Origin of the sequence: Pseudomonas paraveronii, assembly GCF_963681955.1 — a bacterium.
Lineage (GTDB): Bacteria > Pseudomonadota > Gammaproteobacteria > Pseudomonadales > Pseudomonadaceae > Aquipseudomonas > Aquipseudomonas paraveronii.
This window is the reverse complement of record NZ_OY817130.1, coordinates 5,973,989-6,085,932: the sequence shown is the minus strand read 5'-3', so window position 1 is coordinate 6,085,932 and position 111,944 is coordinate 5,973,989. Positions and strand designations below refer to the sequence as shown.

The following is a 111,944-nucleotide window of genomic DNA, read 5'->3' as shown; positions in this document are numbered from 1 at the left end:
CACCGTCCTTGCGTAAACGCAGGGCGACTTTGGCCTGGGCCAGGTCGCGCTCGGGGGTGTCGAAGTACTGGTTCATCAACTCAAGGTGTTCCCAGCCACTTTTGTTGCGTTTTTTCAGTAGCGGGTGCTCACGTAGCGCGGCGAGTGTTTCGCGGCTGACGCGGAGCTTGATTTCGGTTTCTTTCTGCATGGCCGGAAAATCCAGGATCGGGAGCGCAGCCGGGAAAAAGAGTGGCTGCCAAGGTCGTGCAGTGTACAGGACTGAGCCCGGCAACGCGCCGCAACGGTTTATTGTGTCGTGCAGATGCCTCTATAGTGAGATTCATCCGGGAAGTAGGGAGACCGCGCATGCCGTTACCGTCCATGAAAGAGCAATTCGCCGCCTTGATTGCCACGCCGTCGGTCAGTTGCACCCAGGCGTCTCTCGACCAGAGCAACCGTCCGGTGATCGACCTGCTCGCCGGCTGGCTGGGCGACCTGGGCTTCGCCATCGACATCCAGCCTGTCAGCCCCGGCAAGTTCAACCTGCTCGCCAGTTTCGGCACGGGCCCCGGTGGTCTGGTGTTGGCCGGCCATAGCGATACCGTGCCGTATGACGCCGCGCTGTGGAAGACCGATCCTCTCAAGCTGACGGAGGTCGACGGTCGCTGGGTAGGATTGGGCAGCTGCGACATGAAGGGTTTTTTCGCGCTGGCCATCGAAGCGGTATTGCCACTGCTCGACCAGCCGTTCAAGCAGCCGCTGCTGATTCTCGCCACCTGTGATGAAGAAAGCTCCATGTCCGGCGCCCGTGCATTGGCGGCGGCCGGGCGCCCGCTGGGGCGTGCGGCCGTGATTGGTGAGCCGACGGGCCTCAAGCCGATCCGCCTGCATAAAGGCGTGATGATGGAACGCATCGACATCCTGGGTCGCAGCGGCCACTCGTCGGACCCGAGCCTGGGCCACAGCGCGCTGGAAGCCATGCACGACGCCATCGGCGAACTGCGCGGCCTGCGCCTGGCCTGGCAGCGCGAGTACCGCAACCCGCAGTTCAGCGTGCCGCAACCGACCCTGAATTTCGGCTGCATCCACGGCGGCGATAACCCCAACCGCATCTGCGGCCAGTGTTCCCTGGAGTTCGACCTGCGGCCCTTGCCCGGCATGGATCCGCAGGTGCTGCGCGCGGCGATCCGGCAGAAGCTCGAACCGGTGGCCGAGCGCCATAAGGTGAAGATCGACTATGCGCCGCTGTTCGCCGAAGTGCCGCCGTTCGAGCAGGCCGAAGACGCGGAGCTGGTGCGGGTCGCGGAACGATTGACCGGTCATCGCGCCGAAGCAGTAGCGTTCGGCACCGAAGCGCCTTATCTTCAGCGCCTTGGTTGTGAAACCCTGGTGCTTGGCCCTGGCGATATCGCCTGCGCCCACCAGCCGGGCGAATACCTCGAAATGTCACGCTTGACGCCTACAGTGCGTCTATTGCGGGAACTGATCGAGCATTACTGCCTGACACCTGCATAAATTAATCCCTGCCCATGCGTACATAAGGAGAGCGAGCGTGTTGCCAAGCCTGTTCCGACGATAACCATCAGCCTGCTGTGCGTTTTCACGACTCATCCTTTTTTGGCTGCTTTTTATTACAGGCCCAGGTTCCATGCCCGACTACGTCAATTGGCTTCGTCACGCTTCGCCCTACATCAACGCCCACCGCGACTGCACCTTTGTGGTCATGCTGCCCGGCGATGGTGTGGATCATCCGAACTTCGGCAATATCGTCCACGACCTGGTGCTGCTCCACAGCCTGGGCGTGCGACTGGTGCTGGTCCACGGTTCGCGCCCACAGATTGAAGCGCGCCTTGAAGCGCGCGGGCTCAACCCGGTTTACCACGACGGCCTGCGCATCACCGATGCCGCCACGCTGGAGTGCGTGATCGACGCGGTCGGCCATCTGCGTATCGCCATTGAAGCGCGCCTGTCGATGGACATGGCCTCGTCGCCGATGCAGGGCTCGCGCCTGCGCGTGGCCAGCGGCAACCTGGTGACGGCGCGCCCGATCGGCGTGCTCGAAGGCGTGGACTTCCACCACACCGGCGAAGTGCGTCGGGTCGACCGCAAAGGCATCAATCGCCTGCTGGACGAGCGCTCCATCGTGCTGCTGTCGCCCCTGGGTTATTCGCCCACCGGCGAGATCTTCAACCTGGCCTGCGAAGACGTCGCCACCCGCGCCGCCATCGACCTGGCCGCCGACAAACTGCTGCTGTTCGGCGCTGATCCTGGCCTTATCGATGAAAATGGTCGCCTGGTGCGCGAACTGCGTCCGCAACAAGTGCCGGCGCACCTGCAACGCCTGGGCAGCAACTACCAGGCGGAATTGCTCGATGCAGCCGCCGAGGCGTGCCGTGGCGGCGTAGCGCGTAGCCATATCGTCAGCTACGCCGAAGACGGCGCCTTGCTCACCGAACTGTTCACCCGGGACGGTGGCGGTACGCTGGTGGCCCAGGAACAATTCGAGCTGGTGCGCGAGGCGGCGATCGAGGACGTTGGCGGCTTGCTCGACCTGATCAGCCCGCTGGAGGAACAGGGCATTCTGGTGCGCCGTTCGCGGGAAGTGCTGGAGCGTGAGATCGAGCAGTTCAGCGTGGTCGAACGCGAAGGCATGATCATCGCCTGCGCGGCGCTGTATCAGATCGCCGATTCGGATGCGGGGGAGCTGGCGTGTCTGGCGGTCAACCCGGAGTACCGCCACGGCAGACGCGGCGATGAGCTGCTGGAGCGCATCGAGACCCGCGCCAGGGCGCAGGGGTTGAAGACGCTCTTCGTGCTAACCACACGCACGGCGCACTGGTTCCGCGAGCGCGGCTTTGTGCCCAGCAGTGTGGAGCGCCTGCCATCGGCGCGGGCATCGCTGTACAACTATCAGCGTAATTCGAAGATTTTCGAGAAAGCCCTGTAAAACCCCGCCCTCCCAGCCACTGAGCTGACTCCTGTGGGCGCTGGCTTGCCTGCGATACAGACGTAACGCTATCGCAGCCAAACCAGCCCCCCACTTCGAATATCGCTACGCCCCACGGGCGAAGGGTGCGTCAATGTGCCTGCCACCCCCCCCCCCTACTAAAGTTTTAGAAATCTTGATCTCAGCCGATATGATCAGGGCGGCAATGGGTAAATTGTATGAAATTGCCGCTGTCAGACGGCACGGTCGGCGGCTCTGACAGCGCCATGAAATATTAGCGATACAAAAACTGTAACAAATTGACGGGAAGATGGGCGTTTGGCCATGGTGGCGTCGCCTTTTTGATCCTGGGTGACGTATGTAACGGTGCGTTCAGCCTAAAAGATCTGAAAAGCGGCCAACAAATACCCTTTAGGAATTAGCTTATGTGGCGGTTCGTCTATTCTGACGTGCCCCGCTTCATGCAAAGGCTTATTCCAAAATAGTATGAAAAAGAATGAAATAATTCTTTTTGGGTGTATGAAAAACTCATTACCCTGCAGGGACCAAATAAACTGCGATTAGACGAAGGTAGTAGACATACAAGGTTACGATTGACTTGGCGGTCACTATCTGGCGCTAATCGCGCATCTGTGGATCTCGGGCGTTAGACCCGAGACCAAAGAAATACAAAAATTAGAAATGAGAGGAGCGGTACATGAAGAAGTCTACCTTGGCATTGGCTGTCGCTTTGGGGGCAATCGCCCAGCAAGCAGGCGCCGCCGGTTTTATCGATGACAGCAAAGTCACCCTGGGTCTGCGTAACTTTTACATCAACACCGACAACCGCGACTCGGCTGCTCGCACCGCATCTGGTGTTCAGAGCAAGAACGAAGAATGGGGCCAAGGCTTTGACCTGCGCTTCATCTCCGGTTTCACCCAAGGCACCGTAGGTTTCGGTCTCGACGCCATCGGCCTGTTGGGTGTTCGGCTGGATTCCGGCGGCGGAACCAACGGCGCCACTTCGTCGTCCTACGGCGGCACTCTGTTCCCGAGCAAGTCCAATGGCGAAGCCGTTGATAACTTCTCGAGCCTGGGCCTGACCGCCAAGGCCAAGATCTCCCAGACCGAACTGAAGCTGGGTACGCTGCAACCTAAACTGCCGGTTATCGTGACCAACGATGGTCGTCTGTTGCCGCAGACCTTCCAGGGTGGCCAGATCACGTCTAACGATATCAAGGACCTGACGTTGGTTGCCGGTCAGATCGAAAAGGCCAAAGGTCGTAACTCCAGTAACGTAGACAACCTGTCCATCGCGGGTGCCAACAGCCGTGGCGCGAACTGGCGTGACAGCAACAAGTTCTACTTCGCTGGTGGTGACTACAAGATCACCAAGGATCTGACTGCCCAGTACTACTACGGCAACCTGGAAGATTTCTACAAGCAGCACTTCCTGGGCCTGACCCACAACTGGGCCATCGGTCCTGGCGTACTGAAATCTGACCTGCGTTACTTCAACAGCTCCGATGACGGTAACAACGGTAACCAGTCCGCTTACTTCTCGTCGGGCAACTACAGCGGCGTCAACTCCGGTCGCGGCAAGGTCGATAACAACCTGTACAGCGGCCTGTTCCTGTATAGCGTTGCCGGTCACACCTTCGGTGGCGGTTACCAAGTCAGCAACGGTAGCAGCGACTTCCCTTGGTTGAACCAAGGCGACGGTTCGTCGGCTTACCTGACCACTGACATGCAGATCGCTAAGTTCGCCCGTGCCGGCGAGCGTACCTGGCAGGCTCGCTACGCTTACGACTTCGCCGCGGTTGGCGTTCCTGGCCTGACCGCTGGTGTTGTGTACCTCAAAGGTACTGACATCGACACCGTCAACGCCTCTCGTGCCGAGTTCACCGGTCAATCCGAGTGGGAACGCGACATCAGCGTTGCCTACGTGATTCCACAAGGTCCGCTCAAGAACCTGGGCGTTGCCTGGAAAAACGCTATGTGGCGCAACGATATCGCTGCCGCGCGCGATCAAGACGAAAACCGTGTAATCGTCAGCTACAGCTACGCGTTCAAGTAACAGCGTAAAACCTTGCCCGGCGCAATGCCGGGCAAGGTGTCTTGCTTTTCAAGTCGGGCTCAACCCCCGCAAGCCCTTCCTGAATCCCTCTTTTTACAGCGTCTCAAGGCCTTCTCGAACCTTGGACGGAATGTTGACTCTCGCCTGTTTCAAGGTCCAGTGAACACATTTTTAATATTCCTATATCATCTAAATAAATCGATATTTATTCTTTTTAAATAATCTGTAATCCATGCACAGTGGGCTCCATAAGCACTCATCAGGAGCCACACCATGAGCCTAAGACTGGGCGACATCGCCCCCGATTTCGAACAAGACTCCAGCGTCGGCAAGATTCGTTTCCACGAGTGGCTGGGCGATAGCTGGGGGGTGCTGTTTTCCCACCCGGCGGACTTCACGCCGGTGTGCACCACCGAACTGGGCTTCACCGCCAAGCTCAAGGACGAATTCGCCAAGCGCGGCGTCAAGGCCATCGCCCTGTCGGTAGACCCGGTGGACTCGCACCACAAGTGGATCGAAGACATCAACGAAACCCAGAGCACGATCGTCAACTTTCCGATCCTGGCCGACGCCGACCGCAAGGTCTCGGACCTCTACGACCTGATCCACCCGAACGCCAGTGACACCCTCACCGTGCGCTCCTTGTTCGTGATCGACCCGAACAAGAAGATCCGCCTGACCATCACCTACCCGGCCAGCACCGGGCGCAACTTTCACGAAATCCTGCGGGTCATCGACTCGTTGCAACTGACCGACAACTACAAAGTCGCCACACCCGCCAACTGGCAGGACGGTGATGAAGTGGTGATCGTGCCGTCGCTCAAGGACGAGGAAGAAATCAAGAAACGCTTTCCCAAAGGGTATCGGGCGGTGAAGCCGTATCTGCGGCTGACACCGCAACCCAATCGCTGAATTACCTGTAGGAGCGAGCGTGCTCGCGAAGCATGCGCGGTTACTGCGGACATCCAGAAAGCCTGCGTCATCGTTGACGGTTTTCGCGAGCAGGCCCGCTCCTACAGATAGACGCTGTGTACTTACATGGCAGGGGTTTTGAGGCCGTTTCGACGGCCTTTTTTTTCGCCTGGCGATTGATTGGTCTTATATTCTTTTAAGGAATAAACAAATGAATAAATAAGATTTATAGATATATAAATCTACTGATAAGGTCTGTTCCATCTTGGCGCCATCGCCACACAGCGAACCGCCGACACTTGCTAAAGGAATTTCCTACATGCTGGTCGTAACACTTGGAGGCAGTCCCAGCCAGCGTTCCCGCTCCGGGGTCTTGCTGGATAAAACCCGTCAGTGGCTGCAACAGCAGGGCGTGGAAGTGGTGAGTTATCAGATACGGGACTTCCCGGCCGAAGACTTGCTGCATGCGCGCTTCGACAGCCCCAAAGTCATCGACTTGTTGCAACAAGTGGCCAATGCCGACGGCCTGGTGATCGCCACGCCGGTGTACAAGGCCTCGTTCTCGGGCGCGCTGAAAACCGTGCTCGACCTGCTGCCCGAACGCGCCCTGGCCCACAAGGTGGTATTGCCCATCGCCACCGGCGGCAGCATCGCCCACATGCTGGCGGTGGACTACGCGTTGAAGCCGGTACTGTCGGCGTTGAAAGCCCAGGAATTGCTCCACGGGATCTTTGCCGAAGACAGCCAGATCGCCTACGGCGAAGGCAGTGCCCAGGCGCAACTGGTGCCGATCCTCGAACAACGCTTGAACGAGGCCCTGGAAACGTTTTACGCCGCCATGGCCCGTCGCCCGAAACCGCTGGACCCGCATGTGTTGAATGAACGTTTGTTGAGTGCTCGCTGGAGCATTTAAGCCTTACCGATTCAAGAAGTACTCACCTTACTCAGCCGCCAACGGCCAAGCAGGTGCAGCCAACCCCCCCATCGCATTTTTGGAGAGAGCGCCATGCGCACTGTCATCTTGCGTCGTGGTCTGGTCGCACTGTTTGCTGCGGCTGTGTCCTTCGGCGCCATTGTTCAAGCCCACGCCGCCGAAACCCTACGGATCGGCTATCAGAAATACGGCACCCTGGTGCTGCTCAAGGCCAAGGGCACCCTGGAAAAGCGCCTGGCCGCCGACGGTGTGCAGGTGCAGTGGACCGAGTTCCCGGGCGGCCCGCAATTGCTCGAAGGCCTGAACGTCGGCTCGATCGACTTCGGCGTCACCGGCGAAACCCCGCCGGTATTCGCCCAGGCCGCCGGCGCCGATCTGCTCTACGTGGCCTACGAGCCGCCGGCGCCGACCAGTGAAGCGATCCTGGTGCCGAAAGACTCGCCGATCACATCGGTGGCCGAGCTTAAGGGCAAGAAAGTCGTGCTCAACAAAGGCTCCAACGTTCACTACCTGCTGGTGCGCGCCCTGGAAGATGCCGGCCTGAAATACACCGACGTGCAGACCGTGTTCCTGCCGCCCGCCGATGCGCGTGCCGCGTTCGAGCGTGGCAGCGTAGACGCCTGGGTCATCTGGGACCCGTACCAGGCCGCCGCCGAGAAACAACTGCAAGCCCGCACCCTGCGTGACGGCAGCGGGATTGCCGACAACCATCAGTTCTACCTGGCCACCAAGCCCTACGCGGAAAAACATCCCGAAGTGATCAAGGCGTTGGTGGAAGAAGTGCGCGCGGTGGGCGAGTGGTCCAAGGCCAACCCGCAGGAAGTCACCGAACAAGTCGCGCCGCTGCTCGGCCTGCCGGCGGACATCACCCTGACCTCGGTGAAACGCCAGGGCTACGGCGCGCTGTTCCTGACCCCGGCCGTGGTCGCCGCGCAGCAGAAGATTGCCGACAGCTTCTACCAACTCAAATTGATCCCCAAACCCTTGAGCATCAAGGACGTGATCTGGACGCCACCCGCTGCTGTGGCCAAAGCGCCGTAATCCGACTTCTTCAGGAGACAACTCCATGAGCCTCACTATTTTCTGGTTCCTGCCTACCCACGGCGACGGCCATTACCTTGGCACCGCCGAAGGCGCTCGCGCCGTCGACCACGGTTATCTGCAGCAAGTGGCCCAGGCGGCCGACCGCCTTGGCTTCGGCGGGGTGTTGATCCCCACCGGGCGTTCCTGCGAAGACTCGTGGCTGGTGGCCGCTTCGCTGATCCCGGTGACCCAGCGTCTGAAATTCCTGGTCGCGCTGCGCCCTGGGATCATTTCGCCGACGGTGGCCGCGCGTCAGGCCGCGACCCTCGATCGCCTGTCCGGCGGCCGTGCGCTGTTCAACCTGGTGACCGGCGGCGACCCGGAAGAACTGGCCGGCGACGGTTTGTTCCTCAGTCACGAGGAGCGCTACCAGGCCTCGGTGGAGTTCACCCGCATCTGGCGTCGCGTGCTGGAAGGCGAAACCGTGGATTACGACGGCGAACACATCAGCGTCAAAGGCGCCAAATTGCTTTACCCGCCGATCCAGCAACCGCGTCCGCCGCTGTACTTCGGCGGTTCCTCCGAAGCCGCCCAGGACCTGGCGGCCGAACAGGTGGACATGGTGCTGACCTGGGGCGAGCCACCGGCCGCGGTCGCGGAAAAGATCGAACAGGTGCGGGCCAAGGCCGCGAAACTCGGGCGTACCGTGCGCTTCGGCATTCGTCTGCATGTGATCGTGCGCGAAACCAACGATGAAGCCTGGAAAGCCGCCGACAAGCTGATCTCGCACCTGGACGACGACACCATCGCCCGCGCCCAGGCCTCCCTGGCGCGCTTTGATTCGGTCGGCCAGCAGCGCATGGCGGCCTTGCATGGCGGCAACCGCGACAACCTCGAAGTCAGCCCCAACCTGTGGGCCGGCGTCGGCCTGGTGCGTGGCGGTGCCGGCACCGCGCTGGTGGGCGATGGCCCGACGGTTGCGGCGCGGGTCAAGGAGTACGCGGCGCTGGGCATCGACACGTTTATTTTCTCCGGTTATCCGCACCTGGAAGAGTCGTATCGCGTCGCCGAGTTGCTGTTCCCGCACCTGGATATCGAACGTCCCGAGTTGCCGAAAAGCGCTGGGTACGTCAGCCCGTTCGGCGAAATGGTCGCCAACGATATCCTTCCCAAAGCTGCGTCACAGAGCTGAGGCGGCGCCATGAATCTGGAAAAACTGAGCCACCGCGTGGCGCCTTGGGTGCTGCCGGTGTTGCTGCTGGCGGTGTGGCAGTTGTCGGTGTCGGCGGGGTGGTTGTCGACGCGCATTTTGCCGGCGCCGAGTGCGGTGATTGAGGCCGGGGTCAGCCTGGTGCGCAGCGGCGAAATCTGGACGCACCTGGCTATCAGTGGCTGGCGTGCGGGCCTGGGCTTTGTGATCGGTGGCAGCATCGGTCTGGCCCTGGGCTTTATCACCGGGTTGTCGGCGTGGGGCGAGCGCCTGCTGGACAGCTCGGTGCAGATGATCCGCAACGTGCCGCACCTGGCGCTGATTCCGTTGGTGATCCTGTGGTTCGGCATTGACGAGACCGCGAAGATTTTTCTGGTCGCCCTTGGCACGCTGTTCCCGATCTACCTCAACACGTATCACGGCATCCGCAACGTCGACCCGGCGCTGGTGGAAATGGCGCGCAGCTACGGCTTGTCCGGCTTCAGTCTGTTCCGCCAGGTGATCCTGCCCGGCGCGCTGCCGTCGATTCTGGTGGGTGTGCGTTTTGCCCTGGGCTTTATGTGGCTGACGTTGATCGTGGCGGAAACCATCTCGGCCAGTTCCGGCATCGGTTACCTGGCGATGAACGCCCGTGAATTTCTGCAAACCGACGTGGTGGTGCTGGCCATCGTTATGTACGCGGTCCTCGGCAAGCTGGCCGACCTGGCGGCGCGTGGCCTGGAGCGTGTGTGGCTGCGCTGGCATCCGGCCTATCAAGTGAATAAAGGAGGTGCGGTATGACCGCTCAACAACCTCCGCGCCTGCTGAAGGGCATTCCGCTGGCGGTGCGCCAGTTGCGCAAGGCCTTTGGGTCGCGGGAAGTGCTCAAGGGCATCGACCTGCACATTCCGGCGGGCCAGTTTGTCGCTGTGGTCGGCCGCAGTGGCTGCGGTAAAAGTACCTTGCTGCGCCTGCTGGCCGGCCTGGACAAAGCCAGTAGCGGTGAGCTGCTGGCCGGCGCCGCGCCGCTGAGCGAGGCGATTGAGGACACGCGATTGATGTTCCAGGAAGCGCGCCTGCTGCCGTGGAAAAAGGTCATCGACAACGTCGGCCTCGGCCTCAAGGGTAACTGGCGCCCCAAGGCGCTGGAGGCGCTGGAAGCGGTCGGCCTGGCCGAGCGTGCCAATGAGTGGCCGGCGGCCTTGTCCGGTGGCCAGAAGCAGCGTGTGGCCCTGGCGCGTGCGCTGATTCACCAGCCGCGTCTGCTGTTGCTCGATGAGCCGTTGGGCGCGCTGGATGCGTTGACTCGCATCGAGATGCAGCAACTGATCGAAAACCTCTGGCAGAAGCACGGTTTCACCGTGTTGCTGGTGACCCATGACGTCAGCGAAGCCGTGGCCATTGCCGACCGGGTGATCCTGATCGAAGACGGCGAAATCGGCCTCGACCTGATCGTCGACCTGCCGCGTCCACGCGCCCGCGGCTCGCATCGCCTGGCCGCGCTCGAAGCACAAGTGCTCAACCGTGTGCTGTCGCTGCCCGGTAGCCCGCCGGAACCCGAACCTGTTTCACCGCTGCCTACGCAATTGCGTTGGGCGCAATAACTCACTTGTCCCCTGAAGGAAAAACGACATGACTATTAAAGCCATCAACGTGCGTAACCAGTTCAAAGGCACCATCAAGGAAATCGTCGAAGGCGACGTGCTCTCGGAAATCGACGTGCAGACCGCGTCCGGCATCGTGACATCGGTGATCACCACCCGTTCGGTCAAGGAGCTGGAGCTGGTGATCGGCAGCGAGGTGATTGCCTTTGTGAAATCCACCGAGGTGTCGATCGCCAAGTTGTGATCGCTTGAGGCCGCTATCGGGAGCAAGCTCCCTCCCACATTTTGAATGTATTCACAGATCAGAATGTGGGAGGGAGCTTGCTCCCGATGAGGCCCTGCCAGACAACACATCCATCAGACAGTGACGCCGCGCTTGGGCAAATACGCCGGCAAATACAGCCCCACATACGCATCGAACACCCGCATGCCTTCCTCAGCCATACGCGGCGTGATCAGCCCATGCTGATGCACCGAACGCGCATACACGCGATCACTCAATTCCAGCGCCAGCGCGAACACGTCCACATCGGTGGGCAGGGTCGGCACTTCGAAATGCCGGTTGAATACGGCCAGCATCAAGTCACCCAACTCCAGATCGTGCTGGCGGTCGGCCTGATTCACTTCGGTCAACCCGTGCTGGGTCAGGATCAACTGGCGGGCGGCGGCGTCGTTGCTGTAGATGGTGAGCATGCGTTGTTCGACGATGTAAGACAGGTCGCGCCAATACTTGAGTGAATCATGCTCGATGGGCGCCAGGATTGCGGCGCGGAATGCCGCATGGACGTCCGCGGTCAACGCTTCCAGCAGTGCTGGCACACTGGCGAAGAAGTGATACACCGACGACGGCGGAATCTGTGCGCGCTCGGCCACGCTGTAGATCGACAAACCGGCCACGCCTTCGGACGCCAGCAACGTGCGGGCGGCGTCGAGGATCGCGTCGATCCGGGCCTGGCTGCGGGCGCGGGGTTTGCGAGGGGCGGCGGGGCGGGTGGTCATGGAAGTCTCCTACAAGGCAGCGGGCATTGTATGAGCAGGAACTGGTGTTGTCTGCCAAGCCGCCATCGGGGGCAAGCCAACTCTCACACTCGAACCGGTTTCTTCAGGAAAACTCGTTCAACTGTGGGAGGGAGCTTGCTCCCGATGGCGGCCAACTCGGTCTACCAAAAGCAACCCATAAAAAAACGCCACAGACCAAAGGCCTGCGACGTTTTTTCAGTGCAACCAGCGCTTACACGGTATGCAGGTACCAGTTGTACTCAAGGTCGGAGATGGAGTGTTCGAACTCTTCCAGCTCACTTTCCTTACAGGCGACGAAGATATCGATGTATTTAGGATCGATGTACTTGGCCATCACCTCGCTGTCGTCCAACTCGCGCAGGGCATCGCGCAGGTTGTTCGGCAGGCTTTGTTCGTTCTGCTCGTAGCTGTTGCCTTCCACTGGCGCACCCGGTTCGATCTTGTTGGTCAGACCGTGGTGTACGCCTGCCAGGACCGAAGCCATCAGCAGGTAGGGGTTGGCATCGGCACCGGCTACGCGGTGTTCGATACGCACGGAGTCAGCCGCGCCGGTCGGCACGCGGATGGCGACGGTGCGGTTGTCCAGGCCCCAGCACGGCGAGTTCGGCACGTAGAACTGTGCGCCGAAACGACGGTAGGAGTTGACGTTAGGGCACAGGAACGCCATTTGGGCGGGTAGGGTCTCCAGCACACCGCCGATCGCGTGACGTAATGCGGCGTTCTGCTCGGGATCCTCACTGGCAAAGATATTCTTGCCGTCCTTGTCCAGGATCGAAATGTGTACGTGCAAACCGTTGCCTGCCTGGCCTGGGTAAGGCTTGGCCATGAAGGTGGTGTCCATCTCATGGTCGTAGGCGATGTTCTTGATCAGGCGCTTGAGCAGTACCGCGTAGTCGCAGGCCTTGATCGGGTCGGCCACGTGGTGCAGGTTCACTTCGAACTGCGCCGGGGCACTTTCCTTGACGATGGCGTCAGCCGGGATGCCTTGCTCTTTGGCACCTTCCAGGATGTCCTGGAGGCAGTCGACGTATTCGTCGAGGTCGTCGATCAGGTAGACCTGTGTCGAGTGCGGGCGTTTGCCGGAAATTGGCGAGCGGGGCGGTTGTGGGCGACCGTTCACGTTCTCCTGGTCGATCAGGTAGAACTCAAGCTCGAAGGCAGCGCAGATGGTCAGACCGAGTTCGTCGAATTTGCTCACAACTTGTCGGAGCACTTCGCGCGGATCGGCGAAGAAAGGTTCACCTTCAATTTCGTGCATGGTCATCAGCAGTTGCGCGGTGGGGCGCTTTTGCCAAGGTTCATTGCACAGGGTGTCGGGGATTGGATAACAGATTCGGTCAGCATCACCGATGTCCAGACCCAGGCCGGTGCTTTCCACCGTTGAGCCGTTGATATCCAGGGCAAATAAAGAGGCAGGCAGGTTAATGCCTTTCTCGTAAACCTTGTGGAGGCTGGTGCGTTCGATGCGCTTACCGCGCACCACACCATTCATATCCGCAATTAGAAGGTCTACGTACAGAACCTCAGGATGATCCTTAAGGAACGCGTTCGCTTCGTTAAGCTGAACGGCACGCGGGGGTACCGACATGATGCAACACCTTTGTTGTTAAAAATATCAATCATTGATCTTTTCTGGTTTCAGTCAACCCGAACCGCATGCCGAAGTCAAGCGAGGCCTTTTTTGCCCCAAAAAAGCGCCTGGTGGGCTTTTTTGGGGCTTTTTGGGGCGGTTTTGTCGGTTTGACCGGCTCGGGACTAGCAGGCTTGAGCGGGCCGTGTTGTATTTTTTACGGGGGTGTTGTGTAAAAAAATGAACAAGGCTAAGCTCGATTAAAACCCATAACAGCAATAATACCGGGGTGCTTCATGTCTGGCCTGCCGATAATCGGCATCACCACCTGCTCGAAACAGGTCGGTCTGCATGCTTTTCACCGCTATCTCGAATGTTGCGAACGCGCATTCCCGTTGACTATTCAATCCCCGATAAATCCCCTCGATCCGGTCATTATTCTTGACGGCCAGGATGCTGTTCGCGTTCCCCGTTCATTTTTTTATACCCGCGCTTTCCATGACGCCGGTCCGGCCTTTTTTGCGGTTGCCGCTCATTATCCTGCACGGGAGGCAAGCCTTTTGCTTAAGGAGTGCAACGGCACCCCAAATGGCGGTTAAGCTCCCACTCTGATGAACCAGCGACGCCGATGCGTCAACCAAAGCCTGACCTTTAATGGACGTCAGGAAACCCAGCCCAGAGGCATTTATGAGTAACAACCTCGACCAGCTCACCGATTGGTTGAAAAACCACAAGATCACAGAAGTCGAATGCATGATTGGCGACCTCACCGGCATCACCCGGGGCAAGATCTCGCCGACCAACAAGTTCATCGCCGAGAAAGGCATGCGCCTGCCCGAGAGCGTTCTGTTGCAGACCGTGACCGGCGACTATGTCGAAGACGACATCTATTACGAATTGCTCGACCCGGCCGACATCGACATGATCTGCCGCCCCGACCAGAACGCGGTGTTCCTGGTGCCGTGGGCCATCGAGCCCACCGCCCAGGTGATCCACGACACCTACGACAAGCAAGGCAACCCGATCGAGCTGTCGCCGCGCAACGTGCTCAAGAAAGTCCTCAAGCTCTACGCCGACAAAGGCTGGCAGCCCATCGTGGCGCCGGAGATGGAGTTCTACCTGACCAAACGCTGCGAAGACCCGGACTTCCCGCTGCAACCGCCGATTGGCCGTTCCGGCCGTCCGGAAACCGGCCGGCAGTCCTTCTCTATAGAAGCAGCCAACGAATTCGACCCGCTGTTCGAAGATGTCTACGACTGGTGCGAACTGCAGGAGCTGGACCTCGACACCCTGATCCACGAGGACGGCACGGCGCAGATGGAAATCAACTTCCGTCACGGCGACGCGCTGTCCCTGGCCGACCAGATCCTGGTGTTCAAGCGCACCATGCGTGAAGCCGCGCTCAAGCACGACGTGGCCGCCACCTTCATGGCCAAGCCGATGACCGGCGAGCCCGGCAGCGCGATGCACCTGCACCAGAGCATCATCGACATCGCCACCGGCAAGAACGTCTTCTCCAATGAAGACGGGACCATGAGCCAGTTGTTCCTCAACCACATTGGCGGCCTGCAGAAATTCATCCCCGAATTGCTGCCGCTGTTCGCCCCCAACGTGAACTCGTTCCGCCGCTTCCTGCCGGACACTTCCGCGCCGGTGAACGTGGAGTGGGGCGAAGAAAACCGCACCGTCGGCCTGCGCGTACCGGATGCCGGCCCGCAGAACCGTCGTGTGGAAAACCGCCTGCCGGGCGCTGACGCCAACCCGTACCTGGCGATTGCCGCCAGCCTGTTGTGCGGCTACATCGGCATGGTCGAAGGGCATAACCCGAGCGCGCCGGTCGTCGGCCGTGGTTACGAACGGCGCAACCTGCGCCTGCCGTTGACCATCGAAGACGCCCTGGAACGCATGGAAAACAGCAAGACCGTTGAGAAATACCTGGGTCACAAATTCATCACTGGCTACGTCGCGGTCAAGCGGGCCGAGCATGAAAACTTCAAGCGCGTGATCAGTTCTTGGGAGCGGGAATTTCTGCTCTTCGCCGTCTGATGCGCCGGGCGCGCCCTTTAAACGGTGCGCCCTTCACCGAAAAGTCTAGGAGATTGGTATGTCCAGCAACAACCCGCAAACCCGTGAATGGCAAGCCTTGAGCAATGATCACCACCTGGCGCCGTTCAGCGACTTCAAGCAGTTGAAAGAGAAAGGCCCGCGGATCATCACTAAAGCCCGCGGCGTTTACCTGTGGGACAGCGAAGGCAACAAGATCCTCGACGGCATGGCCGGCCTGTGGTGCGTGGCGATCGGTTACGGTCGCGATGAACTGGCTGATGCCGCCGCCAAGCAGATGAAAGAACTGCCGTACTACAACCTGTTCTTCCAGACCGCTCACCCGCCGGTGCTGGAACTGGCCAAGGCGATCTCCGACGTCGCACCGGCCGGCATGAACCACGTGTTCTTCACCGGCTCCGGCTCCGAAGGCAACGACACCATGCTGCGCATGGTCCGCCACTATTGGGCGATCAAGGGCCAGCCGAACAAGAAAGTCATCATCAGCCGCAAGAATGGCTACCACGGCTCCACCGTGGCCGGCGCCAGCCTCGGCGGCATGACCTATATGCATGAGCAGGGCGACTTGCCGATCCCGGGTATCGTCCACATCGCCCAGCCTTACTGGTTTGGCGAAGGCGGCGACATGAGCCCCGAAGAGTTCGGTGTGTGGGCCGCCAACCAGCTCGAAGAGAAGATCCTGGAACTGGGCGTGGACAACGTCGGTGCCTTCATTGCCGAGCCGATCCAGGGCGCCGGTGGTGTGATCGTGCCGCCTGACAGCTACTGGCCGCGCATCAAGGAAATCCTCGCCAAGTACGACATTCTGTTCGTCGCCGATGAGGTGATCTGCGGTTTCGGCCGTACCGGCGAGTGGTTCGGCAGCGATTTCTACGACCTCAAGCCCGACATGATGACCATCGCCAAGGGCCTGACCTCGGGTTACATCCCGATGGGTGGCCTGATCGTGCGCGACGAGGTGGTTGCGGTGCTGAATGAAGGCGGCGATTTCAACCACGGCTTCACCTACTCCGGTCACCCGGTGGCAGCAGCGGTGGCCCTGGAAAACATCCGCATCATGCGCGATGAGCAAATTATTAAGCGTGTGCATGACGAAACGGCACCCTATTTGCAGAAACGTCTGAGGGAGCTGGCTGATCATCCATTGGTGGGTGAAGTGCGCGGTGTTGGCATGCTCGGTGCGATTGAACTGGTTCAGGACAAAGCGACGCGCAAGCGTTACGAAGGCCGTGGTGTTGGCATGATTTGCCGAACCTTCTGCTTCGAGAATGGCCTGATCATGCGCGCCGTGGGTGACACCATGATCATTTCGCCGCCGCTGGTAATCAGCAAGACCGAAATTGACGAGCTGGTGACCAAGGCTCGTCATTGCCTGGACCTGACTTTGGCGGCATTGCAGGGCTAAGTGCTAGGCTCAGAACGCAGTGGCTCTTGGGCGCTGCGTTCGGGCAGTTATAAATGTGGGGGTTAGTTGAAAGCCGGCCCCCTAACTTGCCAGACTGTTGTCCTGTTTTGCTGCCCTTCGACGGGCGGCCAAACAGCTGTAGATCGATGAAGTATGTTGCGGTCCAAAAAAGAAAATCGGAGCATCACCAAATGAAGGCATTAGGTTTGAAGAACGCTGGCAAGACCCTCCTCGCGTTGTCCCTGATGGGTGCAATGGCGGGCGCGGCCCAGGCAGACGATAAAGTGCTGCACGTCTACAACTGGTCCGACTATATCGCTCCGGACACCATCGCCAACTTTGAAAAAGAGTCGGGCATCAAAGTGGTGTACGACGTATTCGACAGCAACGAGACCCTCGAAGCCAAGTTGCTGGCAGGCAAGTCCGGTTACGACATCGTTGTACCGTCGAACAACTTCCTCGCCAAGCAGATCAAGGCCGGCGTCTACCAGGAGCTGGACAAATCCAAGCTGTCCAACTACGAAAACCTGAACACGTCGCTGCTCAAGGCCGTGTCGGTCAGCGACCCGGACAACAAGCACGCGTTCCCGTACATGTGGGGTTCGATCGGCATCGGTTACAACCCGGAGAAGGTCAAGGCTGCGCTGGGCATCGACAAGATCGATTCGTGGGACATCCTGCTCAAGCCGGAAAACATCGCCAAGCTCAAGAGCTGCGGCGTGAGCTTCCTCGATTCGCCAACCGAAATGTTGCCGATCGCGTTGCATTACCTGGGCCTGCCGACCGACAGCCAGAAGAAGGCTGACCTCAAGCAAGCCGAAGACCTGTTCCTGAAGATCCGTCCTTCGATCGGCTACTTCCACTCCTCCAAGTACATCTCCGACCTGGCCAACGGCAACATCTGCGTGGCCGTGGGTTACTCGGGTGACATCCAGCAGGCCAAGTCCCGCGCGGCTGAAGCCGGTGGCAAGGTCAAAGTGGCGTATGACATTCCGAAGGAAGGCGCCGGTAGTTTCTATGACATGGTCGCCATCCCTAAAGATGCCGAAAACGTCGAAGCCGCCTACAAGTTCATGAACTACCTGCTCGAGCCGAAAGTCATGGCTGCGATCACCAACAGCGTGCGTTTCCCGAACGGTAACGAGAAAGCCACCGCATTGGTCGACAAAGACATCACCAGCGACCCAGGCATCTACCCGCCAGCGGATGTGCAAGCCAAGCTGTATGCCATTGCCGACTTGCCGGCGACGACGCAGCGTGAAATGACCCGTAGCTGGACCAAAATCAAATCGGGTAAGTAAGCGAGGAAACCTGTAGGAGCGAGCTTGCTCGCGAAAATCGTCAACGATAACGCAGCGCCTCTGGTCGCCCGCGTTGCCTGTGAGTTCTTCGCGAGCAAGCCCGCTCCTACAAAGAGCGGCAACCGTACAGTAACTAAATGACAGAAAGTTTTGCCGGATCGGTTTATCGAGGGTAAGTTGCGCGCCGGTTTTGTTGCCGGGCAACAACTTTTGGCCCAACTATTTAAGAGGACCTCCACTTGCCATTTTCTTTATTTCGCAAAGCCTTGCTGGTAGGTGCAGGTGTCACGCTGGCCATCAGCGTGCAGGCCGCATCGACGGTGCATGTTTATAACTGGTCGGACTACATCGGCCCCGACACCCTGGCCAACTTTGAAAAGGCCTCCGGTATCAAGCCGGTGTATGACGTGTTTGATTCCAACGAAACCCTGGAAGGCAAGTTGCTGGCCGGGCGTACCGGTTACGACGTGGTGGTGCCGTCCAATCACTTCCTCGGCAAACAGATCAAGGCCGGGGCGTTCCAGAAGCTCGACAAGTCGTTGCTGACTCACTACGCCAACCTCGACCCGGCGCTGCTCAAGCGTCTGGAAAAGAACGACCCGGGCAACCAATACGCCGTGCCGTACCTGTGGGGCACCAACGGCATCGGTTACAACGTCGATAAAGTCAAAGAAGTGCTGGGCGTCGACAAGATCGACTCCTGGGCCGTGCTATTCGAGCCGGAAAATATGAAGAAGCTCGCGACGTGCGGCGTGTCCTTCATGGACTCGGCAGATGAAATGCTCCCGGCGGTGCTCAACTACATGGGCCTGAACCCCAACAGTGAGAACCCCGAAGACTACAAGAAGGCCGAAGCGAAACTGCTGAAAGTGCGGCCTTATGTGACCTACTTCCATTCTTCCAAATACATCTCCGACCTGGCCAACGGCAACATCTGCGTGGCGGCCGGGTTCTCCGGCGATGTGTTCCAGGCCAAGGCCCGCGCAAGCGAGGCGGGCAAGGGCGTGAATATCGCCTACGCGATTCCGAAAGAAGGCGGCAACCTGTGGTTTGACGTGCTGGCGATCCCCAAGGACGCGACCAACGTCAAAGAGGCCCACGCCTTCATCAACTATTTACTGCAACCTGAGGTTATCGCTCAGGTCAGTGATTACGTCGGTTATGCCAACCCTAACCCAGGGGCGGACACACTGATGGAGCAATCGATACGCACCGACGAAGCGGTTTACCCACCGCAGGCGGTTCTCGACCGGACATTTGTCAACGTCGAGCTACCCCCGAACGTGCAGCGTTTGATGACCCGTAGCTGGACCAAGGTCAAGACGGGCAAGTAAGGCTCAAACTATCCTGGGTTCGCCCGCCTCGGGCGAACTGCACCCTTTTTTTTCGGGAGTTTCGTAAATGGCAGTTGCCTCCGGCGCCTATAAGAAAGCCCTCGAGGGCGACCAGACACCGAAAAAGGTGCTGGTCAAAATCGACCGGGTCACGAAGAAGTTCGACGAGACGATTGCCGTGGACGATGTGTCCCTGGAAATCAAGAAAGGCGAGATCTTCGCCTTGCTCGGCGGTTCGGGTTCGGGCAAATCCACCTTGTTGCGCATGCTCGCAGGTTTTGAGCGTCCAACCGAGGGTCGCATCTACCTCGACGGTGTGGACATCACCGACATGCCGCCCTACGAGCGGCCGATCAACATGATGTTCCAGTCCTACGCCCTGTTCCCGCACATGACCGTGGCGCAGAACATCGCGTTTGGTCTGCAACAGGACAAGATCCCCAAGGCCGAAGTCGACGCCCGCGTGGCCGAGATGCTCAAGCTGGTGCAGATGAGCCAGTACGCCAAGCGCAAGCCGCACCAGTTGTCCGGTGGCCAGCGCCAGCGTGTGGCCCTGGCCCGTTCGCTGGCCAAACGCCCGAAACTGCTGCTGCTCGATGAACCGATGGGGGCGCTGGACAAAAAACTGCGTTCGCAGATGCAACTGGAACTGGTGGAAATCATCGAGCGCGTCGGCGTGACCTGCGTGATGGTGACCCACGACCAGGAAGAGGCCATGACCATGGCCGAGCGTATCGCGATCATGCACCTGGGCTGGATCGCGCAGATCGGCAGCCCGGTCGACATCTACGAGACGCCGACCAGCCGCCTGGTGTGCGAATTCATCGGCAACGTCAACATCTTCGACACCCAGGTGGTCGACGACGCCGAAGGTCACGCGGTGCTCAAGTGCCCGGACCTGGACCGCGACATCTACGTGGGCTACGGCATCGCCACTGCGGTGGAAGACAAGTCGGTGACCTACGCCATCCGCCCGGAAAAACTGCTGGTCACCACCGAAATGCCGACCTGCGAGCACAACTGGTCCAGCGGCAAGGTCCACGACATCGCCTACCTCGGCGGGCACTCGGTGTTCTACGTGGAGCTGCCGAGCGGCAAACTGGTGCAGTCCTTCGTCGCCAACGCCGAACGCCGTGGCCAGCGCCCAACCTGGGGTGACCAGGTATACGTGTGGTGGGAAGACGACAGCGGCGTGGTACTTCGCTCATGAACATGAAAAAATTCAAGCGCCAGCTGCAACGAATAACCCCCGGTGGCCGGCATGTGGTCATCGGGATCCCTTTCCTCTGGCTGTTCCTGTTCTTCATGCTGCCGTTCTTCATCGTCCTGAAGATCAGCTTTGCCGAAGCCGACGTGGCGATCCCGCCTTACACCGAGATCTACACCTTCGTTGAGCAGAAGCTGCAACTGGTGCTGAACCTGGCCAACTACGCGATGCTCGGCGACGATGAGTTGTACATCGCCGCGTACCTGGGTTCGCTGAAGATGGCGTTCTTCAGTACTTTGCTGTGCCTGCTGATCGGCTACCCGATGGCCTACGCCATTGCCAGTGCGCGCAAAGAGATGCAGACCGTGCTGGTGCTGCTGATCATGATGCCGACCTGGACCGCGATCCTGATCCGCGTGTATGCGTGGATGGGCATCCTCAGCAACAACGGCTTGCTCAACAGCTTCCTGATGTCCATCGGGCTGATCAACGAGCCGCTGCAGATCCTTAACACCAACATCGCGGTGTATATCGGTGTGGTCTATTCGTACCTGCCGTTCATGATCCTGCCGCTGTACGCCAACCTGGTGAAGCACGACCAGAGCCTGCTGGAAGCCGCCTCGGACCTGGGTTCGAGCACCTTCAACAGCTTCTGGAAGATCACCGTGCCGCTGTCCAAGAACGGCATCATCGCCGGTTGCATGCTGGTCTTCATTCCGGTGGTGGGCGAGTTCGTGATCCCGGAACTGCTGGGCGGCCCGGAAACCCTGATGATCGGTAAAGTGTTGTGGCAAGAATTCTTCAATAACCGTGACTGGCCGGTGGCTTCTGCTCTGGCGGTGGTGATGCTGGCGATCCTGATCGTGCCGATCATCCTGTTCAACCGCAGCCAAGCCAAAGAGATGGAGGGCAAGATATGAAGCGCGTCAGTTTCTCAAGCTTCATGCTGGTGGCGGGGTTGTTGTTCATCTACCTGCCGATGCTGATCCTGGTGATCTACTCGTTCAACGAATCCAAGCTGGTGACGGTGTGGGGCGGTTGGTCGATCAAGTGGTACGTGGGCCTGCTGGACAACACCCAGTTGATGGGCTCGGTGGCACGTTCCCTGGAAATCGCCTGCTACACGGCCGTCGCGGCCGTGGCGCTGGGTACATTGGCGGCGTTCGTGCTGACGCGCATCAGCCAGTTCAAGGGCCGCACGCTGTTCGGCGGCCTGGTGACCGCGCCGCTGGTCATGCCGGAAGTGATCACCGGTCTGTCGTTGTTGCTGCTGTTCGTGGCCATGGCGCAGATGATCGGTTGGCCCCAGGAGCGTGGCATCGTCACCATCTGGATCGCTCACACCACGTTCTGTGCGGCGTATGTGGCGGTGGTGGTGTCGGCGCGTTTGCGTGAGCTGGACCTGTCGATCGAAGAAGCGGCGATGGACTTGGGCGCGCGGCCGTGGAAGGTGTTCTTCCTGATCACCATCCCGATGATCGCGCCGTCGTTGGCGGCGGGTGGGATGATGTCCTTCGCGTTGTCCCTCGATGACTTGGTACTCGCCAGCTTCGTCTCCGGCCCGGGCTCGACCACCTTGCCGATGGAAGTCTTCTCGGCCGTGCGCCTTGGGGTTAAACCCGAGATCAACGCCGTGGCCAGCCTGATTTTGCTGGCGGTGTCGCTGGTGACCTTCCTGGTGTGGTTCTTCAGCCGTCGTGCCGAAGACCTGCGCAAGAAAGCCATCCAGCAAGCGATCGAAGAAGCGGCCGCCGATGGCTGGCAGCAGCCGGACAAGCGTCGGGCGCCTGCGCCGGTCTAACAGCCTGAGAGGTCAAAGTGTGGGAGGGGGCTTGCCCCCGATGGCGGTGGATCAGTCACAGTTTCAGTGACTGACACTCTGCTATCGGGGGCAAGTCGAATCGTCGCACCGCCCCTCCCACATTTGGACCGCATTCCAGGTTGATTACGCAGCCCACGGCGACTGGCGAATCACCTCGACAAAGTTCATCGGCTTGAACCCCGGCTCCTGATCCACCAGCACATCGGTCTTCACGTTGCCAAACGTGGTCTGCGGGCGATGGCGCAAGCCGTCGGCGAAGGCGCAGATGATGCACTCCTTGAACCCTTCACCGCGTGGATGCGCATGCACCACGGCTTCGCGCTGCACGGGGGTAAACGCGGCGTAGTCCATGCCCAGCACGTCCATCTCGACGCCGGCGGTGACCAGCGCCACGGTCGGGCGCAGATGTTGCGGCACACCCGGCGTGGTGTGCAGCGCGATGGACAGCCACACCTGTTCGATATCGTCGTCGCTCAGCCCATACGGCTTGAGGAAGTCCGCCGCCGCGTTGGCGCCGTCGACTTCGAAACGCTGGTCATCGCTGCGGTGGCCTTGCACCAGGCCCAGGTCATGGAACATCGCGCCGACGTAGAGCAGCTCCGGGTTGTAGGCCAGTTGCCTGCGCTCACCGCTCAACGCGCCGAACAGAAACACCCGGCGCGAGTGGTGGTAGAGCAGGTCGGACTCGACGTCGCGGATATAGTCGGTGGCGGCCTTGGCCAGGGCGCTGTCCGGGATCTTGATGCCGGCGATGGTGGTGCTCATGGTCGTTCTCCGCAAGAAAGCGCCGGGGTGGCGCCGAGGAAGCCAGTCTGGTCGCGTGACTGGGGAGGGGCTATCGCAGCGAGGGTGCGATGTCGGCCAATGTGCCGCTACATCGTGCCAAGTGAAAATCGGCTAGGGTGTTGCAGGCAATATCACCCTCCCAGCCTGCGAAAATCCAAAGGAGGGAGGGGTTCTGTGTTTATCCAGTTAGGTAAAGGTGTGCCTGTTCATGAGCAAAACCGTCGCCATCCTGATCTTCCCCGGCGTCCAGTCACTGGACGTGACCGGGCCGATGGATGTGTTCTGCGAGGCGAACCGTTTTCTCGCGCCTGAAGATCACTACCAACTGGAAGTGATCGGTATCGGCCACGGCACGATGGCGGCCTCCAACGGCTTGTCGTTGCAAGCTCATCGGCATTACCGCGAAGCCCTGCAAGCCTATGACCTGCTGCTGGTGGCGGGTGGTCCGCAGCTGCCGTTCGAGGATTTCGGCCCCGACTTCGATGACTGGCTACGCAGTGCCGCCGCCAGGGCGCGGCGCTTCGGCTCGATCTGCAACGGCGCCTTCATACTCGCTCGCGCCGGTTTGCTCGACGCCCGCACGGTCACCACGCACTGGGGCGATGCCGCCGACCTGGCGCGCCTGTGCCCCACCACTTGGGTCGAGGCCGACCGCCTTTACGTGCAGGACGGCAACCTCTACACCTCGGCCGGGGTCACGGCAGGTATCGACCTGTCGCTGTACTTGCTGGCCCAGGACCACGGGCCGGAAGTGGCGCTGAGCGTGGCCAAGCGCCTGGTGGTGTTCACCCAGCGCTCGGGCGGGCAGTCGCAGTTCAGCCCGTTCCTCACGCCCCATGCCGAAGCCACCTCGGCGGTGGCGCTGGTGCAGTTGTATGTGCTGGCCAACCTGACCGGCGATTTGACCATCGCGGACCTGGCCAAGGCGGCCAATATGAGTGCGCGTAACTTCTCCCGGGTGTTCGCCCGTGAAGCGCGGATCACCCCGGCGGAGTTTGTCGAGCGGGCGCGGGTGGACGCGGCGCGGGTGATGCTCGAAAGCAGCCACGCGCCGCTCAAGACCGTGGCCTATCAATGCGGGTTTCGCGATGCCCAGCACATGCGCAGCGTATTCAACCGCCGGCTGGGGGTGACGCCGCAACAGTTCCGACTCAACTTCGCCGCGCCGGTGTAGGCGCAACACCGCAGATACAAGCCCCCTCCCACATTTTGACCGCGTTCCAGGCGGTCAGCGGGCTGGCAGCAGCTTCAGCGTGCCGCGCGTATTGGCCGTGACTTCCTCATCGCTGAAATGCGCCTGCTCATAGCCACCCTCGATATACGTCTCCGCCTGGTCCCCATAGTGCTTGTCGAACGGCACACCGCTTTGCCCCACCGGGTTGATGGTCAGCGCGTGGGGCACGTCGGCGAAGTCGATCAGGCGTCGGGTCGACGGGCCGTAGGTCACCGGCCATGGCGCCGGGCCGATATTGGCCGACTGGTTGTTCGGCACTTCGTGGGTGCCGGGCGCGGGGAAGGGGCCGACGTTGAGGATCCGGTCCAACGGTTTCTGCGAGCCCAGCGGGTGGCCATGGGTCAGCGTATGGGCCTTGCCCCACTGCCATTGGCCCGGGTCATCGCCGAGGGTGGCCTTGAGGTGCGCGAGGCTATTGTCCCAGGCGAGCTTGACGGTGTCGGCGCGCTTGCCGTTCCACCAGGGCGAATCCGCGGTTGCGGCCAGGCGTGGCAACGCGGCGTCGATCACCCGCGTGCTGAGCAGAGTCTTGAACATGGCGTCGCCGAGTTTCGGGTGGAAGGCCGCGTCGGCGAGGTTGAACAGGAACTGGTTGAACAGCGTGGCGCTGGTGGAGTCCAGCGGGTAATCGCCTTTCCAGGCCGCCAGTTGTTCCACCAGTTGCAATTGCGCCGGGTCCTTGACCACTTCGCGCAGCACCGGCAACAGCGGCGCCAGCAGGCGCGGGGCGAAGGCGGTGGCGGTGCCCAGTTGCAGGGCCTGGCTGTTGTTCACATCCCACTTCACGCTTTTGTCGCTCAACTGCGCATTCAACTGCTGGCCGCGGTCGGCCAGGTTGTAATAGCCGGGGATTTCCATGCCGCTGGGCGACACCGGCTGCGCATTGGCCGATACCACATAGCCACGCGCCGGGTTTTCTTCCTGGGGGTTGGCGCTGAACGGGTAGAAGCCCAGCTTGTCGGCCTGGGCCGTGCTGCCGTCGAGGATAAACCCGGGGTTGACGCCCGCCGGACGGATCGGTAACTGCGCCGCCGCCCACCAGCCGATATCGCCCTTGGCATTCGCCCACACGATGTTCAGGCCCGGTGCCGAGACCTTGGCTGCTGCGGCGCGGGCCTTGGCCAGGGTGTCGGCGCGGTTGAGCTGGTAGAAACCTTCGAGGATCGGGTTCTGGGTGTCGAGGAACGCCCACCACATGGCGATCGGCGTCTTGCCGGCGTTCTCGCCGAGCACGTCATTGATGATCGGGCCATGGGGCGACTGGCGCAGGGTCAAGGTGACCGGTGCCTGGCCTTTGATCGCGATCTGTTGCTCGCTGCTGCTCATGTCGACCCATTGGCCGTGGTACCAGACCTGGTTGGGGTTTTGCGGATTGACCTTCTCGGCGATCAGGTCGAGGTCGTCGTTCTGGAACATCGTCAGGCTCCAGCCGAAATCCAGGTTGTGCCCCAGGAACGCCACCGGCACCAGCGCGTTGTGATAGCCATACAGTTCAAAGCCCGGCGCCGACAGCTGCGCTTCGTACCACACCGACGGCACCGAGAAGCGGATATGCGGGTCACCCGCCAGCAACGGTTTGCCGCTCATGGTGCGGCTGCCGCTGACGGCCCAGGCGTTACTGCCCTCGAACTGCGGCAAGCCGTTATCGGCCAGGGCCTGTTCGCTCAGGGATGCAATGGCGCCGAGGCGCTGCCAGTCGCTGGCGGCCAGGTTGAGCGCGCCCTTGGGTTGCCAGGCGAGGTCGAACACGTTCAGGTAGTCGCTGCCCAACTGGTCGCGCACATACGTCAGCAATGGTTCGGTACGAAACGCCGCAGCAAAGCTGTAGGCCATATACCCGGCGACGCTGATGGTGTCCTCGGCAGTAAACGGCCGCTTGGGGATGCCCAGCACATCGAACTCCATCGGGCTGGCGTGGGCGTCCTGATACTGGTTGATCCCGTCCAGATAGGCTTGCAGGGCCTTCCAGTGCGCCGACTCATGGTCCAGCTGCGCGACGTAAGTGGCGGACCGTTCGCGAATGCGCAGGCTGCGGAACAGTTTGTCGGTGTCCAGCAGCTTGGGGCCGAGCACTTCGGCCAATTCGCCGCGCGCCAGGCGCCGCATGATTTCCATCTGGAACAACCGGTCCTGGGCATGCACGTAGCCCAAGGCACGGTACAGGTCGGTCTCGTTCTCGGCGCGGATATGCGGCACGCCACGGTCGTCGTAGCGCACCGTGACCGAACCTTGCAGGTTCGCCAGCGTCACTGCGCCCTGGCGGGTGGGTTGCTTGCTGTAGACGTACCAGCCGGCACCGACGGCAATCAGCGCCAGCAGCACCGCGAGAACCTGCAAGACGCGCTTCATGAACATTCCTTACCAAGAGTGGGGCGGCGGGCTACGAACCGGTTGGCCACGAACAATAGCAGCCCACCGCCAGGGTGTGAGTGGCATTCACCGCGCGTCCCGCTTCAAGGGCTTTGAGGATCGGCTCGATAAAACTGTTGCTGGCGTTGCACGTCAGCCCTTCGCTGTACGGCCCGAAATACGCGAGCTTGCCTGTGCGATCCCAGATCGCCACGGCCGGGGTCGCGGGTATTTGATCGGCGCCGGGCAGGCTGCTGAGGATTTTCATCTGGCGCAGGTTGTCGGGCAACTGGCCGTGGCTGCCGGGTTTTTGCAGGGCGTAGAACTCGACGCCCTGGGGCGCGTAGTGCTCGATCAACTCGCCCAGGTGTTGCTGGTTGCCGACGTTGCACGGGCAGGCCGGGTCCCAGAAATGCACGAGACGGATCGGGCCGGGGCCGGCGAGGTCGTCGGGCAGGCGCAGGGCGTCGCCGGAAAACACCGCCGTGTGTTCGCTGAAGGCGCGCAGGTAGCGGCCCTGGAACCAGTCATACGCGGCCCATAACACGCCGGCGCAGAGGAGCAGCACCAGGCTGGCGAACAAGGTGGTGCGGTAGGGCTGTCGCATTCAGATCAATCCTCGAAGGACGCGTAGCTTGCCATGCTTGCCCCGACAGATGAATATCGCAGCTCGATATTCATCTGCGCAGCGCGTGAAGCCCCCAAGTCTGGAACCTCTTATGCCCGTTACCTTTGACCCCGATCATCTGCGCGATAGCTTGCGGCCCCTGGTGGATGCGCAGCCGCTCAGCGCCGAGGCGCGGGTCTACCAGCGTTTTTATGGGCTGGACCTGAGCGCGCGCCAGGTGCCGGCGGTGAGCCGCCTTGGCCGTTTCGGGGTTGATGGGTTCGAGGTGGTCGCCCAGGTGTGGTGGCCGCCCGTGCCGGTGGCGACGATGTTTATGTTCCACGGGTTCTACGACCATATGGGGCTGTACCGCCACGTGGTCGACTGGGCGCTGGACCAAGGGTTTGTGGTGATCGCCTGCGATCTTCCGGGTCATGGTTTGTCCAGCGGCGCGCGGGCCAGCATCGATGATTTTGCGGTGTACCAGGACGTGGTGCAGGCGCTGTTCGTGCAGGCCGAAGCGCTGCACCTGCCCCGGCCCTGGCACCTGTTCGGGCAAAGCACCGGCGGCGCGGTGGTGGTGGATCACTTGCTCAACCATGGCGTCGACAGCCCGGCCCAGGGTAAGACGTTTCTGCTTTCACCCTTGGTGCGCCCGCGTGGGTGGGGCTGGTCGCAGGTCAGCTATTACCTGCTGCGGCCGTTCGTCAAAGGCATCGCCCGGCGGTTCAGCGAAAACACCAATGACCCGGCCTTCAAGCCGTTCCTCGAAGCCGACCCCTTGCAGCCGCGCCAACTGCCGACCGCCTGGGTCGGGGCTCTGGCGCGCTGGATCAAGCAAATCGAAGCCGCACCGCGCAGCCCGCGGCGGCCGCTGATTGTGCAGGGCGAAGAGGATATGACGGTGGATTGGCAGCACAACCTGAAGATGCTGCGGGGCAAATTCGATCAGCCTGAGGTGTTGATGCTCAAGCGTGGTCGGCATCATCTGGCCAATGAGATCCCGGAGATTCGCCAGGAATACTTCAAGTACCTCACCGACCACCTGAAATAACACAGACCAAATGTGGGAGGGGGCTTGCCCCCGATAGCAGGGTGTCAGTCAGCACATCTGATACTGACCCACCGCCATCGGGGGCAAGCCCCCTCCCACATTTTGTTACTGCGCCAGGCTTGAGGTGCTTTGGCCGACCGCCAAGCCTGCGCGGACCGCTGCCAACGCCGCCTGGTAATACGCCTTCCCCTGCGGCGACTCGGCAAACGTAGCGAATTCTTCCAGCTCCGGGTCGGACAAATCCCGATAGACGTACAGCAGCGTGTTGTTCAGGTCATTGCCGATCTGTTGCATCAGCCGCTCGCGTTGCCCATCCAACATGCCCTGGGCCTGGCCGCCGCCCAACAGGCCGGGGATCATCTGGCTCAAGCTGTCGGCCGCCACGCCGGCGATTGCCAGGCTGACTTCGGCGCCGGCTTCACGGGCAGGCAGGGCCTGGGCCAGGTGGCCGATGATCAGGCTGCGGGTGGCGTCGGCTTCGATGTGCGGCAGGCCTTGGGCATTTTTTGCCAACTGGTCGCGGCGGGTGGCCAGCAATTCGGCGGCGACGATCTTGCGCCCCAGCGGCGATTGAAAAAACGCCAGGGCTGGCGCTGGGTCCGCCAGGCGCTTGCGCAATTGGGCTTCGGCGCGCCGGTCCATGGCCTGGGCGGCGAAGCGTTTGTTGCTGTTGTCGACCAGCGCCTGGTACACCGCCGGCGGCAGGCTATTGCGGTAGCGTTGCTGGGCGGCACTGAGGGCGTCATTGAAATGCGCACGTTGTTCGGCCCAGCCGGCGACCTTGTACAACTGGTCATGGCCGTCTGCCCAGGCGGGCAAAACGCAGAACATCAGCAAGGAAAAAAACAAACGACGCATATGGACTCCTGTCAGTCGGCCACTATTGTCCGTGTCGGGCGTAGGATTTGTCGAGAAATCCTATCAGTCACCTGACTAAAGTGCGTTCAGATGCTCAACGGCCCTGTTGGATTCACAGGCGTATGGATACTATGCGGGCCATGCAAATACCCCTCGAACACCCATCGCTGCAACGCATTGTCGACGACCTGGCCGAAAAGGGCTGGTCGCAGCAGAACGGCTTCCTGCCCCAGGCTCTGACCCTGGAACTGGCGGCTGAGTGCCGTAAACGTGCGGCTGAAGGTGAGCTGGCGCCGGCGGCGGTCGGGCGCGGGCCGGCCCAGGAGATTCGCGAGGGCATTCGCGGCGACCATATCCAGTGGTTGGAGGAGGGCGACTCCGCCGTCTGTGACCGCTATATGGCGGTATTGGATAGCTTGCGCCTGGCGATAAACCGCAGCTTGTTCCTCGGCCTGGAAGATTTTGAAGGCCACTTCGCGATGTACCCGCCGGGGGCGTTTTACCTCAGGCACCTGGACCGGTTTCGCGACGATGACCGGCGCTCGGTCTCGGCGGTGATCTACCTGAACGACGAGTGGCTGCCGGAACACGGCGGCCAGTTGCGCATGTACCTCAAGGACGGCGTCGAACATGACGTGGTGCCCAGCGGCGGTTGCCTGGTGGTGTTCCTGTCTGGAGAAGTGCCCCACGAAGTCCTGCCCGCCACCCGCGAGCGCCTGTCGCTGACCGGCTGGTTTCGTCGGCGCGGTAACGAGCCGTTTTAAGCATGCAAAAAATGCTCGTCAGCCGCTGCCTGCTCGGGCACAAAGTACGCTACGACGGCGGCGCCAGCGGGCCGTTCGATCAACTGGCGGCGTGGCAGGCCGAAGGCCGTGTGGTTGCGATTTGCCCGGAAGTGTCGGGCGGTTTGCCCACGCCCAGGCCTTCCGCCGAGATTCCAGGCGGGCAGGGTATCGACGTGTGGGAGGGCCGCGCCCAGGTGCTGACCGCAGCGGGCGAGGACTTCGGCGCCGCCTTCCTTGACGGCGCCCGCCAGGCGTTGGCGCTGGTGCAGCGCCACAATATCCGCGTTGCCGTGCTCAAGGCCAATAGCCCGTCCTGCGGCAATGTGCTGACCTATGACGGCAGCTTCAGCGGTGTGAAGGTGAGCGGCGAGGGCGTCACGGCGGCGCTGCTCAAGCGCCATGGGGTGTTGGTGTTCAGTGAGCTGGAGTTGCTTGAGGCGGCGCAAGCCCTGGCCCGTCTCCCAAGCCCTCCCACATTTTGATTTACTGTGCTTTGACTTCCGCCGTGTCGCTTTCGAACCACTTCTGCGCCAGCGCCTTCAACCGTCCATCGGCCTTCACCCGTTGCAGCGCCTTGTCCAGGCTCGCCTTGAACGCCGGGTTGCCCTTCTGGAACGGAATGGCCAACTCCGGATTGTCGCGATAAGGTTCACTGAAATCGAACCGATCCTGCAACTCGGCAGTCATAGCGATATGGTTGATGGCCACGTCGTACTTGCCGGTTGCCACGCCGGGTAGCATGTCGCTGTCGTCGGTGGTGATGAACGAGGGGCGCACATCCATCTCTTTGGCCAGTTGTTCACCCAGCTCAACTTCAAAACCGCTGAGTTTCTCGCCGTCCTTGAAGTTGAAGGGCGGGGTGTTGGCCTCGAGGGCGATGCGCAGCTCGCCGCGATCAAACACGTCATCGATCAGTTCGGCGTGAGCCATAGGGCTGATCAGGGGAAGCAGCAGTAACAGGCCAGGCGAAAAGCGCATGGTCACTCCTAAAGAATTCGAATGTGCGAGGCGCGGTTCAGCATCGCTTTGTTATGGTGTTGAGTGCCTTGGACAGCAATTTGTCGCTAAGTTGTCATAACCCTACACATTTCATAGATAAGTGGAGAAACGAATGAAAGCCCTTTTGTCTCGTGCAACGATTGCCAGCGTGCTGCTGGGTGCTTCGATGTTGGTGACTGCCGCAGACGGCATCCCGCGCAGCGCGCCACCTGAAGGTGCGAAAGTGTTTATCGTTTCGCCGAAAGACGGCGCCACCGTCGATAAAACCTTCACCGTCAAATTCGGCATGGAAGGCCTGAAGCTGGCTCCGGCCACCGAACAGGCCCCAGGCACCGGCCACCATCACCTGCTGGTCGACCAGAAAGCGTTGCCGGACGCCAGCGTGCCGATCCCGGCCACTGACACCGTGATCCACTACGGCAAGGCCCAGACCGAAACCGAACTGACCCTCACCCCTGGCAAGCACACCTTGCAACTGGTCGCCGGCGACAAGTTGCACATGCAGTTCAACCCGACTGTAGCCTCGAAAGTGATCACGGTTAACGTCAAGTAAGATTTGTTCAGACAAAAAAATGGGAGACCCCTGTGGGTCTCCCATTTTTCGTAGGGCGTTTGAAGCGTTAGAACAACACGCGGCAACGAATCGTGCCGTTGATGTGCTGCAGCTTCTGTTGCGCCAGGTCCGAGTACTCGGCGTCGACGTCGATTACCACGTAGCCGACCTTCTCGTTGGTCTGCAGGAACTGACCGGAGATGTTGATGCCGTTTTCCGCGAAGACCTTGTTGATCTCCATCATCACACCCGGGATGTTCTGGTGGATGTGCAGCAGGCGGTGCTTGCCAGGGTGAGCCGGCAGGGCCACTTCCGGGAAGTTGACCGAGGACACCGACGTACCGTTGTCGCTGTACTTGACCAGCTTTTCCGAGACTTCCAGGCCAATGTTGGCCTGGGCTTCAGCGGTGGAGCCGCCGATGTGCGGGGTCAGGATCACGTTGTCCAGGCCACGCAGCGGGCTTTCGAAGATGTCGTCGTTGGAGCGTGGCTCCACCGGGAACACGTCGATGGCGGCGCCGATCAGGTGTTTGTCCTTGATCGCGTCAGCCAGGGCGTCCAGCTCGACCACGGTGCCGCGTGCGGCGTTGATCAGGATGCCGCCTTTCTTGATCGAGCGGATTTCCTTCTCGCCGATCATCCACTGGGTTTCAGCGGTTTCCGGCACGTGCAGGGTGACGATGTCGGACATGCCCAGCAGCTCGGTCAGGCTCGACACTTGCGTGGCGTTGCCCAGTGGCAGCTTGGTCAGGGTGTCGTAGAAGAACACCTGCATGCCCAGGCTTTCGGCCAGGACCGACAGTTGAGTGCCGATCGAGCCGTAACCGACGATACCCAGCTTCTTGCCGCGGATTTCGAAGGAGTTGGCCGCGCTCTTGATCCAGCCGCCACGGTGGCAGGAGGCGTTTTTCTCCGGAATGCCGCGCAGCAGCAGGATGGCCTCGGCCAGCACCAACTCCGCGACGGAACGGGTGTTGGAGTACGGTGCGTTGAACACCGCGATGCCGCGCTCGCGCGCTGCATTAAGGTCGACCTGGTTGGTGCCGATGCAGAAACAGCCGACCGCCACGAGTTTCTTGGCGTGATCGAAGACCTCTTCGGTCAACTGAGTGCGGGAGCGAATGCCGATGAAGTGCGCGTCGGCGATCTTTTCCTTGAGCTGGGCGTCTGGCAGAGAGCTGGTGATGTACTCAATGCTGGTATACCCGGCGGCCTTCAGAACCTCGACGGCCGATGGGTGGACGCCTTCCAGAAGAAGGAACTTGATCTTGCTCTTATCGAGAGAAGTCTTGCTCATCTGCGTAAACCTGTATCCCGGAGAAAAATGGCAGGGAATCGGATCGCTTAAGCTGACCCGGACGGCAGGAAAGCCGTCACCGCAGAACGCCCTTGGGCTCTGTCCTGCGGGGGCGGTATGCTAGCATATGCGCCCCGCTAAACACCTATTCCTGCGACGTGAAGCGTTCTCAGGATGACCATGAATTGTTCGAGAGTTCTGTCGATGACCCATCCTGCCCTGATTGATGAGCTAAAGACCCTGGTTGAGCCCGGCAAAGTGCTGACCGACGCCGACTCCCTGGAGGCTTACGGCAAGGATTGGACCAAGCACTTCGCGCCGGCCCCGACTGCCATCGTGTTTCCCAAGACGATTGAGCAAGTGCAGGCGATCGTGCGCTGGGCCAATGAGCGCAAGGTCGCGCTGGTGCCGTCCGGTGGGCGTACCGGCCTGTCGGCCGCCGCCGTTGCGGCCAATGGTGAAGTGGTCGTCTCGTTCGACTATATGAACCAGATCCTGGACGTGAACCTCACCGACCGCACCGCCAAGTGCCAGCCGGGCGTGGTCACCAAGCAATTGCAGAACGCCGCCGAAGAGCACGGTTTGTACTACCCGGTGGACTTCGCTTCGTCCGGTTCGAGCCAGATTGGCGGCAATATCGGCACCAATGCCGGCGGGATCAAGGTAATTCGCTACGGCATGACGCGTAACTGGGTCGCCGGCATGAAGGTCGTCACCGGCAAAGGCGACGTGCTGGAACTGAACCGCGACCTGATCAAGAACGCCACCGGCTACGACATGCGCCAGTTGTTCATCGGCGCCGAAGGCACCCTGGGTTTTGTCGTGGAAGCCACCATGCGCCTGGACCGTGCGCCGAAAAACCTCACCGCCATGGTGCTCGGCACCACCGACTTCGACTCGATCATGCCGGTGCTGCACGCGTTCCAGAGCAAGCTGGACCTGACCGCTTTCGAGTTTTTCTCCGACAAGGCCCTGGCCAAAGTCCTCGGCCGTGGTGACGTGCCGGCGCCGTTCGAGACCGAATGCCCGTTCTACGCACTGCTGGAATTCGAAGCCACCACCGAAGAAGTCGCCAACCACGCCCTGGAAACCTTCGAGCACTGCGTCGAGCAGGGCTGGGTGCTGGATGGTGTGATGAGTCAGAGCGAAACCCAGCTGCACAACCTGTGGAAGCTGCGCGAGTACATCTCCGAGACCATTTCCCACTGGACGCCGTACAAGAACGACATTTCGGTGACGGTATCGAAAGTGCCGGCATTCTTGAAGGAAATTGACGCGATCGTCGGCGAACACTACCCCGACTTCGAAATCGTCTGGTTCGGCCATATCGGCGACGGCAACCTGCACCTGAACATCCTCAAGCCGGAAAACCTGAGCAAGGACGAGTTCTTCGCCAAGTGCTCCACCGTGAACAAGTGGGTGTTCGAAACCGTCGCGAAGTACAACGGCTCGATCTCCGCCGAACACGGCGTGGGCATGACCAAGCGCGATTACCTGACCTATAGCCGCTCGCCGGTTGAAATCGAATACATGAAGGCCGTCAAAGCGGTGTTCGACCCGAACGGGATCATGAACCCCGGCAAGATCTTCGCTGTTTAACCGCCCCTGAAGGAGTCGTTCCATGAGCTACCAGCACAAGTATGTCGACGGCACCAACATCCACTTCCCTGTGGGAAAAGTGGTGTGTATCGGGCGTAACTACGCCGAACATGCCAAGGAACTGGATAACCCGGTACCGACCGAACCGTTGCTGTTCATCAAGCCGGGCAGCTGCGTGGTGGCGCTGGAAGGCGGTTTCAGCATTCCGACCGAACGCGGTTCGGTGCATTACGAAGCGGAAATCGCGGTGCTGATCGGCAAACCCCTGTCGACCAAGCCCAGCCGTGAAGAAGTACTCGACGCCATCTCCGGCTTCGCCCCGGCCCTCGACCTGACCCTGCGCGACAAACAGGCCGAGTTGAAAGCCAAGGGCTTGCCGTGGGAAATCGCCAAGTCCTTCGACGGCGCAGCGGTGATCGCGCCGTTCGTGGTCGGCAGCACCTTCCCGGACCTGACCGATATCGGCATTCGCCTGACCATCAACGGCGAAGTGCGCCAGGATGGCAACAGCGCGGTCATGCTCAACCCGATCATCCCGATGATCCAGTACATGGCCGGCTGCTTCTCGCTGCAAGCCGGCGACGTGATCCTCACCGGCACCCCTGCCGGCGTGGGCCCGCTGAATGTCGGTGACGAGCTGGTGCTGGAATTGTCCGGTGTGAACCGTTTCGAAAGCAGCGTCCGCTAACGTCAGCAGAACCCTGTGGCGAGTGAGCTTGCTCCCGCTGGACAGCGTAGCAGTCCGATTTTCAGGGCTGCTTCGCGGCCCAGCGGGAGCAAACGCCCTCGCCACAGGTCTCGGTTGTTTGCATTTTTTTCACACTCCATCCGGATAATCTTCAGCCTCCAGCGCACGGGCCGGTTATTCCTGCGCTATCACCCAATGCTGACTTCTCGGAAAAACGTGCCCAATGGCCCTCCCCCTGCCTGCCCACACGCCCAAGCCACGCTCTCGTTTTGCTCTGCGCTGGTATTCCTGGTTGTTTCTGGTCGGGGCGATTGTGTATGGCGTTGCCTGGGCCATGCACTGGGACGACCGCGCTGTGTTGTGGGTGGCGGAGCGCTTTGAAAGCCCGGTCGAACGCCAGGAGAGCGTCTGGCTGCCGGACTATCTCGTGGTCATTGATGCCAAGTTGCTGCCCGGCATGGAGAAGGACGAGGCCTCGGACCTGTCCTACAACCCACAGACGAAAACCCTGTTTTCCGTCATGGGCAAAAATGCCTTCCTCGTCGAGTTGAGCCTGCAAGGCGATGTGCTGCGCAAGATGCCCCTTAACGGTTGGAGCAACCCGGAAGGTGTGACGGTGATGGAAAACGGCCTGATGGCCGTGGTCGACGAGCGCCTGCACAGCCTGACCCTCATCAAGATCGATGCCGGCACCACCGCGTTGAACAAGGCCGACTTCCCGAGTTACGACCTGGGCCCGTCCAAAGACCAGAACAAAGCCTTTGAAGCCATCACCTGGGACAAGCGCAACCAGCAGCTCGTGCTCGGCGAAGAACGCCCGGCGGCGCTGTTCACCTGGAAAAGCGACGGCAGCCAGACCCTGGTCGGTGACAAGCAAAAGCTCGCCGATACCAGGCTGGACATGCGCAACCTCTCGGCCCTGGCCATCGACCCGCGTACCGGGCACCTGTTGGCGCTGTCGGCCGACTCCCACCTGCTGCTGGAACTGGATGAAAATGGCGAACAAGTCAGCTTCATGACCTTGCTCGGCGGCTTTAACGGCCTCAAGAACACGATCCCCCGTGCCGAAGGCGTGACCCTGGACGAGAACGGCAACCTGTACATGGTCAGTGAGCCGAACCTGTTCTATCGTTTCGAAAAAACAGCCATAGCAGACCGATAACGTCGGATACGTTGCTATCCGCGGCATACGCCACACACCGGGCGCGTTTAAGTTTAGATTCAGATGGGCGTGATATTTATTCGCCACTTTTGACTTTGAGCCCGCCCGATGCGTCGACTTGCCCGCCCCAAGCCTGCTTTTTTCATACTGGTGCTGATCGCCTTGATCGGCGCGGGCGTTGTCGCGCAACAGTTTCGCCTGTTCGAACGTGCCTGGTTCAACTGGCAGGCGTGGGGCCAGCCTGCCGACGAACGCTCCATTGGCCTGGCGGATTACCGGGTCAGCGTGGAGGGCCGGGTGATCGAAGGGCTGGATGATGACGTTTCCGCGCTGACCTACGACCCGGTGCGTAAAAGCCTGTTTACCGTCACCAACAAAAACGCCGAGCTGGTCGAGCTGTCCCTTGAAGGCAAGATCCTGCGACGGATTTCCCTGGTCGGCTTCGGTGACGCCGAGGCTGTGGAGTTCATCAGCGACAACATCTACGTCATCAGCGATGAACGCCAACAGCGCCTGATCAAGGTGCATGTGGATGACGATACCCAATTCCTCGACGCCGCCGATGCGGAGCAGATGACCCTGGGTGTGCATGTGGGGGGCAACAAGGGGTTTGAAGGCCTTGCCTACGACTCGGTGGGCAAGCGCCTGTTCGTGGCGAAGGAACGCGACCCGATGGTGATCTACGAGGTCCACGGCTTTCCCCATTTCAAACCGGAAAAAACCTACTCGGTCCACGTCATCAACAACCCCAAGCGCGATGCCGGGCTATTCGTGCGCGACCTGTCGAGCCTGCAATACGACGAGCGCAGCGGCCATTTACTGGCGTTGTCGGATGAGTCGTTCCTGGTGTTGGAACTGGATATCGACGGTCGCCCGCTGAGCAGTCTGTCCCTGCTGGGCGGGCGCCATGGCCTGAGCAGGCGTGTGCCTCAGGCCGAGGGAGTTGCCATGGATGACGCGGGCAACTTGTACCTGGTCAGTGAGCCGAACCTGTTCTACGTGTTCAAGAAAGCAGAATCCTGAAAACGCCGCCCCTCCCACATTTGGTTGTGCATCAGGCCTTGAGGGTTTTCACGCCTTCCGGGGTGCCCAGCAGCAACACGTCAGCCGGGCGCGCGGCGAACAGGCCGTTGGTGACCACGCCGACGATGGCGTTGATCCGGGTTTCAAGCTCCACCGGGTTGGTGATCTGCATGTTGTACACGTCGAGGATGATGTTGCCGTTGTCGGTCAGCACACCTTCGCGGTACACCGGGTCGCCGCCCAGTTTCACCAGCTCGCGGGCCACGTGGCTACGGGCCATCGGGATCACTTCCACCGGCAGCGGGAAGGTGCCGAGTACTGGCACCAACTTGCTGGCGTCGGCGATGCAGATAAAGGTCTTGGCCACGGCCGCGACGATCTTCTCGCGGGTCAGGGCGGCGCCACCGCCTTTGATCAGGTTCAGGTGCGCGTCGCTTTCATCGGCGCCGTCGACGTAGAACTCCAGGTCGCTCACGGTATTGAGCTCGTACACCGGAATGCCATGGCCCTTGAGGCGCGCAGCGGTGGCTTCGGAGCTGGCCACGGCGCCGTCGAATGCGCCCTTGTGCTTGGCCAGCGCATCGATGAAGCAGTTGGCGGTGGAGCCGGTGCCGACGCCGACGATGCTCTTGTCATCGAGTTTAGGAAGGATTAAATCGACGGCGGCCTGGGCCACTGCCTGTTTGAGTTGATCCTGGGTCATGCGGGCTCCGGAACGGGCGGGGAGTAGAGAGGGCGCGAGTATAACCCATCAAAACCTTTGGATTCGTGTGGTCGCCCGGCCAAACGCTGAGTTAGACTCGTTGGCCCTGCCCAACCCGCCCAGTGATGCCTGCCGATGCTTGAACAGTACGTCAAAAAGATCCTCACCTCGCGCGTTTACGACGTTGCCGTAGAAACCCCATTGCAGCCCGCCCGCCAGCTCTCCGAGCGGCTGGGCAACAAGGTCTTGCTCAAGCGGGAAGACTTGCAGCCGGTGTTCTCGTTCAAGATTCGCGGTGCGTATAACAAGCTGACCCAGTTGACGGCGCAAGAGCGCGCGTGCGGCGTGGTCACCGCTTCGGCGGGCAACCATGCCCAGGGCCTGGCCCTGGCGGCCAAGGTGCTCGGGGTCAAGGCCACTATCGTGATGCCCAAGACCACTCCGGAGATCAAGGTCGAAGGCGTGCGTTCCCGTGGCGGCAAAGTGGTGCTACACGGTGATTCTTTCCCGGAAGCCCTGGCCTATTCGCTGAAACTGGTCGACGAAAAAGGCTACGTCTACATTCACCCCTACGATGATCCGCACACCATTGCCGGGCAGGGCACCGTGGCGATGGAGATCCTGCGCCAGCATCCGGGGCCGCTGGACGCGATTTTCGTGCCGGTCGGCGGCGGCGGGCTGATCGCCGGCATCGCCGCCTATGTGAAGTACCTGCGCCCGGAGATCAAGATCATCGGTGTCGAGCCGGACGACTCCAACTGCCTGCAGGCCGCCATGGCCGCTGGCGAGCGCGTGGTGCTGCCGACCGTGGGCCTTTTTGCCGATGGCGTGGCGGTCGCGCAGATCGGCCAGTACACCTTCGACATCTGCAAAGACTATGTGGACGAAGTGATTACCGTCAGCACCGATGAAATCTGTGCGGCGATCAAGGACATCTATGACGACACCCGCTCCATCACCGAGCCTGCGGGCGCCTTGGGTGTGGCGGGCATCAAGAAATACGTCGAAACCCGTGGTGTTACCGGGCAAACCCTGGTGGCCATCGACTCGGGCGCCAACGTCAACTTCGACCGTCTGCGCCATGTGGCCGAGCGCGCCGAGCTGGGTGAAGGGCGCGAAGCCATCATCGCCGTGACCATCCCCGAGAAACCGGGCAGCTTCAAGGCGTTCTGCGAGGCTGTGGGCAAGCGTCAGATCACCGAATTCAACTACCGCTACCACTCCGGCCGGGAGGCGCACATTTTCGTTGGCGTGCAGACCCATCCGGAAAACGATCCGCGCAGCGCGTTGATCGCCAGCCTGACCAGCCAGGGTTTCCCGGTGCTCGACCTGACCGAGAACGAACTGGCCAAGTTGCACATCCGCCACATGGTCGGCGGGCACGCGGCGAAGGTCAGCGATGAAGTGGTGTTTCGCTTCGAATTCCCGGAGCGGCCAGGCGCTTTGTTCAACTTTCTTAACAAATTAGGCGGGCGCTGGAACATCTCGATGTTCCACTATCGCAACCACGGCGCAGCCGACGGCCGTGTGGTCGCCGGCCTGCAGGTTCCGGCGGACGAGCGTCACCTGGTGTCGGCAGCCCTTGAAGCCATTGGCTACCCGTACTGGGATGAAAGCGATAACCCGGCTTACAAACTGTTCCTCGGTTGAGCGACTACGCTGATTGGGCGACCTTTAAGGAAGACGACACATGGAAACCCTGACCACCCTCAAAGTTATCCACATGGCGGCCACTGTATTGTTGCTGCTCAGTGGCCTCGGCCTGGCGCTGCTGGCCTGGCGCAAACGCAGCGTCGGCCCGGCGATCACCGTGCAGCGCCCGTGGGTGTTCGTGTGGTTGTTGATGGGGATCTGCCTGATCAGCATGCCGTTTACCGGCTGGTGGCTGGTGCATCTGGTCGGCTGGCCGCTGGGGCAAGCCTGGATCCTGGGTTCCAGCCTGCTCTACACCGTCGCGGCGCTGTGCTGGTTCTGGCTGGTGGCGCGGCTCAATCGCCTGCGCAAGGGCGAGGGCGGTAGCCTGAATTTCACCTTGGCATTGGCGGTGGTCAGCCTGGTGGGGTTTGTGGCGATTGCGGGGTTGATGGGGGCCAAGCCGGTTTAAGGCGTTACACCGAGTTGTCTGCATCGGGGGCAAGCCCCCTCCCACATTGGTGGGAGGGGGCTTGCCCCCGATAGGGCCATCAGCCACGCAGCGTAATCACCGGCCAGCCGCGTTTTTCAGCCTCAGCCCGCAGATTCGGGTCCGGATCTACCGCGATCGCATGCGTCACCTGCTCCAACAGCGACAAGTCATTCATCGAATCGCTATAGAAGTAGCTGTCTTCCAGGCTATGCCCGGTTTCTTCCAGCCAGCGGTTCAGGCGCGTTACCTTGCCCTCGCGAAAGCACGGTACATCCGTACTGCGCCCGGTGTAGCGGCCGTTTTCCATCTCGCATTCGGTGGCGATCAAGGCATCCACCCCCAGACGTGCGGCAATTGGCGCGGTGACGAAACGGTTGGTCGCGGTGATGATCACCAGCTTGTCGCCGGCGGCGCGGTGCTTGGCCAGCAATTCCGCGGCCTGCGGCAGCATGATCGGCTCGATGCAGTCGCGCATATAGTCGTTGTGCCACGCGTCCAGTTGGGCCATCTCGGTGCGGCCGAGGATTTCCAGGCAAAAATTCAGGTAGGCCGCGTTATCCAGCCGGCCGGCCAGGTAGTCTTGGTAGAACTCGTCGTTGCGAGCCTTGTAGGCCACCGGGTCGAGAATCCCGCGTTCACAGAGGTAATCACCCCAGGCGTGATCGCTGTCACCCCCAAGAAGCGTGTTGTCCAAGTCGAATAAAGCCAGGCGCATTACAGTTACCCGCTGAAAAGTCTGTAAAAAGGCGTCCAGAATACGGTCTTTTCACAAGAGTGCACATAAGCTAAGAAGCCTCGTTGCCGCTGGAACAACCTTTGTGGAACAATGCGACGACATGCGTTTGCGAGGTTGTTGCCGTGATCGACCCCGATGGTTTCCGTCCTAATGTCGGGATTATTCTTACGAATGATTCTGGACAGGTCCTATGGGCTCGCCGAATCAACCAAGACGCCTGGCAGTTTCCTCAAGGTGGCATCAACCCTGACGAAACCCCTGAAGACGCCTTGTACCGCGAGTTGAACGAAGAAGTCGGACTTGAGCGCGAAGATGTACAAATTCTGGCCTGTACCCGTGGCTGGTTGCGTTATCGTTTGCCGCAACGCCTGGTGCGTACCCACAGCCAACCGCTGTGTATCGGCCAGAAGCAGAAATGGTTTCTCCTGCGCCTGATCTCCAACGAGCAGCGGGTGCGGATGGATTTGACCGGTAAACCGGAGTTCGATGGCTGGCGCTGGGTCAGTTATTGGTATCCGTTGGGCCAGGTGGTGACATTCAAGCGCGAAGTTTATCGTCGCGCTCTCAAAGAGCTTGCCCCGCGCCTTTTAACGCGCGACTGACGACGGAGTTCGACCCCGAGCCATGCTCAATACGCTGCGCAAGATCGTCCAGGAAGTTAACTCCGCCAAGGATCTCAAGGCGGCGTTGGGGATTATTGTGTTGCGCGTCAAGGAAGCCATGGGCAGCCAGGTCTGCTCGGTTTACCTGCTGGACCCCGAGACCAACCGTTTTGTGCTGATGGCGACCGAGGGCTTGAACAAGCGCTCCATCGGCAAGGTCAGCATGGCGCCCAATGAAGGTCTGGTGGGCTTGGTAGGGACGCGTGAAGAACCCCTGAACCTTGAGCACGCGGCTGATCACCCGCGTTATCGCTACTTTGCCGAAACCGGCGAAGAGCGCTACGCCTCGTTCCTCGGCGCACCGATCATTCACCACCGCCGCGTTGTCGGCGTGTTGGTCATCCAACAGAAAGAACGCCGCCAGTTCGACGAAGGTGAAGAAGCCTTCCTCGTGACCATGAGCGCGCAGTTGGCCGGGGTTATCGCCCACGCTGAAGCCACCGGCTCGATTCGCGGCCTGGGGCGCCAGGGCAAAGGCATCCAGGAGGCCAAGTTCGTCGGCGTACCGGGTTCGCCGGGTGCTGCCGTCGGTACGGCCGTGGTCATGTTGCCGCCGGCCGACCTCGATGTGGTGCCGGACAAGACGGTCAGCGACATCGACGCCGAAATCAAACTGTTCAAGACTGCCCTGGAAGGCGTGCGCGCCGACATGCGCAACCTGTCGAACAAGCTCGCCACCCAACTGCGCCCCGAAGAGCGAGCGCTGTTCGAGGTGTACCAGATGATGCTGGATGACGCGTCGCTGGGTAACGAAGTCAAGACCGTGATCAAGACCGGCCAGTGGGCCCAGGGCGCGCTGCGCCAGGTGGTTTCCGATCACGTCAACCGTTTCGAATTGATGGACGACGCCTACCTGCGTGAGCGGGCCTCGGATGTGCGCGACCTTGGTCGCCGTCTGCTCGCCTACTTGCAGGAAGACCGCTCCACCAACCTGGTCTACCCCGACAACACCATCCTGATCAGTGAAGAACTGACCGCCACCATGCTCGGCGAAGTGCCGGAAGGTAAACTGGTGGGCCTGATCTCGGTGCTCGGTTCGGGCAACTCCCACGTCGCGATCCTGGCCCGGGCCATGGGTATTCCGACGGTGATGGGCCTGGTGGACCTGCCGTACTCCAAGGTCGACGGCATCGCCATGATCGTCGACGGCAACCGTGGTGAGGTGTTCACCAACCCCAGTGAAATTCTGCGCAAGCAATACGCCGAGGTGGTGGAAGAAGAGCGCCAGCTGTCCCAGGGCCTCGACGCCCTGCGCGAACTGCCCTGCGTGACCCTCGACGGGCATCGCGTGCCACTGCTGGTCAACACCGGCCTGCTCGCCGATGTGGCCCGCGCGCAACAACGCGGCGCCGAAGGGGTCGGGCTGTACCGCACCGAAGTGCCGTTCATGATCAACCAGCGTTTTCCGAGTGAGAAGGAGCAACTGGCGATTTATCGCGAGCAACTGTCCGCCTTCCACCCGTTGCCGGTGACGATGCGCAGCCTGGACATTGGCGGCGATAAGTCACTGTCGTATTTCCCGATCAAGGAAGACAACCCCTTCCTCGGCTGGCGTGGCATTCGCGTGACCCTCGACCACCCGGAAATTTTCCTCGTACAAACCCGCGCCATGCTCAAGGCCAGCGAAGGCCTGAACAACCTGCGCATCCTGCTGCCGATGATCTCCGGCACTCATGAGCTGGAAGAAGCCCTGCACCTGATCCACCGCGCCTGGGGCGAAGTGCGCGACGAAGGCGCCGACGTACCGATGCCGCCGATCGGCGTGATGATCGAAATCCCGGCGGCGGTGTACCAGGCCAAGGAACTGGCGCGGCAGGTGGACTTCCTGTCGGTGGGCTCCAACGACCTGACCCAATACCTGCTGGCCGTGGACCGCAACAACCCACGGGTGGCCGACCTCTACGACTACCTGCACCCGGCGGTGCTGCAAGCGCTGCAACATGTGGTGCGCGACGCCCATGCCGAAGGCAAGCCGGTGAGCATCTGCGGTGAAATGGCCGGCGACCCGGCGGCGGCGGTGCTGCTGATGGCGATGGGCTTTGACAGCTTGTCGATGAACGCCACCAACTTGCCGAAGGTGAAGTGGCTGCTGCGCCAGGTCAACCTGAGCATGGCCAAGGAACTGCTGGCCGAGCTGATGACCATCGACAACCCGCAAGTTATCCACAGCTCGCTGCAACTGGCGCTGAAGAACCTGGGGTTGACGCGGATGATCAATCCGGCCTCAGCCAAAACCCTCTAAAGCCTGGCGCTGATCAAAAATGTGGGAGGGGCGGTGCGACGATTCGACTTGCCCCCGATTACGGAGTGTCAGTCAGCACACGAGCTTGCTCGCGAAAAACCTGAGGGTACTGCGTGCATTCAGGGGGGGCGCGTCATTGTTGACGTTTTTCGCGAGCAAGCTCGCTCCTACAGGTTGAGTTCGACTTCGCCGAGCCGCCCACCATGCGGCCCAAAACTGCGCTCCACCATCCGCCGCGTCCCATCGGCATTCACAATCAGCGCCGTACTCGCCCGCGTGCCATAACTGGGGCTGGCGATAAATACGCTTGATAGCAAACTCTCGGTCGCCAAGCCCACGCCGGTATCCGGCAACTCGGCAAACGGCGCCGTCTGCGGGTCGCTCAAAATCTCCAGTAACGCCTCCGGCTGCGGGTTCTCCAGCACCGCGCTCAAGGCCGTCTTGGCCTTCACCAGCTTCGGCCATGGCGTATCCAGCCCAGCATTGGACAGGCCATACACACCGGCGGCCAGTTGCGTAGGCACGCTGTCGCGGGCGTTGTAGTGCCACAGCTGCTCCCGCGTGCCCACCAACAGGTTGAACCCGGCATATTCAAGCGAACGGCCGTTGATCTCCGCCAAATACTGCTCAAGCGGCAGCGAACCGCTGAGAAAGCGCGCCACCAGTTCCCCGCGCGACTTGCGTGCCGGCGGCTGGTGCGGGTCGCGGATATTGGTCAGGGCGGCAAACCGCCCGTCGGCGTTCACCCCCAGCCAGGTGCCGCCCGCTTCCTGATCGCGGCCGGCATAGACGGCAGGCGCATCCGGCCACTGGGCCAGCGGCAGGCTGGGGCGGGCGTAGAACTCATCACGGTTGGCCGCGACGATCAGCGGTTGGGCATGGCCCGGCCGCCAGGCGAAAACTATCAAGCACATAAGGCGATCCCCTTTTGTGTGTTTGGCCACTCTACCGACACTGGCGCGGGCGTTCCATCGTATCCAGTTGGGTCGCATGCCTTCCATCCGTTAACATGCCGGACTTGGTTTGGGGGCTCCCATGGAATTTCTGCTGTATTTGCTGCTGGGCGCCTGTGCTGGCGTGCTCGCCGGGCTGTTTGGCGTGGGTGGCGGGATCATTATCGTGCCGGTGCTGGTGTTCAGCTTCACCTTGCAGGGTTTCGACCCGCAGGTGCTGACCCATCTGGCCGTGGGTACGTCCCTGGCGACGATTATCTTTACCTCGATCAATGCCGTGCGTGAGCACCACCGACTAGGCGCGGTGCGCTGGCCGATCTTTGTGTGGATGACCGTGGGCATCCTGATCGGCGCCGGCTTTGGCGCGCTGACCGCCGAGGCGATTTCCGGCCCCCACTTGCAGAAGATCATCGGCGTGTTCGCGCTGATCATCTCTGTGCAACTGGCGCTGGAGGTCAAGCCCAAGGCCAGTCGAACGGTGCCGGGTAAGGTCGGTTTGACCGTGGCCGGCACGCTGATCGGTTGGGCCTCGGCGATTTTCGGGATAGGCGGCGGTTCGCTGACCGTACCGTTTTTGACCTGGCGCAGCGTGCCGATGCAGCAAGCGGTGGCCACCTCGTCGGCCTGCGGGCTGCCGATTGCGCTGGCCAGTGCATTAAGTTTCATGATTCTGGGCTGGCATGACCCGCTGCTGCCCGCTCATAGTCTAGGGTTCGTGTATTTGCCGGCGCTGCTGGGCATTGCCCTGACCAGCATGGTGTTTGCCCGTTTCGGCGCACGCCTGGCGCACCGCTTGTCGCCGCGTTTGCTGAAACGGCTGTTTGCCGCGCTGCTGTTTTGCGTGGGTGTGAATTTCTTGCTGTAACGAAGGCTTAATCGCGCCCGGGCAAGGTCCGGTCGCCATAACGAATGATTTAACGAGGAGTCGCAATGCTGCCTTACCCGCAGATCGACCCGGTGGCCCTGGCCATCGGTCCGCTGAAAATCCACTGGTACGGGTTGATGTACCTGATCGGCATCGGCGGTGCCTGGTTTATGGCGTCCCGGCGCCTGAACCGTTTCGACCCGACCTGGACCAAGGAAAAGCTCTCCGACCTGATTTTCTGGTTGTCGATGGGGGTCATCGTCGGTGGGCGCCTGGGGTATGTGCTGTTTTACGACCTGTCGGCCTACATCGCCAACCCGACGCTGATCTTCGAGGTGTGGAAGGGCGGCATGGCGTTCCACGGTGGCTTTGTCGGCGTAATGATTGCCGCCTGGTGGTTTGGCCGCCGCAACGGCAAGTCATTCTTCCAACTGATGGACTTCGTTGCGCCGTTCGTGCCGATCGGCCTCGGCGCCGGGCGTATCGGTAACTTCATCAACGCCGAACTGTGGGGCAAGCCGACTGACGTGCCGTGGGCGATGGTGTTCCCGCCGTTCAGCGACCCGGCGCAATTGCCGCGCCATCCGTCGCAGCTCTACCAGTTCGCCCTGGAAGGTGTGGCACTGTTCCTCATTCTGTACCTCTTCTCGCGCAAACCGCGGCCGACCATGGCGGTGTCGGGTATGTTCGCGTTGTTCTACGGGATCTTCCGTTTTGTCGTCGAGTTCGTGCGCGTACCGGATGCGCAACTGGGCTACCTGGCGTTCGGTTGGGTGACCATGGGCCAGATCCTCAGCCTGCCGATGATCGTCGCCGGCCTGGGCCTGCTGTGGTGGGCGTACAACCGTCCGCAACCGTTGAAGAACACCGCGCTTTAAATTCGAATGCCGAGGCCTGCAAGGTCTCGGCTGCAACGATACGGGTAATGACATGAAGCAATATCTCGAACTACTGAACGACGTCGTGACCAATGGCCTGACCAAGGGCGATCGCACCGGCACCGGCACCAAGGCCGTGTTTGCCCGTCAGTATCGGCATAACTTGGCCGACGGCTTCCCGCTGCTGACCACCAAGAAGCTTCACTTCAAAAGCATCGCCAACGAATTGATCTGGATGTTGAGCGGCAACACCAACATCAAGTGGCTGAACGAGAACGGCGTGCGCATCTGGGACGAGTGGGCCACCGAAGACGGTGATCTGGGCCCGGTGTACGGCGAGCAGTGGACCGCCTGGCCGACCAAGGACGGCGGCAAGATCAATCAGATCGACTATATGGTCCAGACGCTGAAGACCAACCCCAACAGCCGCCGCATCCTGTTCCACGGCTGGAACGTCGAGTACCTGCCGGACGAGACCAAGAGCCCCCAGGAAAATGCGCGCAACGGCAAGCAGGCCCTGCCGCCGTGCCACCTGCTGTACCAGGCGTTCGTGCATGACGGCCATCTGTCGATGCAGTTGTATATCCGCAGCTCCGACGTGTTCCTCGGCCTGCCATACAACACCGCCGCGCTGGCGTTGCTGACCCATATGCTGGCCCAACAGTGTGACCTGATCCCCCACGAGATCATCGTCACCACCGGCGACACCCACGCCTACAGCAACCACATGGAACAGATCCAGACCCAGTTGGCGCGCACGCCGAAGAAGCTGCCGGAATTGCTGATCAAGCGTAAGCCCGCGTCGATCTACGACTACAAGTTCGAAGACTTTGAAATCGTGGGCTACGACGCCGACCCAAGCATCAAGGCCGACGTCGCCATCTAAAGTCGGTCTCGGTCCCAATGTGTGGGCTTGTGTGGGAGGGGGCTGAATCAATGACCATGGCTTCTGCCCACATGCGAAGGCTCAGCCTCGCTGGCGGCAACACTGCCGCTGACCTCCAGCCGCTGCAATATCCCGCACTGATCCAGCTCCGGCCCGCTGCCACAGCGCTGGCGCAGGTCGATCAACTGTTCCTGCAAGGCCAACAGCCCGTCGATCCGCGCTTTGACATGGTGGATATGCTCATCAATCAACGCGTTGACGTTTTCGCATTGGTCCTGCGGGCTGTCGCGCAGGTCGAGCAGGCTGCGGATTTCTTCCAGGGTCATGTCCAGGCTGCGGCAGTTGCGGATAAACACCAGCCGCTCGGTGTGCGCCTGGGTGTACACGCGGTAGTTGGCCTCGGTGCGTGCCGGTGGCGGCAGCAGGCCTTCCTTCTCGTAATAACGGATGGTTTCCACCGGGCAGTCGGTCAGTTTGGCCAATTCGCCGATCTTCATTGCAGCAATCTCCAAAAGGGTGCTTGACCCTATAGTGGCTACAGGGTCTTTACTTGGCAACAGGCACCTTTACGGACGCAACCCGATGAGCGACTCCCATCACACCCCGCACACGCATGACCACGATCATGCGCCGAAAAAACTGACGCCGGTGCATGACCACGGCCACGCCGGTTCCTGCTGCTCCGGCACGCCAGCCCCGGCGTTGGTGCAACTGAGCGCCGCGCCCAGCGCCGATTCGCGCCTGAGCACCTTCCGCATCGAAGCCATGGACTGCCCCACCGAGCAGACCCTGATCCAGAACAAACTGGGCAAGCTTGCCGGTGTGCAGCAGCTGGAATTCAACCTGATCAACCGCATCCTCGGTGTCACCCATGACCTGCCGAGCACCGCGCCGATCATCGACGCCATCAAGTCCCTGGGCATGCAGGCCGATCCGATCGAAGAGGGCACCCCGGCCGCCGCGCCGCCCGCTAAGAAACACTGGTGGCCGCTGGCGTTGTCCGGCGTCGGCGCCCTGGCGGCTGAAGTGATCCACTTCACCAACGCGGCCCCGACCTGGGTGATTGCCCTGGTGGCGCTGGTTTCGATCCTCAGCGGCGGCCTGACCACTTATAAAAAGGGCTGGATCGCCCTGAAAAACCTCAACCTGAACATCAATGCGCTGATGAGCATCGCCGTGACCGGCGCGATCCTGATTGGCCAATGGCCGGAAGCGGCGATGGTGATGTTCCTGTTCACCGTGGCCGAATTGATCGAAGCCAAGTCCCTCGACCGTGCGCGCAATGCCATCAGCGGCTTGATGCAGATGACCCCGGAACAGGCCACGGTGCAGCAGGCCGACGGAAGTTGGATCGAACGAGAAGTGAAAAGTGTCGAATTGGGCGCCATCGTGCGGGTTCGTCCCGGCGAGCGCATCGGCCTGGACGGCGAAGTCACCGCTGGTCAGTCGACCATCGACCAAGCGCCGATCACCGGTGAAAGCCTGCCGATCGAAAAAACCGTGGGCGATAAAGTCTTCGCCGGCACCATCAACCAGGCCGGCTCCCTGGAATACACAGTCACGGCGGCCGCCAACAATTCCACCCTGGCGCGGATCATTCACGCCGTGGAACAGGCCCAGGGCGCACGCGCGCCGACCCAGCGCTTTGTCGACCGTTTCGCGAAGATCTACACCCCGGCGGTGTTCCTGTTTGCCCTGGGCGTGGCGCTGATCCCGCCGCTGTTCATGGCTGGCGTCTGGTTCGACTGGATCTACCGAGCCCTGGTGCTGCTGGTGGTCGCATGCCCCTGCGCCTTGGTGATTTCCACCCCGGTGACCATCGTCAGCGGCCTGGCGGCGGCGGCGCGCAAAGGCATCCTGATCAAGGGCGGCGTGTACCTGGAGGGCGGTTACAAACTCGACTACCTGGCGCTCGACAAGACCGGCACCATCACCCATGGCAAGCCGGTGCAAACCGATTACCTGGCGCTGTTCCCGAATATCGAAGAGCATGCACCGGCCCTGGCCGCTGCCCTCGCCGGGCGTTCCGACCACCCGGTATCGCTGGCCATCGCCAACGCGGCGGTGGATAAAAACCTGGCGCGCCACGCTGTGGATAATTTCACCGCCCTGACCGGTCGCGGTGTGCGCGGTGATATCAACGGCGCAACCTACCACCTGGGCAACCACCGCTTGGTGGAAGAACTCGGCCTGTGCTCGCCCGCGCTCGAAGACAAACTCTTCGCCCTGGAGAAACAAGGCAAATCCGTGGTGCTGCTGCTCGACAAGTCCGGCCCGCTGGCGCTGTTCGCCGTGGCCGACACGGTCAAGGACAGCAGCCGCGAAGCCATCCAGCAGTTGCACGAGCTGGGCATCAAGACCCTGATGCTCACCGGCGACAACACCCACACCGCCCAGGCGATTGCGGCTCAGGTCGGTATCGACCAGGCCCAGGGCGACCTGTTGCCCACCGACAAACTGCAAGCCATTGAAGCGCTCTACGGCCAAGGCCGGCGCGTGGGCATGGTCGGCGACGGCATCAACGACGCCCCGGCGTTGGCCCGCGCCGAGATCGGTTTTGCCATGGCCGCCGCAGGCACCGACACCGCCATCGAAACCGCCGACGTGGCCTTGATGGACGATGATTTGCGCAAGATTCCGGCTTTCATTCGGTTGTCGCGGCAAACCTCGAGTATCCTCAAGCAGAACATCGCCCTGGCGCTGGTGATCAAGGCGATCTTCCTCGCGGTCACCTTCCTGGGCATGGCCACCATGTGGATGGCGGTGTTCGCCGACATGGGCGTGAGCCTGCTGGTGGTGTTCAATGGCCTGCGCCTGCTGCGCAAATAGATGATGTGAGGGTGGTGTGCTGAGTGCCGAGTTGAAGGCGTTTTTTATGGTCGCCCGCCTGGGCAGCATCACCCAGGCGGCGAAAAAACTCGGCCTGAGCCAGCCCACCGTCACCACGCAGATTCGCAACCTGGAAAGCCAGTACGGCGTCGAGTTGTTCTATCGCGGTGGCCGCCGCTTGACGGTCAGTGACGAAGGCGCGCGCCTGCTGCCGATGGTCAAGACGCTGTTGCAGCAGGAAGCGGACATTGAGTTTTTCCTGCGTAACAGTGGTCAAGTCCAGGGCGCATTGCGGATTGCCGCGACGGCGCCGTATTACATCCTCGACCTGGTCAAAGCCTTCCGCGAGCGCCTGCCCCAGGTGGAGGTGTCGGTGGAAATCGGCAACTCCCAACAGGTGCTCGAAGCCCTGGATGATTACCGCGTCGACGTCGCGGCGTCCTCGCAGTTGCTGGAAGACCCACGCCTGATTCGCCGTGTGCTGGGCACCGATCCGCTGGTGCTGGCGGTGCATCGCAACCACCCGCTGGCGACGCTCGATCATGTGCCGTTGACCGCGCTTGCCGGGCATACGCTGTTGATGCGTGAAGCCGGCTCCACCACACGACGCCTGACCGAACAGATGCTGCAGGGCGCCGGCGTGAGTTACGGGCCGCTGCTGGAAATCGGCAGCCGCGAGTCGATTCGTGAAGCGGTGCTGCGCAATATCGGCATCAGCATCATCGCCCGCCAGGAAGTGCCCCATGATCCGCAGTTGCGGGTGCTGAGCATCGAGAATGCGCCGCAGATTGCTGAGTACCTCTACTGCCTCAAGGAAAGAAAAGGCGCGCGCCTGCCGGCTGCTTTTCTTGGGTTGGCGCAGGAAATGTCGCCGATCTGAAATCTGGTGGTGACCTTGAGGGCGCTATCGGGGGCAAGCCCCCTCCCACACTTGACCGAGTTCCAACATGAGAATGCGGTCAAAATGTGGGAGGGGGCTTGCCCCCGATAGCGCCAGACCTGGCACCCCACTACCCAAATCCACCAATACCACTATCGCCACGTTTTGCCTTTCTGCCACACCAGGGACGCATTGCCTGCCTAGCATGGCCCTCATTCGTTTGATGAGGTGCCTTCATGAACACAGCCCTGACCCAACCCGGCGCGCCAATGAAGGTGCGCGGTATCCAGAAACGTTTCGGCGCCTTTACCGCGCTGGACAACGTGTCCCTGGACGTCGCCGCCGGCGAGCTGGTGTGCCTGCTGGGCCCGTCCGGTTGCGGCAAGACCACGCTGCTGCGTTGCATCGCCGGCCTGGAGCGCCAGGACAGCGGTGAGCTTTACCTGGGCGAACGGGATGTTTCCCTGCTGCCGCCCCAGGCGCGGGACTACGGCATTTTGTTCCAGTCCTACGCGCTGTTCCCCAATCTCACCGTTGAAGCGAATATCGGCTACGGCCTCACCGGCAGCGGTCGCGATGAAGTGCGCAAGCGCGTCGGCCAGATGCTTGAACTGGTCGGCTTGCTCGGCAGCGAAAAGAAATACCCCGGCCAACTCTCCGGCGGCCAGCAACAACGGGTCGCGCTGGCCCGCGCCCTGGCGCCGGCACCCTCGCTGTTGCTGCTCGATGAGCCGATGTCGGCCCTCGACGCCCGCGTCCGTGAGCACCTGTGTACCGAACTGCGCCAACTGCAACGGCGCCTGGGTGTCACCACGCTGATGGTCACCCACAATCAGGACGAAGCCATGTTGATGGCCGACCGCATTGCCGTGATGAACAACGGCAAGGTCGAGCAATACGCCACGCCCCAAGAGATTTACGACCGCCCGGCCACGCCGTTCGTGGCGGAGTTTGTCGGCCAGGGCAACTGGCTGCCGTTCAGCCGCAGCAGCGCGAGCCACGCCCAGGTCGGCGGGATGCACATGCGCCTGGCCGAGGATGCCGGCGCGGCCACCTCCGGGCGCTTGTTCTGCCGCCCGGAAGCGATCAGCGTCAACCCGCCGGTGCATGAAGAGAACCTGTTTGCGGCCAAGGTCCGCGAGATCACCTTTCTCGGCAACCGTTGCCGCATGAGCTTTGAACTGGCGCAACTGCCCGGTCATCCGCTGCTGGCCGAACTGGCCCCGGAAGCCATGCCGCGCCTGGGCGCCCAGGACATCTGGGTCGCGTTGCCGCCGCGCAGCCTGCAGGTGTTTGCCTGAGATGGCGGCGGTCATGACACTGCCGATGGCGCGCCGGGCATCCCGTGCCGAGCTGGGCGACCGCCTTTTAGTGCTGGGCGGCAAATGGCTGTGGCTGTGCTTGCTGGGCGTCGCGGTGTTGCTGCCGCTGCTGGCGATCTTCTGGCGTGGCTTCAGCAGCGAAGCCGGGCAGGGCGGCGGGCTGGTGGCGGCACGGGAACTGGTCAGCAGCGCCAACTTCCACTGGCTGCTCGGTAACAGCCTGAAAGTTTCCCTCAGCGTGGCGACCATCGTCGTACCGCTGGCGTATCTGTTTGCCTACGCACTGCAACGCACGCTGATCCCGGCCAAGGCGATCTGGCGCGGGCTGTCGTTGCTGCCCCTGATGGCGCCGTCGATGCTGCCGGGGATCGCGCTGGTCTATCTGTTCGGCAACCAGGGCCTGTTGCGCGGTTTGCTGTCGGACAACATCTACGGCTTCTGGGGCATTGTCCTCGGCGAAGTGATCTACACCTTCCCACACGCCTTGATGATCCTGTTGTCGGCGCTTTCCCTGGCGGATGCGCGCTTGTTCGATGCCGCCTCAAGCATGGGCGCCAGCCCGGCCCGGGCATTCCGCAGCATCACTTGGCCTGCCACGCGCCAGGCAGTGTTCGCCGCGTTTTGCCTGGTGTTCACCCTGACCATCACTGACTTTGGCGTACCGGTGGTGGTCGGCGGCGATTATCAGGTGCTGGCGCTGGAAGCCTACAAGGCCGTGGTCGGCCAGCAACAGTTCGGGCGCGGGGCGTTGATCGGCATGGTGTTGCTGCTACCGGCGCTGTTCAGCTTTGGTGTCGACGCCTGGTTGCGTCGGCGTCAGGGCGATGCCATGGGCGGCCGTGCCCAGGTGTTCCAGCCGGCCCCATCGCGGCGGCGCGATGCCTGTTACCTGGCCATCGTGCTGCTGATCTGCGCGGTGTTGTTGCTGGTGTTCGGCATGGCGGTGTACTCGTCGCTGGTGAAGTTCTGGCCTTACAACCTGTCGCTGTCGCTCAACCACTACCAGTTCGAAGACACGGCCGGCGGCGGCTGGCTGGCGTACCGCAACAGCCTGACCCTGGCACTGTTTACAGCCTTGATCGGCAGCGTATTGATCTTCACCGGCGCCTACCTGATGGAAAAGACCCAGGGCCAGAAGGGCCTCAACCTGGCGCTGCACATGCTCAGCTTTGTGCCAATGGCCGTGCCGGGCCTGGTGTTGGGCCTGGGCTACGTCTTCTTCTTCAACCTCCGCAGCAACCCGCTGCATGTGTTCTACGGCACCATGACGTTGTTGGTGGTGTGCACCATTGCGCACTATTTGACCACCGCGCAGATGACCGCCACCACCGCGCTGCGCCAACTGGACGCCGAGTTCGAAGCCGCAGCGCTGTCGCTGAAGGCGCCGCTGTACCGCCACTACCTGCGCGTGACCGTGCCGATCTGCCTGCCGGCGCTGCTGGACATCGTGCGCTACCTGTTTGTGTCGGCGATGACCACCGTCTCGGCCGCGATCTTCCTCTACAGCCCCGACACCATCCTCGCCGCCGTCGCCGTGTTGAACATGGACGACGCCGGCAATGTGGGCGGTGCGGCGGCCATGTCCACCTTGATCCTGTTCACTTCGGCCAGCGTCTCGCTGCTGCTGGCGTGGGCCTCACGTGGCGTGTTGCGCCGCTCCCAAGCCTGGCGCCAGACCGCGCCGGGCCAATAACCCTGAAGGAGGTATTCCATGTTCAAGCCCCTGGCGCTGGTCGCTGCCGTACTCACTGCATTCAGCCTGAATGCCTTCGCCAAGACCGAACTGACCGTGTACACGGCCCTCGAAGCCGAGCAATTGAAGACCTACAAAAAAGCCTTCGAACAAGCCAACCCCGATATCGAAATCAAATGGGTACGTGACTCCACCGGCATCATCACCGCCAAGCTGCTCGCGGAAAAAGACCGCCCGCAAGCCGACGTGGTCTGGGGCCTGGCGGCTTCGAGCCTGGCGATCCTCGACCAGCAGGGCATGCTTGAGAGTTACGCGCCCAAGGACCTGGATAAGATCGGCAAACACTACCGCGACGCCGCCAACCCACCCGCCTGGGTCGGCATGGACGTTTGGGCCGCGACCATTTGCTTCAACACCGTCGAAGCCGAGAAGCAGGGGCTGACCAAGCCGGTGAGCTGGCAGGACCTGACCAAGCCTGAGTACAAGGGCAAGATCGTGATGCCTAACCCGGCGTCGTCGGGCACAGGTTTCCTGGATGTGAGCGCCTGGCTGCAGACCTTCGGCGAGAAGCAGGGCTGGCAGTACATGGACGACCTGCACCAGAACATCGGCCAGTACGTTCACTCCGGTTCCAAGCCATGCAAGCTGGCGGCTTCGGGTGAATTCCCGATCGGTATTTCCTTCGAATACCCGGCCGTGCAGTTGAAGCGCCAGGGCGCGCCGCTGGACATCATCCTGCCAAAAGAAGGCCAGGGCTGGGACATCGAAGCGACCGCCGTGATCAAGGGCAGCGCCCACGCCGACGCGGCGAAGAAACTCGCCGACTTCTCCGCCAGCACCGCGGCGATGGACCTGTACAAGGACAACTTCGCCGTACTCGCCCAGCCGGGCATCGCCAAGCCGCAGACCGAATTGCCGGCGGACTACGAGCAGCGGCTGATCAAGAACGACTTCACCTGGGCCTCGAAAAACCGCGACAGCATTCTGACTGAATGGCGCAAGCGCTATGACGGTAAGTCGGAGAAACAATAAATTTCACCTCTACCTGTAGGAGCGAGCTTGCTCGCGAAGAACCCATAGACGACGCGGGCTACCTGATAGCGCTGCGTTATCGTTGACGTGCTTCGCGAGCAAGCTCGCTCCTACAGAGGGTTACGTATGTCATGACAGATTTATTGATCATCGGCGCCGGCATCCTCGGCCTGTCCCACGCCTACGCAGCAGCCAGGCGCGGGCTCAAGGTCAAGGTGTTCGAGCGCAGCGCCACGCCCCTGGGCGCCTCGGTACGCAACTTCGGCCAGGCCCTGGTCACCGGCCAACCGCCAGGCCCGATGCTCGACCTGGCGCGGCAAAGCCGCGATATCTGGGGCGAATGGGCGCGGCTGGCCGGCTTGCAGCTCAAGCGCAACGGCTCGTACCTGTTCGCCCGCAGCGAAGCCGAAGAACATCTACTGGAAGCCTTCTGCGCCAGCCGCGCGTTGGAGCACGGCTACAACGTCGAGCTGCTGCAAGGCGCGGCGTTGAGGGATCTGTACGGCGGCCAGTTCCGTCATCACCGTGCGGCGTTGCACGGCAAGGACGATCAGCAACTGTATTCGCGCGAGGCGATCCCGGCGCTGATCCACTACCTGCGCGAGGAATTGCAGGTGGAGTTTCACTTTTCCACCCTGGTGCGCGACGTCGAGCCCGGCCAGTTGCACAGCACGGCGGGCAGTTTCCGGGGCGCGCAGATCATCGTCTGCTCGGGCCACGACTACCAAACCCTGCTGGCCGAGGCGATTGCCGAACTCAACCCGCATGTCTGCCGCCTGCAAATGCTGCGCGCGCGGCCGGCGGTTAACCTGAACCTGCAACACGCCTTGCTCACCGGCCTCAGTTGCGTGCATTACGGCGCCTTTGCCGACCTGCCGGAAGCGGTGGCGGTGCAGGCGCAGATCCTGCACGAGGCACCGCACCTGCATGAGCACGGGATTCACCTGCTGATCAGCCCGACGCCCCATGGCGAACTGATCATCGGCGACTCCCACGACTACGGCCGCGAGGCGTCGCCGTTCAATGCCGAGCAGGTCGATGACTGGATGCTCGAACTGGCCGAGCAGACCCTGGGTTGCAAGGTCCAGGTGGTCGAGCGTTGGCAGGGCGTCTATGGCGCACGCGGGCCGGCGCCGTTCTCGTTCCTGCGCGTGGCGCCCGGCGTCAGCGCCGCCTTGATGCACACCGGCGTGGGCATGAGCGTCGGCCCGGCGTTGGCCGAGCGCAATATCAGCGCACTCTGGGGTGAGGCATGAAGAACCCGGAACAGGTGATTGCCGAGGTCTTCGGCCTGTACGAGCAGCACGGCACGACGGATTACATCGGCGAGGCGATATCGCAGCTCGAACACATGTCCCAGGCCGCGCAGTGGGCCATGGCCGAAGGCTTCGACGATGAAGTGGTGCTGGCGGCGTTTTTCCACGATATCGGCCATCTCTGCGGCCAGGGCGGGGCGAGCATGGGGGGTTATGGCGTGGTCAGCCATGAGCGGCTGGGCGCCGATTACCTGCGCCGCGCCGGCTTCGGCGAGCGCCTGGCCAGGCTGGTGGAATATCACGTCCAGGCCAAGCGCTACCTGACCTTCAGCCAGCCGGACTACTACGCCCGGTTGAGCGAAGCCAGCCGCCGCACGCTGGCCTATCAAGGTGGGGTGATGACGCCTGACGAAGCACGGGCTTTCGAGCAAGACCCGCTCTACGCGGTCAGCCTGCGTCTGCGTCACTGGGACGAACAGGCCAAGCAACCACATGTGCCGGTGCTCGATCTGCAGGCACTCAAGGCCAAGGCCGCACGGCTACTGGCTGCGTAGATTGGCCTTACGCCAAACGCAGATGCGCCGCCTAGAGCCTGGGTGCTCGGATCACTAAGGTGCTTGCTTCTTCAATCCAAGGAGCAACGCTGATGCGCTACTTAAAAGTGACGGCCCAGGACATGAGCGGCAACGGTCGGGCGGACACGGTCATCCTGCACTTCTATGAGCAGCGGGCTGGCTGTCCCGATGAACTGATCCACGAGATTTTCGCCGTGGACATGAGCGCGGATGGCAAGGTCGACCTGCAATGGGCGGACGATCTGAGCCCGGCCACCCGGCCCGGCATGCTGGAAAAACACCGGGTGGACACCTTCGCCGACAGCTTTTTGAAGTTGAACTGGTTCAATCGGCGCAGCCACTGGCAGCGCACGCTGACGATGTACGTCGATCATTACGGCAAAACAGGCACGCCCAACGCGGTCAAGCTGGACTTCCATGAGCGCACGGCGCCGCAGTGCAAGGGTTCGCTGATCTACAAGGCGGCCGCCTATGACGGCGATGGCGACGGGGTGCTGGAATCGTTTACCAACAGTGACATCGACCGCGACGGTATCGCGGACAAGGCCGATAAAGAGCTGATCCGCACGTTGTGTACGACCTTTCTGGGCTTTGAGTGGTACGCACACTAATAAGCGCGGTCACGCTTCGTCGAGCCGGGCGGCCAAGGCTTCGACCTGTTCCTGGCGCTCGGCCTGGCTCAATTTGGCGTGGGGGTTGAGGGACGACCATTGCGGATGGGCGCGGGCCTTGTGCAGGGCATCGGGCAGCTTGCCTTCGCGCCAGGTCTTGTCCTGGGGCGTGTCGACCTTGATGCTGTGCATCGCCGCATGACCGCGCAGGTTCAGGGCTTTGAGCAATTGGCGTTGGCGCAGGGCCAGCAGGCGCAGCACGCTGTCGTCGACGGTCAGCTCGCGCTGGCCCTTGATCTTGCCCAGCAGGCGGCTGCCATAGCTGCGCGCGGTTTGCAGCGCGCCACCGGCAATGGCGCCCGCCAGCGCGGCGGCGCCAAGGGTCAACCCACCCACCAGCAGGTCGACCCCGGCACCGGCGGCCGCGCCGGCGGCAATCCCGCCGCCGACGCGCACGCCGAGTTGCTTGAGGGTTTCCGGGTTGAACAGGTCATCGCCCCAGCGCCCGTCGAGCAATGGCAAGTCGCTGGCGGCGGCGTCCTGCGGGCGGAAGCCGAACAGCTTGAGCAAGGCTTCCACGCAACGCTGCTCGCGCTGGCGCACGGCCTTGCGCAAATCGCCGATGGCTTGCGGTTCCTCTTCAGTGACCACGCTGCGCCGGCACGCGGCGCAGTCGATCAGCAGTTCGGCGATCAGCCGCGCAGCGCTTTGCTGGCGGGCCTGGCGTTGGGCGTGCTGGTCGAGGATCAGCCGTTCCAGTTGCGGCCGGGCATTTTCCAGCAGCAGGGCGAGGCTTTCATATAAGCGGCGTTCGCCGTCTTCCGGCGGCGCGACGCTGTCGAACCGTACCAGTGCGTGCAGGCCGAGGCGGGCCAGGGCTTCGCGCCAGTCTGGTTCGCGATGATCGTTGCTGCTGACGAAGTTGAGCACGGGCAATAACGGTTTGCCGCAACTGGCCAGCACTTGCAGTTCGTCGCGGTATTTGGCCAGCACCGGCTCGCGGGCGTCGATCACATACAGGCCGGCGTCGGAGGCCAGCAGTTGGCGCAGCACCTTGGCTTCCTGTTCGAAACGCTGGCGGGCTTCGCTGCCCTCCAGAAAACGCGCCAGGCGTGCCGGGCCGTCGAGGCGTTCGCCGGGGCGATCCAGGCGTTCCAGGTAGTCGAGCAGGGCGATGGCGTCTTCCAGGCCGGGGGTGTCGTAGAGTTCCAGCAGGGCTTCGCCCTCGACCGACAAGCGTGCGCCTTCGACATGCCGCGTGGTGCTGGGGCGATGGGAGACTTCGCCGAAACCGACATCGCGGGTCAACGTGCGCAGCAGCGAGGTTTTGCCGACGTTGGTGTGGCCGACCACGGCGAGTTTCAGGGGTTTAGTCATGACCGCTCTCCAGCCAGTTCAACGGCGCGCAATCGGCGAAGGGCAGCTCCAGTTGTTGCAGCGCCGCGTGCCAATCGCCCAGGCGCTCGGCGTCCAGCGCCTGGCCGGGCGGCGCTTGCAGCAGCCACACGCGGGTGGCGCTGGCGCTGCGCGCCAGTTCGGCGATCAGCGCCAGGCTGCCACGGTCGGGTGAGCGGCGTGGGTCGCAGGCGATGGCCAGGCGTGCGGGCGGGAAGCGGGTCAGTTGTTCCAGCAGTTTGTGGCGCGATTCGCGGCTGTCGAGGATGCCAGCGTTCTTCACGTTGCCCGGCAGTTTCGGCGGCCACGGGTGCTGGTCGTCGAGTTCGATGGCGACCAACAGCGCGCCGTCGCTGTGCTGTTCGCTGACGCCGCCGCTGACGGCGTGCAACTGTTGCGGTGCGGCATCGTTGACGCCAAGCCGCTCGCTGCTCGGCATCAGGCGTTCGCGCAGTTGGCTGTAGCCGGGCAGGTTGAGGTCCAGGCGCAGGGCGGCGCGTCCGCGTTTCCAGCGCCACAGGCACAGCAGGGCGAGGATCAACCGCGGCAACAGGCCGTAGATCAGCAGCACGCCCACCAGCCAGGCAGCCCAGGCCTGGCGGGCGCTGTCGATGTTCAGGGCGGAATCGCCGCTGGCGCGGATCATCTCCACCGTGGGGACGTTGAAACCAAACAGGGCGGGCAGGGCGCCGAGGGCTTGGGTCACGGCGACGAAGGTGTCGGCGCCGAGGATGGTGGTTTCCCACACAAAACCGTAGCGCCGGGTGGCGAGCAGTGTCAGCAGGATCGCCAGCGCGCTGAGCAATGCGAGTAACCACAGGCTGTTGACCAGCACCCCGACGGCCCAGCGATTGAGCTTCTGGCGCTGCAATAGCAGCAGCAACGCCGGCGCCAGTTGCGCGGCCTTGGCGTCACGCGCGAGTTTTTCGCTGAGCCACAACCACAGCCGGCCGAGGCTGGCGCTGTGTTCTCCGGCAAACAGCAGGCCCAATGCCCAACTGATCAGCAGGATCAGGTTCAAGCCGAGCAGGCTGCCCAGCGCCCAGAACACATTCACCGGGGTCAAGCCGTTACCCAGTGCAGCAAAGGCCAGGCCTGCGCCACTGATCACCGCGACTATCGCCAGCAGTATCAGGGCCAAACGCGCACCTTGCAGCCAGCGGATGAGGGCGGTTGTCAGCCCATCGCGCTCGGCCAGGTGCAGGGCGCGCTGTTGAATGCGCGTCGGCAGGTCGCCGCCGGCCGTGCGGGCCAGGCGATTGGCTTCCAGGTCTTCCAGCGGGCCGGCGTGTTCTTCGCGCAGGCGCACGGTTTCCGTCAGCCAGAGTTTGTGCAGTGGGTTCAGTGCGGTCACGCGCTGTCCTGTTGTGTCAGTGAGCCTGGAGCATAACCGCTGTGCAGCCGGTTGGGGTACGCTTCGCGTGGCTCTGGTATTCTCGTCGCCATGAAAAAAACTCTCCCTTTAAGCCTGATCGCAGCCCTCGGTGAAAACCGTGTGATCGGCGTCGACAACAGCATGCCCTGGCATTTGCCGGGGGATTTCAAATATTTCAAGGCCACCACGCTCGGCAAGCCGATCATCATGGGGCGCAAGACCTGGGACTCCCTGGGCCGACCGCTGCCGGGGCGCTTGAACATTGTGGTTAGCCGTCAGACCGATCTTGCGCTGGAAGGTGCGGAAGTTTTTCCGTCGCTCGATGCCGCCGTGGCGCGGGCTGAAGCCTGGGCGCTGGAGCAGGGCGTGGATGAGCTGATGCTGATCGGCGGCGCGCAGCTGTATGCACAGGGTCTGGAGCAGGCCGATCGCCTGTACCTGACGCGGGTGGCGCTGAGCCCGGAAGGGGATGCGTGGTTTCCGGCGTTTGATGCGAACCAGTGGAAGTTGGTTTCCAATCTGCAGAACCCGGCCGAAGGTGACAAGCCGGCCTACAACTTTGAAGTCTGGGAAAAAGCCTAAAAGCATCGGGGGCAAGCCCCCTCCCACACTGACCGCGTTCACTCGGTCAAATGTGGGAGGGGGCTTGCCCCCGATAGCGGTCTATCAGGCCTGCGCCAACTCAGCACGCTCATCCGCATTCAGCCGTTCTTTATCCGTCTGCCGCATGATCTGGCTGGTAATCGCCCCCGCCGTCATCGAACCGTTCACGTTCAACGCGGTACGGCCCATGTCGATCAGCGGCTCCACGGAAATCAGCAGCGCCACCAGTGACACCGGCAAGCCCATCGCCGGTAGCACGATCAGCGCGGCAAACGTCGCACCGCCGCCCACGCCGGCAACGCCCGCCGAACTCAAGGTCACAATCGCCACCAGGGTCGCGATCCACAGCGGGTCCAACGGGTTGATGCCGACCGTCGGCGCGACCATCACCGCGAGCATTGCCGGATAGAGACCGGCGCAACCGTTCTGGCCGATGGTCGCGCCGAACGAGGCAGCGAAACCGGCGATGGCGTGCGGGATGCCCAGGCGGCGTGTCTGGCTCCGTTGAGAGTGCTGCCAATCGCGTGAGCCTGCGATTGCGAACCGGAAAGCCTAACAGCTTGATATATATTGATTTAATACCGATATGGAATGGTGTCTGTCGTTTTTGGAATAAGTGGTTGGCGCTCTGGCGCATGGCAATGGCGGAATCAGAACGCAAGCGGTCGCGACCGGGCGAAAACTGTCACAGGGATTTGTTAGCGTCGATGTCTTTCACTCAGGGAGACAACGCCTATGAAGCTCGCGCCGAAACTACTCGTATCCGCCGCATTCTGCCTCGGGCTCGCCAGCCAGGTGTTCGCCGCCACCGAGTTGAAACACTGGCCGGCGCCGGCCGCCAAGCAACTGAACGAAATGATCACCGCCAACGCCAACAAGGGTAACTTCGCGGTGTTCGACATGGACAACACCAGCTACCGCTACGACCTCGAAGAATCCCTGCTGCCCTACATGGAAAACAAGGGCCTGATCACCCGCGACAGCCTCGACCCGTCGCTCAAACTGATGCCCTTCAAAGACACCGCCGACCATAAGGAAAGCCTGTTCAGTTACTACTATCGCCTGTGCGAAGTGGACGACATGGTCTGCTACCCGTGGGTGGCCCAGGTGTTTGCAGGTTTTACCCTCAAGGAGCTCAAGGTCCAGGTCGATGAGTTGATGGCGTCCGGCAAGCCGGTGCCGGTCAGCTATTTCGAAGGCGACGTGGTGAAGAACTCCGAGGTGCAACCGCCGAAGGTCTTCACCGGCCAGGCCGAGCTGTACAACAAGCTGATGGAAAACGGCATCGAGGTGTATGTGATGACCGCCGCGTCGGAAGAGCTGGTGCGTATGGTCGCCGCCGATCCGAAGTACGGCTACAACGTCAAACCGCAGAACGTCATCGGCGTGAGCACCCTGCTCAAGGACCGCAAGACCGGCGAGTTGACCACCGCGCGCAAGCAGATCACGGCCGGTAAATACGACGAAAAAGCCAACCTCGGTTTGGAATTGACCCCCTACCTGTGGACCCCGGCGACCTGGATGGCCGGCAAGCACGCCGCGATCCTGACCTACATCGACGAATGGAAAAAGCCGGTGATCGTCGGCGGCGATACGCCCACCAGCGACGGCTACATGCTGTTCCACGATGTGGACGTGGCCAAGGGCGGCATCCACCTGTGGATCAACCGCAAGGACAAATACATGACCCAACTCAACGGCATGATGGTCAAGCACGCGGCCGCCCAGGCCAAGGAAGGCTTGCCGGTGACGGCGGACAAGAACTGGGTGATCGTCAAGCCGGATGAGATCCAGTAAGACCGAAACACAAGGCCAAAAAAAGCCCCCGCACATAGCGGGCGCTTTTTTATGCGGAACGACTCAGCAGCGCCTCACTTCACTGACTTCGGGAACCAGGTCCTGAGCATCACGATGTCGTTCTCCCGCACCTTGATGAACAGTCCGTAGTCAGCTAGGTACACCGACTGGACAGTCCAAAGCGGTTTGCTGGTATTCATCGTCAGGCAGTCGAGCACCTTGGCAGGTCCTTGCAAGTCAGAATGCAAGGCGCTGGCAGGCAGTTCCCGGACGACCTTGCAGGTCACGGTCCTGGGCGGCTGCGTGTCTGCCGAAGGGCTGCCATCCGGGTTGACCGACTTTGACCAAGTCTGGGTGTAACTGACTTCGCTGCCTGGCCTCAGGGTGTGCCAGTCACCTTGAAAGCTCAAACCCACCAGAGCACGTGTCTGCGCCTTCTCATTGCCGGTGTCGGGATCGATGCTCTCGCTGGCGAGATCGAACAGGCCCCTGAATGTCAGGTCGAGGGCGTACCCAAGCGCCGAATCCTGGGTTTGCACCAGCGTTTGCCCGGAGGTAGCGTCGATGCTGATCGCGGTCTTTTTGGTCTGATCGCCTATCCGGGTTTTGTTGAAAAGCACGGCTTCATAGTCGTAGGTCAGTTGGTTCAGGGTACGCGCCGGCTGAGGCAGGTCAAGTTCGCGAATAGCGGCCACGACTGCTGGAGCGGCAGTCGGTGTACGAATGACCGGTGGTAGTGCTTGGCGTGGTTTGAATGTGGGCAGCTTGGCCAGTGCCTCTGGCGACGGGCAGACGGCATTGAAGAGACGCACTTGGTCGGCCGAAGCCTGATTCTGCGTTAGGGGCTTGGGTTGCCGCTGGATTTCGCCGTTGATCGCTTGATGGGCGTCATCAATGTTGAATTGGCTCAGCAGCGTGACGGTCTGCTGTGTGCAATCGAGGGCCAGCCGCTGCTGCTGTTGAATGAACAATGAGCCGCCTGTGGCGATGTGGTAGTGCCGAAAATCTGTAGCGGCCCAGATAAGCATCAGGTTGCCGCGCTGCTCCAGGCTGTTGCGATCAATGAGTAACCAATCTTGATCCGTTGGGGCGGCTAGTGTCCGCCAGTCTGGCGCAGGGCGCGCTTTGCAGACATCTTGTAATTGCGCGCTTTGTTGTAACTGCTGGGCCTGCACCGCTGGTAGATCGGAGCCTGTGCCCTGAGGGTCGGTAAACGGCCTCAGACTGTTTCGGGTGGGATAGAACATCCTCCCCGGACCTTGTGTGCATGATGCGTCGAATCGCAGGGTCAGCGGGTTTTGCTTCAATTCCACGGCGTACATGACCCTATCACCTTCGCGCACGATGGAGTGGTCGAGTGCCGGCAGCGTCAGCGCCTCGTTGAAAAGTGTAGGGCCAAGGTTTACCTGGGGCTTTGGTGCGGAACTGCAACCTGCGAGGGCCAGCAGCAAAAAAAACGAAGCAGCGGGGCGAAGAGTGGTCGAGCGGGCGTCCATGTGGAGTGGGTCCTTGATAGATCAGTCGGGCACTTTATCGGCCGCAGGATAAAAGGCAATAGCTTCCAAGGCCCATAAAAATGCCCCGCACGTGGCGGGGCATTTTTATGGAGCGGGCTTTACACGGAAGTGCTAAGCCTTAAAGGCCGTCGAGCATTGCCTTGTTACGCACGGCACCCTTGTCGGCGCTGGTCGCCAGCAACGCATAAGCCTTCAACGCAGTCGTCACCTTGCGTGGACGCTTCTCCACCGGCTTCCAGCCCTTCTTGTCCTGCTCGACCCGGCGTGCAGCCAGTTCTTCATCGCTGATCAACAGGTTGATCGAACGGTTCGGAATGTCGATCAGCACCTTGTCGCCGTCCTGTACCAGGCCGATCGCGCCGCCGGCAGCGGCTTCAGGCGAAGCGTGGCCGATGGACAGGCCCGAGGTGCCGCCGGAGAAACGGCCGTCGGTCAGCAGGGCGCAGGCTTTGCCCAGGCCCTTGGATTTCAGGTACGAAGTTGGGTAGAGCATCTCCTGCATACCCGGGCCGCCTTTCGGGCCTTCGTAGCGGATGATCACGATGTCGCCTTCTTTGACTTCGTCGGCGAGGATGCCGCGTACCGAGCTGTCCTGGCTTTCGTAGATCTTGGCGCGACCTTCGAACACGTGGATCGACTCATCCACACCGGCGGTTTTCACCACGCAGCCGTCGAGGGCGATGTTGCCGTACAGCACGGCCAGGCCGCCTTCTTTCGAATAGGCGTGCTCGACACTGCGGATGCAGCCGTTTTCACGGTCGGCGTCGAGGGTGTCCCAACGGGTCGACTGGCTGAATGCGGTCTGGGTCGGGATGCCCGCCGGGCCGGCCTTGAAGAAGGTGTGCACGGCTTCGTCGTCAGTCTGGGTGATGTCCCACTTGGCGATGCCTTCGGCGAGGGACTTGCTGTGTACGGTCGGCAGGTCGGTGTGCAGCAGGCCGCCACGGGCCAGGGAACCTAAGATCGAGAAGATCCCGCCGGCGCGGTGGACGTCTTCCATGTGGTACTTCTGGATGTTCGGCGCGACTTTGCACAGTTGCGGCACATGACGGGACAGACGGTCGATGTCGCGCAGGTCGAAATCGATCTCGGCTTCCTGGGCGGCGGCCAGCAAGTGCAGGATGGTGTTGGTGGAACCGCCCATGGCGATGTCCAGGGTCATGGCGTTTTCGAACGCCTTGAAGTTGGCGATGTTGCGCGGCAACACCGACTCGTCGTTCTCGCCGTAGTAGCGCTTGCACAGCTCGACGATGGTGCGGCCGGCCTGCAGGAACAACTGCTCGCGGTCGCTGTGGGTGGCCAGCGTCGAACCGTTGCCCGGCAAGGCCAGGCCCAGGGCTTCCACCAGGCAGTTCATCGAGTTGGCGGTGAACATGCCGGAGCACGAACCGCAGGTCGGGCAGGCGCTGCGCTCGTATTCCGCAACCTTCTCGTCAGAAGCGCTGGAATCGGCGGCGATGACCATGGCGTCGACCAGGTCCAGGCCATGGGAGGCGAGTTTGGTCTTGCCGGCTTCCATCGGGCCGCCGGAGACGAAGATCACCGGGACATTCAGGCGCAGGGCGGCCATCAGCATGCCGGGGGTGATCTTGTCGCAGTTCGAGATGCAGACGATGGCGTCGGCGCAGTGGGCGTTGACCATGTACTCCACGGAATCGGCGATGATCTCGCGGCTCGGCAGGGAATACAGCATGCCGTCATGGCCCATGGCGATGCCGTCGTCCACGGCAATGGTGTTGAATTCTTTGGCGACACCGCCGGCGCGTTCGATCTCGCGGGCGACCAGTTGGCCCAGGTCCTTGAGGTGGACGTGGCCGGGGACGAACTGGGTGAACGAGTTGGCAATCGCGATGATCGGCTTCTTGAAGTCGTCATCTTTCATCCCCGTGGCACGCCACAGTGCGCGGGCGCCGGCCATGTTGCGGCCGTGGGTGGATGTTTTCGAGCGGTAATCAGGCATTGGAGCACTCCGGGCGGCTAATCAGATGTCAAAGGGGAGTGAGCTTCTATGGACGTCTGGAACACCCGAAAAATGGCACTGGTGTCCGGAAGTTGCCGCAAACGTTACGGGATCGCCGTGCGCAGTGGCCTTGAGCTCATAAACCCGCCGGGGGATGACTGGCGATGAATAGGCCGATTCTACACCGCTGGCGGCTGGAGGGAATGGCGAAAAGCGCCGTGGCGACGCACGCCCGGATCAACCAATCTGATGTAGGAGCGAGTTTGCTCGCGAAAAACGAACAGGCGACACGGGCCTCCTGATTGTACGGCGTTATCGTTGACGCTTTTCGCGAGCAAGCTTGCTCCTACAGGGGGGACATATTCAGAACCACTGTTTAGAGGCCGGTTGACGTCGCTGCGCCTACCGTTTCTCTTCCATTCACAGAAGAGGACGAAGGAATGTCCACCCAGCAACATGCACATCGGCTGCGCATCGGGCGCTGTTCGGAGTCGGGCCGTATTTACCTGATCACTGCGGTTACCCATCAACGGCAATCGGTCTTTCAGGACTGGCGCATCGGCCGCCTGCTTGTCAGTGAGTTCAGGCAGGCTCAGGACGAGGGTGAGGCGACTTCACTGGCCTGGGTGGTCATGCCTGACCATTTCCATTGGCTGGTCGAGTTGCATAACGGCGACTTGCCAAGGCTGATGCGAATCACCAAGTCGCGAAGTGCCCGTGCCATCAACCAGGCCAGGTGTTCGTTCGGGACCCTATGGCAAAAAGGCTACTTCGACCGCGCGCTGCGTCGGGAGGAAGATTTGAAAGCAATGGCCCGCTATATCGTGGCCAATCCCTTGCGTGCAGGGCTGGTCGAGCATATCGGCCAGTACCCGCTATGGGACGCCATCTGGTTGTGACCTCTTCTCCCTTGTAGGAGCGAGCTTGCTCGCGAAGAACGTCAACGATGACGCAGCGCTATCAGGTAGCCCGCGTCGTCTATGCGTTTTTCGCGAGCAAGCTCGCTCCTACAAGGGGGGAAGGGTCAGTGTCCGCCCCGCGCATTGGTCAGCCAACCCCACAGGCTGAAAATGATAAAGCTCACGGCAATCGTCATCAGCAAATGACTGCCGGTTTGTGCAAGCGCTGCGCTGCTGACGGCGGCGGTGAAGAACATGATGCTATTTCCTGCTGACGCTGCTGTGCCCGCGCTGCTTGAAAACAACAGCATCGCCGCCGAAATTGCGGCGGGACGAACCAGGGTGACCGCCAGTGCGCTGATCAGCATCGGGATGAGCAGGGTCACCGTGGTAATGGCGTCAAAGATGATAATCAGCGCCAGCAGCACACCCGCGACCAGCAACAACCCAAGACCGATATTGATTTGCCGGGACAGCGCGATACGTTTTTGCAGGTACGAGGCTGCCACCCCGCCGAGGAGATAAGCCGTGCCGTACACCATCAGCACCAGCGCGTACTGATATTCGGAAAGCTTCAACGCGTCCATGAAAATCAGCGGCGTCACGCTGATCAAGGCGAAGTAGCAGGCGAACACCTGCGCGGCGATCCACCAGTAGCGCAGGAAATCGCGATTGCCGGCGACGGCTTTCAGCGTGGCGATGATGGATACTGGCGCGCGATGGGGGCTGGCGGATTTGGACGGCAGGATGCAGAACGCATGGATCAACATGCCCAGCGCCATCGCCGCGAATCCATAGAAGCTGCCTTGCCAGTCGAATGTGGTTTGCAGCCAGGAGCCTATCAGCGGGGATAGCGCGACAAACGAACCGCTCAGGGTCATGTAGTACAGGCGCACCCGGGCCCGGTCCTGTGCGTCGAACAGGTCTTCCACCAGGGCGTGACCCAGGACGAAGAAGCCGCAGCCCGTGGCCTGCACCGTGCGAAACAGCAGGAAGGTCAGGTAGTCTGACGCCAGTGCACAGCCTATTGCGCCAAGAATCGACAGCGTGATGCAGCCGAGCAGCACTTCCTTGCGCCCCCATTTGTCCGACAACGGGCCGGCGATCAGTTGGGAGATGGAGAAGACCAGTGTGAACAGGCTGATGGAGAGCGCGACGTCGGCCGTCGGAGTGTCGAATTGGGCGGCCAGGGCGGGGAACGACGGCAGGAGAATATTGATCGGGAAGAAGCTGATCAGGGCAATGCAGGTGATCAGGATGAAGCGGGAAAGTTGTTGGCGTTTTACCTCGCCACTGAGGGCGGGAGAGCAGAAGGGCTCAGACATGAGTGGTCATTTCCGGAGTAAAACCAGAAACCGATACTAGTCTGCGAAAAATGGAATTCAATCAAATCTATTGTGCGAAGCGTCCCGTAATGGTGTACGCCGCCCCTGTAGGAGCGAGCTTGCTCGCGAAGCACGTCAACGCTGACGCAGCGCTATCAGGTAGCCCGCGTCGTCTATGCGTTTTTCGCGAGCAAGCTCGCTCCTACAGGGGGACGGTTTTGGTCTTTAGCTATTTGGCAACAACCGGCACGTAATGCTCTTGATGTAGCGCGTCTCGGCAATCGCCGGGTGTACCGGATGATCCGGCCCTTGGCCGCCGCGTTCGAGCATCTGGATGTTGCGGTCCAGGTGACGGGCGCTGGTCAGCAGGATGTTTTGCAGGTCGTCTTCCGGCAGGTGCATCGAGCACGAGGCGCTGACCAGGATGCCGTCCTTGCTGAGCAGGCGCATGGCTTGCTCGTTGAGGCGGCGGTAGGCGCCTTCGCCGTTTTTCATGTCTTTTTTGCGTTTGATGAAGGCCGGTGGGTCGGCGACGATCACGTCGAAGCGTTCTTCGCTGGCTTTCAGTTCTTTCAGGGCTTCGAAGACGTCGCCTTCGATGCAGGTCATTTTCTCGGCGACGCCATTCAGCGCGGCGTTGCGCTCGACGCCGTCGAGGGCGAAGGCCGAGGCGTCGACGCAGAACACTTCAGTTGCGCCGAAGGCCGCCGCTTGCACGCCCCAGCCGCCGATGTAGCTGTACAGGTCGAGGACGCGCTTGCCTTTGGCATACGGGGCCAGGCGTGCGCGGTTCATGCGGTGGTCGTAGAACCAGCCGGTTTTCTGGCCCTGGATCACCGGGGCTTCGAATTTCACGCCGTTTTCTTCCAGCGCGACCCACTCCGGCACCAGGCCGAACACGGTTTCGACGTAGCGGTTGAGGCCTTCGGCGTCACGCGCGGCGGAGTCATTCTTGAACAGAATGCCGCTTGGCTTGAGCACTTGGGTCAGGGCGGCGATCACGTCTTCTTTATGCGCTTCCATGGTCGCCGAGGCGATCTGTACCACCAGGATGTCGCCGAAACGGTCGACCACCAGGCCCGGCAGCAGGTCGGAGTCGCCGTAGACCAGGCGGTAGAACGGCTTGTCGAACAGGCGATCACGCAGGGACAGGGCGACGTTCAGGCGGTGTACCAGCAGCGACTTGTCCAAAGGCAACTTGATGTCGCGCGACAGCAGGCGCGCGCAGATCAGGTTGTTCGGGCTCATGGCCACGATGCCCAGGGTCTTGCCGCCGGCCGCTTCCAGGATGGCTTGGTCGCCTGCCTGGAAGCCGTGAAGTGGGGTGGCGGCCACGTCGATTTCGTTGCTGTAGACCCACAGGTGGCCGTTGCGCAAACGACGATCGGCATTGGCTTTGAGACGCAGGCTTGGCAGGGACATGACGTCGCTCCGGAAAAAAGAGCGGGAGTATACCGTGTTACATGAAATTTCGCGGCTTGGCCTGATGGGCTGTAGGGGTCAGCGGGAGCAAGCGTCCTCGCCATAGCAAGCAGTGCCCATTTGATGGGCGTGCCATTGGCTTTTTGAGGTGTCGGTCAGCTTCCCATCGGGGTTAGAATCCCTTTCTCGCCCAGAGTGTGTACTTATGTCCCAAGAGCTTTCCGCCGAACAGATCCAGCAGGCCCTGCAAGGCATCAGCGTGCCGCCCCAGCCGCAAATCATGGTGGATTTGCAGATGGAGCAGTACATGCCCGACCCGGACCTGGAAGTGATCGCGCGCTTGATCTCCCAGGACCCGGGCCTGTCCGGCGCGCTGTTGAAGATCGTCAACTCGTCGTATTACGGCCTGAGTAACAAGATCGCCTCGATCCAGCGCGCGGTGAACCTATTGGGCAGCCGCTCGATCATCAACCTGATCAACGCCCTGTCGATCAAAGGCGAGATGAGCGACGACACCATCGTCACCCTCAACCGTTTCTGGGACACCGCCCAGGATGTGGCCATGACCTGCCTGACCCTGGCCAAGCGCACCGGCGCCCAGGCGGTAGACGAAGCCTATGCCCTGGGGCTGTTCCACGATTGCGGCGTACCGCTGATGCTCAAGCGCTTCCCCAATTACATGGAGGTGCTCGAGGAGGCCTATGCCAATGCCGGCGCCGACTGCCGTGTGGTCGACACCGAAAACAACGCGTTCAACACCAACCATGCGGTGGTCGGCTATTACACCGCCAAGTCCTGGCGCCTGCCGGAGCATGTGACCGACGCCATTGCCAACCACCACAACGCCCTGGCGATTTTCAGCGATGAGTCGTCGCGCAATTCGCAACTCAAGAACCTGCTGGCGATCCTGAAAATGGCCGAGCACATCTGCTCGTCGTACCGGGTGCTGGGCAACCAGGCGGTTGACCATGAGTGGGATGCGATTGGCCATCTGGTGCTGGACTACGTGGGCCTGTCGGATTACGACTTCCAAAGCATGAAGTTGTCGATCCGCGAACTGGGCGCGCACTGACCCTTTTCTCACGAGGTACACATGCCCGAGTTACCAGAAGTCGAAACCACTCGACGCGGGATTGCGCCGCACCTGGAAGGCCAGCGGGTCAGCCGCGTCGTAGTGCGTGAGCGGCGCCTGCGCTGGCCGATCCCGGAAGACCTCGATGTGCGCCTGTCCGGGCAGCGCATCGTGCTGGTGGAGCGGCGGGCCAAGTACCTGTTGATCAATGCCGAAGTGGGCACCCTGATCAGTCACCTGGGTATGTCGGGCAACCTGCGCCTGGTGGAAGTCGGCCTGCCGGCGGCGAAGCACGAGCATGTGGACATCGAGTTGGAGTCGGGCCTGGCCCTGCGCTACACCGACCCTCGGCGTTTCGGCGCGATGCTCTGGAGCCTGGACCCGCACAACCACGAATTGCTGATTCGCCTGGGGCCGGAGCCGTTGACCGAGCTGTTCGATGGCGAGCGCCTGTTCAAACTGTCCCGTGGGCGTTCGATGGCGGTGAAGCCGTTCATCATGGACAACGCGGTGGTGGTGGGCGTGGGCAATATCTACGCGACGGAAGCGTTGTTCGCGGCGGGGATCGATCCACGCCGCGAGGCGGGTGGCATTTCACGCGGGCGCTATTTGAAGCTGGCGATCGAGATCAAACGCATTCTGGCGGCCGCCATCGAACGCGGCGGCACCACGTTGCGCGACTTTATCGGTGGCGATGGGCAGCCGGGGTATTTCCAGCAGGAGCTGTTCGTCTACGGCCGAGGGGGCGAGGCGTGCAAGGTCTGCGGGAGCGAGTTGCGCAGTGTGGTGCTGGGGCAGCGGGCGAGTGTGTTTTGCCCGAAGTGTCAGAGCTGATTGTTGTGTGATGGCGGATATCGCCATCGGGGGCAAGCCCCCTCCCACACTTTGATGTGTGAATACATTCAAATGTGGGAGGGGGCTTGCCCCCGATGAGGCCCTTACAGACGCCACCAGACTCAAGCCTTACCGGTAATCTTCCGGTACTTCACCATCAATTGCTCTTGCGTTTCCGGATGCGCTTCATCCAGTGGAATGCAATCCACCGGGCACACCTGCTGGCACTGCGGTTCGTCGTAGTGACCGACGCACTGGGTGCAGAGGTTGGGGTCGATCACGTAGATCTCTTCGCCTTGGGAAATCGCGGCGTTCGGGCACTCGGGTTCGCAGACGTCGCAGTTGATGCAATCGTCGGTGATGATCAGGGACATGGAAACTCCTGCCAGGGCAGTCAGCCAAGGCATCTGAAAAACTAATGCGCGCAATTGTGCCGCATTGGCGCCCGCAGTGCGAGCGGGCGCCGAGTGAGCGGTCTTACTTCTTGAAGCGCAGGGTCAGCGCCTCGGCCACGGCCGGGTGCACGAACTTGGTGATATCTCCGCCCAAAGCGGCGATTTCACGGACCAACGTCGAGGAAATGAACGAATAACGTTCCGACGGCGTGAGGAACAGGCTTTCCACGTCCGGCGCCAGTTGGCGGTTCATGTTGGCCAGTTGGAATTCGTATTCGAAGTCCGACACCGCGCGCAGGCCACGCAGGAATACATTGGCGTTCTGCTCTTTGGCGAAATGCGCCAGCAGCGTCGAGAAACCCACCACTTCTACGTTGGGCAGGTGCTTGGTGACCTCACGCGCCAGCTCCACGCGCTGTTCCAGGGGAAACAGCGGGTTTTTCTTGGGGCTGGCCGCGACCGCGATGATCACATGGTCGAACAAGCGCGAGGCGCGTTCGACCAGATCGCCATGGCCTTTGGTAATCGGGTCGAAGGTACCTGGGTACAACACTCGGTTCATCGCGTCGTCCTGGCGGAGTCCGTTGGGGAACCGGATGGTATCGCAGCCATCCCGGTCGGCCAAGTCGACTTATACGAATAGACGCGCGAAATACCCGGTTTTTTCATGCTGTTTTCAGACGTTCGGCCAATGCGCTCGCCAGTTGCGCGGTCAATCCGTACACCGACAATTGCGGGTTGGCGCCAATGCTGGTGGGGAACAGCGAGCCGTCATGAATCGACAGATTGCGCAGTTGATGATGGCGGCCGAGGCTGTCGGCCACGGCGTTTTTCGGCTCTTCGCCCATGGCGCAGCCGCCCATCACGTGGGCGCTGCCCAGGCAGGTGCGGTGCAATTCCAGGTTAAGGCCGTCGATCAGGCTGCGCGCTTCGGCCAGGGTCTTCACGTAGCGCGCATCGTGGTGCAGCGGCTTGACCGACTTGGCGCCCGCCGCGAACTGGATCTCGGCCATGCTGTGGAACGCGCGGCGCAGGCCGTCCCAGGCGTAAGGCGAAACCTGATAATCGAGCACCGGCGTGCCGTCGCCGCGCAACTCAACGCTGCCGCCCGGGCTGTCGGGGTGGAAACCGTCGCGCAGCAGGGCGAGCATCGCGTGGGTATGCGGCAATTGGCTCATGTCCAGGGCGTTTTGTGTGCCGTAGCCGCCGAGCAACGTACTGGCGAGCGCCGGGTGCAGCGGCGGTGCCTCCAGCTTGTACGACATTCTGCCGGTGGTGCCGTCCTGCCATTGGAAGTGATCGGAATAGATCGACTGCGGCGCACCATAGAACGGGTTGATCACCTCGTCGAACAGCGCCGCGGAGAAATTCACCAAATGCAAAAAGGTGCGCTTGCCCAGCCGCGAATGCGGGTCGGGGGCGTCCGAGCGCATCAGCAGCGCCGGGCTGTTGATGCCGCCACCAGCCAGCACATAGTGTTTGGCTTTGACCGTGATGGTGCGCCCGGTAGGGGCGACGCAGCGTTCGTCCATCGCTACGCATTCCAGGCTGCTGATGCGGTCGCCGCTGTATTTCAGGCGTTCGGCGCGGGCCAGGTACAACAACTCGCCGCCTTTCTCCAGGGTGGAGGGGATGGTGGTCACGAGCATCGACTGCTTGGCGTTGACCGGGCAACCCATGCCGCAATAGCCCAGGTTGAAGCAGCCGCGCACGTTGCGCGGGATCACATGCCAGCTGTAGCCAAGCTGTTCGCAGCCTTTGCGGATCACGTCGTTGTTGGCATTGGGCGGCATGGCCCAGGGGGCGATGCCCAGGCGCTGTTCCATTTTTTCGAACCACGGCGCCATGTCCGCGCTGCTGTGGCCCTTAACCGCGTACTCGCTGGCCCAGTGGCTGAGGGTGGCGTCCGGGGTGCGGAAGCTGGAGGTCCAGTTGATCAGCGTGGTGCCGCCCACCGCCCGGCCCTGCAGGATGGTGATGGCGCCGTCCTTGCTCATGCGGCCGATGCCTTCTTGATACAGGCTGGCGTAGGCCTCGTCTTCGAGCAGCTTGAAATCGCTGCTGGTCTTGAGCGGGCCTTCTTCGATCAGCAGCACTTTGTAGCCGGCGGCGCTGAGGATTTCGGCGGTGGTGCCGCCGCCGGCGCCGCTGCCGATGATCGCTACGTCGGCTTCCAGCGTCAGGTCGCGGTCGAGGGCGGCGCCGTTGTGGGTTTTCCAGCCACGGGCCAGGCCGTCGCGGAACAGATCGGGTACGGGCATCAGGGTCGTCTCTTGTTTTTATTGGGGGGATGCGAATCAGATCTTCGGTGGTCCGGGGTAGCCGCAATGGGCCCAGGACGCCGGCCGGAAGTACCAGGCCATGATCACCAGTTTGAGCAGCGAGCCCTGGCCCATGCGCAGCAGGTTCAGGTAGCTGTTTTCCCAGCGGTGCAGGAAGTTGCGGATTTGTTCAGCGCTGGCGTTTTCCCAACTGCCCCAGATCCCGGTCAGTGGGCCGCGGGTGATGCCCATGCCCAGCACGTCGAACAGTTGCTGGGTGAGCTTGAACATCTCCGGCGACAGGTGCTGCAGGCTGTAGTCGAGTTTTTTCAGGGTGTCTTCAATCCCGCTGGCGACTTCCTGGGCGCTGGCCACGCCTTCCAGCAGCACCGGGATCACCGCGCGCAGAAACGGCAAGTCGCTGCTGCGCAACAGGGCAAAGCCGCTGGCCGGGGTGCTGCTGGAGCAGCCGCTGAGGCTGGCGCCCAGCCCGGCGGTGGCCAGGAAGGCGCTGGCGCACAGGCCGATTTTCAGGACGCCGCGCCGCGACAGCGCGGGTGAATCAGTCAGGCTTGGGTTCATTGTTATGGTTATCCCGAGGGTGGCGGTATCAGCGGATAAACAGCTTCTGGATCAACTTCTGGATTGCTTTGCCGTAGGGCGGGTAGATCAACTTCGCGGCGTTCAGGCGTTGCTTGACCAGCACGCCCTTGGCCTTGCTGAACGTGAGGAACCCTTCATGGCCGTGGTAGTGGCCCATGCCCGACGGGCCGATGCCGCCGAACGGCATGTCGTCCTGAGCCACATGCAGCAACGTGTCGTTCAGGCATACGCCGCCGGAGTGGGTTTCGTGGAGCACGCGGTTCTGTTCGCGCTTGTTGTAGCCGAAGTAGTACAGGGCCAGTGGGCGAGGCCGCTGATTGATGTAGGCAAAGGCTTGGTTGATGCCGCGATAAGGCACGATCGGCAGCACCGGGCCGAAGATTTCGTCCTGCATCACCGTCATTTCATCGCTGACATTCAACAGCAGGCTGTGGGCCATGCGGCGTGCCTGGCCCTGGTCGTACAGGGGGATCAGGGTGGCGCCCTTGTCGGTGGCGTCTTTTACGTAGGCATTGAGTCGGGCCAGTTGCCGCTCGTTGATGATGGCGGTGTAGTCCGGGTTGTCGGCCAGCGTCGGGTAAAACCCGCGAAGCGCTTTGCTGTAGGCCTCGACGAAACCCTCGACGCGATCTTCCGGCACCAGCACGTAGTCTGGCGCCACACAGGTTTGCCCGGCGTTCAAGGCTTTGCCGAAGGCGATGCGTTCGGCGGCGTCCTTGAGGGGTACATCGGCGGAAACAATAGCTGGCGATTTGCCGCCCAGCTCCAGGGTGACCGGGGTCAGATGCTCGGCGGCCGCGCGCATCACATGTTTACCGACGCTGGTGGCGCCGGTGAACAGCAGGTGGTCGAAGCGCAGGCTGGAAAACGCGATACCGACTTCGGCCTCGCCCAGCACCACGCACACCAGGTCTTCGGGGAAAACCTTCGCCAGCAGGGTCTTGAGCAGTTCGCCGGTGGCCGGGGTCGACTCGCTGAGCTTGAGCATCACCCGATTGCCGGCGGCCAACGCGCCCACCAGCGGCCCGATGGCCAGGTACAGTGGATAGTTCCAGGGCACGATCACCCCGACCACGCCCAGTGGTTGGTAGATGACTTTGGCCGAGGCTGGCTGGAAGGCAATGCCTACAGCGCGGCGGGAAGGTTTCATCCAGCCCTTGAGGTGTTTGCTCGCATAGTGAATGCCATGCAGGCTGGGCATCAGTTCGGCGAACAGGGTTTCGTCGGGGCTGCGGTGGCTGAAGTCCTGGCTGATCGCGTTGATCAGCGCCTGGCGTTCGTCGCTGAGCACTTCGCGCAAGGCCTTGAGCCATTGCTGGCGCTGCGCGGCCGGCGGCATCGGGTTGGCGGCATAGGCGCGGCGTTGGGCGTCGAACAGGCTCTGGAGTTGATCCAGTGTCTGGGAATTTTGCAGGTAAGCAACGTTGGCAGACATGGCGCAGTTCCAGATTGTTATTGGTCTGCCTGAGTTTTTAGAGTCATTGCTCTAAATTGTCAAATAACATTGCAGCAACAACTGGATTTATCCCGACAAGGTTAGGCCGTAAGATGGCCGATCACGTGTACAGAAGCTGATCCCCTATGGCACCACGAGTAAAGACCAGCGAGCGCATTGTGCAAACCAGCCTGGAGCTTTTTAACCAGCAGGGCGAGCGCAGTGTCAGCACCAACCATATTGCCGCCCATATGGAAATTTCGCCGGGCAACCTGTACTACCACTTCCCCAACAAGCAGGCGATCATCGCCATGCTGTTTCGCGAATACGAAGCCCTGGTGGACAGTTTCCTGCGCCCGCCCCCAGGTCGCGCCATGGTGGTGGATGACAAGCGCTTCTACCTGCAGGCGGTCCTGGCCGGCATGTGGCGCTACCGTTTCCTGCACCGTGACCTCGAACACCTGCTGGAAAGCGACCCGGAATTGGCCACCGGCTACCGGCGTTTTTCCCAGCGTTGCCTGATTCAGGGTGGTGCTATCTACCAAGGGTTTGTCGATGCCGGCATTCTCAATATGGACCCGGTGCAAACCGAGGCGCTGACCCTCAATGCCTGGATCATCCTCACCTCCTGGGTGCGGTTTTTGTGTACCACCAATGAAAAGTCCACGCATTTGAGCGCCGAAGCGATCAAGCGCGGGGTGTATCAGGTGCTGGTGCTGGAGGCGGGGTTTGTCACGCCGCAGGCAAAAAAAGAGGTGGATGCGCTGTTCAAAGAGTTTTATGTGCCGTTGAACCAGGCACTGGAAGAAGTGAAGTAGGGCCTTTCCCGAATCTGTTCACAGGAGTCCGTCATGCCGCTTGCCCAACTGATCAGCCCCCAGCAACTGGCCGAGCGCCAACAGCGTGGGGCTCTGGTGCTACTTGACTGCCGCTTTGCCCTGGAAGACCCGGACTACGGGCTGTGCAGCTATGCCGAAGGGCATATCGAGGGCGCGCAATATGCCGACCTGGAGCGTCATCTCAGCGGGCCGGTGACCAAGGGTGTGACCGGGCGTCACCCGTTGCCGCAGGCGCAGGCGTTGGCCGAGCAATTGCGCGCCTGGGGCGTGAATGCCGATACCGATGTGGTGCTCTACGACGACGGCCCCGGTGCCTATGCCGCCCGCGCCTGGTGGTTGCTGGCCTGGCTGGGCAAGCGCGACGGCGTGTTTATCCTGGACGGTGGCTTGAAGGCCTGGCATTCAGCCGGTTTCCCGTTAAGTCTGGATGCGCCGGTGATCGAGCGCGGCACCTTGGTCGGCGCGCCGGACAATCGCCTGCTGCTGGATGCCGAGCAGTTGCAAAAACGCCTGGGCCAACCGGGCCTGACCTTGATCGACGCCCGCGCCCAGCCGCGCTTTCGCGGCGATGTCGAGCCTATCGATCCGATTGCCGGGCACATTCCCGGTGCGCAATGTGCGGCGTTCACCGAAAACCTCGGCAGCGACGGGCGTTTCCTGCCGGCCGAGCAGCTCAGGCAGCGCTTCGCCGCCCAGTTGCAAGGCCGTTCGCCGGATGAATTGGTGGCGTATTGCGGTTCGGGCGTGACGGCGTGCCATAACCTGTTCGCCCTGAGCCTGGCGGGTTACCCGTTGGGCAAGTTGTATGCGGGATCGTGGAGCGAGTGGATTACCGATCCGGCGCGGGAAATCGCGACCGGCGACTAAGTTGTTCGGCGTGTAAACCCACATGGTTTAACGGGGTTGTGTCAGCAACCATTGCGGAATCCGCCGCTCCAGGTAGTAGCCGGGGCGCTTCAGGGAGCCGTCGACAAACCCCACATGCCCACCCTTGGCCAGCAATTCGAACTCGGTGCAATCCGACAACTCGCTGGCTTCGGGCAGGCTATGGGCGAAGACAAACGGGTCATCGGCCGCGTGGATGATCAGGGTTGGCGTGCGGATATCGCCCAGGTAGTAACGGCTCGACGCGCGGCGGTAATAGTCTTCGGCACTCAGGAAACCATGCAGCGGCGCGGTGACCCGGCCGTCGAAGTCCCAGAACGTGCGCATCTTCTCCAGAGACCCGAGTGACTCCAGGGTTTTAAGCCCTTCAGCACGACCATCCTGTAAAAAACGGCTTTGTTTGACGCGGATATACGCGACCATCTCGCGCATGAAGTGCTTCTGATACACCCGCGAAAAGCCCAGGCCGATGCGATCGGCGCACTGATCCAGGCGAAACGGCACCGACACCGCCGCCGCACCTTGCAGCCCCGAATTCGCGCCGGTTTCGCCCAAATGCTTGAGCAGCACATTGCCGCCGAGGGAATAACCCACCGCATACAGCGGCGCCAACGGCCGCGTGGCGCGCAGATGGGCAATCGCTGCCGCCAAATCTTCGCTGGCGCCCGAGTGGTAGCTGCGCGCCAGCAGGTTTGGCTCGCCTGAGCAACCGCGCCAGTTCAAGGCTGCACTGGCCCAGCCTTGGGCGGCGAGGGCTTTTTGCAGGCCGGCCACGTAAGGCGAATTGGACGAGCCGGTCAGCCCATGCAGCACCAGTACCAGCGGCGCAAGTGCGTCATGGGGGCCATGCCAGTCGAGGTCGAGAAAGTCACCGTCGTCCAGCCATAGGCGTTCGCGTGGGCGCTCAAGGTGCGTCGTGGGGCGCCACAGCGGGCCCCACAGCGTTTGCAGGTGTGGATTGCCGAGGCCGAAGGCGGGTTTGAACAGGTCTGAAGAAGGGGTCATGACACTCTCTGTGGCACGCGAACACACTGTGGCGAGCGAGCAAGCCCGCTCGCCACAGGTTTAGGCCGCTGGCTGTACCGAGCGCTGCCACAGCGCGTAATACACCCGCCCGGATTTCTGTTCCCGGTGCAGGCGCCAGCTCCCGGGCAGGCCCAGGCTGGATGGCGCGCTTTCGCTTTCGGTGTAGATCCACGCGTCCGGTGCCAGCCATTGGCGCTCTTCCAGCAATGCGCACACGGTCGGCAACAGGTTCTGGTTGAACGGCGGGTCGAGGAACACCACGTCGTATTCGCTGGCGGCCTGGGTTTCCAGGTAGCGCAGCGCGTCGGCGGTCTGCACCTGGCCGTTGGTGCAGCGCAGGGTGCCCAGGTGTTCCTTGAGGCTGGACACCGCCACATTGCTGGCATCCAGCGCCTGTGCCTGGGCCGCGCCACGGGACAACGCCTCGAGGAACAGTGCGCCGCTGCCGGCAAACGGGTCGAGTACCTTGGCCCCGGCGATGTACGGCGCGAGCCAGTTGAACAGGGTTTCGCGCACGCGATCCGGTGTCGGGCGCAGGCCCACGACGTCGGGGAAGCTGAGCTTGCGGCTGCCCCATTCACCGCCAATGATGCGCAGTTGGCCCACACCGTTATGCACGTTGTGGACAGGTTTTTTCGGGCGAGATGAACTGGCCATTAATGCTCCGGAACCCCGAGCGGCTGCTCGGCAGGTTTATCAGTGGGGGGCGGTAGTGGCTTTTGCGCAGTCGTCGGGCCGGCGGTCACGATGACCATCTTGTCGGCGCTCAGGTGTTTGTTCAAAGCCGCTTTGACCTGTTCTACGGTCAGGGCCTGGGATTGTTTCATGAAATCTTCGAGATAGCTCAGCGGCAGGTTGTAGAAACCCATGGCGCCCAGTTGCCCGACGATATCGGCGTTGCTTGCGGTGGACAGCGGGAAGCTGCCGCTCAGCTCGCGCTTGGCGTCATCCAGCTCCTTTTGCGTCGGGCCGGTCTTGAGGTAGTCGGCCAGCACCTCTTCCACCAGGCGCAGGGTGCCGCCGCTCATTTCTGCGCGGGTCTGCAGGTTGATCATGAACGGGCCGCGCACCTGCATCGGTGAGAAGCCGGAGTAGACGCCGTAGGTCAGGCCGCGCTTCTCGCGGACTTCACTCATCAAGCGGGTGCCGAAGCCACCGCCGCCGAGGATCTGGTTGCCCAGGGACAGGGCGGCGTAGTCCGGGTCGGCGCGATCGATGCCCAGTTGGGCGAACAGCAGGTGCGTCTGCTTGGATGGGAACTCGATATGGCTCAAGCCGGCCTTGGGCTCGGTCGGCTGGGCGATCTTCGCCAGCGCCGGGCCTTTGGGCAGTGATGCAGAGACCTTGGCGGTCATGGCTTCGGCCTCGGCGCGGGTCAGGTCGCCCACCACAGCAATCACCGCGTTACCCGCGGCATATGCCTTGGCGTGGAATGCCTGCAACTGTGCCTGGGTGATCTTCGGAACGCTCTCGGCCGTGCCTTCGCTCGGGTGAGCATACGGGTGGTCGCCGTACAGGCGCTTGAACAGCTCCAGGCTCGCCAGTTTGCCGGGGTTCTGCTTCTGGTACTCAAAGCCGGCGAGGATCTGGTTCTTGATGCGCGCCAGGGAGTCGGCGGGGAAGGTCGGTTTGCCGATCACCTGGTCAAACAGCGCCAGGGCGGCGTCGCGCTTGTCGCTGTCGCTCAGACCGCGCAGGGAGACCAGCGCCATGTCGCGGAAAGCGCCATTGCCAAAGTCTGCACCGAGGCCTTCAAAGCCGCTGGCGATCTGGCTCACATTCTTGCCTGGCACGCCTTCGTTGAGCATGGCGTTGGTCATCAGCGCCACGCCCGGGACGTCGCCGTCCTGGCTGCTGCCAGCGGCGAACAGGATGCGCATGTCGAACATCGGCAATTCGTGGGCTTCGACGAACAGCACCTTGGCGCCTTCGGCGGTGTTCCAGGTTTGCACGTCGAGCTTGCGGTTGGTCGGCGCCTTGCCGTCCAGTTCCGCCAGGGATTGCAGCGTGTTGGCCGACTGGGCTTTTTCCAGGGCCGGGCTGGCGACGGATTCACTGGGGCGCAGGAAGTACACGGCGCTCGCCGCGATCAAGGTGACGGCGATCAGGCCGGGCAGGATCAGGCTGCGTTTGCGATCACTCATGAGCGGTCTCCTCAGGCAGGACATGGGCGACGCTGAGACGTTCGCGGGTGAAGTAAGTACGTGCGGCCTTCTGGATATCGTCCGGGGTCACGCTTTGCAGGTCGGCCAGTTCGGTGTCCATCAGTTTCCAGGACAGGCCGACGGTTTCCAGGGAGCCGATGGCGGTGGCCTGGCTGGTAATGGAATCACGCTGGTAGACCAAGCCGGCGATGACCTGAGCGCGGATACGCTCCAGCTCTTCGGCGGTCGGCGGCTTGGCTTTGAGTTCCTCCAGCAGCCGCCACAGGCCGGCTTCGGCTTGGGCGATGGTCTTTTTCTTCTGCTGGTTCGGCGTGGCGCTCAGGGTGAACAGGCTGTCACCGCGGGTGTAGGCGTCGTAGTGGGTGGAGGCGGCGGATACCAGCTCTTCACCGCGTTCCAACTGTTCCGAAATACGGGCGCTGTAGCCGCCATCGAGCAGGGCCGAGATCAGGCGCAGGGCTTGTACCGAGCGTTTGTCTGGCGCGGTGGCCAGGCCGGGCACGTTGAAGCCCAGGATCACGCTCGGCAGTTGGGTTTGCACATGCATGGTCAGCAAGCGCTCGCCGGGCTCGGCCAGTTCCAGCGGGATCTTGGCCGGCGGCACATCACGCTTGGGGATTGGGCCGAAGTAGCGCTGGGCCAGGTTCTTCACCTCGTCCGGGGTCACGTCGCCGACCACCACCAGGGTGGCGTTGTTCGGCACATACCAGGACTGGTACCAGTGGCGCAGCTCTTCGACCTTCATGCGTTCCAGGTCGGCCATCCAGCCGATGGTCGGCGTGTGGTAGCCGCTGGCCGGGAAGGCCATGGCCTTGAAGCGCTCGAAGGCCTTGGACATCGGGTTGTCGTCGGTGCGCAGGCGGCGTTCTTCCTTGATCACCTCGATCTCGCGGCTGAACTCGTCGGCCGGCAGGCGCAGGCTGGCCATGCGGTCGGCTTCGAGTTCGAAGGCGACACCCAGGCGGTCGCGCGCCAGCACCTGGTAATAGGCGGTGTAGTCGTCGCTGGTGAAGGCGTTTTCTTCGGCGCCCAGGTCGCGCAGGATCAGCGAGGCTTCGCCGGGGCCGACCTTGGCGCTGCCCTTGAACATCATGTGTTCCAGGGCGTGGGACAAGCCGGTCTGGCCCGGGGTTTCGTAGCTCGAACCGACTTTGTACCAGACCTGGGAAACCACCACCGGCGCGCGATGATCTTCGCGCACGACCACTTTGAGGCCGTTATCCAGGGTGAATTCATGGGTGGGTTGTGGGTCGGCAGCCAAGGCTGAGAGGGGCAGACAAACTGTGCTGAGCAGCAGGCCTGCGGCGCGGCGGGCTAGAGCATTCATTCGTTTTTAAACCTGTTGGGCTGCCCGCTTGGTCTTAGCGTCGGCGGGCGAGGAGGTGCTAGGATACTGATCCGATTTGGGGACGGCCACTGCGGTCGTCATCTTGTTCCGGTCACAGTCGTAGGAATGTTGAAGTAGAGGGTGATTTTCCCCGACAATCTTCAGCTTTTCGCCGATTTTATCGCTTCAATTCCATATTGAATCGATTTGTTGAGGCGCTTATTTACGCCTTACAAAATGTTGCGCATGAACGAGCGGGCGTTAAAACAGTCTGTTCTGCATCGAATTTTTATTTACCGAGGCGCCCTTGGCGCGTCGCTACCTTGAGATAGCCGTCCTCCATGTTTGGTTCCAACGACGACAAGAAGAGCCCAGCTGCGGCTGGCGAGAAAAAAGGCCTGTTCGGATGGCTGCGCAAAAAGCCGCAGGAAACCGTCGTCGAACAGCCGCAGGTTCAATCTGAGCCGATCCCTGAGCCCGTCGTAGACGCCGCACCGCCGGCGCCGGTGGTGCAAGCCGAGCCCGAGCACAAGCCGTGGCTGGAACTGCCGGTGGCCGAAGAGCCCGTGGCACTGGTCGACGATGTGCAGGCCGAGCATGTGACGCCGCCGATTCCGCTGGTTGAACCGGTGGCGGTCGAGCCGACTCCCGCGCCTGTTGTGGTCGCCGCGCCCACCGTGATCGAGCCGCCTGCCGAGCCCGTTGTTGCCGCCGAACCGAGCAAAACCGGGTTCTTCGCCCGCCTCAAGCAAGGCCTGAGCAAAACCAGCGCGACCATCGGCGAAGGCATGGCCAGCCTGTTCCTGGGCAAAAAGACCATCGATGACGAACTGCTGGAAGACATCGAGACTCGCCTGCTGACCGCCGACGTGGGCGTCGAAGCCACCGCCGTGATCATCCAGAGCCTGACCCAGAAGGTCGCGCGCAAGCAGTTGACCGACGCCGATGCGCTGTACAAATCCCTGCAGGCCGAGCTGGCCGCGATGCTCAAGCCGGTCGAAGCGCCGCTGGTGATCACTCCGAAAAAACCGTTCGTGATCCTGGTAGTCGGCGTCAACGGCGCCGGCAAGACCACGACCATCGGCAAACTGGCCAAGAAGCTGCAACTGGAAGGCAAGAAAGTCATGCTCGCCGCCGGCGACACCTTCCGTGCCGCCGCCGTCGAGCAGTTGCAGGTCTGGGGCGAGCGCAACAAGATCCCGGTCATCGCCCAGCACACCGGCGCCGATTCCGCTTCGGTGATCTTCGATGCCGTGCAAGCCGCCAAGGCCCGTAACATTGATGTGCTGATCGCCGATACCGCCGGTCGCCTGCACACCAAAGACAACCTGATGGAAGAACTGAAGAAAGTGCGCCGCGTGATCGGCAAGCTCGACGGCGAGGCTCCGCACGAAGTCTTGCTGGTGCTCGACGCCGGTACGGGCCAGAACGCCATCAGCCAGGCCAAACAATTCCACCAGACGGTGCAACTGACCGGCCTGGCATTGACTAAGCTCGACGGCACGGCCAAGGGCGGCGTGATCTTCGCCCTGGCCAAGCAGTTCGGGTTGCCGATTCGGTATATCGGCGTCGGTGAAGGTATCGACGACCTGCGCACCTTTGAAGCCGAACCCTTTGTCCAGGCACTGTTTGCCGAGCGGGAGCGTTCATGATTCGATTCGAACAGGTCGGTAAACGCTACGCCAACGGGCATGTCGGCTTGCATGAGCTGAGCTTTCGAGTGCGTCGCGGCGAATTCTTGTTTGTCACCGGCCATTCGGGTGCCGGCAAAAGTACCCTGTTGCGCCTGCTGCTGGCCATGGAACGCCCGACCACCGGCAAACTGCTGCTGGCCGGCCAGGACCTGGCCACCATCAGCAATTCGCAGATTCCGTTCCTGCGCCGCCAGATCGGCGTGGTGTTCCAGAACCACCAGTTGCTGTTCGATCGCACGGTGTTCAATAACATTGCGTTGCCGTTGCAGATCCTCGGGCTGTCCAAGGCCGAAATCATCAAGCGTGTGGACTCGGCCCTGGAGCGCGTGGCGCTGTCGGACAAGACCGACCTCTATCCCGGCGACCTGTCCACCGGCCAGCAACAGCGCGTCGGCATTGCCCGCGCCATCGTCCACCGCCCGGCCTTGCTGCTGGCGGACGAACCCACCGGTAACCTCGACCCGCGCCTGGCGGCCGAGATCATGGGCGTGTTCGAAGACATCAATCGTCTGGGCACCAGCGTGCTGATCGCCAGTCACGACCTGGCACTGATCGCGCGTATGCGCCATCGCATGCTGACCCTGCAACGCGGTCGCCTGATCGGCGACGGGGAGGCCGGCGTATGAGTGCGACACGCAGCCCCAAGGTTTCCGAGCGCGTGGCGCCGAAACCGGCCGACCCGCAACCGAAAAAGAAAAAACACGACGAAGACGATGGCCCGGACTTCGCTACGCTGCTGCGCGCCTGGGTTGAAAACCACCGTGCCAGCCTGCTCGACAGCCTGCGCCGCCTGGGCAAGCAGCCAATCGGCAGCTTTTTCACCTGCATGGTGATGGCAGTGGCCTTGAGCCTGCCGATGGGCTTGTCACTGCTGCTTAATAATGTGGAGCGCCTTGGCGGTTCCTGGCAGCGCGCAGCGCAGATTTCGCTGTACCTGAACCTGGATGCCAGCGCCAAAGATGGCGAGGCCTTGCGCGAAGAGATCAAGAACCTGCCGGGCGTGGCGGATGCCGAGTACATCAGCCGCGATCAGGCCCTTGAGGAATTCCAGCAACAGTCGGGCTTGGGTGAGGCGCTCAAAGAGCTGCCGCAGAACCCACTGCCGGGCGTGGTGCTGGTGACGCCCAATGAAGTCGACAAGCCAGCCCTGGAAGCCCTGCGACAAAAACTCGCAGAGATGCCCAAGGTGCAACAGGCGCAACTTGATCTAGTCTGGGTGGAGCGCCTGGCGGCGATTCTCAAGCTGGGTGACCGCTTTGTGTTCGGCCTGACGGTATTGTTGGTGTCTGCATTACTTTTGGTGATAGGTAATACCATTCGTCTTCATATTGAAAACCGCCGCACCGAGATAGAAGTGATTAAACTGGTCGGCGGCACGGACAGCTATGTGCGTCGGCCTTTTCTGTACATGGGCGCGCTTTATGGCTTCGGTGCGGGGATTTTGTCCTGGGGTTTATTGGCGTTCGGCCTGGACTGGCTGAACGACGCAGTCATCGGGCTGGCCGGCTTGTACGGCAGTGATTTCGCCCTGGCCGGAGTGCCGGTCGCAGATGGTCTGTCGCTCTTGCTTGGCGCGGTCTTGTTGGGGTATATCGGTGCTTGGATTGCGGTCGCACGGCATTTACGTGAGCTGGCACCGAAGTAGTTAATGTCAGATTAATGTGGTTTCGTTTGTATTGACCGTATCAGTGGTTTAGGGAACTTGTCTTACGGTTCCCGGTCAATTTTCGCAGTGCTGAACTGCACGAGTTATGTGAGTCGGAGGTTTTTTCGTATGACCACTTCTTTGCAACCTGTCTATGCCTTGGCCCCGGGTGCGAACCTTGAGGCTTATGTGCATACGGTTAACAGCATTCCATTGCTGACGCCGGAGCAGGAGCGTGAACTGGCCGAGAGTCTCTATTATGAGCAGGATTTGGGGGCGGCTCGGCAGATGGTGCTCGCCCACCTGCGTTTTGTCGTACATATCGCCCGTAGCTATAGCGGCTACGGCCTGGCCCAGGCAGACCTGATCCAGGAAGGCAACGTCGGCCTGATGAAGGCTGTGAAGCGCTTCAACCCGGAAATGGGTGTGCGCCTGGTGTCGTTCGCCGTGCATTGGATCAAGGCGGAAATCCACGAGTTCATCCTGCGCAACTGGCGCATCGTGAAAGTCGCGACCACCAAGGCCCAGCGCAAGCTGTTCTTCAACCTGCGCAGCCAGAAAAAACGCCTGGCGTGGCTGAACAACGAGGAAGTCCACCGCGTGGCCGAAAGCCTCGGTGTGGAACCGCGTGAAGTGCGCGAGATGGAAAGCCGCCTGACCGGCCATGACATGGCCTTCGACCCGGCCGCTGAAGCGGACGACGACAGCGCCTTCCAATCGCCGGCCAACTATCTGGAAGACCACCGGTACGACCCGGCGCGTCAACTCGAAGATGCCGATTGGAGCGACAACTCCAACCACAACCTGCACGAAGCGCTGGAAGTGCTGGACGACCGCAGCCGTGACATCCTCTACCAGCGCTGGCTGGCCGAAGAAAAAGCCACGCTGCACGACTTGGCGCAGAAGTACAACGTGTCGGCCGAGCGGATTCGTCAGCTTGAGAAAAGCGCGATGAACAAGCTGAAGCTGTCGATCGCCGCTTAAAACTGTGGGAGGGGGCTTGCCCCCGATAGCAATGGATCAGTCACCTTGATGTCGACTGACACTCAGCTATCGGGGGCAAGCGCCCTCCCACATTTATTTCTGTGTTGTGTCAGTTGGACCAGGGCGCCTTGCGCGAGTTGTTCAGCTCCATCAAGTAACCATCCCCACCTAGCTGGCCCATCTGCTGGCGAATCCACGCTGCCCGCCGCGCCACATAGGCCGTCGGATGGCTAGCGCTCCACACTCGCGGATTGGGCAACACCGCCGCCAGGTAGCTGGCCTGCTGCCGAGAAAGTCCCTTGGCACTCACCCCAAAGTGATGCTGCGCCGCCGCTTGCGCACCGAACACCCCTTCATCCCATTCCACGCTGTTGAGGTACACCTCAAGAATCCGCTGCTTGGGCCACAGTACTTCGATCAGCCCGGTAAACCAGGCCTCCAGGCCTTTGCGCAGATAACTGCGGCCGGCCCACAGGAACAGGTTCTTCGACACCTGCTGGCTCAGCGTACTGGCGCCACGGATCGAGCCGCCGCGCTCGTTATGCAGGATCGCCGCCTGGATCGCGCCGAAATCGAAGCCCCAATGCTGGGGAAAGCGCTGGTCTTCACCCGCCATCACCGCCACTTTGAGGTCGTCGGAGATCTCATCCCACGGCACCCAGGTGCGCTGCAGGTCAATCGGCTCGCCGTCAAACCAGGACTCGATCTTGCGCTCCACCATCAGCGCGGTGAACGGCGGCGGTACGACACGAAACAGCAGCACCAGCAGCACGCTGCCGATGGCAAACCATTTCACGGCTTTGAGAAAACGATTGAAGAGGACACGCAGCATAGAGATGGCTTGGCCGAACCCGTTGAGCGGGCCATTATACAGACCCTGCCCAATGAGTCTGACTGGAGTTCCTCATGCTGCGTGGCTTTCTGATGTTGGCTGCCTTTTTCGGCTTCACCGGTGTCGCTCTCGGTGCGTTCGCCGCCCACGGCCTGAAAAACCGCCTGAGCGCCGAGTACCTGGCGATTTTCCATACCGGCGTGACCTACCAATTGGTCCACACCCTGGCGCTGTTCGGCGTGGCGCTGCTCGCCGCGCACCTGCCTGGGCGCCTGGTCACGTGGGCGGGTGTGTCGTTTGTCGTCGGCATCCTGCTGTTCTCCGGCAGCCTGTACGTGCTGACGATGACCGGCATCAGCAAGCTCGGTATCATCACGCCATTTGGCGGCCTGGCCTTCCTGCTGGGCTGGTTCTTGTTGGGGCTGGCCGCCTGGCGTTTGCAACAGGCCGCCTGACGCTTGGAGCTGACCTCCGGCCCCAATCGGGCTAGAATGCTTGCCCCTAAAAACGATGGCGGCCCATGGCATGCACATTCAGTTGAACGGCGAACCCTATGAACTGCCCGACGGCGGCACCGTCGCGGCCCTGCTGACCCGTCTGGACCTGACCGGGCGTCGCGTCGCAGTGGAACTCAACCAGGATATCGTCCCGCGTAGCCAACACGCCGAGACCGCGCTCACCGAGGGTGATCGGGTCGAAGTGGTCCAAGCCATCGGCGGCGGCTAGTCGCCCGTCTGAATTCTGCAGAACCTCATCCCCCTATCGAGGATTTCCCATGAGCATCGTTCGTAGCGACAAGCCCTTCGTCCTGGCCGGTCGTACCTACCAGTCCCGTCTGCTGGTCGGCACCGGCAAGTATCGCGATATGGAAGAAACCCGCCTGGCCATCGAAGCCTCGGGCGCCGAGATCGTGACCGTGGCCGTGCGCCGCACCAACATCGGCCAGAACCCGGGCGAACCGAACCTGCTGGATATCTTGCCGCCGGACCGCTACACCATCCTGCCGAACACCGCTGGTTGCTACGACGCCATCGAAGCCGTGCGCACCTGCCGCCTGGCCCGTGAGCTGCTCGACGGCCACAACCTGGTGAAGCTGGAAGTGCTGGCCGACCAGAAAACCCTGTTCCCCAACGTGATCGAAACCCTCAAGGCCGCCGAAACCCTGGTCAAGGAAGGCTTCGACGTGATGGTCTACACCAGCGATGACCCGATCATCGCTCGCCAACTGGCCGAAATCGGCTGCATTGCCGTGATGCCGCTGGCCGGGCTGATCGGCACTGGCCTTGGGATCTGCAACCCATACAACCTGCAGATCATCCTCGAAGAAGCCAAGATCCCGGTGCTGGTGGATGCTGGCGTGGGGACTGCCTCCGACGCCACCATCGCCATGGAACTGGGCTGCGAAGCGGTGCTGATGAATTCGGCCATCGCCAATGCCCAACAGCCGATCATGATGGCCGAAGCCATGAAACACGCCATCGTCGCGGGCCGCCTGGCCTACCTCGCCGGGCGCATGCCGAAAAAACTCTACGCCAGCGCCTCCTCGCCGCTGGATGGTCTGATCAAGTAAGAGCCATTGATGACTGAATCAAACGAAACGCCGAACACCGTGGAACAGGGCGACGAGTCCAAGCACCGCCGCATCAAGAGTTTTGTGATGCGCGCCGGTCGCATGACCGAAGGCCAGCAAAAGGGCTTGGAGCAAGGCACGCCGCTGTTCGTCCTGCCCCTGGCCGATGCGCCGGTGGACTATGACCAAGTGTTCGGCCGTTCGGCCCCGCGCTCCCTGGAAATCGGCTTCGGCATGGGCCACTCCCTGCTGGAAATGGCCGCAGCCGCGCCGGAACAGGATTTCATCGGTGTGGAAGTCCACCGCCCGGGTGTCGGCGCGCTGCTCAATGGCGTACTGACTCAGGGGTTGACCAACCTGCGGGTGTACGACTGCGACGCGATTGAAGTGCTCAACCGCTGCATCGCCGACAACAGCCTCGACCGCCTGATGCTGTTTTTCCCGGACCCATGGCACAAAAGCCGTCACCACAAGCGCCGCATCGTCCAGGCGTCCTTCGCCGAGTTGGTGCGTAGCAAGCTGAAAGTCGGCGGCATCCTGCACATGGCCACCGACTGGGAACCCTACGCGGAATACATGCTGGAAGTGATGAACGTCGCCCCCGGCTACCGCAACCTGGCCGAAGACGGCAAATGCGTGCCACGCCCGACGGAGCGCCCGATCACCAAGTTCGAACGCCGCGGCGAGCGGTTGGGGCATGGGGTGTGGGATTTGAAGTTCGAGAAAGTCGACTGACAAGTCATTGGCTTGGAATGCGATAAAAATGTGGGAGGGGCGGTGCGACGATTCGACTTGCCCCCGATAGCAGAGTGTCAGTCAACCACTCTATGGCTGACCCACCGCTATCGGGGGCAAGCCCCCTCCCACATTTGTATCTGTGTTGGGTTTGGGATCAGCGGCGGTCGGCGACGACGCCGATCAATACCAGCACCACCACCAATACCGGCGCCAGGCTGTAGTTATTGAACTGGCTCAACCCCCGCACAATCCACGGGGTGGCGTAGATCAGCGCTGCGCCGCTGCCGATCATGCACAGCAGGGCCATCAACGGCACGCGCAAGGCGCCGGCGATGCTGCCCAGGCGGGCTTCGACCCAGCCTTTGATATCGGCGCCGAACAGCACCAACAGGCAGCCGACGAGGGCCAGGGAGATTTCCGACAGGTTGCTGCGGCTCCAGCGGGACACGGTGGCGAGCAGGTCGAGTACCAAATCCATTCGATTTCCTTAAGAGCGATCAGCTCAAAAACTTCTGCAGCAGGTCATTGAGAAAGAGTTGCCCGCGGTCGGTCGCCGCCAGGCGTGACGGTTCGACCTGCATTAAGCCACTTTGTTCTGCTTCGGTGCGGCCTTGCGCGAGGCTCGTCGGGGTCAGCCCGGTGCGTTCGGCGTAGAGCCTGGCGTCGACGCCTTCGGTGAGGCGCAGGGCGTTCATCAGGAACTCGAACGGCAGTTCTTCGTTGGTCAGCTCCTTCGCGCCGGCCAGGAAACTTTTGTCCGGGTTTAGGTAGTCCTTCGGTGCGCGGGTCTTCCAGGTACGGACGATGCGCCCGTCCGGGTGGCTGAGCTTGCCATGGGCGCCAGCGCCGATGCCGATGAAGTCACCAAAGCTCCAGTAGTTGAGGTTATGTCGCGCCGCACGACCCGGTTGCGCATAAGCCGAGACTTCATATTGCGCGTAACCGTGTTCGGCCAGCAGCGCCTGGCCGGCTTCCTGGATATCCCACAGGGTGTCGTCTTCCGGCAGCGTCGGCGGTTGGTTCCAGAAGACGGTGTTGGGTTCCAGGGTCAGTTGGTACCACGATAAATGCGTCGGCTTGAGCGCGATGGCCTGGCGCAGGTCGCTCAGAGCGTCGTCCAGGGACTGATCGGGCAAACCGTGCATCAGGTCCAGGTTGAAGTTGTCGAACCCGGCCTGGCGCGCCATACCGGCGGCGCGCACGGCTTCATCGCCATTGTGGATGCGGCCCAGGGCTTCGAGTTTTTCCTGCTGGAAGCTCTGGATGCCGATGGACAGGCGATTGATTCCCAGCTTGCGGTAAGCCACGAATTTCTCTTGCTCGAACGTCCCCGGGTTGGCTTCCAGGGTGATCTCGATGTCGTCGGCAAACGGGATGCGCGCTTGTACACCCTTGAGCAGGCGGCCCAGCGCGGCGGCACTGAACAGGCTCGGCGTGCCGCCACCGAAGAAGATCGAGCTCAGCTCCCGACCATAAACGGCGTGTAGGTCCTGATCGAGGTCGGCCAGCAGCGCGTCGACGTACTCTTCTTCCGGCAACACCGGGCTGGCGGTGTGGGAGTTGAAGTCGCAATAAGGGCATTTGCGCACACACCACGGGATGTGGATGTACAGCGCCAGGGGCGGCAATTGGGGCAGGGCCGCACGGGGTGTTTGCGCGCCGCCGTGGATCAGCGGCTGCGCAGAGGTGTTCTCGGTCATTTCAAGCTCAGGCGCTGGCGCAGCAAAGCCATGGCGCGGGCGCGGTGGCTGATCTGGTTTTTGTCGGCCGGGCTCAGTTCGGCGCTGGAGACATTGCGCTCCGGCACCCAGAACAGCGGGTCGTAGCCAAACCCATGCGCGCCGCTGGCCGCATGCAGGATGCGCCCGTGCCACAGGCCTTCGCAGAGGATCGGCAGCGGATCATCGGCATGCCGCACCAGGGCCAGCACACAGACGAACTGCGCGCCGCGCTCGGCATCCGGCACGTCCTTGAGGGCGTCGAGCAGCTTGGCGTTGTTCGCCGCGTCGCCTTTACCGTCGGCATAACGCGCCGAGTAGATGCCGGGGGCGCCGCCGAGGAAGTCCACCGCCAGGCCCGAGTCGTCCGCCAGCGCCGGCAGGCCGGAGAGGCGTGCGGCGTTGCGCGCTTTGAGGATCGCGTTTTCGACGAACGACAGGCCGGTCTCTTCCGGCTCGACTTCGCTGAACTCGCCGATCGAGCGCAGTTGCACGGACTCGCCGAGCATGGCCTGGAGTTCTTTGAGTTTGCCGGCGTTATGGCTGGCCAGCACGAGTTGAGTCAGGTTCATCATTCTGCCGGAAACAGTTCCTGGTTGAATTGGAAACCATGGGCCTTGCCGCCGGTTTCAACATTGATGGTGAAAACTCGTACTTCCTGTTGCGGTACGTTGTAGGGCGCGAGGTAATAGATCGCACCTTTCTCGGTAATCTGTTTGAACGTCAGGATTTCGCTCCTACCGCTCAGGTCCTTGATCGTGCCGGTCACTTGCGCGGCCACGGGCGTCACGCCCTTGACCACGGCCACGTTGATCAATCCCTTGTTCTTGCTGCGTACCACGCCAACCGCCTGGGCCGTTTCGGGTTGCAGGAAGCTGGAAGTGAAGGTGTTGTAGTGCACGGTGATATCGCCAAATTCTTTCTGGCGCTTACTGTCGATAGCATCGGCGGCCATGGCGCTGACGCCCAGGCACGCGGTGAGTAGAAATACAGCCAGGCGTCTCATATTCGTCTTCCTCGAAAATAGTTAGACGGCGATCTTGTGGTCCGTCAGGCCCGGGCTGCTGACCCGGTAAATCCCGATTTCACCCAACAGGTTGGGCCATAGTTTACTCGCCCAGCCGTGGCGGTGCTGTTGATCGACGGCAAGGCGGTTGATCACCTTGGCTTCCCGCTCGCTACACAGGGCTTCGAAGTCTTCGAAGGTGCAAAAGTGGATGTTCGGTGTGTTGTACCACGTGTACGGCAGGAAATCCGAGACCGGCATGCGGCCCTTGGTGGCCAGGTACCAGCGGCAGCGCCAGTGACCGAAGTTGGGGAAGGTGATGATGCACTGGCGGCCGACGCGCAGCATTTCGTCGAGGATGCGGTCCGGGTAATGCACCGCTTGCAAGGCCTGGGTCATCACCACGACGTCGAAGCTGTTGCTGGCAAAGTTGCCCAGGCCCTTGTCCAGGTCCTGCTCGATCACGTTGATGCCCTTGGCCACGCACTGGGCGATGTTGTCCGGGTCGTTTTCCAGGCCGTAGCCGGTGACTTGCTTGTGGTCGCGCAGCCAGCTCAGCAGTTCGCCATCGCCGCAGCCAAGGTCGAGCACGCGGCTGCCGGCGGGTATCCAGTCTTGGATGATTTCCAGGTCGGCTCTCATGGCGTTCTCACAAAATTATGCGGTTCATGTAGTTACTGAACGCCTGCAGATAACGAGGGATCGGGATCAGGAAGGCGTCGTGGCCTTGCGGAGCATCGATTTCCAGGTAGCAGACGTCTTTCTTCGCCGCCATCAAGGCATCCACCAGTTCCCGCGAGCGGGCTGGCGAGAAGCGCCAGTCGGTGGTGAACGACATCACGCAGAACTTGGCCGACGCGCCCTCGAAGGTTTTCGCCAGGTCGTCGTCGAAGTTGGCCGCCGGGTCGAAGTAGTCCAGGGCCTTGGTCATCAGCAGGTAGGTATTGGCGTCAAACCGCCCGGAGAACTCTTCGCCCTGATACCGCAGGTAGCTTTCCACCTGGAACTCGACGCTGTGGAAGTCGTAGTTGAGCTTCTCGCTCTTGAGGCCACGGCCGAATTTCTCGCCCATGGAGTCGTCGGACAGGTAAGTGATATGCCCGACCATCCGCGCCAGCATCAAGCCGCGCTTGGGGATCACGCCCGCTTCCTGGAACGAACCGCCGTGAAAGTCCGGGTCGGTCAGGATCGCCTGGCGCGCCACTTCGTTGAAGGCGATGTTCTGCGCCGACAACTTGGGGGCCGAGGCGATGGCCAGGCAATGGCGCACGCGATCGGGGTAAGTGATGGTCCACTGCAGGGCCTGCATGCCGCCGAGGCTGCCGCCGATCACGGCGGCCCATTGCCGGATGCCCAGCCGGTCAGCCAGACGCGCCTGGCTGTGTACCCAGTCTTCCACGGTCAGCACCGGGAAGTCGGCGCCGAAGGGCTTGCCGGTTTCCGGGTTGAGGCTGCTGGGGCCGGTCGAGCCGTTGCAGCCGCCGAGGTTGTTCAGGCTGACCACAAAGAATTTGTTGGTATCGATGGGTTTGCCGGGGCCGATGCAGCTGTCCCACCAGCCGGGCTTGCGCTCGTCGACGCTGTGGAAGCCGGCGGCATGATGATGGCCGGACAAGGCGTGGCAGATCAGCACGGCGTTGCTCGCCGTGGCGTTCAACTGGCCGTAGGTTTCATAGATCAGGTCGTAGGCTGGCAGCGAACGGCCACAGGCCAGGGCCAGCGGTTCGCTGAAGTGCGCCACTTGGGGTACGACCAGTCCAACAGAATCGGGGGGGAAGGCAGCTGGCATCGACCCTGCTCTCGTTTAAATGAGGCGTAAGTCTAAAGACCGCTGCCCCTAGCGGCAAGCAAAGGCCGGAGGTTATCCGGCCCTGACACACCAGCGGGGTTGAATCAGATCAGCCCGAACAGCTCTTTGGGCATGAACGCGTAGAACGCAAGGCGCGGGATCACCCAGCTTTGCAGGAGCTGGATCGCGATAAACGCGAAGATCGGCGAGATATCCAGGCCGCCCAGGTTGGGGATCAAGCGGCGGAACGGCGCCAGCACGGGTTCGGTGATCTGGGCGACCAGTTCGGCCCCGGGGCTGCGGCTGCCGGGTGCGACCCACGAGAGGATCACGCTGATGATCATCGACCAGAAGATGATCTTTAAAAACAGCGAGAAAACCCCGATCAGCGCCCATGGCAACAGCAGGAGGGTCAAGGCCTGGTAGCCACTGAGCGTCAGGATCACCGCGAACAGCAGGATCTGCAGCAGCAGCGCCAGTACCAGCGAGGACATGTCCAGCCCAAACAGGCTAGGGATCACCCGGCGCAAGGGCTTGAGCAACGGCTGGGTGGCCTTCACCACGAACTGGCACAGCGGGTTGTAGAAGTTCGCCCGCACCAATTGCAGGATAAAGCGCATCAGCACGATCAGCAGGTACAGGCTGCCTAGGGTCTGGATGATGAAAATGGCAGCGTCATTGATTCCGAGCATGTTCGATTCCTATCTAGTCCTGTTGCAGGTTGGGGACGACTATTTGCCCAGTTGCTCGGCCATCTCGGCCGAACGATGTGCCGCGGCACCCAGTGCTTTTTCCACCAGGGCTTCGAAGCCCCCGGCCTGGAACGATTCGATGGCGGCTTGCGTGGTGCCGCCGGGGGAGGTCACGCGGCGGCGCAGCTCGGCGGCATCCACATCGCTGGACACGGCCATCTGCGCGGCGCCCAGGGCGGTTTGCGCGGCCAGTTGCTCGGCGATGTCCTGGGACAGGCCCAGTTTCACGCCGGCGGCGGTCATGGCTTCGATCAGCAGGAAGAAGTACGCCGGGCCGCTGCCGGAGACGGCGGTCACTGCGTCCAGTTGCTGCTCCTGTTCCAGCCACACGGCGAGGCCTACGGCGGACAGCAGCGTCTGAGCCTGGTCGCGCTGTTCGGCGCTGACTTCGGCGGTTGCATACAAACCGCTCACGCCTTTGCGCAGCAGCGCCGGGGTGTTGGGCATGCAGCGCACGATGGGCTGGGCGCCGAGCCAGTTGGTCATGCTGGCGCAGGTGATGCCGGCGGCAATGGACACCACCAGTTGGTGCGGCTGCAGGCTCGGGCGCAGGCTTTCGCACACGGCCTTCATGGCTTGCGGCTTGACCGCCAACACGATCACGTCGACGCCCTGGATGGCCTCGGCGTTGTCGGCAAAGGTGTCGATACCGTGCTCGGCGCTGACGCGGGCGCGGGTTTCGGCGCCGGGGTCGCTGGCACGGATCTGTTGGGCTTGCAGGCCCTTGGCCCGCAGGCCGCCGATCAGGCTGGCCGCCATGTTGCCGGCGCCGATAAAGGCAATACGCGTGTTGCTCATGACAGGTCCTTATTCAGTGGGAGGTCAGCCATTTCACGGCTGGCCGTAGTCGCGGGCGCCAAACAGGGCGGTACCGATCCGCACCCAGGTGGCGCCTTGGGCGATGGCCGACTCAAGGTCGTGGCTCATGCCCATGGAAAGTGTGTCGAGCGGCAGGTTCAGGCTGGCCTGCAGGTCGCGGACGGTGGCGAAGGCTGCGTCCTGTGCGGCGCGGTCTTCCGTCGGCTCAGGGATCGCCATCAGGCCACGCAGTTTTACGCGCGGCAGGGCGCTGATCGCTTGGGCCAGGGCCGGCAGGTCGGCGGGTGTGCAGCCGGACTTGCTGGCTTCGCCGCTGACGTTGACCTGGATGCAGATGTTCAACGGCGGCAGGTCGGCCGGGCGTTGTTCAGACAGGCGTTGTGCAATTTTCAGACGGTCCACGGAGTGCACCCAAGCGAAGTTCTCGGCGATCGCGCGAGTCTTGTTCGATTGAATGGGGCCGATGAAGTGCCAACTCAAGGGCAGGTCGGTTAATTCGGCCTGTTTGCCCAAGGCTTCCTGCAGGTAGTTTTCGCCGAAATCACACATCCCGGCGGCATAGGCTTCGCGCACGGCTTGCGCGGGCTTGGTCTTGCTCACGGCCAGCAGGTGGATGCTGTTTGCGTCACGTTGCACGGCGTCGGCTGCGGCGCGGATGCGCTGGCTAACCAGGCCAATGTTGTCTGCTATCGTCGACATTCAGGATGCGCCCGTGGATATGGAGTCCGCGGCATTCTACTGGAAATGGAAAGCCCTATGGATATCACTGAATTACTCACGCAAAGCGTGCACCGAGGCGCCTCCGACCTGCACCTGTCGGCCGGCCTGGCGCCGATGCTGCGGGTGGATGGCGAGGTATGGCCCCTGGATGGGCCGGCGCTGTCAGCCACTCACGTGGCCGATTTGCTCAGCCCTTTGCTCAACCGCTATCAACAAAAGGATTTCGAAACATCTCTTGAAACCGATTTCGCCTTCGAACTGCCCGGCGTGGGGCGATTCCGGGTGAACGTGTTCCAGCAGGCGCGCGGCATAGGCGCGGTGTTTCGCAGCATCCCCGCGCAGGTCCAGAGCCTGGAAAGCCTCGGGTTGGGCGCGGTGTTCCAGCGTATCGCCCAGTTGCCGCGCGGCCTGGTGCTGGTGACCGGGCCCACCGGGTCGGGCAAGTCCACCACCCTGGCGGCGATGGTCGATCACCTCAACCAACATCGGCGCCAGCACATCCTCACGCTGGAAGACCCCATCGAATTTATCCACCAACCCAACCGGTCTCTGATCAACCAGCGCCAGGTGCATCGCGACACCCAGAGTTTTTCGGCAGCCTTGCGCTCAGCGCTGCGGCAAGACCCGGATGTGATTCTGGTGGGGGAGCTGCGTGACCTGGAAACCATCCGCCTGGCCCTGACGGCGGCTGAGACCGGGCATCTGGTCTTCGGCACCTTGCACACCGCGTCGGCGGCCAAGACCGTGGATCGCCTGGTGGACGTGTTCCCGGCGGGGGAAAAGCCCATGGTCCGCTCGATGCTCTCGGAGTCGCTGCAGGCGGTGGTGTCCCAGGTGCTGGTCAAGAAGATCGGCGGTGGGCGCGTGGCGGCCCATGAGGTCATGCTGAGCACGCCGGCCATTCGCAACCTGATCCGCGAAGACAAGGTGGCGCAGATGGTCTCGGCGATGCAGACCGGCGGGGCGTTGGGGATGAAGACGCTGGATATGAGTTTGAAGGCGTTGGTCACGGAGGGCGTGATCAGCCGGGAAGAGGCGCGGGAGAAGGCGAGGGTGCCGACAGACATATGAGATCTTGTGGGCAATGAAATCAAATGTGGGAGGGGGGCAAGCCCCCTCCCACATTGGTACTGTATTCCAGCTTCAGATCAGCGTTGGACGATCCGCAGGTTGTTCTGTTCTTTCGGCAGAACCCGCTTGGCGATCACGTAGTTCTTGTCCCAGAACGGCTTCTTCAGCGTATCGATGCTGACCGACTTGCCACGACGCGGTGCGTGGATAAAGCGGTCGTTGCCCAGGTAGATGGCAACGTGGTTAACCTGGCGGCTCTTCAATTTGAAGAACAGCAGGTCGCCCGGTTTCAAGTCCTTGCGATCAACCTTCTGCCCGTGGCCGGCGGCCATGGCGTTGGAGGTGCGCGGTAAATCCACGGCGGCAACGTTGTTGAACGCATATTTCACCAGGCCGCTGCAGTCAAAACCTTTACTTGGGCTGCTGCCGCCCCAACGATAAGGTGTACCGAGCACATTAACGGCGCGGCTGAGCACGGCGCTTTGCTTGGTGTTGCCTGCCATCAGGCCGGGTGCTGCCTTACCGTGGGCCTTGCTCAGTTGAGTCGGGCGGCTGACGGTGGGCTTTACGGATTTGGCCGTGCTGGGCGTGCTGTGAACTTTAGGGGTGAAACCGTTGACGTTAGGAAGTCGTTGCTCACGATTGGTGGCGTGGGCGGCCAGTGGCATTAATAGGCAAATGGTTAGCCATGTCTTGAAAAATGGTCGCATTAGGCGTGGCTCTTATGGGTTTGCGCGCAACTTTATAACAGCTTTTTGTGTCGTTCTCAGGCCGTTTGTCGACTGAACCTTGGGGTCAAACTCAGGAAATGCGCGACGAATCGCCGCAATTGTCCTACACAAGTCAGGTGGCATAAGGCTTTCAGGGGAGGGAAGATACCATCGGCCATACGTCGGGCGCATGTAAAAAAGTCACAAAGAAAGTGAAAAAATTTATCTATCGCAGCCAAAGAGGTACTCCATGAACACCTATCGACAGGATGTTTCGCAGCAAGACACCCACAGCAAGGTGATCGGTTACCTGCTCTGGATTTTCGGTTTTACCGGAGCGCATCGCTTCTATTACGGCAAGCCCGTCACCGGGACGATCTGGTTTTTTACGTTGGGCTTGTTGGGGATTGGCTGGCTGATCGACTTGTTCCTGATTCCGGCCATGGACCGTGAAGCCGACCTGCGTTTTACCGCCGGCCCGATCGAATACAACGTGGCCTGGATCCTGTTGGCGTTTCTCGGGGTGTTCGGTGTACACCGGATGTACCAGGGCAAATGGATCACTGGCCTGCTCTACCTGCTGACCGGCGGCCTGTTTCTGCTGGGGGTGCTGTATGACTTCTGGACGTTGAATACGCAGATTTCGATCCGTAACGCCGAGCTAAGAGGCGGGCGCTGATCTCTCAAGCTCTATAGAGAACCTAATGTGGGAGGGGGCTTGCCCCCGATAGCAGTGGGTCAGCTACAGATAAGCTGACTGGTCCACCGCCATCGGGGGCAAGCCCCCTCCCACATTTTTTACCGAGCCCGCTTTAGGCCCGGTAGCTGATGCGTCCGTCTACCAGCGTGTAGCGCACGCTCGCCGGCAGGCTATGGCCGATGAACGGGCAGTTCTCGCCCTTGGACAGCCAGTGCTCACCGGCAATCGTCGAGCTGGCTGGATCGAACAGCACCAGATCCGCGGCGGCGCCCACAGTCAACTTGCCCGCCGGTAGGCGCAAGGCTTCGGCAGGGCCGGTGCTCAGGCGTGCCAGCAGCGTTGGCAGGTCCAACAAGCCATCCTCTACCAGCGTCATTGCCAGCGGCAGCAACAGCTCGACGCTGCTGATACCCGGCTCGGTCGCGCCAAACGGTGCCAGTTTGGCATCGCGCTCGTGGGGTTGGTGATGGCTGGAGATCGCCGACACCACGCCGGACTTCACCGCGGCACGCAAGCCGTCGCGGTCGGCACGGGTGCGCAGCGGAGGTTGTACGTGATACAGGCTGGAGAAGTCGATCAGTGCCTCGTCCGTCAGGATCAACTGATACAACGCCACGTCTGCCGTCACCGGCAAACCGCGGGCCTGGGCCTGGGCGATCAGGGCCACACCGCGGGCGCTGGTCAGTTGGCTGAAGTGCGCACGCACGCCGCTTTGTTCCACCAGCAGCAGGTCGCGGGCCAGGGCCACGGTTTCAGCGGTCTCCGGGATGCCCGGCAGGCCGAGGAAGCTGGCCACGGCGCCTTCATGGGCCAGGCCGCCTTCGGCCAGGTCGTGGTCCTGGGAGTGGAAGATCACCGTCAGGTCGAAGGTGGCCGCGTATTCCAGGGCACGGCACAGCGTGCGGGTGCTGCGGAAGCTCTCCAGGCCGTTGCCGAAGGCCACGCAACCGGCATCGCGCAGCGCGATCAGTTCGGCCAGTTGTTCGCCTTCCAGGCCTTTGCTCAGGGCGCCGATGGGGAACACTTTGCAATTGCCGGCTTCGCGGGCGCGGTCGAGGATCAGCTCGGTCACCGCCGAGGTGTCCAGCACCGGCTTGGTGTGCGGTGGGCAGCACAGGCTGGTGACGCCACCGGCGGCGGCGGCGCGGGTTTCGCTGCTGATGTTGCCTTTGCGGCTGTAACCCGGCTCGCGCAGGGCGACGTTCAGATCGACCAGCCCAGGCGCGGCCACCAGGCCCTTGGCGTCGATGGTTTCAGTGGCATTGAAAGCGCTGGGCGCGGCGCCGATGGCGATGATCTTGCCGGCTTCCAGATGAAGATCGGTGACTTGATCCAGGCCACTGGCCGGATCGATGACGCGGGCGCCGAGAATGCTGAGCTTCACTGGGCCTTCTCCTGCTCGAATTGACGTTGCGCGGTTTGCCCGCTCATGGCCATGGACAGCACTGCCATGCGCACGGCGATGCCGTAGGTCACCTGGTTGAGAATCACCGACTGGTTGCCGTCGGCCACTGCCGACTCAATCTCCACCCCTCGGTTGATCGGCCCCGGGTGCATCACGATGGCATCCGGCTTGGCCCCGGCCAGGCGCGTGGTGGTCAAGCCGAACAGGCGGTAGAACTCGCCTTCGCTCGGCAACAGGCCACCGGACATGCGTTCGCGTTGCAGGCGCAGCATGATCACCACGTCCACATCCTTGAGGCCTTCGGTCATGTCGGTGTAGACCTTCACGCCGTACTGCTCGATGCCGACGGGCAGCAGGGTTTTCGGCGCGATCACGCGGATATCCGGGCAGCCCAGGGTTTTCAGGGCCAGCATGTTCGAGCGCGCGACCCGCGAGTGCAGGATGTCGCCGACGATGGCCACCGAGAGGTTTTCAAAGCTGCCCTTGTGCCGACGGATGGTGAGCATGTCGAGCATGCCCTGGGTCGGGTGGGCGTGACGGCCGTCGCCGCCGTTGATGATCGCTACCTGCGGGCACACGTGCTCGGCGATGAAGTGCGCGGCGCCGGAGTCGCCGTGGCGTACCACGAACATGTCGGCTGCCATCGCTTCGAGGTTGCGCAGGGTGTCGAGCAGGGTTTCGCCCTTGCTCGCCGACGAAGTGGACACGTTCAGTGTGATCACGTCGGCCGACAGGCGCTGGGCCGCCAGTTCGAAGGTGGTGCGGGTGCGCGTGGAGTTCTCGAAGAACACGTTGCAGATGGTTTTGCCGCGCAGCAGCGGGACTTTCTTAACCGCGCGACCACCGACTTCGAGGAACGAGTCGGCGGTGTCGAGGATTTCGGTGAGCAGCTCACGGGGCAAACCGTCGAGGGACAAGAAGTGTTGCAGTTGGCCCTGAGCATTGAGCTGCAGCGGGCGCTTGGCATCTAGAGGCGTCATCGCGGGGACTCTTTACAAGGCGGTTTAAAGGGCAAGGTCTTGCAGTTCGAGTACGAGCGGCGTGGGACCGGACAATTTTACCCGCTGCTGGGCTGAAAGCGACAGGGTGGCGCCGACCACATCCGGGCTGATCGGCAGTTCGCCGGCGTCCAGGTCCAGCAGGCAGACCAGGGTCACACTGGCGGGGCGGCCGTAGTCGAACAACTCGTTCAGCGCGGCGCGGATGGTGCGGCCGCTCATCAGTACGTCGTCGATCAGCACCAGGTGCTGGCCTTCGATCTCGAACGGCAGGGCCGACGGGCGTACTTGCGGGTGCAGGCCGTTCTGGCTGAAGTCGTCGCGGTAGAAAGACACATCCAGCGTACCCAACGGCGACTCGTTGCCCAACTCTTCCAGCAGCGCCTGGGCCACCCACACGCCGCCGGTGCGGATGCCGATGAAGCGCGGCTCGCTGATGGCACGGTGTTTCAGGTGGGCCTTGAGGCGAATCGCCATCTGGCTGATCAGTTCGGCGGGGTTTGGCAGGCTCATGGTCGCTCCTTCAAGGCCTTGCGCGGCAGGGGTTGCCTGCAAGGTCCGGGCTCAAACGTAAAAAGACGCGGCAAGCCGCGTCAGTCAGGATTCAAATAATGCGGTGTTTTCATCCAGCCAACCCTGCAACAGCAAGGCCGCGGCGATGGCGTCCACCGGGTTGTCGCGGTAGCTGCCTTTCTGCCCGCCACGGTCGCGGCGCTCACCCTTGGCCTCGAAGGTCGTCAGGCGCTCATCGTGGGTATAAAAGGGCAGGTTGTAGCGGCCATTGAGGCGGCGCGCGAACTTTTCGGCGCGCAGGCACATGTCGCTGGGGGTGCCGTCCATGTTCAAGGGCAGGCCGACCACCACCGCGTCGGGTTTCCACTCCTTGATCAGGGCTTCGACCTGATTCCAGTCCGGTATGCCGTTCTGGGCTTTGAGGGTACACAGCTCGCGGGCCTGGCCGGTGATGACCTGGCCGACTGCCACGCCGATCTGTTTGGTGCCGTAGTCAAAGCCGAGGATCAGACGCAAGGCCATCAGGCGTGCCCCGCCTGGCTGGTCAGCAGGCTGAGGTTGACCCGCAGCTTGGCAGCCGCTGCGTCCAGGCGCAGTTCGCAGGCGGTGTTGAACAGAATGTCGGCATCGTAGGGGCAGGTCAGCCAGGCGTTGCTGGCCAGTTCGGCCTCCAACTGCCCGGCTTCCCAACCGGCGTAGCCGAGGGCGATCACGCTCTGCTCGGGGCCGACGCCGTCGGCGATGGCGAACAACACATCCTGGGACGTGGACAGCGACACGCCGTCGAGGTCCACCGTGGCCTGGAACTTCGGCCCGGTTGGGTGCAGTACAAAACCGCGATCGGTCTGCACCGGCCCGCCGATATAGATCGGCACGCCCTGGCAACGGGCCGGCGGGTCGATCTCCGGGCGCAGTTGCTCAAGGATATCGGCCAGGTTCAGCTCCTGCGGGCGGTTCACCACCAACCCCATGGCACCATTGGCCGTGTGCTCGACGATGTAGGTCAAGGTCTGCGCAAAGTTCGGGTCGGCCATATGGGGCATGGCGATCAGGAATTGGTGCTTGAGGTAGGTCGGGCTGACATTTTTCATGTCCGCTAGTGTGGCGTTGGAGGGGCGAACTGACAAGCTGGGAGTGATCCGAATACAGCGCCGTCGGCTTTTCTGTAGGAGCGAGCTTGCTCGCGAAAAACTTGAAAACGACGCGGTTCTGCCTGGAGCGCTTCGTTATCGTTGAGGTTTTTCGCGAGCAAGCTCGCTCCTACAGTGATTGGTGTTGATTGGGGTTATCAATTGCTGGACAGGCGATCGCCCTTGGCAAACCGCCAGGTGCGGATGATTTCCAGGCGGTCCACGTCATTCAAGTCGCCGGTAAACGGGGCGAAGGGCGCGGCCAGGCGCACGATGCGCTGGGCGGCCTGGTCCAGCAACGGTTGGCCGGACGATTCGAGCACCTGCACTTCATATAACGTGCCGTCGCGGTTGATCGACACCAACAAGCGCAAATTGCCGTAAATCTGTTGGCGGCGCGCTTCGTCCGGGTAGTTGAGGTTGCCGATGCGTTCGACCTTCTTGCGCCACTCATCCTTATACCAGGCGCCTTTGTCGCGCATGGTGGACGCAGCGTTCAGGCGGTAGATGCGCGGGCGCTTGGCGTAGAGCTGTTGCTCATTGGCCAGTTCGGCTTCAAGGCTGGAAATCTGGTCGGAGAGCTGCGAACTGTCGAAGGTCGGCGCCGGCTTGACGGGCTCGGGTTGCGGCTCGGTCTTGGATTTTTCGCGTTGGGTCGGGGCTTTTTGCGGTTTCGGCGCGACGGTGGTCACCACGGGCTTGGGCGCGGTCTGCTTGACTTCGGGCTTGGCGGCCGGCGGCGGGGTGACTTTATTGACCTTGTTGTCCTGGAACGGCGCCACTTCGGTGGTCTTGGGCACGGCTTTCTTGTCCAGCGTGCCGCTGCCTTGCTGATTGTCCTGGGCGAGAAAATCGGCCTTCTCGGGCTTCTTTTCGCTCTTGAACGTGGCGAGGGTAATTTCCAGGGTCTTGGTGATTTGCTTGGGTTCGACCAGGGTGAAACCCACGCCGAGAATCAGCACCAGGTGAATCAATGCCGCGAGAAACAGGGTAAAACCGAGCCGATCAGCCGGGCGCACGCCGCTTGGGGAGGGTTCGAAGGGCAGATCGGACGGGAGCGTCATGACAAGAAAACCAACATCGCGCGTTTCACAGGTGGCGCATGATAACGCAATGTTGGTGGCTGTCCGGCTGTTCTATGTCACTTGGCTTGTAGCTTGCGTTCAATCGCGGCCATCAGCATTTCGCCGATGTTCGTGCCAAATGCATTGTCGATCTCGCGAATACAGGTCGGGCTGGTGACGTTGATTTCGGTGAGGTGTTCACCAATTACGTCGAGGCCTACAAACAGCAAACCTTTTTCCCGCAGCGTCGGGCCGACTTGGGAGGCAATCCAGCGGTCCTTGTCCGACAAAGGCCGGGCTTCGCCACGCCCGCCGGCCGCCAGGTTGCCACGGGTCTCGCCGGCTGCCGGGATGCGCGCCAGGCAATAATCCACCGGTTCGCCGTCGATCATCAGGATGCGCTTGTCGCCGTCCTTGATCGCCGGCAGATAAGCCTGGCCCATGATCTGCTGGGTGCCCAGGGCGGTCAGGGTTTCCAGGATCACCGACAGGTTCGGGTCGCCGGCGCGGTGGCGGAAGATCGAGGTGCCGCCCATGCCGTCCAGCGGCTTGAGGATCACATCGCCGTGTTTGGCGGCGAATTCACGCAGCACATCGGCGCGGCGGCTGACCACGGTCGGTGGCGTGCAGTGCGGGAAGAGCGTGGCGAACAGCTTTTCATTGCAGTCGCGCAGGCTCTGCGGCTTGTTGACGATCAGCACGCCGGCGCGCTCGGCCTGCTCGAGCAGGTAGGTGGAGTAGACGAACTCCATGTCGAACGGCGGGTCCTTGCGCATCAGGATCACGTCCAGGTCGCTCAGGGGGCTGTCGATTTCGTCTTGCAGCTCGAACCACTTTTCAGGGTTGGCAAACACCTCGAGCGGACGCATCCGCGCACGCGCCTGGCCGTCGCCCTGGTAAAGATCACGCTGTTCCATATAGAACAGGCTCCAGCCGCGGGCCTGGGCGGCCAGGAGCATGGCCAGCGAGCTGTCCTTTTTATAGGAAATGCTGGCGATAGGGTCCATGACAATGCCGACGCGAACGCTCATGGGGGATTTCCTCTAGCAAATTAGGGCGCATAAAAGTGGCGTCAGAGTGGCGCTGCGGCTGTTGTGGGTCAAGGAAAAACCACCTAGCGGGCCGCTCGATAGATTGCTCCACGAGACTGTGCTAAAAAGACTGCCACGGTGCAGTGGCCCTTGAATTCCAAGGCTTCTGGCGCTCATTCTGGGCAGTATCAGGCAGTACACACCGAAAACCGATTCGCTGTGGCGATGGTAGAGCAGATATGGAACAGCATTCCAACGCCTTGAGAGTGATGGTGATCGACGATTCGAAAACGATCCGCCGCACCGCCGAGACCCTGTTGAAGAACGTGGGGTGCGATGTCATCACGGCCATCGATGGTTTCGATGCCCTGGCCCGGATTGTGGATCATCACCCGCACATTATCTTTGTCGACATCATGATGCCGCGCCTGGATGGCTATCAGACTTGCGCCCTGGTGAAGAACAACCCGGCGTTCAAGTCGATCCCGGTGATCATGCTGTCCTCCAAGGACGGCCTGTTCGACAAGGCCAAGGGGCGCATCGTCGGTGTCGATCAGTTTTTGACCAAGCCTTTCAGCAAGGAAGAACTGCTGAGTGCGATCAAGGCCTACGTGCCCGGTTTCGCCGCAGTAGAACAAGCACACTGACGCAACCTCACAAGGGCGTGCGTCTACCAATGTAGTGGGGAAAACCATGGCACGTGTTCTGATCGTCGACGATTCGCCGACCGAAATGTACAAGCTGAGCGGCATGCTGGAAAAGCACGGGCACCAGGTCCTCAAGGCCGAAAATGGCGCCGACGGCGTGGCACTTGCGTCCCGGGAGAAGCCCGATGCGGTGTTGATGGATATCGTCATGCCGGGCCTCAACGGCTTCCAGGCCACGCGCCAGTTGAGCAAGCACAACGATCCGAGCATCAACTCGATACCGATCATCATCATTACCACCAAGGATCAGGAAACCGACAAGATCTGGGGCGAGCGCCAGGGCGCCAGGGATTACCTGACTAAGCCGGTGGACGAAGAAACCCTGATCGCCACCCTGAACAAGGTGTTGGCCGGCTGACGGCACGCCATCATGACCGAGTCACAGACCGCCTTCGAGCTGCTGCTGGACATCGACCGCCGCTGTCGCCTGCTGGCCGCCGACCTGCCATCCCAGGAAACCCGCCTGCAAGGCTGGAGCGGGATCGGCTTTCGCGTGGGCGAACAGTGGTTTGTCGCGCCCATGGGCGAAGTCGCCGAAGTGCTGCATGAGCCGCGCTGCACTTTAATGCCCGGGGTCAAGACCTGGATCAGAGGAGTCGCTAACCTGCGTGGGCGCCTGCTGCCGGTGATGGATCTCGGCGGTTTCCTCGGCCATGTGCTGCCCAAGACAGGTAAGCAACGGCGGGTATTGGTCGTGGAATACCAAGACATATTTATCGGGCTGTTGGTGGACGAGGTGGTGGGTATGCAGCATTTCGCACAAGACGCATTGTTGCCCAGCGCCCCCGCCTGCGCGTCCTTTATCCGCGGCCAGTTCGACGCTGATCAGCGCTGGCAGGTCTTCAGCCCCTTCGCTCTGGCGCAGGCCCCTGGCTTCATGGATGTTGCCGCATGACCACTGCTACCACGCCCAAACCCCAGGCGGTCTCGCGCAGCCGCTCGCAGATCATCGTGCTGTTTATTGCGCTGATCATATTCATCATGTTGCTGTTCGCCAACTTCGCGTACCTCAACACCCAGTCCACCTACGACAAGCAGTACATCGGCCACGCCGGTGAGTTGCGGGTGCTGTCCCAGCGTATCGCCAAGAACGCCACCGAAGCGGCCGCCGGCAAGGCCGCCGCGTTCAAGTTGCTGGCGGAGGCGCGCAATGACTTTGCCCGGCGCTGGGGTTACCTGAAGAAGGGCGACCCGGACACCGGCCTGCCCGCCGCGCCGAGTGCGGTACGTACAGAGATGCGGGCGGTGCAGACCGATTGGGAAGCGCTGCTGAAAAATACCGACGCGATCCTCGCCAGCGAACAGACCGTGCTGTCGTTGCATCAAGTTGCCGCGACCCTGGCCGAAACCGTGCCGCAACTGCAAATGGAATCGGAAAAGGTCGTGGATATCCTGCTGCAACGCGGCGCCCCGGCCAGCCAGGTGGCCCTGGCCCAGCGTCAGTCGTTGCTGGCCGAGCGTATCCTGGGGGCGGTCAACACCGTACTGGCCGGTGACGAAACTGCCGTGCAGGCTGCCGATGCCTTTGGCCGCGATGCCAACCGCTTCGGCCAGGTGCTCACCGGCATGCTCCAGGGCAACCCCGGGCTGCGCATCACCCAGGTCGAGGACCACGATGCGCGGGCGCGCCTGACAGAAATCGCCGAGCTGTTCGAGTTTGTCTCAGGCTCCGTGGACGAGATCCTCGAAACCTCGCCGCAACTGTTCCAGGTCCGCGCCTCGGCGAACAATATTTTCAACCTCTCGCAAACCCTGCTCGATGAAGCCTCGCTCCTGGCCACCGGCTTTGAAAACCTGGCCAGCGGGCGCAGTTTCGACACGATCGGCGGCTATGTGCTGGGCTTGCTGGCGCTGGCCTCGATCATCCTGATCGGCCTGGTGATGGTCCGCGCCACCAACCAGCAACTGCGGGAAACCGCCGAGAAGAACGAGCGCAACCAGAACGCGATCATGCGCCTGCTGGATGAAATCGAGGACCTCGCCGACGGCGACCTCACCGTCACCGCCTCGGTGACCGAGGACTTCACCGGCACCATCGCCGACTCCATCAACTATTCCGTGGACCAACTGCGCGACCTCGTCGCCACCATCAACCTCACCGCCGGCCAGGTCGCCGGCGCGGTGCAGGACACCCAGGCCACCGCCATGCACCTGGCGCAGGCCTCGGAGCACCAGGCCCAGCAGATCGCCGAGGCCTCCACCGCGATCGAACAGATGGCCCAGTCCATCGACCAGGTGTCGGCGAACGCCGCTGAGTCCTCGGCGGTGGCCGAGCGCTCGGTGGAAATCGCCAACAAGGGCAATGAAGTGGTGCACAACACCATCCACGGCATGGACAACATTCGCGAACAGATCCAGGACACCGCCAAGCGCATCAAGCGCCTGGGCGAGTCGTCCCAGGAGATCGGTGACATCGTCAGCCTGATCGATGACATCGCCGACCAAACCAACATCCTCGCGCTCAACGCCGCGATCCAGGCGAGCATGGCCGGGGATGCCGGACGCGGCTTTGCGGTGGTGGCCGATGAAGTGCAACGCCTGGCCGAGCGCTCGTCGGCGGCCACGCGGCAGATTGAAACCCTGGTGCGGGCGATCCAGGCCGACACCAACGAAGCGGTCATCTCCATGGAACAGACCACCACCGAAGTGGTGCGGGGTGCGCGGCTGGCCCAGGACGCCGGGGTGGCGCTGGAAGAGATCGAAGGCGTGTCGAAAACCCTGGCGGCGCTGATCCAGAGTATCTCCAACGCGGCGCAGCAACAGACGTCGTCGGCGGGGCAGATCTCGCTGACCATGAACGTGATCCAGCAAATCACCACCCAGACGTCGTCGGGCTCGACCGCCACCGCCGAGAGCATCGGCAACCTGGCGAAAATGGCCAGCCAGTTGCGCCGCTCAGTATCGGGCTTCACCCTCCCGGCGCCCAAGCAGGCTGATGATTGAAATGCAATCCAAATGTGGGAGGGAGCTTGCTCCCGATGACGGTGTATCAGTCACCTGATTCATTGACTGACCCACTGCCATCGGGAGCAAGCTCCCTCCCACATGTGATCTCTCTCTTTGTTTCAAGAACACCAGCAACTCATGAATTCTAAGCGGAGCAGTTATGGTTGATCGGCACGACTACGTGGCCCTCGAATGGGTCAAGGGCGACATTGCCGAAACCCTGAAACAGGCCCGTTCGGCGCTGGACGCGTTTGTCGAAACCACTGACAACGAGACCCTCGGCGACTGCCTGGCGTGCATTCACCAGGTGCATGGCGCGTTGCAAATGGTCGAGTTCTACGGTGCGGCGCTGCTCGCCGAAGAAATCGAAGCCCTGGTCCTGGCCCTGCAGGCCGGGCGCGTCAGCCAGCGCGATGAAAGTATCCGCCTGCTGCAACAGGCCCTCGGGCAATTGCCGCTGTACCTGGACCGCATCCACAGTGCCCGCCGCGACTTGCCGCTGGTGGTGTTGCCACTGCTCAACGACCTGCGCAGTGCGCGCGGTGAAAGCCTGTTGTCGGAAACCAGCCTGTTCAGCCCGCAATTGCTGTCGATTGCGCCGTTGCCCGAGGAGACGCTGGCGCAACGCGCGCCGCCCGACCTGAGCGATCAGTTGCGCCAGTGGCATCTGCTGCTGCAACAAGCCCTGGCCGGGTTGCTGCGCGAAGATCACGGCCCGAGCAACCTGGAGGACATGGCGCGGGTGTTCGCCCGCCTCGAAGCGCTGTGCCAGGGCGCGCCGCTGTTGCCGCTGTGGCAAGTCACCTCGGCGCTGGTCGAGGGCATGCTGACCGGCGTGATCGCCAACAGCCCGGCGCTGCGCAGCCTGCTCAAGGCCAGCGACAAACAACTCAAGCGCCTGCTCGCCCAGGGCATTGGCGGCATCAACCAGCCGGCGCCGGATGAACTGCTCAAGAGCCTGCTGTTCTACGTCGCCAAAGTCACCCGGCCAACGCCGCGCATGCAAAGCCTGAAAGAACGCTACGGCCTCGATGAAGCCTTGCCCGACAGCGCCGTGGTCGATGCCGAACGCGCGCGCCTGGCCGGGCCGGACCGCAATGCCATGGGCTCGGTGCTCGGCGCGTTGTGCGAAGAGCTGGTGCGGGTCAAGGAACGCCTCGACCTGTTCGTGCGCAGCGACCGTCAACACACCAGCGACCTCGAAGCGCTGCTGGCGCCGCTGCGGCAAATCGCCGACACCCTCGCGGTGCTGGGCTTTGGGCAGCCGCGCAAAGTCATCATCGACCAGCTTGCCGTGGTGTTGAGCCTGGCCCAGGGCCAGCGCGAACCCAACGATGCAGTGCTGATGGATGTCGCCGGCGCCTTGCTCTACGTCGAAGCGACGTTGGCCGGGATGGTCGGCACGGTCGAGCCGCAAGGCCGTGAAGAAAGCCGCCTGCCCACCACCGACCTGACGCAGATTCATCAGTTGGTGATCCGCGAGTCCTGCCAGTGCCTCAAGCAAGCCAAAGAGTTGGTGATCGACTGTATCGACGCCCAGTGGGAGCGCCAGCGCCTGGAATCCCTGCCGGAACTGTTGAGCCAGGTGCGCGGCGCCCTGGCGATGATTCCACTGCCACGCGCAGCGAGCCTGATGCGCGGTTGCACCGATTACGTCGATGAACAACTGATGATCAACGACGCAGTGCCGTCCGAAGAGCAGTTGGCGCATTTCGCCGACGTGATCAGCGGCCTGGAGTACTACCTGGAACGCATGCTCCAAGACCCCGACGCCGCTGGCGAACGGGTGTTGGAGTTGGCCACCGAGGGCCTGGCCGCGCTGGGTTACCTGCCGGCCGAAAAGCCCTGGCGCCAGGCGCTGGTGGCGCCGGACGGCGCGTTGTCGACGGAGATCGCGCCGAGCCAATCCCAGTTCGACGCGCTGGCCAATCCTGCTTCGCGCTTGAACCCGCCCGCCCTGCAACGCCCCGGCAGCCTGCTGCCGCCGCCAGCCGGTGAAGAGCCGATCGACGACGAACTGCGTGAAGTGTTCCTCGAAGAAACCGCCGAAGTCCTTGAGGTGCTGCACCACCATCTGCCGAGCGGCGTCGATAAAACCGCCCTCGGCGAAATGCGCCGTGCCTTCCACACCCTCAAAGGCAGTGGCCGCATGGTGCGCGCCCTGGTGCTGGCGGAACTGGCCTGGGCCGTGGAGAACCTGCTCAATCGCGTGCTGGAATGCAGCGTGGCCGCCGGCCCCGAGGTGCAACACGTGCTGGATGATGCGGTGGCCCTGCTGCCGGAATTGATCGCCGACTTCGCCGCCGGCGCCCAGCGCCAACGGGATGCGGTCGACGCCCTGGCCGCGCGCGCCCACGCCTTGGCCAGCGGTACCGCCGTGCCGGCCGCCGAACCCCATGACCCGATGCTGCTGGAGATCTTCCGCAACGAAGCCCAGAGCCACCTCGACAGCCTCAACCACTTCCTGCGCCAAGCCGCCGAGCATGTGCCGCTGCAAGTCAGCGATGAGTTGCAACGCGCCTTGCACACCCTCAAAGGCAGCGCCTATATGGCCGGCGTGCTGCCGATCGCCGAACTGGCGCGCCCGCTCGATCACCTGACCCGCGAGTACAAGGCCCACCGCCTGCCGCTGGACCTGGATGAAGTAGAGCTGCT

At 61.8% G+C, this 111,944-nt stretch carries 109 protein-coding genes and 2 pseudogenes (2 of these 111 running past the window's edge); 64 read left to right on the top strand and 47 right to left on the bottom strand.

Annotated features, from left to right (window positions below):
• Positions 1-190, bottom strand: the beginning of a protein-coding gene (locus tag U5A08_RS28275) for a CYTH domain-containing protein (protein WP_253400046.1). 1,178 nt of this gene lie to the left of the window's left edge; 190 of the gene's 1,368 nt are visible here — the first part of the coding sequence; the start codon lies at positions 188-190; its stop codon lies off the left edge, out of view.
• Positions 191-348: 158 nt separating this feature from the next.
• Between U5A08_RS28275 and argE the strand changes: the two genes are divergently transcribed.
• The 10 genes from argE (at position 349) to U5A08_RS28225 (ending at position 10,891) form a co-directional block, all read left to right on the top strand.
• Positions 349-1,497 (top strand): acetylornithine deacetylase, encoded by a 1,149-nt coding sequence (argE, locus tag U5A08_RS28270; RefSeq protein WP_321849452.1) that lies wholly within the window; start codon positions 349-351, stop codon positions 1,495-1,497.
• A 133-nt stretch (positions 1,498-1,630) separates the two neighbouring features.
• Positions 1,631-2,929 carry an amino-acid N-acetyltransferase gene (gene argA / locus U5A08_RS28265; RefSeq protein ID WP_253400044.1) on the top strand — a complete coding sequence of 433 codons (1,299 nt, stop codon included), beginning with the start codon at positions 1,631-1,633 and terminating at the stop codon, positions 2,927-2,929.
• 697 nt (positions 2,930-3,626) lie between these two features.
• Entirely contained in the window at positions 3,627-4,985 is a 1,359-nt protein-coding gene (locus tag U5A08_RS28260) for an OprD family porin (protein WP_253400042.1), read from the top strand.
• A gap of 273 nt (positions 4,986-5,258) precedes the next feature.
• Positions 5,259-5,897 (top strand): peroxiredoxin, encoded by a 639-nt coding sequence (locus U5A08_RS28255; protein WP_321849451.1) that lies wholly within the window; start codon positions 5,259-5,261, stop codon positions 5,895-5,897.
• A gap of 319 nt (positions 5,898-6,216) precedes the next feature.
• A complete protein-coding gene (ssuE, locus tag U5A08_RS28250) occupies positions 6,217-6,810 on the top strand; it encodes an NADPH-dependent FMN reductase (RefSeq protein WP_247402575.1) in 594 nt (197 codons plus the stop codon).
• Between the two features lie 93 nt (positions 6,811-6,903).
• A complete protein-coding gene (locus tag U5A08_RS28245) occupies positions 6,904-7,872 on the top strand; it encodes a sulfonate ABC transporter substrate-binding protein (RefSeq protein ID WP_321849450.1) in 969 nt (322 codons plus the stop codon).
• Between the two features lie 25 nt (positions 7,873-7,897).
• Positions 7,898-9,046, top strand: a complete 1,149-nt coding sequence (gene ssuD / locus U5A08_RS28240) for an FMNH2-dependent alkanesulfonate monooxygenase (protein WP_247402582.1) — start codon at positions 7,898-7,900, stop codon at positions 9,044-9,046.
• 9 nt (positions 9,047-9,055) lie between these two features.
• Positions 9,056-9,844, top strand: coding sequence for an aliphatic sulfonate ABC transporter permease SsuC (gene ssuC, locus U5A08_RS28235; RefSeq protein ID WP_253400034.1), 789 nt, complete (start codon positions 9,056-9,058; stop codon positions 9,842-9,844).
• A complete protein-coding gene (gene ssuB / locus U5A08_RS28230; protein WP_253400032.1) occupies positions 9,841-10,647 on the top strand; it encodes an aliphatic sulfonates ABC transporter ATP-binding protein in 807 nt (268 codons plus the stop codon). Before ssuC ends, ssuB begins: the two co-directional genes overlap by 4 nt.
• A gap of 28 nt (positions 10,648-10,675) precedes the next feature.
• Positions 10,676-10,891, top strand: coding sequence for a TOBE domain-containing protein (locus U5A08_RS28225; protein WP_003213899.1), 216 nt, complete (start codon positions 10,676-10,678; stop codon positions 10,889-10,891).
• A 113-nt stretch (positions 10,892-11,004) separates the two neighbouring features.
• Here U5A08_RS28225 and U5A08_RS28220 read toward each other — a convergent pair whose 3' ends face one another.
• Positions 11,005-11,646, bottom strand: coding sequence for a TetR/AcrR family transcriptional regulator (locus tag U5A08_RS28220; protein ID WP_253400030.1), 642 nt, complete (start codon positions 11,644-11,646; stop codon positions 11,005-11,007).
• Between the two features lie 232 nt (positions 11,647-11,878).
• On the bottom strand, positions 11,879-13,255 hold the full coding sequence (locus tag U5A08_RS28215) for a glutamine synthetase family protein (protein ID WP_253400028.1): 1,377 nt from the start codon (positions 13,253-13,255) through the stop codon (positions 11,879-11,881).
• A gap of 278 nt (positions 13,256-13,533) precedes the next feature.
• Between U5A08_RS28215 and U5A08_RS28210 the strand changes: the two genes are divergently transcribed.
• The 8 genes from U5A08_RS28210 (at position 13,534) to U5A08_RS28175 (ending at position 22,349) form a co-directional block, all read left to right on the top strand.
• Positions 13,534-13,836 (top strand): hypothetical protein, encoded by a 303-nt coding sequence (locus U5A08_RS28210; protein WP_321849446.1) that lies wholly within the window; start codon positions 13,534-13,536, stop codon positions 13,834-13,836.
• A gap of 88 nt (positions 13,837-13,924) precedes the next feature.
• Positions 13,925-15,283, top strand: coding sequence for a glutamine synthetase family protein (locus tag U5A08_RS28205; RefSeq protein ID WP_253400023.1), 1,359 nt, complete (start codon positions 13,925-13,927; stop codon positions 15,281-15,283).
• A gap of 58 nt (positions 15,284-15,341) precedes the next feature.
• Positions 15,342-16,706 (top strand): aspartate aminotransferase family protein, encoded by a 1,365-nt coding sequence (locus U5A08_RS28200; protein WP_321849443.1) that lies wholly within the window; start codon positions 15,342-15,344, stop codon positions 16,704-16,706.
• Between the two features lie 206 nt (positions 16,707-16,912).
• Positions 16,913-18,007, top strand: coding sequence for a polyamine ABC transporter substrate-binding protein (locus U5A08_RS28195; protein WP_301295230.1), 1,095 nt, complete (start codon positions 16,913-16,915; stop codon positions 18,005-18,007).
• 239 nt (positions 18,008-18,246) lie between these two features.
• Positions 18,247-19,341 carry a polyamine ABC transporter substrate-binding protein gene (locus U5A08_RS28190; RefSeq protein ID WP_253400017.1) on the top strand — a complete coding sequence of 365 codons (1,095 nt, stop codon included), beginning with the start codon at positions 18,247-18,249 and terminating at the stop codon, positions 19,339-19,341.
• Positions 19,342-19,408: 67 nt separating this feature from the next.
• Positions 19,409-20,551, top strand: a complete 1,143-nt coding sequence (locus U5A08_RS28185) for an ABC transporter ATP-binding protein (RefSeq protein WP_253400016.1) — start codon at positions 19,409-19,411, stop codon at positions 20,549-20,551.
• A complete protein-coding gene (locus U5A08_RS28180; RefSeq protein WP_321849441.1) occupies positions 20,548-21,468 on the top strand; it encodes an ABC transporter permease subunit in 921 nt (306 codons plus the stop codon). The genes U5A08_RS28185 and U5A08_RS28180 overlap by 4 nt, the downstream gene beginning before the upstream one ends.
• Entirely contained in the window at positions 21,465-22,349 is an 885-nt protein-coding gene (locus tag U5A08_RS28175) for an ABC transporter permease subunit (protein WP_321849440.1), read from the top strand. Before U5A08_RS28180 ends, U5A08_RS28175 begins: the two co-directional genes overlap by 4 nt.
• Positions 22,350-22,493: 144 nt before the next feature.
• Here the strand turns inward: U5A08_RS28175 and U5A08_RS28170 are convergent, their stop codons facing one another.
• A complete protein-coding gene (locus U5A08_RS28170; protein WP_253400012.1) occupies positions 22,494-23,135 on the bottom strand; it encodes an HD domain-containing protein in 642 nt (213 codons plus the stop codon).
• Between the two features lie 229 nt (positions 23,136-23,364).
• Between U5A08_RS28170 and U5A08_RS28165 the strand changes: the two genes are divergently transcribed.
• On the top strand, positions 23,365-24,330 hold the full coding sequence (locus tag U5A08_RS28165) for a GlxA family transcriptional regulator (RefSeq protein WP_321849438.1): 966 nt from the start codon (positions 23,365-23,367) through the stop codon (positions 24,328-24,330).
• 54 nt (positions 24,331-24,384) lie between these two features.
• On the opposite strand, the gene U5A08_RS28160 is transcribed toward U5A08_RS28165, so the two are convergent.
• Positions 24,385-26,739 carry a penicillin acylase family protein gene (locus U5A08_RS28160; protein WP_321849437.1) on the bottom strand — a complete coding sequence of 785 codons (2,355 nt, stop codon included), beginning with the start codon at positions 26,737-26,739 and terminating at the stop codon, positions 24,385-24,387.
• 31 nt (positions 26,740-26,770) lie between these two features.
• A complete protein-coding gene (locus U5A08_RS28155; RefSeq protein WP_253400006.1) occupies positions 26,771-27,346 on the bottom strand; it encodes a DUF6436 domain-containing protein in 576 nt (191 codons plus the stop codon).
• 112 nt (positions 27,347-27,458) lie between these two features.
• On the opposite strand from U5A08_RS28155, the gene bipL reads away from it, so the two are divergent.
• The gene (bipL, locus tag U5A08_RS28150) at positions 27,459-28,400 is read left to right on the top strand and encodes a phospholipase BipL (RefSeq protein ID WP_321849435.1); all 942 of its coding nucleotides are present in this window, start codon (positions 27,459-27,461) and stop codon (positions 28,398-28,400) included.
• Between the two features lie 105 nt (positions 28,401-28,505).
• On the opposite strand, the gene U5A08_RS28145 is transcribed toward bipL, so the two are convergent.
• A complete protein-coding gene (locus tag U5A08_RS28145; RefSeq protein ID WP_253400002.1) occupies positions 28,506-29,258 on the bottom strand; it encodes a DUF2059 domain-containing protein in 753 nt (250 codons plus the stop codon).
• Between the two features lie 131 nt (positions 29,259-29,389).
• Between U5A08_RS28145 and U5A08_RS28140 the strand changes: the two genes are divergently transcribed.
• Both U5A08_RS28140 and U5A08_RS28135 read left to right on the top strand, forming a co-directional pair.
• Entirely contained in the window at positions 29,390-30,022 is a 633-nt protein-coding gene (locus U5A08_RS28140; protein WP_321852294.1) for a 2OG-Fe(II) oxygenase, read from the top strand.
• A 2-nt stretch (positions 30,023-30,024) separates the two neighbouring features.
• On the top strand, positions 30,025-30,525 hold the full coding sequence (locus U5A08_RS28135) for a 2-thiouracil desulfurase family protein (RefSeq protein WP_321849434.1): 501 nt from the start codon (positions 30,025-30,027) through the stop codon (positions 30,523-30,525).
• Between the two features lies 1 nt (position 30,526).
• On the opposite strand, the gene U5A08_RS28130 is transcribed toward U5A08_RS28135, so the two are convergent.
• A complete protein-coding gene (locus tag U5A08_RS28130; RefSeq protein WP_253400000.1) occupies positions 30,527-31,021 on the bottom strand; it encodes a transporter substrate-binding domain-containing protein in 495 nt (164 codons plus the stop codon).
• A gap of 133 nt (positions 31,022-31,154) precedes the next feature.
• On the opposite strand from U5A08_RS28130, the gene U5A08_RS28125 reads away from it, so the two are divergent.
• The gene (locus U5A08_RS28125; RefSeq protein ID WP_247396887.1) at positions 31,155-31,595 is read left to right on the top strand and encodes a DUF4399 domain-containing protein; all 441 of its coding nucleotides are present in this window, start codon (positions 31,155-31,157) and stop codon (positions 31,593-31,595) included.
• Positions 31,596-31,662: 67 nt separating this feature from the next.
• Here the strand turns inward: U5A08_RS28125 and serA are convergent, their stop codons facing one another.
• Positions 31,663-32,892 (bottom strand): phosphoglycerate dehydrogenase, encoded by a 1,230-nt coding sequence (gene serA, locus U5A08_RS28120; protein WP_247396884.1) that lies wholly within the window; start codon positions 32,890-32,892, stop codon positions 31,663-31,665.
• A 204-nt stretch (positions 32,893-33,096) separates the two neighbouring features.
• Between serA and U5A08_RS28115 the strand changes: the two genes are divergently transcribed.
• The 4 genes from U5A08_RS28115 to U5A08_RS28100 all read left to right on the top strand — a co-directional run bounded on the left by U5A08_RS28115 (position 33,097) and on the right by U5A08_RS28100 (position 37,364).
• The gene (locus tag U5A08_RS28115) at positions 33,097-34,491 is read left to right on the top strand and encodes a D-2-hydroxyglutarate dehydrogenase (protein ID WP_321849432.1); all 1,395 of its coding nucleotides are present in this window, start codon (positions 33,097-33,099) and stop codon (positions 34,489-34,491) included.
• A 22-nt stretch (positions 34,492-34,513) separates the two neighbouring features.
• Complete coding sequence (locus U5A08_RS28110; protein WP_253399998.1) at positions 34,514-35,179, top strand: fumarylacetoacetate hydrolase family protein; 666 nt, start codon at positions 34,514-34,516, stop codon at positions 35,177-35,179.
• Between the two features lie 223 nt (positions 35,180-35,402).
• On the top strand, positions 35,403-36,341 hold the full coding sequence (locus U5A08_RS28105; protein WP_253399997.1) for an SdiA-regulated domain-containing protein: 939 nt from the start codon (positions 35,403-35,405) through the stop codon (positions 36,339-36,341).
• 108 nt (positions 36,342-36,449) lie between these two features.
• Positions 36,450-37,364 (top strand): SdiA-regulated domain-containing protein, encoded by a 915-nt coding sequence (locus U5A08_RS28100; RefSeq protein WP_321849429.1) that lies wholly within the window; start codon positions 36,450-36,452, stop codon positions 37,362-37,364.
• 31 nt (positions 37,365-37,395) lie between these two features.
• Here U5A08_RS28100 and rpiA read toward each other — a convergent pair whose 3' ends face one another.
• Positions 37,396-38,067: a ribose-5-phosphate isomerase RpiA gene (rpiA, locus tag U5A08_RS28095; protein WP_321849427.1), complete on the bottom strand. Its 672-nt coding sequence runs from the start codon at positions 38,065-38,067 to the stop codon at positions 37,396-37,398.
• A gap of 135 nt (positions 38,068-38,202) precedes the next feature.
• Between rpiA and ilvA the strand changes: the two genes are divergently transcribed.
• Positions 38,203-39,717, top strand: a complete 1,515-nt coding sequence (ilvA, locus tag U5A08_RS28090) for a threonine ammonia-lyase, biosynthetic (RefSeq protein WP_253399993.1) — start codon at positions 38,203-38,205, stop codon at positions 39,715-39,717.
• 40 nt (positions 39,718-39,757) lie between these two features.
• The gene (locus U5A08_RS28085; protein WP_321849425.1) at positions 39,758-40,171 is read left to right on the top strand and encodes a DUF2269 family protein; all 414 of its coding nucleotides are present in this window, start codon (positions 39,758-39,760) and stop codon (positions 40,169-40,171) included.
• A gap of 79 nt (positions 40,172-40,250) precedes the next feature.
• On the opposite strand, the gene U5A08_RS28080 is transcribed toward U5A08_RS28085, so the two are convergent.
• Positions 40,251-40,907 carry a histidinol-phosphatase gene (locus U5A08_RS28080; RefSeq protein WP_253399991.1) on the bottom strand — a complete coding sequence of 219 codons (657 nt, stop codon included), beginning with the start codon at positions 40,905-40,907 and terminating at the stop codon, positions 40,251-40,253.
• A gap of 143 nt (positions 40,908-41,050) precedes the next feature.
• On the opposite strand from U5A08_RS28080, the gene U5A08_RS28075 reads away from it, so the two are divergent.
• Positions 41,051-41,530 carry an RNA pyrophosphohydrolase gene (locus U5A08_RS28075; RefSeq protein WP_026139795.1) on the top strand — a complete coding sequence of 160 codons (480 nt, stop codon included), beginning with the start codon at positions 41,051-41,053 and terminating at the stop codon, positions 41,528-41,530.
• Between the two features lie 22 nt (positions 41,531-41,552).
• Entirely contained in the window at positions 41,553-43,832 is a 2,280-nt protein-coding gene (gene ptsP / locus U5A08_RS28070) for a phosphoenolpyruvate--protein phosphotransferase (RefSeq protein ID WP_247396870.1), read from the top strand.
• Between the two features lie 167 nt (positions 43,833-43,999).
• Here ptsP and U5A08_RS28065 read toward each other — a convergent pair whose 3' ends face one another.
• Positions 44,000-44,746: an NRDE family protein gene (locus tag U5A08_RS28065; protein WP_321849423.1), complete on the bottom strand. Its 747-nt coding sequence runs from the start codon at positions 44,744-44,746 to the stop codon at positions 44,000-44,002.
• A 121-nt stretch (positions 44,747-44,867) separates the two neighbouring features.
• On the opposite strand from U5A08_RS28065, the gene U5A08_RS28060 reads away from it, so the two are divergent.
• The 3 genes from U5A08_RS28060 (at position 44,868) to U5A08_RS28050 (ending at position 47,414) form a co-directional block, all read left to right on the top strand.
• Positions 44,868-45,650 (top strand): sulfite exporter TauE/SafE family protein, encoded by a 783-nt coding sequence (locus U5A08_RS28060; protein WP_321849422.1) that lies wholly within the window; start codon positions 44,868-44,870, stop codon positions 45,648-45,650.
• A 65-nt stretch (positions 45,651-45,715) separates the two neighbouring features.
• Entirely contained in the window at positions 45,716-46,528 is an 813-nt protein-coding gene (lgt, locus tag U5A08_RS28055; RefSeq protein ID WP_253399987.1) for a prolipoprotein diacylglyceryl transferase, read from the top strand.
• Between the two features lie 52 nt (positions 46,529-46,580).
• On the top strand, positions 46,581-47,414 hold the full coding sequence (locus U5A08_RS28050) for a thymidylate synthase (RefSeq protein WP_253399984.1): 834 nt from the start codon (positions 46,581-46,583) through the stop codon (positions 47,412-47,414).
• A 47-nt stretch (positions 47,415-47,461) separates the two neighbouring features.
• Here the strand turns inward: U5A08_RS28050 and cadR are convergent, their stop codons facing one another.
• Complete coding sequence (cadR, locus tag U5A08_RS28045; RefSeq protein WP_247396859.1) at positions 47,462-47,911, bottom strand: Cd(II)/Pb(II)-responsive transcriptional regulator; 450 nt, start codon at positions 47,909-47,911, stop codon at positions 47,462-47,464.
• An 85-nt stretch (positions 47,912-47,996) separates the two neighbouring features.
• On the opposite strand from cadR, the gene U5A08_RS28040 reads away from it, so the two are divergent.
• The 8 genes and pseudogenes from U5A08_RS28040 (at position 47,997) to U5A08_RS28005 (ending at position 57,612) form a co-directional block, all read left to right on the top strand.
• Positions 47,997-50,243: a heavy metal translocating P-type ATPase gene (locus U5A08_RS28040; RefSeq protein ID WP_321849419.1), complete on the top strand. Its 2,247-nt coding sequence runs from the start codon at positions 47,997-47,999 to the stop codon at positions 50,241-50,243.
• Positions 50,244-50,259: 16 nt separating this feature from the next.
• On the top strand, positions 50,260-51,123 hold the full coding sequence (locus U5A08_RS28035; protein WP_276195323.1) for a LysR family transcriptional regulator: 864 nt from the start codon (positions 50,260-50,262) through the stop codon (positions 51,121-51,123).
• 236 nt (positions 51,124-51,359) lie between these two features.
• On the top strand, positions 51,360-52,424 hold the full coding sequence (locus U5A08_RS28030) for a putative 2-aminoethylphosphonate ABC transporter ATP-binding protein (protein WP_321849418.1): 1,065 nt from the start codon (positions 51,360-51,362) through the stop codon (positions 52,422-52,424).
• A gap of 1 nt (position 52,425) precedes the next feature.
• On the top strand, positions 52,426-54,138 hold the full coding sequence (locus U5A08_RS28025) for a putative 2-aminoethylphosphonate ABC transporter permease subunit (protein WP_321849417.1): 1,713 nt from the start codon (positions 52,426-52,428) through the stop codon (positions 54,136-54,138).
• A gap of 18 nt (positions 54,139-54,156) precedes the next feature.
• Entirely contained in the window at positions 54,157-55,170 is a 1,014-nt protein-coding gene (locus tag U5A08_RS28020) for a putative 2-aminoethylphosphonate ABC transporter substrate-binding protein (RefSeq protein ID WP_321849416.1), read from the top strand.
• A gap of 125 nt (positions 55,171-55,295) precedes the next feature.
• A pseudogene (locus U5A08_RS28015) lies at positions 55,296-56,426 on the top strand (TIGR03364 family FAD-dependent oxidoreductase); the annotation flags it as partial.
• The gene (locus U5A08_RS28010; RefSeq protein WP_321849415.1) at positions 56,423-56,980 is read left to right on the top strand and encodes a phosphonate degradation HD-domain oxygenase; all 558 of its coding nucleotides are present in this window, start codon (positions 56,423-56,425) and stop codon (positions 56,978-56,980) included. The pseudogene U5A08_RS28015 and the gene U5A08_RS28010, both read left to right, overlap by 4 nt.
• A 92-nt stretch (positions 56,981-57,072) precedes the next feature.
• Positions 57,073-57,612, top strand: coding sequence for a hypothetical protein (locus tag U5A08_RS28005; RefSeq protein ID WP_253399973.1), 540 nt, complete (start codon positions 57,073-57,075; stop codon positions 57,610-57,612).
• A 9-nt stretch (positions 57,613-57,621) separates the two neighbouring features.
• Here the strand turns inward: U5A08_RS28005 and U5A08_RS28000 are convergent, their stop codons facing one another.
• Together U5A08_RS28000 and U5A08_RS27995 are read right to left on the bottom strand one after the other, a co-directional pair.
• Positions 57,622-58,989, bottom strand: a complete 1,368-nt coding sequence (locus U5A08_RS28000; protein WP_321849414.1) for a DUF3482 domain-containing protein — start codon at positions 58,987-58,989, stop codon at positions 57,622-57,624.
• Complete coding sequence (locus U5A08_RS27995; RefSeq protein WP_321849412.1) at positions 58,982-60,361, bottom strand: DUF2868 domain-containing protein; 1,380 nt, start codon at positions 60,359-60,361, stop codon at positions 58,982-58,984. The genes U5A08_RS28000 and U5A08_RS27995 overlap by 8 nt, the downstream gene beginning before the upstream one ends.
• 90 nt (positions 60,362-60,451) lie before the next feature.
• On the opposite strand from U5A08_RS27995, the gene U5A08_RS27990 reads away from it, so the two are divergent.
• Positions 60,452-60,964, top strand: coding sequence for a dihydrofolate reductase (locus tag U5A08_RS27990; protein ID WP_253399970.1), 513 nt, complete (start codon positions 60,452-60,454; stop codon positions 60,962-60,964).
• A gap of 84 nt (positions 60,965-61,048) precedes the next feature.
• Here U5A08_RS27990 and U5A08_RS27985 read toward each other — a convergent pair.
• A pseudogene (locus U5A08_RS27985) lies at positions 61,049-61,495 on the bottom strand (cation:dicarboxylate symporter family transporter); the annotation flags it as partial.
• A gap of 225 nt (positions 61,496-61,720) precedes the next feature.
• Here U5A08_RS27985 and U5A08_RS27980 point away from each other — a divergent pair.
• Positions 61,721-62,782 (top strand): HAD family hydrolase, encoded by a 1,062-nt coding sequence (locus tag U5A08_RS27980; RefSeq protein ID WP_321849411.1) that lies wholly within the window; start codon positions 61,721-61,723, stop codon positions 62,780-62,782.
• Between the two features lie 74 nt (positions 62,783-62,856).
• Here U5A08_RS27980 and U5A08_RS27975 read toward each other — a convergent pair whose 3' ends face one another.
• A complete protein-coding gene (locus U5A08_RS27975) occupies positions 62,857-64,278 on the bottom strand; it encodes a hypothetical protein (RefSeq protein ID WP_321849409.1) in 1,422 nt (473 codons plus the stop codon).
• A gap of 139 nt (positions 64,279-64,417) precedes the next feature.
• Positions 64,418-66,259 (bottom strand): dihydroxy-acid dehydratase, encoded by a 1,842-nt coding sequence (gene ilvD / locus U5A08_RS27970; protein ID WP_057003962.1) that lies wholly within the window; start codon positions 66,257-66,259, stop codon positions 64,418-64,420.
• Positions 66,260-66,699: 440 nt separating this feature from the next.
• Between ilvD and U5A08_RS27965 the strand changes: the two genes are divergently transcribed.
• Complete coding sequence (locus U5A08_RS27965; RefSeq protein WP_253399968.1) at positions 66,700-67,158, top strand: REP-associated tyrosine transposase; 459 nt, start codon at positions 66,700-66,702, stop codon at positions 67,156-67,158.
• Positions 67,159-67,283: 125 nt separating this feature from the next.
• On the opposite strand, the gene U5A08_RS27960 is transcribed toward U5A08_RS27965, so the two are convergent.
• Positions 67,284-68,483 (bottom strand): MFS transporter, encoded by a 1,200-nt coding sequence (locus U5A08_RS27960; protein WP_321849406.1) that lies wholly within the window; start codon positions 68,481-68,483, stop codon positions 67,284-67,286.
• A 225-nt stretch (positions 68,484-68,708) separates the two neighbouring features.
• Positions 68,709-69,905: a class I SAM-dependent rRNA methyltransferase gene (locus U5A08_RS27955; protein WP_057003961.1), complete on the bottom strand. Its 1,197-nt coding sequence runs from the start codon at positions 69,903-69,905 to the stop codon at positions 68,709-68,711.
• A gap of 259 nt (positions 69,906-70,164) precedes the next feature.
• Between U5A08_RS27955 and U5A08_RS27950 the strand changes: the two genes are divergently transcribed.
• Both U5A08_RS27950 and mutM read left to right on the top strand, forming a co-directional pair.
• Entirely contained in the window at positions 70,165-70,977 is an 813-nt protein-coding gene (locus U5A08_RS27950) for an HDOD domain-containing protein (RefSeq protein WP_253400452.1), read from the top strand.
• A gap of 21 nt (positions 70,978-70,998) precedes the next feature.
• Positions 70,999-71,811 carry a bifunctional DNA-formamidopyrimidine glycosylase/DNA-(apurinic or apyrimidinic site) lyase gene (gene mutM / locus U5A08_RS27945; RefSeq protein WP_247403806.1) on the top strand — a complete coding sequence of 271 codons (813 nt, stop codon included), beginning with the start codon at positions 70,999-71,001 and terminating at the stop codon, positions 71,809-71,811.
• 122 nt (positions 71,812-71,933) lie between these two features.
• Here the strand turns inward: mutM and U5A08_RS27940 are convergent, their stop codons facing one another.
• From U5A08_RS27940 to U5A08_RS27920, 5 genes are all read right to left on the bottom strand, one after another.
• A complete protein-coding gene (locus U5A08_RS27940; protein ID WP_247403809.1) occupies positions 71,934-72,185 on the bottom strand; it encodes a YfhL family 4Fe-4S dicluster ferredoxin in 252 nt (83 codons plus the stop codon).
• A 103-nt stretch (positions 72,186-72,288) separates the two neighbouring features.
• Positions 72,289-72,768: a pantetheine-phosphate adenylyltransferase gene (gene coaD / locus U5A08_RS27935; RefSeq protein ID WP_022641651.1), complete on the bottom strand. Its 480-nt coding sequence runs from the start codon at positions 72,766-72,768 to the stop codon at positions 72,289-72,291.
• Positions 72,769-72,871: 103 nt separating this feature from the next.
• The gene (locus U5A08_RS27930) at positions 72,872-74,467 is read right to left on the bottom strand and encodes a GMC family oxidoreductase (protein WP_321849402.1); all 1,596 of its coding nucleotides are present in this window, start codon (positions 74,465-74,467) and stop codon (positions 72,872-72,874) included.
• A gap of 36 nt (positions 74,468-74,503) precedes the next feature.
• Positions 74,504-75,049 (bottom strand): twin-arginine translocation pathway signal protein, encoded by a 546-nt coding sequence (locus U5A08_RS27925; protein ID WP_321849401.1) that lies wholly within the window; start codon positions 75,047-75,049, stop codon positions 74,504-74,506.
• A gap of 28 nt (positions 75,050-75,077) precedes the next feature.
• Positions 75,078-76,520, bottom strand: a complete 1,443-nt coding sequence (locus U5A08_RS27920; RefSeq protein ID WP_321852291.1) for a coniferyl aldehyde dehydrogenase — start codon at positions 76,518-76,520, stop codon at positions 75,078-75,080.
• 131 nt (positions 76,521-76,651) lie between these two features.
• Between U5A08_RS27920 and U5A08_RS27915 the strand changes: the two genes are divergently transcribed.
• The gene (locus tag U5A08_RS27915) at positions 76,652-77,323 is read left to right on the top strand and encodes a TetR/AcrR family transcriptional regulator (protein WP_321849399.1); all 672 of its coding nucleotides are present in this window, start codon (positions 76,652-76,654) and stop codon (positions 77,321-77,323) included.
• A gap of 33 nt (positions 77,324-77,356) precedes the next feature.
• On the top strand, positions 77,357-78,211 hold the full coding sequence (locus U5A08_RS27910) for a sulfurtransferase (protein ID WP_321849398.1): 855 nt from the start codon (positions 77,357-77,359) through the stop codon (positions 78,209-78,211).
• 27 nt (positions 78,212-78,238) lie between these two features.
• Here U5A08_RS27910 and U5A08_RS27905 read toward each other — a convergent pair whose 3' ends face one another.
• Genes U5A08_RS27905 through U5A08_RS27890 form a run of 4 tightly spaced genes read right to left on the bottom strand, consistent with a single transcriptional unit; the run spans position 78,239 to position 82,747 of the window.
• Positions 78,239-79,234, bottom strand: a complete 996-nt coding sequence (locus U5A08_RS27905; protein ID WP_321849396.1) for a hydrolase — start codon at positions 79,232-79,234, stop codon at positions 78,239-78,241.
• Positions 79,235-79,294: 60 nt separating this feature from the next.
• Positions 79,295-79,912 carry a 16S rRNA (guanine(966)-N(2))-methyltransferase RsmD gene (gene rsmD / locus U5A08_RS27900; protein ID WP_253399953.1) on the bottom strand — a complete coding sequence of 206 codons (618 nt, stop codon included), beginning with the start codon at positions 79,910-79,912 and terminating at the stop codon, positions 79,295-79,297.
• A complete protein-coding gene (locus U5A08_RS27895) occupies positions 79,912-81,399 on the bottom strand; it encodes a M16 family metallopeptidase (RefSeq protein WP_321849395.1) in 1,488 nt (495 codons plus the stop codon). The genes rsmD and U5A08_RS27895 overlap by 1 nt, the downstream gene beginning before the upstream one ends.
• The gene (locus U5A08_RS27890) at positions 81,392-82,747 is read right to left on the bottom strand and encodes a M16 family metallopeptidase (protein WP_253399949.1); all 1,356 of its coding nucleotides are present in this window, start codon (positions 82,745-82,747) and stop codon (positions 81,392-81,394) included. The genes U5A08_RS27895 and U5A08_RS27890 overlap by 8 nt, the downstream gene beginning before the upstream one ends.
• A gap of 341 nt (positions 82,748-83,088) precedes the next feature.
• Between U5A08_RS27890 and ftsY the strand changes: the two genes are divergently transcribed.
• The 4 genes from ftsY (at position 83,089) to rpoH (ending at position 87,070) form a co-directional block, all read left to right on the top strand.
• Positions 83,089-84,399, top strand: coding sequence for a signal recognition particle-docking protein FtsY (gene ftsY, locus U5A08_RS27885; RefSeq protein WP_253399947.1), 1,311 nt, complete (start codon positions 83,089-83,091; stop codon positions 84,397-84,399).
• Positions 84,396-85,067: a cell division ATP-binding protein FtsE gene (ftsE, locus tag U5A08_RS27880; RefSeq protein ID WP_247400282.1), complete on the top strand. Its 672-nt coding sequence runs from the start codon at positions 84,396-84,398 to the stop codon at positions 85,065-85,067. Before ftsY ends, ftsE begins: the two co-directional genes overlap by 4 nt.
• Positions 85,064-86,086: a permease-like cell division protein FtsX gene (gene ftsX, locus U5A08_RS27875; protein ID WP_253399946.1), complete on the top strand. Its 1,023-nt coding sequence runs from the start codon at positions 85,064-85,066 to the stop codon at positions 86,084-86,086. The genes ftsE and ftsX overlap by 4 nt, the downstream gene beginning before the upstream one ends.
• A gap of 129 nt (positions 86,087-86,215) precedes the next feature.
• A complete protein-coding gene (rpoH, locus tag U5A08_RS27870) occupies positions 86,216-87,070 on the top strand; it encodes an RNA polymerase sigma factor RpoH (protein ID WP_169376087.1) in 855 nt (284 codons plus the stop codon).
• Positions 87,071-87,179: 109 nt separating this feature from the next.
• Here rpoH and mtgA read toward each other — a convergent pair whose 3' ends face one another.
• On the bottom strand, positions 87,180-87,902 hold the full coding sequence (gene mtgA / locus U5A08_RS27865) for a monofunctional biosynthetic peptidoglycan transglycosylase (protein WP_253399944.1): 723 nt from the start codon (positions 87,900-87,902) through the stop codon (positions 87,180-87,182).
• 74 nt (positions 87,903-87,976) lie between these two features.
• Between mtgA and U5A08_RS27860 the strand changes: the two genes are divergently transcribed.
• The 4 genes from U5A08_RS27860 to trmB all read left to right on the top strand — a co-directional run bounded on the left by U5A08_RS27860 (position 87,977) and on the right by trmB (position 90,207).
• Positions 87,977-88,357 (top strand): DUF423 domain-containing protein, encoded by a 381-nt coding sequence (locus U5A08_RS27860; RefSeq protein ID WP_017845018.1) that lies wholly within the window; start codon positions 87,977-87,979, stop codon positions 88,355-88,357.
• Between the two features lie 70 nt (positions 88,358-88,427).
• Positions 88,428-88,628 (top strand): sulfur carrier protein ThiS, encoded by a 201-nt coding sequence (thiS, locus tag U5A08_RS27855; protein WP_253399942.1) that lies wholly within the window; start codon positions 88,428-88,430, stop codon positions 88,626-88,628.
• 49 nt (positions 88,629-88,677) lie between these two features.
• On the top strand, positions 88,678-89,472 hold the full coding sequence (locus U5A08_RS27850) for a thiazole synthase (RefSeq protein WP_017845016.1): 795 nt from the start codon (positions 88,678-88,680) through the stop codon (positions 89,470-89,472).
• Positions 89,473-89,481: 9 nt separating this feature from the next.
• Positions 89,482-90,207 (top strand): tRNA (guanosine(46)-N7)-methyltransferase TrmB, encoded by a 726-nt coding sequence (trmB, locus tag U5A08_RS27845; RefSeq protein ID WP_321849389.1) that lies wholly within the window; start codon positions 89,482-89,484, stop codon positions 90,205-90,207.
• 157 nt (positions 90,208-90,364) lie between these two features.
• On the opposite strand, the gene U5A08_RS27840 is transcribed toward trmB, so the two are convergent.
• From U5A08_RS27840 to U5A08_RS27800, 9 genes are all read right to left on the bottom strand, one after another.
• Complete coding sequence (locus U5A08_RS27840) at positions 90,365-90,688, bottom strand: DUF3392 domain-containing protein (protein ID WP_003176691.1); 324 nt, start codon at positions 90,686-90,688, stop codon at positions 90,365-90,367.
• A 19-nt stretch (positions 90,689-90,707) separates the two neighbouring features.
• Positions 90,708-91,910: a radical SAM family heme chaperone HemW gene (gene hemW, locus U5A08_RS27835; RefSeq protein ID WP_321849387.1), complete on the bottom strand. Its 1,203-nt coding sequence runs from the start codon at positions 91,908-91,910 to the stop codon at positions 90,708-90,710.
• Entirely contained in the window at positions 91,907-92,503 is a 597-nt protein-coding gene (gene rdgB, locus U5A08_RS27830; RefSeq protein WP_321849385.1) for an RdgB/HAM1 family non-canonical purine NTP pyrophosphatase, read from the bottom strand. The genes hemW and rdgB overlap by 4 nt, the downstream gene beginning before the upstream one ends.
• Positions 92,500-92,934, bottom strand: a complete 435-nt coding sequence (locus U5A08_RS27825) for a DUF4426 domain-containing protein (RefSeq protein ID WP_253399936.1) — start codon at positions 92,932-92,934, stop codon at positions 92,500-92,502. Before U5A08_RS27825 ends, rdgB begins: the two co-directional genes overlap by 4 nt.
• Before the next feature lie 21 nt (positions 92,935-92,955).
• Positions 92,956-93,576 carry a methionine biosynthesis protein MetW gene (gene metW / locus U5A08_RS27820; protein ID WP_247407941.1) on the bottom strand — a complete coding sequence of 207 codons (621 nt, stop codon included), beginning with the start codon at positions 93,574-93,576 and terminating at the stop codon, positions 92,956-92,958.
• 7 nt (positions 93,577-93,583) lie between these two features.
• Positions 93,584-94,723 (bottom strand): homoserine O-succinyltransferase MetX, encoded by a 1,140-nt coding sequence (gene metX, locus U5A08_RS27815; protein WP_321849384.1) that lies wholly within the window; start codon positions 94,721-94,723, stop codon positions 93,584-93,586.
• 104 nt (positions 94,724-94,827) lie between these two features.
• Positions 94,828-95,415 carry a YggT family protein gene (locus tag U5A08_RS27810; RefSeq protein ID WP_247407939.1) on the bottom strand — a complete coding sequence of 196 codons (588 nt, stop codon included), beginning with the start codon at positions 95,413-95,415 and terminating at the stop codon, positions 94,828-94,830.
• Positions 95,416-95,454: 39 nt separating this feature from the next.
• On the bottom strand, positions 95,455-96,273 hold the full coding sequence (gene proC / locus U5A08_RS27805) for a pyrroline-5-carboxylate reductase (RefSeq protein WP_321849381.1): 819 nt from the start codon (positions 96,271-96,273) through the stop codon (positions 95,455-95,457).
• 33 nt (positions 96,274-96,306) lie between these two features.
• Entirely contained in the window at positions 96,307-96,993 is a 687-nt protein-coding gene (locus U5A08_RS27800; protein WP_253399929.1) for a YggS family pyridoxal phosphate-dependent enzyme, read from the bottom strand.
• Positions 96,994-97,050: 57 nt separating this feature from the next.
• Here U5A08_RS27800 and U5A08_RS27795 point away from each other — a divergent pair, with 57 nt between their 5' ends.
• Positions 97,051-98,085, top strand: a complete 1,035-nt coding sequence (locus U5A08_RS27795) for a type IV pilus twitching motility protein PilT (protein WP_321849379.1) — start codon at positions 97,051-97,053, stop codon at positions 98,083-98,085.
• 77 nt (positions 98,086-98,162) lie between these two features.
• On the opposite strand, the gene U5A08_RS27790 is transcribed toward U5A08_RS27795, so the two are convergent.
• Positions 98,163-98,795 carry a C40 family peptidase gene (locus tag U5A08_RS27790; protein WP_253399927.1) on the bottom strand — a complete coding sequence of 211 codons (633 nt, stop codon included), beginning with the start codon at positions 98,793-98,795 and terminating at the stop codon, positions 98,163-98,165.
• 250 nt (positions 98,796-99,045) lie between these two features.
• Here U5A08_RS27790 and U5A08_RS27785 point away from each other — a divergent pair, with 250 nt between their 5' ends.
• Positions 99,046-99,474 carry a TM2 domain-containing protein gene (locus tag U5A08_RS27785; RefSeq protein ID WP_253399925.1) on the top strand — a complete coding sequence of 143 codons (429 nt, stop codon included), beginning with the start codon at positions 99,046-99,048 and terminating at the stop codon, positions 99,472-99,474.
• A gap of 133 nt (positions 99,475-99,607) precedes the next feature.
• Here the strand turns inward: U5A08_RS27785 and U5A08_RS27780 are convergent, their stop codons facing one another.
• The 7 genes from U5A08_RS27780 to gshB form a co-directional block, all read right to left on the bottom strand.
• Entirely contained in the window at positions 99,608-100,879 is a 1,272-nt protein-coding gene (locus tag U5A08_RS27780) for a dihydroorotase (RefSeq protein WP_253399923.1), read from the bottom strand.
• Positions 100,876-101,880, bottom strand: a complete 1,005-nt coding sequence (locus U5A08_RS27775; protein ID WP_247403688.1) for an aspartate carbamoyltransferase catalytic subunit — start codon at positions 101,878-101,880, stop codon at positions 100,876-100,878. Before U5A08_RS27775 ends, U5A08_RS27780 begins: the two co-directional genes overlap by 4 nt.
• A gap of 24 nt (positions 101,881-101,904) precedes the next feature.
• Positions 101,905-102,411: a bifunctional pyr operon transcriptional regulator/uracil phosphoribosyltransferase PyrR gene (gene pyrR, locus U5A08_RS27770; RefSeq protein WP_321849375.1), complete on the bottom strand. Its 507-nt coding sequence runs from the start codon at positions 102,409-102,411 to the stop codon at positions 101,905-101,907.
• Between the two features lie 84 nt (positions 102,412-102,495).
• Positions 102,496-102,933 carry a Holliday junction resolvase RuvX gene (gene ruvX / locus U5A08_RS27765; RefSeq protein ID WP_005792259.1) on the bottom strand — a complete coding sequence of 146 codons (438 nt, stop codon included), beginning with the start codon at positions 102,931-102,933 and terminating at the stop codon, positions 102,496-102,498.
• The gene (locus U5A08_RS27760; RefSeq protein ID WP_253399919.1) at positions 102,933-103,502 is read right to left on the bottom strand and encodes a YqgE/AlgH family protein; all 570 of its coding nucleotides are present in this window, start codon (positions 103,500-103,502) and stop codon (positions 102,933-102,935) included. Before U5A08_RS27760 ends, ruvX begins: the two co-directional genes overlap by 1 nt.
• A gap of 197 nt (positions 103,503-103,699) precedes the next feature.
• Positions 103,700-104,605, bottom strand: coding sequence for a TonB family protein (locus U5A08_RS27755; protein ID WP_321849372.1), 906 nt, complete (start codon positions 104,603-104,605; stop codon positions 103,700-103,702).
• Between the two features lie 77 nt (positions 104,606-104,682).
• On the bottom strand, positions 104,683-105,636 hold the full coding sequence (gene gshB, locus U5A08_RS27750; protein ID WP_253399915.1) for a glutathione synthase: 954 nt from the start codon (positions 105,634-105,636) through the stop codon (positions 104,683-104,685).
• A 239-nt stretch (positions 105,637-105,875) separates the two neighbouring features.
• Here gshB and pilG point away from each other — a divergent pair, with 239 nt between their 5' ends.
• The 5 genes from pilG to U5A08_RS27725 all read left to right on the top strand — a co-directional run.
• Positions 105,876-106,283 carry a twitching motility response regulator PilG gene (pilG, locus tag U5A08_RS27745; RefSeq protein WP_003176671.1) on the top strand — a complete coding sequence of 136 codons (408 nt, stop codon included), beginning with the start codon at positions 105,876-105,878 and terminating at the stop codon, positions 106,281-106,283.
• Positions 106,284-106,329: 46 nt separating this feature from the next.
• Positions 106,330-106,701, top strand: a complete 372-nt coding sequence (gene pilH, locus U5A08_RS27740; RefSeq protein WP_253399913.1) for a twitching motility response regulator PilH — start codon at positions 106,330-106,332, stop codon at positions 106,699-106,701.
• Between the two features lie 12 nt (positions 106,702-106,713).
• Positions 106,714-107,238: a chemotaxis protein CheW gene (locus U5A08_RS27735; RefSeq protein WP_247403676.1), complete on the top strand. Its 525-nt coding sequence runs from the start codon at positions 106,714-106,716 to the stop codon at positions 107,236-107,238.
• Positions 107,235-109,286: a methyl-accepting chemotaxis protein gene (locus U5A08_RS27730; protein WP_253399911.1), complete on the top strand. Its 2,052-nt coding sequence runs from the start codon at positions 107,235-107,237 to the stop codon at positions 109,284-109,286. Before U5A08_RS27735 ends, U5A08_RS27730 begins: the two co-directional genes overlap by 4 nt.
• Before the next feature lie 163 nt (positions 109,287-109,449).
• A protein-coding gene (locus tag U5A08_RS27725) for an Hpt domain-containing protein (RefSeq protein WP_321849370.1) crosses the window boundary here: on the top strand, positions 109,450-111,944 show its beginning. 3,325 nt of this gene lie beyond the right edge of the window; only the first 2,495 of its 5,820 coding nucleotides appear in the window; its start codon is at positions 109,450-109,452; the stop codon falls past the right edge of the window.

Bases quoted from the DNA above. Each gene is read 5' to 3' on its own strand.
- ftsE (WP_247400282.1), top strand. From the start codon at position 84,396: ATGATTCGATTCGAACAGGTCGGTAAACGCTACGCCAACGGGCATGTC.
- U5A08_RS28065 (WP_321849423.1), bottom strand. From the start codon at position 44,746: ATGTGCTTGATAGTTTTCGCCTGGCGGCCGGGCCATGCCCAACCGCTG.
- cadR (WP_247396859.1), bottom strand. From the start codon at position 47,911: ATGAAGATCGGCGAATTGGCCAAACTGACCGACTGCCCGGTGGAAACC.
- U5A08_RS28100 (WP_321849429.1), top strand. From the start codon at position 36,450: ATGCGTCGACTTGCCCGCCCCAAGCCTGCTTTTTTCATACTGGTGCTG.
- rsmD (WP_253399953.1), bottom strand. From the start codon at position 79,912: ATGGCCAGTTCATCTCGCCCGAAAAAACCTGTCCACAACGTGCATAAC.
- U5A08_RS28175 (WP_321849440.1), top strand. From the start codon at position 21,465: ATGAAGCGCGTCAGTTTCTCAAGCTTCATGCTGGTGGCGGGGTTGTTG.
- ssuB (WP_253400032.1), top strand. From the start codon at position 9,841: ATGACCGCTCAACAACCTCCGCGCCTGCTGAAGGGCATTCCGCTGGCG.
- U5A08_RS27840 (WP_003176691.1), bottom strand. From the start codon at position 90,688: ATGGATTTGGTACTCGACCTGCTCGCCACCGTGTCCCGCTGGAGCCGC.
- ruvX (WP_005792259.1), bottom strand. From the start codon at position 102,933: ATGGCCTTGCGTCTGATCCTCGGCTTTGACTACGGCACCAAACAGATC.
- U5A08_RS27785 (WP_253399925.1), top strand. From the start codon at position 99,046: ATGAACACCTATCGACAGGATGTTTCGCAGCAAGACACCCACAGCAAG.
- U5A08_RS28165 (WP_321849438.1), top strand. From the start codon at position 23,365: ATGAGCAAAACCGTCGCCATCCTGATCTTCCCCGGCGTCCAGTCACTG.
- gshB (WP_253399915.1), bottom strand. From the start codon at position 105,636: ATGAGCGTTCGCGTCGGCATTGTCATGGACCCTATCGCCAGCATTTCC.
- rdgB (WP_321849385.1), bottom strand. From the start codon at position 92,503: ATGATGAACCTGACTCAACTCGTGCTGGCCAGCCATAACGCCGGCAAA.
- U5A08_RS28245 (WP_321849450.1), top strand. From the start codon at position 6,904: ATGCGCACTGTCATCTTGCGTCGTGGTCTGGTCGCACTGTTTGCTGCG.
- U5A08_RS28145 (WP_253400002.1), bottom strand. From the start codon at position 29,258: ATGCGTCGTTTGTTTTTTTCCTTGCTGATGTTCTGCGTTTTGCCCGCC.
- pilH (WP_253399913.1), top strand. From the start codon at position 106,330: ATGGCACGTGTTCTGATCGTCGACGATTCGCCGACCGAAATGTACAAG.
- lgt (WP_253399987.1), top strand. From the start codon at position 45,716: ATGCTGCCTTACCCGCAGATCGACCCGGTGGCCCTGGCCATCGGTCCG.
- U5A08_RS28115 (WP_321849432.1), top strand. From the start codon at position 33,097: ATGACCCATCCTGCCCTGATTGATGAGCTAAAGACCCTGGTTGAGCCC.
- U5A08_RS27735 (WP_247403676.1), top strand. From the start codon at position 106,714: ATGACCGAGTCACAGACCGCCTTCGAGCTGCTGCTGGACATCGACCGC.
- ftsY (WP_253399947.1), top strand. From the start codon at position 83,089: ATGTTTGGTTCCAACGACGACAAGAAGAGCCCAGCTGCGGCTGGCGAG.
- U5A08_RS28000 (WP_321849414.1), bottom strand. From the start codon at position 58,989: ATGACTAAACCCCTGAAACTCGCCGTGGTCGGCCACACCAACGTCGGC.
- U5A08_RS28135 (WP_321849434.1), top strand. From the start codon at position 30,025: ATGCAAAAAATGCTCGTCAGCCGCTGCCTGCTCGGGCACAAAGTACGC.
- U5A08_RS28085 (WP_321849425.1), top strand. From the start codon at position 39,758: ATGGAAACCCTGACCACCCTCAAAGTTATCCACATGGCGGCCACTGTA.
- U5A08_RS28180 (WP_321849441.1), top strand. From the start codon at position 20,548: ATGAACATGAAAAAATTCAAGCGCCAGCTGCAACGAATAACCCCCGGT.
- U5A08_RS28005 (WP_253399973.1), top strand. From the start codon at position 57,073: ATGCGCTACTTAAAAGTGACGGCCCAGGACATGAGCGGCAACGGTCGG.
- ssuD (WP_247402582.1), top strand. From the start codon at position 7,898: ATGAGCCTCACTATTTTCTGGTTCCTGCCTACCCACGGCGACGGCCAT.
- U5A08_RS27895 (WP_321849395.1), bottom strand. From the start codon at position 81,399: ATGAGTGATCGCAAACGCAGCCTGATCCTGCCCGGCCTGATCGCCGTC.
- U5A08_RS28255 (WP_321849451.1), top strand. From the start codon at position 5,259: ATGAGCCTAAGACTGGGCGACATCGCCCCCGATTTCGAACAAGACTCC.
- U5A08_RS28110 (WP_253399998.1), top strand. From the start codon at position 34,514: ATGAGCTACCAGCACAAGTATGTCGACGGCACCAACATCCACTTCCCT.
- U5A08_RS27810 (WP_247407939.1), bottom strand. From the start codon at position 95,415: ATGCTCGGAATCAATGACGCTGCCATTTTCATCATCCAGACCCTAGGC.
- U5A08_RS28080 (WP_253399991.1), bottom strand. From the start codon at position 40,907: ATGCGCCTGGCTTTATTCGACTTGGACAACACGCTTCTTGGGGGTGAC.
- U5A08_RS27915 (WP_321849399.1), top strand. From the start codon at position 76,652: ATGGCACCACGAGTAAAGACCAGCGAGCGCATTGTGCAAACCAGCCTG.
- U5A08_RS28185 (WP_253400016.1), top strand. From the start codon at position 19,409: ATGGCAGTTGCCTCCGGCGCCTATAAGAAAGCCCTCGAGGGCGACCAG.
- metW (WP_247407941.1), bottom strand. From the start codon at position 93,576: ATGAGAGCCGACCTGGAAATCATCCAAGACTGGATACCCGCCGGCAGC.
- U5A08_RS27795 (WP_321849379.1), top strand. From the start codon at position 97,051: ATGGATATCACTGAATTACTCACGCAAAGCGTGCACCGAGGCGCCTCC.
- U5A08_RS27760 (WP_253399919.1), bottom strand. From the start codon at position 103,502: ATGAAAAATGTCAGCCCGACCTACCTCAAGCACCAATTCCTGATCGCC.
- coaD (WP_022641651.1), bottom strand. From the start codon at position 72,768: ATGAACCGAGTGTTGTACCCAGGTACCTTCGACCCGATTACCAAAGGC.
- U5A08_RS27965 (WP_253399968.1), top strand. From the start codon at position 66,700: ATGTCCACCCAGCAACATGCACATCGGCTGCGCATCGGGCGCTGTTCG.
- U5A08_RS28200 (WP_321849443.1), top strand. From the start codon at position 15,342: ATGTCCAGCAACAACCCGCAAACCCGTGAATGGCAAGCCTTGAGCAAT.
- U5A08_RS28160 (WP_321849437.1), bottom strand. From the start codon at position 26,739: ATGAAGCGCGTCTTGCAGGTTCTCGCGGTGCTGCTGGCGCTGATTGCC.
- ilvD (WP_057003962.1), bottom strand. From the start codon at position 66,259: ATGCCTGATTACCGCTCGAAAACATCCACCCACGGCCGCAACATGGCC.
- U5A08_RS28155 (WP_253400006.1), bottom strand. From the start codon at position 27,346: ATGCGACAGCCCTACCGCACCACCTTGTTCGCCAGCCTGGTGCTGCTC.
- U5A08_RS28130 (WP_253400000.1), bottom strand. From the start codon at position 31,021: ATGCGCTTTTCGCCTGGCCTGTTACTGCTGCTTCCCCTGATCAGCCCT.
- U5A08_RS28010 (WP_321849415.1), top strand. From the start codon at position 56,423: ATGAAGAACCCGGAACAGGTGATTGCCGAGGTCTTCGGCCTGTACGAG.
- bipL (WP_321849435.1), top strand. From the start codon at position 27,459: ATGCCCGTTACCTTTGACCCCGATCATCTGCGCGATAGCTTGCGGCCC.
- U5A08_RS27910 (WP_321849398.1), top strand. From the start codon at position 77,357: ATGCCGCTTGCCCAACTGATCAGCCCCCAGCAACTGGCCGAGCGCCAA.
- argA (WP_253400044.1), top strand. From the start codon at position 1,631: ATGCCCGACTACGTCAATTGGCTTCGTCACGCTTCGCCCTACATCAAC.
- U5A08_RS27890 (WP_253399949.1), bottom strand. From the start codon at position 82,747: ATGAATGCTCTAGCCCGCCGCGCCGCAGGCCTGCTGCTCAGCACAGTT.
- U5A08_RS28210 (WP_321849446.1), top strand. From the start codon at position 13,534: ATGTCTGGCCTGCCGATAATCGGCATCACCACCTGCTCGAAACAGGTC.
- U5A08_RS27775 (WP_247403688.1), bottom strand. From the start codon at position 101,880: ATGACGCCTCTAGATGCCAAGCGCCCGCTGCAGCTCAATGCTCAGGGC.
- U5A08_RS28260 (WP_253400042.1), top strand. From the start codon at position 3,627: ATGAAGAAGTCTACCTTGGCATTGGCTGTCGCTTTGGGGGCAATCGCC.
- ssuE (WP_247402575.1), top strand. From the start codon at position 6,217: ATGCTGGTCGTAACACTTGGAGGCAGTCCCAGCCAGCGTTCCCGCTCC.
- U5A08_RS27825 (WP_253399936.1), bottom strand. From the start codon at position 92,934: ATGAGACGCCTGGCTGTATTTCTACTCACCGCGTGCCTGGGCGTCAGC.
- U5A08_RS28140 (WP_321852294.1), top strand. From the start codon at position 29,390: ATGCGGGCCATGCAAATACCCCTCGAACACCCATCGCTGCAACGCATT.
- U5A08_RS27980 (WP_321849411.1), top strand. From the start codon at position 61,721: ATGAAGCTCGCGCCGAAACTACTCGTATCCGCCGCATTCTGCCTCGGG.
- ssuC (WP_253400034.1), top strand. From the start codon at position 9,056: ATGAATCTGGAAAAACTGAGCCACCGCGTGGCGCCTTGGGTGCTGCCG.
- ftsX (WP_253399946.1), top strand. From the start codon at position 85,064: ATGAGTGCGACACGCAGCCCCAAGGTTTCCGAGCGCGTGGCGCCGAAA.
- U5A08_RS27990 (WP_253399970.1), top strand. From the start codon at position 60,452: ATGAAAAAAACTCTCCCTTTAAGCCTGATCGCAGCCCTCGGTGAAAAC.
- U5A08_RS28020 (WP_321849416.1), top strand. From the start codon at position 54,157: ATGTTCAAGCCCCTGGCGCTGGTCGCTGCCGTACTCACTGCATTCAGC.
- U5A08_RS27975 (WP_321849409.1), bottom strand. From the start codon at position 64,278: ATGGACGCCCGCTCGACCACTCTTCGCCCCGCTGCTTCGTTTTTTTTG.
- U5A08_RS27960 (WP_321849406.1), bottom strand. From the start codon at position 68,483: ATGTCTGAGCCCTTCTGCTCTCCCGCCCTCAGTGGCGAGGTAAAACGC.
- U5A08_RS28105 (WP_253399997.1), top strand. From the start codon at position 35,403: ATGGCCCTCCCCCTGCCTGCCCACACGCCCAAGCCACGCTCTCGTTTT.
- rpoH (WP_169376087.1), top strand. From the start codon at position 86,216: ATGACCACTTCTTTGCAACCTGTCTATGCCTTGGCCCCGGGTGCGAAC.
- pilG (WP_003176671.1), top strand. From the start codon at position 105,876: ATGGAACAGCATTCCAACGCCTTGAGAGTGATGGTGATCGACGATTCG.
- U5A08_RS28220 (WP_253400030.1), bottom strand. From the start codon at position 11,646: ATGACCACCCGCCCCGCCGCCCCTCGCAAACCCCGCGCCCGCAGCCAG.
- U5A08_RS27860 (WP_017845018.1), top strand. From the start codon at position 87,977: ATGCTGCGTGGCTTTCTGATGTTGGCTGCCTTTTTCGGCTTCACCGGT.
- argE (WP_321849452.1), top strand. From the start codon at position 349: ATGCCGTTACCGTCCATGAAAGAGCAATTCGCCGCCTTGATTGCCACG.
- ptsP (WP_247396870.1), top strand. From the start codon at position 41,553: ATGCTCAATACGCTGCGCAAGATCGTCCAGGAAGTTAACTCCGCCAAG.
- mtgA (WP_253399944.1), bottom strand. From the start codon at position 87,902: ATGCTGCGTGTCCTCTTCAATCGTTTTCTCAAAGCCGTGAAATGGTTT.
- U5A08_RS28040 (WP_321849419.1), top strand. From the start codon at position 47,997: ATGAGCGACTCCCATCACACCCCGCACACGCATGACCACGATCATGCG.
- U5A08_RS27800 (WP_253399929.1), bottom strand. From the start codon at position 96,993: ATGTCGACGATAGCAGACAACATTGGCCTGGTTAGCCAGCGCATCCGC.
- U5A08_RS27925 (WP_321849401.1), bottom strand. From the start codon at position 75,049: ATGAACCCAAGCCTGACTGATTCACCCGCGCTGTCGCGGCGCGGCGTC.
- mutM (WP_247403806.1), top strand. From the start codon at position 70,999: ATGCCCGAGTTACCAGAAGTCGAAACCACTCGACGCGGGATTGCGCCG.
- U5A08_RS28060 (WP_321849422.1), top strand. From the start codon at position 44,868: ATGGAATTTCTGCTGTATTTGCTGCTGGGCGCCTGTGCTGGCGTGCTC.
- U5A08_RS28050 (WP_253399984.1), top strand. From the start codon at position 46,581: ATGAAGCAATATCTCGAACTACTGAACGACGTCGTGACCAATGGCCTG.
- U5A08_RS27755 (WP_321849372.1), bottom strand. From the start codon at position 104,605: ATGACGCTCCCGTCCGATCTGCCCTTCGAACCCTCCCCAAGCGGCGTG.
- U5A08_RS27905 (WP_321849396.1), bottom strand. From the start codon at position 79,234: ATGACCCCTTCTTCAGACCTGTTCAAACCCGCCTTCGGCCTCGGCAAT.
- trmB (WP_321849389.1), top strand. From the start codon at position 89,482: ATGACTGAATCAAACGAAACGCCGAACACCGTGGAACAGGGCGACGAG.
- proC (WP_321849381.1), bottom strand. From the start codon at position 96,273: ATGAGCAACACGCGTATTGCCTTTATCGGCGCCGGCAACATGGCGGCC.
- pyrR (WP_321849375.1), bottom strand. From the start codon at position 102,411: ATGAGCCTGCCAAACCCCGCCGAACTGATCAGCCAGATGGCGATTCGC.
- U5A08_RS28125 (WP_247396887.1), top strand. From the start codon at position 31,155: ATGAAAGCCCTTTTGTCTCGTGCAACGATTGCCAGCGTGCTGCTGGGT.
- U5A08_RS27730 (WP_253399911.1), top strand. From the start codon at position 107,235: ATGACCACTGCTACCACGCCCAAACCCCAGGCGGTCTCGCGCAGCCGC.
- serA (WP_247396884.1), bottom strand. From the start codon at position 32,892: ATGAGCAAGACTTCTCTCGATAAGAGCAAGATCAAGTTCCTTCTTCTG.
- U5A08_RS28205 (WP_253400023.1), top strand. From the start codon at position 13,925: ATGAGTAACAACCTCGACCAGCTCACCGATTGGTTGAAAAACCACAAG.
- U5A08_RS27850 (WP_017845016.1), top strand. From the start codon at position 88,678: ATGAGCATCGTTCGTAGCGACAAGCCCTTCGTCCTGGCCGGTCGTACC.
- U5A08_RS27940 (WP_247403809.1), bottom strand. From the start codon at position 72,185: ATGTCCCTGATCATCACCGACGATTGCATCAACTGCGACGTCTGCGAA.
- ilvA (WP_253399993.1), top strand. From the start codon at position 38,203: ATGCTTGAACAGTACGTCAAAAAGATCCTCACCTCGCGCGTTTACGAC.
- rpiA (WP_321849427.1), bottom strand. From the start codon at position 38,067: ATGACCCAGGATCAACTCAAACAGGCAGTGGCCCAGGCCGCCGTCGAT.
- U5A08_RS27955 (WP_057003961.1), bottom strand. From the start codon at position 69,905: ATGTCCCTGCCAAGCCTGCGTCTCAAAGCCAATGCCGATCGTCGTTTG.
- U5A08_RS28170 (WP_253400012.1), bottom strand. From the start codon at position 23,135: ATGAGCACCACCATCGCCGGCATCAAGATCCCGGACAGCGCCCTGGCC.
- U5A08_RS27930 (WP_321849402.1), bottom strand. From the start codon at position 74,467: ATGCCCGTACCCGATCTGTTCCGCGACGGCCTGGCCCGTGGCTGGAAA.
- U5A08_RS28030 (WP_321849418.1), top strand. From the start codon at position 51,360: ATGAACACAGCCCTGACCCAACCCGGCGCGCCAATGAAGGTGCGCGGT.
- hemW (WP_321849387.1), bottom strand. From the start codon at position 91,910: ATGACCGAGAACACCTCTGCGCAGCCGCTGATCCACGGCGGCGCGCAA.
- U5A08_RS27790 (WP_253399927.1), bottom strand. From the start codon at position 98,795: ATGCGACCATTTTTCAAGACATGGCTAACCATTTGCCTATTAATGCCA.
- U5A08_RS28025 (WP_321849417.1), top strand. From the start codon at position 52,426: ATGGCGGCGGTCATGACACTGCCGATGGCGCGCCGGGCATCCCGTGCC.
- U5A08_RS28215 (WP_253400028.1), bottom strand. From the start codon at position 13,255: ATGTCGGTACCCCCGCGTGCCGTTCAGCTTAACGAAGCGAACGCGTTC.
- U5A08_RS28225 (WP_003213899.1), top strand. From the start codon at position 10,676: ATGACTATTAAAGCCATCAACGTGCGTAACCAGTTCAAAGGCACCATC.
- metX (WP_321849384.1), bottom strand. From the start codon at position 94,723: ATGCCAGCTGCCTTCCCCCCCGATTCTGTTGGACTGGTCGTACCCCAA.
- thiS (WP_253399942.1), top strand. From the start codon at position 88,428: ATGCACATTCAGTTGAACGGCGAACCCTATGAACTGCCCGACGGCGGC.